This is a genomic window from Lentzea sp. NPDC005914, from assembly GCF_040629405.1.
In the GTDB taxonomy this organism is placed as follows: Bacteria; Actinomycetota; Actinomycetes; order Mycobacteriales; family Pseudonocardiaceae; genus Lentzea.
Genome location: NZ_JBEXVQ010000025.1, coordinates 1 through 111,311, shown reverse-complemented (window position 1 = coordinate 111,311; position 111,311 = coordinate 1). Strand labels below are relative to the sequence as shown.

Below are 111,311 nucleotides of genomic sequence, written 5' to 3'. Positions count from 1 at the left end.
GTTCCGGCCATCACCGCCGAGTCCAAGGCGATGGCCAAGGAACTGAAGCGCCGCGGCTTCAAGTTCCTCGGCCCCACCACGTGTTACGCGCTGATGCAGGCCACCGGGATGGTGGACGACCACATCGCGACGTGCTTCCGCGCTAGCGCCCGATGAACTTCGGGGCGCGCTTGTTGACGAACGCGTCGACGGCCTCGCGGTGGTCTTCCGTGGCACCGCAGTCGGCCTGAGTTCGGCGCTCGGCTTCCAGCGCGTCCTCGAGCGTGCCGTCCGCGGCCGCTGCCAGCGCTTCCTTGATCTTCGCGTAGGCGGTGGTCGGGCCCTTGGCGAGCTTGGCGGCCAGCAGGTGCGCGGTTTCCTGCAGTTCCTCGTCCGGCACGACCTGGTTGACCATGCCGACCCGCAACGCCTCCTCGGCGCCGACCGGCTGTGCCAGCAGCATCATCTCCATCGCGCGCCCGTGGCCGATCAGCCGTGGGAGCGTGTACGACGCACCGGAGTCCGCGGTCAGGCCGACGTTCGCGAACGCCATCAGGAACTTCGCCGACGTGCCCGCGATGCGCAGGTCCGAGGCGTAGGCGAACGACGCTCCCGCGCCGGCCGCGCTGCCGTTGACCGCGGCGATCACCGGCTTCGGCATGCCGATCAGCTCGCGCACGATGGGGTTGTAGTGCTTCTCCACGGTGTGCAGCGGCGCGGGGTCGCCGGCCTGCAGCAACCCGATGTGCTCCTTGAGGTCCTGACCCGCGCAGAACGCCCTGCCCGCACCCGTGATCACCACCGCGCGCACCGACTCGTCGGCCGCCGCCTCCTTCAGCGCGGCGAGGAACGACTCCTTCAGCGCGATGGTGAAGGCGTTGAACGACTCAGGGCGGTTGAACGTGAACGTGCGCACACCATCGGCGTCGTCGACGAGGAGCTCGGACACTGGACCTCCATCAAGCTGTGGAAACGTTGCGAACCGGGCGCAGGCACTCGTCGACGAAACGACTCGTGCCCGGTGCCAGCCGCAGTGTCTGTTCGTCGAAGAACGACGCTGCCGCGTGCCCCGGCCAGTCCGGTGGCAACAGTTCAGCAGGAAGACCGGGATCGCGGAACAGGAACTTGCGCCACGCGTGCAGCAGCTGCTGTGACGCTGCGAACGCCGCCGCGTCGTCGATTTCGTCCACAACGGACACCTGTGCCCGCCAGTGCGCGACGAAGGCGGCGTAGTCGCGTCCGAGTTCGGCGAGGTCCCAGGCCTTCGACGCGAGTTCGACGTCCGCACCGTCGTGTGAACCGTGAAAAGTTCGTGCGGACACTTCTTCCGCGGCCAGCACGTCGGCCAGCTCGGGCGACGGTCTGGGAGCGATCCACGTCACAGGACCGAGCGCGCCGTAACCGAGCAGTTGCAGCTCCGACGCCAGATGGTCACGCGAGTCGCGACCGGGCATCTCCTCCAGCACCACCACGTGCCAGCGACCGTCCCAGGTGGACGGCCCGGTGCGGTAGATGCGGGACGCGGCCTCGTCGAGCCTTCGTTCCCCGCGAGGTGTCATCGCGTAACCCGGCCCGCCGGGCAGTCGGACGGGGTGCAGCCAGCCCTGCCGGACGGTGCGTGAAACAGCCGTGCGCACGGCCGGCGCGGCGAACCCGAGGGGTTCCAGCAGCCGGACGAGGGCAGCGATCGTGGCGGCACCACCGCGTTCGCGAAGGTGGCCGCCGTACACGTCGAAGAGCGCGGAACGAGCTCGCATCCGGCCCAGTCTGTCACGCCGCGCCCAGCTGTGCCGAAAGTGTTGTGCAGTCGTGAAAACAGGTGTTGATCAGGCACAAGTGAAGATCGACAACTGTCACTCGAACTCGCCAAAAGATCGGTTCGGTTTCGCCCCTGAGTCGCGATAGGGGAGAATGGAGCAGATCCGGCCTGGCCGGACGGGGAAGATGTTGACGGAGGGAGCACGCGATGGCGGCCATGAAGCCCCGGACCGGCGACGGTCCCCTCGAGGTCACCAAGGAGGGACGCGGCATCGTCATGCGCGTACCGCTCGAGGGTGGTGGGCGCCTTGTCGTCGAGATGTCGGCGGACGAGGCCAGCGCCCTGGGCGACGCGCTGAAGGCCGCCGCCGGCTGAGGCCTCCCGGTGAGAAGTACCAGAGCCCCGGTTTCCACTGTGTTCCATAGTGGAGGCCGGGGCATCGCTTCGTCCGGCCATGGGGGAGACTGAACGGTCGTTAATGCAATAGGGGAGGGTCAGTCGTGGGGTCGACGGTTCCGTCAGTGCCAACCAGGCTCGTGGACGTCGAGGTGGCCACCACCTCGCGCCGCAACGTCACGGCGGTCGTGCTCGCGGGCACCGGACCCGCGCTCGGACCGGGCGGCGACGGCATCGACGTCTCCGACCTGACGGGCAAGGCCGGTGAGGCCGTCCGGCACGACGAGGCCTGGACGCTCGGCGTCGGCACCGGGACGTTGAGCGACTACCGCACGGCCGGCGCGGCCCTGGTGCGCGCGCTGAGCGGCGAGGACGCCCCCAAGAGCGCCGACGTGCTGCTGACCCCGGACTTCGACGCCGACAAGGTGCGCGCGTTCGTGCTCGGCGCCGCGCTCGGCGGCTATCGCTTCAAGGTCACCGGCGAGGAAGGCCCGAACCGCGTCGGCTCGCTGCGGCTCGTCAGCCAGGACACCGGGTTCGAAGAGGTGCAGACCTCGGCCGCACTGAAGGCCCACGCGCTGGCCACGGCCACCTCGCTGGCGCGTGACCTCGCCAACACCCCGTCCAACGTCAAGGACCCGCGCTGGCTCGCGACCACCGCCGCCAGGCTCGCGGACAAGATCGACGGACTTTCTGCCACCGTGCGCGACGAGAAGTGGCTGCGGCAGCAGGGCTTCGGCGGCGTGCTCGCCGTCGGCGGCGGATCTGCCCGCCCGCCGCGGTTCCTGGAGCTGACCTACGGCACCACCGGCCCGCACCTGGTCTTGGTCGGCAAGGGCATCACGTTCGACACCGGCGGCATCTCGATCAAGCCCGCCGACGGCATGCACCTGATGCGCACGGACATGGCCGGCGGTGGCGCGGTGATCTCCGCGCTGATGGCCGTCGCCCGTCGTCAACTGCCGGTCAGGGTCACCGGGCTCGTGCCGTGCGCCGAGAACCACGTGAGCGGCACGTCGTACCGGCCCGGCGACGTCGTGCGGCACTACGGCGGCGCGACCACCGAGGTGCAGAACACCGACGCCGAGGGCCGCATGGTCCTGGCCGACGCGATGGCGTACGCCGTGCAGAACCTCGAGCCCGACCTGATCGTCGACGTGGCGACGCTGACCGGTGCCATGAAGGTGTCGCTCGGCCTGCGCACGGGCGCGGTGTTCACGTCGTCCGACGAGATCGCCGAGAACGTGATCGACGCGGGGGCGAACGTCGGCGAGAAGTGGTGGCGGATGCCGCTGCTGGAGGAGCACATCGCCGCCGTGACCAGCGAGATCGCGGACTACCGGCAGTGCCCGCCCGGACCGGGTGGCATCACGGCGGCGCTGTTCCTGCAGAAGTTCGCGGGCGACGTCCCGTGGGCGCACCTCGACATCGCGGGCCCGGCCCGGTCGGAGAAGACCTACGACGAGGTCGTCGCGGGCGCCACGGGCTTCGGCGCGCGGACGCTGATCGAGCTGGCTGAAAAATATTCGCGTTAGTACCTACGATCAGCCGATACGAGACGGCGATGTTCCATGCATGATGTGAGCGCCTTCACACCGTCGTAGAGGAGCGCTCGTGTTACTCCGCCTGGCTCTCGCCGTCTCGTTGGTCATAGCGGCCATAACCCCCGCTACTGCCGCCGGCCCCTGGTGGGAACCGGTGGCGAGGCCCGCGCAGGACTCGCAGATCAACGTCACGGGTGAGCCGTTCAAGGGCACGGACGGGGCGGGGAACGTGCGCGGGTTCGTCGACGCGCACAACCACCTGATGACCAGCGAGGCGTTCGGCGGCCGGTTGATCTGCGGCGAGGAGTTCAACGAGCAGGGTGCGGCGGCAGCGCTCAAGGACTGCCCCGAGCACTACCCGGCGGGCATCGGCGCGTTGTTCGAGGCGATCGTCACGAACGACTTCGACGGCCACGACCCGGTGGGCTGGCCGACGTTCAAGGACTGGCCCTCCTACAAGACGGTGTCGCACCAGCAGAACTACTACGCCTGGCTCGAACGGTCGTGGCGCGGCGGTCAGCGCGTGCTGGTCCAGGACCTCACCAGCAACGCGACGCTGTGCGTGATCTACCCGTTCAAGGACAAGCCGTGCGACGAGATGGCGTCGGTCCGGCTGCAGGCCCAGCGCACGTACCAGCTGCAGGACTTCGTGGACAAGATGTTCGGCGGGCCCGGCAAGGGCTGGTTCCGCATCGTCACGTCGTCCGAGCAGGCGCGGGACGTGGTCAAGCAGGGCAAGCTCGCCGTGATTCTCGGCATCGAGACCTCTGAGCTGTTCGGCTGCCGTCAGCTGCTCGACCTCCCGTTGTGCGGCAAGGCGGACATCGACCGCGGCCTCGACGAGGTCTACGCGCTCGGCGTGCGCAGCGCGTTCCTGTGCCACAAGTTCGACAACGCGCTGTGCGGCGTGAGGTTCGACTCGGGCGTGCAGGGCGGCGTGCTCAACGCGGGCCAGTTCCTGCGCACGGGCACGTGGTGGAAGACCGAGAAGTGCGCGGGACCGCAGCAGGACAACCCGATCGGCGTCGCCCCGCCGAACGCCCTGATCCCGGCCACCGTCGTCGCGCCGAAGTACGACGAGGAGAAGCGCTGCAACGTGCGCGGCCTGACGTCGCTCGGCGAGTACGCGGTGCAGGGCATGATGAAGCGGCACATGATGATCGAGATCGACCACATGAGCGTGAAGGCGGCCGGTCGCACCCTCGAGCTGGCGGCGCAGAAGCGCTACCCCGGCATCCTGTCGAGCCACAGCTGGATGGACGCGCAGTGGACCGAGAAGGTCTACCAGCTCGGCGGGTTCGTGGCGGGCTACGACAGCGACGCTCCGGCGTACGCCGCCCAGGCGGCCGCGGCCGAGCCGTTGCGCCGCAAGTACGACGTGGGGATCGGGTTCGGCAGCGACTTCAACGGCGTGGGCTCGCACCCGTCACCGCGCACCGGCGTGACCTACCCGTTCCGCAGCTACCCCGACGGCCCGCTCGTCGACCGGCAGCGCACCGGCGACCGGGTGTGGGACATCAACACCGACGGCGGCGCGCACGTCGGCCTGCTTCCCGACTGGATCGAGCAGGTCCGCCAGGCCGGCGGTGATCAGCTCGTGAAGGACATGCTCGGTGGCGCCGAGTCGTATCTGCGCACGTGGTCGGGATCTCAGCGCTGGACGTCGTGAGTCCTGAGCGCGTGCTCGCGAAAAGCTCTCACCGCGGGCGGCAGTGGGTGGTCCTTCAGCCAGGCCAGTCCGAAGACGCGGCTCGCTCGCGGGGCCAGCGGTAGTTCCCGCAGCCCGGCAGGCGGTGTGGTCTCGGCGTGCGTCAGCAGTGCGACGCCGAGACCCGCCGCCACCAGGCCGCGCACCGTCTCGATCTCCTGGCTCTCGAACGCGATCTTCGGCGAAATTCCGGCGGCGGCGAACATGTCGTCCGTGATCTGGCGCAGGCCGTAGCCGTGTTCGAGCAGGATCAGCTCCTCGTGCTCCAAGTCCTTGAGCCGCACGGACTTCCTGGTCGCCAGCCGGTGTCCGGACGGTACGACCACGATCAGCTCCTGCTCGAACAGGACGACCGACTCGAACTCCGGACCGTCCGGCGGCGGGGCGACCAGGGCGAGGTCGATCTCGCCCTGCCGCAGCTTCTCGACCACGGTGTAGCGGGCGTTCTGGACCAGTCCGAACCGGACGTGCGGGTGCTCGGCGCGGAAGCCGCGGACCAGTTCCGGCACGAGTGACCGGCCGAGCATGTGCAGAAACCCCAGCACCACGCGGCCCTTTTCCGGGTCGAGCTCCTCCTCGACCTCGCGCAGGCCGGGTTCCAGCGCGGCCAGCGACCGGGTGGCCGCTTCGGCGAGGAGACGGCCCGCGCGGGTCAGTCGAACCCTGCGGCCGGTCTTCACGACGATCGGCGCGCCGAGTTGCTCGCCCAGTTCCGCGAGCCAACGGCTGATCGTCGGCTGAGGCAGCCCGACGCGTTCCGCGACGCGAGTCACGTGCTCGTCGGCGGCAAGCGCTTTCAGCACCGCCAGCTTCGGGGCCAGCTCCAATTCATCCACGAATTGATTCTGACCCATTTCCGTATTGGACGTATGGCTTAGCGTCAAATGCGTGTCCCTCACCAGGTTGACCGCGTCCATCGCCGCGTCCGGGCTCGCGTGCTTCGCGTTGCTGTACGCGCCGCAACCGGTGCTGCCGCAGATAGCCGCGGAGTACGGCCTCGGACCGGGTGGCGCGTCGCTCGCCCTGTCCGCCGCGACGCTGGCGCTGGCCGTGGTGGTCGTGCCGGTCGCGATGCTGTCCGAACGGGTCGGGCGCCGGCCGGTGATCGTGATCAGCGTGCTGCTGGCGGGTGTGCTCGGCGTGGTGCTGCCGTTCGCCCCGGACTACGACGTCTTCCTGGTGCTGCGCGTGCTGCAGGGCATCGCGGCGGCCGGGGTGCCGGCGGCGTCGATGGCCTACCTGGCCGACGAGCTCGACAAGGGGAAGCTCGGTGCCGCCATGGGCGCCATGATCGCGGGCAACAGCGTCGGTGGCATGGTCGGCCGCCTGCTGTCGGGTACGACGGTGGACTGGCTGGGCTGGCGCGGGTCGATCCTGCTCACGGGCGTCGTCGGACTCGCGGCCGCACTGGTCGTGGTCTTCTTCCTGCCACGCGCCCAGGCCAAGCCGAAGCGCGCGCCACGCGGGATGAAGGCGGCGTTGAAGGACCCGGTGCTGCTCTCGCTCTACGCGGTCGCGGTGCTGATGGTCGGCGCGTTCGTCTCGTTCTACAACGTCGCGGGATTCCAGCTCACCGGGCCGTCGTGGCTCGAGTCGCTGGTGTTCGGGTTCTACGCGTTCGGCAGCACCGCGGCGGCGTTCGCGGGCAGGCTGTCGGACCGGCTGGGACGAGGGCGCGTGCTGCTCATGACCATCGGTGTGGTCGCTGCCGGGACGTTGGCGAGCCTGCTGTGGGTGCCGCTCGGGCTGGCGATCGTCACCGCCGGGTTCTTCGCCTCGCACGCCATCGCGAGCAGCTGGGTCGGCGCGCGGGCTCCGTCCCACGCTCGTGGCCACGCGTCCGGGCTGTACCTGTGCGGGTTCTACGTGGGCAGCAGCATCGGCGGCACGTCCGGCAGCACCGCGTACGGCGAGTGGGGCTGGAGCGGGCTGGTGCTGGTGATCATCGGCTGGCTGGCGCTCGCCGCGATGCTGGTGGTGTGTTCACAATCCTCGCCGGTCCATTTCGCGCCCAGGTGGGCACCTCGGGGCACCGCCCCCACGCCCCCATATGCCCGATATGAGGGCGTGGGGGCGGCACCGCGAGGTGCCCACCTGGACGCGAAATGGGCCGACAAGGGTTGGTGAACACACCACCAGTTCAGAACTCCAGCGCGAGGGTGATGCGGGAGTCGACCGGCGAGACCAGCTGCTTGCCCAGCCTCGGCACGTCGACGGTGCCCTCGTTGAGGCCGACCGAGACCGAGCGGGTGTCCGCGGGGACCTCGACCACGATCGCGAACGGCAGCGGGCCGCCGTCGTAGCGGGCGCCGACCTGCGGGGCGGTCGAGCCGTCCGGCAGCGTCACGGTGATCAGGTCCTTGGTCGCGCTGCCGGCGGCGGTGTCGGGCAGATCGCCGGTGGCCTCGATCCGCACCTCCAGCAGCGCCTTGTCCGGAGCGGAGATGGTGGCGAGGTCGTACTGGCTCTCGCCGAGCTTGACCGGGCGCTGCCTGCCGATCCGCAGGCCGGTGATCTTCATGCCGATCGCGTTGCCGCCGAAGCGGATCTTCTGGGTCGGCTCGGCGAACTGGTTCGGGCCGGCGGAGCGCTGCAGCACGCGCGGCGGGTTGTCGGTGCGCTTGCCGGACGGGATCTCGACCTTCTGCTCGAGCGACTTGGCGCCGAGCGAGCCGAGGATCAGCGACTCGGCGCCCTCCTGCGGGTCCGGGACGGTGTAGACGACGAACACCGAGCCGTTGGCCGGGAGGCGGTCGGCGGGCAGGAGCTGGCGCTTGCCGGGCACCTCGAGGGCGAGCTCGGACGGTTGCGGGGCGAACCCCTGCCAGTTCGTCCGGTGGAAACCGCTGTCGGTCTCCCAGAGCTTCTCGACCTTCATCCGGACGACGCGCAGCCGTGAGCCCTGCTCGGCGCGCAGGGTGCCCTCGGCGGTGTACCAGATGTCCGGGTTCGCCCAGCCCGTCACCGCGGTGGTCAGCAGGTCGTCGCGCAGCTTGATGTCGACGTTGCCGAGCCCGAGGTCGGCGTTGGGACGCTTGCCGTCGTCGGGCAGCACGGCGAGGAAGTCGCGGCCGGCGGTGAGGTCCTGCTGCGACGACGGGTCGATCTCCTTGCCGTCGGTGCGCACGAGCTTGCCGGTCGGGGTGCTGCGCTTGCCCTTCTCGGGCACCTGCGGTGACTGCACCTCGTAGCGGACCTCGTCACCGGTCTTGGTGACTTCCTTCAACGGCACGGGCACCCAGTCGGTGCCCGCCCCGGTTCCCGGGACCTGGACCGGTCCGCACCAGAGCCGCTTGTCGACCTCGGCCTCGACGCCCGTCTTGGCGAACCAGCAGCTGACCGCCGCGGCGCCCGCCCGTGCCACGTAGCCGTACTCCAGCGTGTAGGCGAGCTGGGCCTCGGCCTGAGCCTGCAGGTCGGAGGCGTCGGCGAGCTTCATGCCGTCCACCCTGAGCTGGACGGCCGCCGGCTGTGTCTTGGCTGATGTGCCGCATCCGGTCACCGCGAGGAGGACCACCAGACCCAGCACCGCACCACGCACAGTCTCCGCGCCCCTTACCAGTTGAAACGGAATGGTCACTACTGGTTAAAGGCGGCGTTCACACCTTGGGGTTGCCCCGAGTGAGTGTGACTCAAATCACGCTGCGGTAGACCTCGACTGTCTGCTCGGCCATCGTCGACCACGAGAACTCCTGCTCAGCGCGCTTGCGACCGGCAGCGCCGTACCGCTGGGCCCGCGCAGGATCTGAGATTAATTCATTTATGGACTGGGCCAAGTCGTGTCGATATGTCGACAAATCATGCTCGTCGTAGTGAACGAGCAGCCCCGTCTCGCCGTGCACGACGACCTCCGGGATGCCGCCGACGTCACTCGCGACGACCGCCGTGCCGCACGCCATCGCCTCCAGGTTCACGATGCCGAGCGGCTCGTAGACCGAGGGGCACGCGAAGACCGTCGCGTGGCTGAGGATCTGCTGGACCTCTGGTTGCGGCAGCATCTGCTGGATCCAGAAGACGCCGGTCCTGGTCTTGGAGAGCTCCTCGACGGCCAGCCGGGTCTCCTCGGCGATCTCCGGAGTGTCCGGCGCGCCCGCGCACAGCACGATCTGCGCGCTCGGGTCGATCTCGTGCGCGGCGGCGACGAGGTGCCCGACACCTTTCTGCCGGGTGATCCGGCCCACGAACGCCACGATCGGTTTTTCCGGATCAATGCCGCGCGTGGTGAGCGCGTCCGTCTCCTTCACCGGGTGGTAGGCCGTGGAGTCGATCCCGTTGCGCACCACGTGCACCCTCGCCGGGTCCAGCGCGGGGTAGGCGTCCAGCACGTCGGCCCGCATGCCGTCGCTCACGGCGATGATCGCGTCGGCGTGTTCGTACGCCGTGCGCTCGGCCCACGACGAGATCCGGTACCCGCCGCCGAGCTGCTCGGCCTTCCACGGCCGGCGCGGCTCGAGCGAGTGCGCCGTCACCACGTGCGGGATCCCGTGCAGGAGTTTGGCCAGGTGACCGCCCATGTTGGCGTACCAGGTGTGCGTGTGCACGAGGCTCGCCCCGGACACCGCCGCGGCCATCTCGAGATCCACCGCGAGGGTGGTGAGGGCCGCGTTCGCCTGCTCCAGGCTGTGGGGCGGGTTGTGAGCCGTGGCGTCTGATCTGGGCGCACCGAAGCAGTGCACGTCGACGTCGACGAGCTCGCGGAGATGGGGCACGAGGAATCCCACGTGCACACCAGCGCCGCCGTAGACCTCCGGCGGGTACTCCCGCGTCATGAGCGCAACTCGCACGCACCCACCGTAGATCACGGCGGTACTTGTTGGGACAAAGCCGTTTGCGTCTGGTTGAAGCTCGATCGCACAGATAGGGTCACATACCGTGAAGGGGCAGCCGCACGTTCTCGGAATTGTGCTTGCCGGTGGTGAAGGCAAGCGCCTGTGGCCACTGACGGCCGACCGCGCGAAACCGGCTGTGCCCTTCGGGGGCAACTACCGGCTGGTCGACTTCGTGCTGTCGAACCTGGTCAACGCGGGGCTCGCGAAGCTCTGCGTGCTGACGCAGTACAAGTCGCACTCGCTGGACCGCCACATCTCGACGACGTGGCGCCTGTCCAATGTGCTCGGTCAGTACGTGACACCGGTGCCGGCCCAGCAACGCCTGGGTCCCCGCTGGTACACCGGATCCGCCGACGCGATCTTCCAGTCCCTGAACCTCGTCCACGACGAGAAGCCGGACCACGTCGTCATCTTCGGTGCCGACCACGTGTACCGGATGGACCCCGGCCAGATGATCTCGCAGCACGTCGAGTCGGGCGCGGCCGTGACCGTTGCCGGTATTCGCGTGCCCCGGACCGAGGCCAAGGCCTTCGGGTGCATCGACTCGGACGCCTCCGGCAAGATCACCCGGTTCCTGGAGAAGCCGTCCGAGCCGCCGCACGTGCCGGACGACCCGGACGTGACCTTCGCTTCCATGGGCAACTACATGTTCACCACCGAGGCGCTGCTGGACGCGCTTCGCGGGGACGCGTTGAACCCGGACTCGGACCACGACATGGGTGGCGACATCATCCCCATGCTGGTGGACCGCGGTAAGGCGCACGTCTACGACTTCCAGGACAACGAGGTTCCCGGGGCCACGGACCGGGATCGCGGGTACTGGCGCGACGTCGGGACGATCGACGCCTACTACGACGCTCACATGGACCTGGTTTCGGTCCATCCGATTTTCAACCTCTACAACGAGTTGTGGCCGATTCGCACCGCCACTCCGCCGTTGCCGCCGGCGAAATTCATCGCCGGTGGGTCCGCTGAGGACTCGATGGTCGGCCCGGGTTCCATCATCTCCGGGAAGATTCACGGGTCGGTGATCTCGTCCGACGTCACCGTCGAGGTCGGGTCCGTGGTGCAGGGCTCGGTGCTGTTGCCCGGAGTTCGGATCGGCAAGGGCGCTGTGGTGCGTCGGGCTATTTTGGACAAGAACGTTGTGGTGCCCGACGGGGCGTTGATCGGTGTGGACGCGCCGATGGACCGTGAGCGCTACACCGTCTCGGCGAGCGGCGTCACGGTCCTCGGCAAGGGCGTCCGGGCTTACTAGGGCCTGCGGGCGGCGACCAGGAGGCCGTCGCCCAGCGGCAGGATGACCGGCACCAGGCGGTCGTCCTCCTTGACGAGCCGCGCGATGTCCCGCATCGCCTGCGTCGACTCGTCCCGCTTGCTGTGATCCACCACAGCGCCGTGCCACAGGACGTTGTCGAACGCGATCACGCCGCCCGGCCTCAGCATGCGCACGCCGTGCTGCAGGTACTGCGGGTACTCGGGCTTGTAGGCGTCGACGAAGACCAGGTCGTAGGCCGCGTCGGTCAGCCGGGGCAGCACGTCCAGCGCCTTGCCCATGATCAGGCGGGTGCGCGAGGGGGAGATGCCCGCGGAGGCGTAGGCCTCGCGGGCGGCTCGTTGGTGTTCGGGAGCCACGTCTATCGAGGTCAGGATGCCGGATTGGGGCATGCCCGCCAGGAGGTAGAGGCCGCTCGTGCCCGCACCGGTGCCGATCTCGACTACCGCGCGGGCCTGGAGTGCGGTCGCGAGGAACCGCAGTGCGGCGCCTCCACCTGCACCGATGGGCACACAGCCCAGTTCCTGGCCGCGTGCTCGCGCTGCCAGGTGCACGTCGTCCTCGGGGAGGTACTGCTCGACGTACTCCCGCAGGGCCGATTCCGGGGTCACGGGTCGCAGGTTAGTGCCAGTTGTGCCCAAAACGGGTGAACGCGGCCCGAACCGAGATTCTCAGGCTGCTCTCAGCCCACTCTCACGATCGTTTAAAGAGAGCAGGAGAAGGTACATAAGCAGGAAGCCAGGCTCTAGTCGGGAACAAGCCGGACCCGTCGCCCGTTGAGCCGCATAAGGGTCGCCGGGCGGCCCACATGGAGGTGCCGAAACACCTGATGCGCACGCAGTCGAGTTCGCCAGAGGCCGTCGCGCCCATCGAGACGGCCGACTGGACGCCGCCCTCGTGGGACGCGATCGTTCGCGAGCACGCGGACAGGGTCTACCGGCTCGCGTACCGCCTGACCGGCAACCAGCACGACGCCGAGGACCTGACCCAGGAGACGTTCATCCGGGTCTTCCGGTCGCTCGCGTCGTACAAGCCGGGCACCTTCGAGGGGTGGCTGCACCGCATCACCACCAACCTCTTCCTGGACATGGCACGCAGGCGTTCCCGCGTGCGCATGGAGGCGCTGCCCGAGGACAACGACCGCCTCGAGGGTGACGACCTGTCCCCCGAGGAAATCTACGACGAGAACCACCTGGACCCCGACCTGCAGGCCGCGCTGGACGAGCTCCCGCCGGAGTTCCGCGCCGCGGTCGTGCTCTGTGACGTGGAAGGTCTCTCCTACGAGGAGATCGGCGCCACGCTCGGGGTGAAGATGGGTACCGTGAGGAGCAGGATCCATCGGGGCCGCCAGGCTCTGAAGGTCGCTCTCGAGCGCCGTCGTCGAGAATCGTTGCTGGAGGACTCTGCATGACCGACCTCCGTGGTTGGGGCCTGCCTGAGCAGCATCTCTTGCCGGATGCCGTGGTTGCTTTCGTGGACGGAGAACTGTCCTCGGTCGCCCACGAGCGAGCCTCGACGCACATTCAGCGCTGTGGCTTCTGCGCCTTCGAGACCTACACGCAGCAGCAGGCGCGCTCCGCGGTGCGCACCGCTTCGGCGCCCACGGCGTCGGCGTCGCTGCTGGACAGGCTCGGGGCCATCCCGCAGGAGGTCGACCTGCCGTCCGCTCCGGACGGGCTCGCGATCACCGAGGACGGACAGTTCGTCGCCGTGCAGCGCACCGACAAGCCGGCGTTCGGCTCCGGGCCCGTGCTGGGCTCGTCGAGACCGTTGGGCAGCAACGGCTGGTTCAACGGCCGTCGCGCGCGCCAGGGTGCCGGTGTCGTGGTCAGCGGCATGCTGCTCGGCGCGCTCGCGTTCACCACGCCGGAGAGCGACGCTCCCGCCTCGCCTTCTGCTCCCCAGAACGCCGGTGCGGTCTTCGCGACCACCCCCTGACAGTCATTTCACCGTTCGTGAGGCACGCTGTACCTCGAAGGGCCTGCTTCATAGGTCCTGTCCGCGATAGCCGGGGCTGAGGCGGCCCCTGGAGGCGCGGGCGGCCGGCCCGAATACAACACCGGTATGCGGGCCGCCCGCCCGCACCGCCAGGAACCACCTCAGCCGCGACTCTCATCGAACAAGACCTATGAAGCAGGCCCTAACTCCTAGCGGAAAATTCGGGGAGAGATGAGCCAGCAGTCGCCCAACGGCCAGACGCCCACGCCCGTTTCCGGAGTGGACGACGGAGCGCATCGCAGGCTCCGGCCACGGCCCCTGGTGCAGCCGCCGGTCGACCCCGCGTACGCCTCCGCCTTCGGCCGCCCCGAAGGTGTCGACAGTGCGTTCGCCGCGCGCGACGTGCCCGTTCCCTCCGTCGAGTCGGCGCCGCCGCCTCCGGAGTCCCTCGTCACCGCGTTCGGCCGCCAGGGTTCGTCGGAGCTACTGCAGCGGCCGCCGCAGCCGGTTTCCGACCCGGATCCGGACATCGACCCCGTCTTCTGGGGCGACAAGCCCGCCGGTGACCCGTGGCGCGACCCCGCCGCCGGTGCCGTGATCGGCCCGCCCGCCGTGGGCGAGGACCCGCCGGGCGAACCTGAGAAGCGCGTCGAGCCGGGTCCGCAGCTGAGCGTCCCCGAGCTGATCTTCGGCCGCCGCGTGAAGCCGGCCGCTCTCACGTTGCTGGTGGTCGTCGCGCTGCTCGTCGGTGCCGCCGGTGGCCTCGTGGGCTGGCTGATCGGCCGCGCGGGCAACCCGCTGACCGACTCCACGGTCACCCTGGCCGAGGTCGAGCAGGGCAAGGAGCGCCCCGCCGGTTCGATCTCGGACATCGCCAAGCGCGTCACGCCCAGCGTCGTGTCCATCGAGTTCAAGGGCACGAACGTGGCGGGCGTCGGTTCCGGCGTCGTCATCGAGGCCGGTGGCTACATCCTGACCAACGACCACGTCGTCGCCCCCGCCGCACAGGACTCGTCGGCCAAGCTCAGCGTCGTCTTCACCGACGGCACGCGCGCCGCGGCCCGCGTCGTCGGCCGCGACCCGAAGACCGACATCGCGGTCGTCAAGGTCGAGGTCACCAACCCGACCGTCCTGCAGTTCGGCAACTCCGACGAGCTCCAGGTCGGCGACAGCGTGATCGCCATCGGCTCGCCGCTGCAGCTGTCCAACACCGTCACCGAGGGCATCGTCTCCGCCCTGCACCGCCCCGTGACGGCGGCGGGCGAGAACGGCGGCCCCCAGGTCACCTACGACGCCATCCAGACCGACGCGGCCATCAACCCCGGCAACTCGGGCGGCGCGCTGGTCGACTCGCGCGGCGCCCTGGTCGGCATCAACTCCTCGATCCGCACCGAGACCGGCGGTTCGGTCGGCCTCGGCTTCGCGATCTCCGGCAACCAGGCCCGCAAGATCAGCCAGGAGCTGATCCGCAGCGGCCAGGTCAAGCACGCGGACATGAACGTCAACGTCAAGTCCGTGTCCGCCGAGACCTCCGAGGGCGCCCAGGTGCAGAACGTCCCGGCCGGAGGCGCCGCGGCCGCCGCGGGCATCCAGGAGGGCGACGTGATCACCAAGGTGGGCGACCGCATGGTCCGCAACGCCGCCGAACTCGTGGTGGCCGTTCGCGAGCACGAGATCGGCCAGACGGTCCAGGTCGTGCTGGCCCGGCAGGGCCGTGAGCTGAAACTTGACGTAACCCTCAAGAGCGACTGACAAGTAGGCTGGACCCGTGTTCGAGAACATCGGATGGGTGGAGATCCTCATCATCGTCATCGCGGGTCTCTTCATCCTGGGGCCCGAACGCATGCCGGCGGCCGCAGCCTGGCTCGGCAAGACCGTGCGCCAGGTCCGCGAGTACGCCACGGGCGCGCGCGAGCAGCTCAAGCAGGAGATGGGCCCGGAGTTCGAGTCGCTGCGCAAGCCTCTGGAAGACCTGCGGGAGCTGCGCAACTTCGACCCGAAGCGCGCGGTGACCAAGCACCTGTTCGACGACCCCGAGCCGACCAAGGCGAACGGCTATCCGACGCCTTCCACGCCGCCCGCGCCGGAACAGCGGCCGCTCGCACCGGGCGAGCGCCCGCCGTACGACCCGGACGCGACCTGATAGGTGCCACCGTGTCTTGACGTCTACGTGCGTCTTCCGCACTTGGACCGTCTGCGGGTGGAGAACTTCCTCGACACACACGTGGCGCATTGGCGTGAGCCGGCCGCATGGCTCGCGGAGGACGCGGCCGACACCCTCCGCACTGGGCTTTCCGGCTCACCGTCGGGCGAGACGCTGTACGCATCGAGGCTCAGCGGAGTCCGCAATCCTGAGCTGGACTTCGTGATGCTCGCGTTTCCCCGAGACGCAGGCGTCGTCCTGGGCGTGTCCGTCGACCTCGAACCAGACGAAGACGCCGCGATGACGCAGGCTGAGCAGTGGTTGGCCCGGCTGATGGACGAACTGTGCGCAGCGCAGGGTTTCGTGCAGGCCGAGGAGCCGCCACCACTGACCGAAGCCGAATGGCAGGCCGGGATGGCGCGCTCCTTGCGGTCGCGTTCCTAGCGGCCCGCAGGCGACACGTTCAGCAGACGGCCCGCCAGCCCGCGCGACTTCACGGTCAGCTTCTTCGCCACGTCGTTGAGCACCTGAGCAGCCGCCGAGTCCGGCACCGCCTGAACGATCGGCGTGCCCGAGTCACCGTTCTCCCGCAGCCGCGGGTCGAGCGGCACCTGGCCGAGCAGCGGCACGTCGGAGCCGATGGTCTTGGTGAGCGACTCGGCCACGGCCGCGCCGCCACCGGTGCCGAAGACCTCCATGCGCGAGCCGTCGGGCATCTCCAGCCACGACATGTTCTCGATGACGCCCGCGACCCGCTGGCGCGTCTGCAGCGCGATCGACCCGGCCCGCTCGGCCACCTCGGCGGCGGCCTGCTGCGGCGTGGTCACGACCAGGATCTCGGCGTTCGGCACGAGCTGGGCGACCGAGATCGCCACGTCACCGGTGCCGGGCGGCAGGTCGAGCAGCAGCACGTCCAGGTCGCCCCAGAACACGTCCGCGAGGAACTGCTGCAACGCGCGGTGCAGCATCGGCCCGCGCCACACGACCGGCGTGTTGCCCGGCGTGAACATGCCGATCGAGATGACCTTCACGCCGTGCGCCTGCGGCGGCATGATCATCTTCTCGACCTGCGTGGGTTTGCCGTCGGCGCCCAGCATGCGGGGGATCGAGTGGCCGTAGATGTCCGCGTCGACGATGCCGACCGACAGGCCGCGCGCGGCCATCGACACGGCGAGGTTCACGGTGACCGAGGACTTGCCGACGCCACCCTTGCCGGACGCGACGCAGTACACGCGCGTCAGCGAGCCCGGCTGGGCGAACGGGATGACCGGCTCCTCGGTGCCGCCGCGCAACGTCTTGCGCAGCTCGGTGCGCTGGGCGTCGCTCATCACGTCCAGATCGACGCGCACGGACGAGACGCCGTCCAACGCCTCGACGGCCGCGGTGACGTCCTTGGTGATCTTGTCGCGCATCGGGCAGCCCGCGACGGTCAGGAACACGCCCACGACCACGGCGCCGTCAGCGCCCACCTCGACGTCCTTGACCATGCCGATCTCGGTGATCGGGCGGCGGATCTCGGGGTCCTGCACACCGGCGAGCGCCTTGCGGACGTCCTCGACGGTGGGGAGGGGCTGCGTGGTGGTCACCCGGCCATGCTACGTCCGGTTCACGCCTGTCCTACCAGCCGGTCACTTTGGAGCACAGGCCCAGGTCGTAGCGGGGCGGGAGCTGTCCGTAACATCGACGTCCGTGCCGGAATCGGGTAGTTCCCGGTTGCCCACCCGTGTCGAGCTAGGGGTGTGGCGATCGTTCCTCCGCGCGCATGCACGGATCACGAGGGTCCTCGAGGCCGAACTGATTGCTGAGCAGCGCCTTTCGCTCGCGGCGTACGACGTGCTGGTTCAACTGGCCGAGACGCCTTCCATGCGCATGCGCATGACCGAACTCGCCGATGCCGTCCTGCTGTCCCGTTCAGGCGTGACCCGCCTGGTGGACCGTCTGGAACGTGCTGGGCTCGTCGGACGTGAACGCGCCGACGGTGATGGACGCGGCATCGTGGCCGTGCTCACACCGCTCGGTGCCGAACGCCTGCGCAGCGCGTCCGCCACCCACCTGGCCGGCGTCGCCGAGCACTTCGGGGAGAGCTTCGGGCCCGGAGAGCTCGAGGCCTTCGGCCGCACGTGTGATCGACTCGCAGCGGACGACATCTATCCGTGATCACCGTGGTGGGACTTGTGCACGTCGAGGCCGGCCGCCTCCTCGTTGTGCGCTCACGCAACAAGAAGGCCTTCTACCTTCCGGGCGGGAAGATCGAGGCCGGTGAGTCCCCGGCTGAGGCGCTGCGCCGGGAGGTGCGGGAGGAGCTCGGGATCGAGCTGGAACGCCCTTCGGTGCTGAAGCGTTATGTCGCTCCCGCTTATGGGGAGGGCGAGGGCGCGATGGTCGACATGACCTGTTTCACCGCACGGCTGTTGGGTGTGCCGAAGCCGACGAGCGAGATCGCCGAGCTGACGTATGTGACGCGCGACGAGTACCGCGAGCACGCCGAGACAGCGCCCGCGATCCACGAGGTTCTGTCAGACCTGGTCGCGAGTGGACAGATCAGGACGTGATCCGGCGCACTTCCGCCACGACCTGATCGTCCACATCAGCGGCGGTGAGGTCCTCGTACTCCAGGATGTCGTAGAGGTCGTCGAGCCGCGCGAGCTCTTCCGCCTCCGGCAGGCCCCTCGACCGTCACGGGCGGACCTTGCGCTGGTTGTTCTGCTCCTTCACCAGCTTCTCCAGCTCACCCCGGATGAAGTCGCGCGTCGCCACCTCACCCAAAGCAAGTCGCACCGCGGCCAGTTCGCGCGCCAGGTACTCGGTGTCCGCCTTGGTCTGCGCCGCCCGAGCCCGGTCCTCCTCCAGCGACACCCGGTCCCTGTCGTCCTGCCGGTTCTGCGCCAGCAGGATCAAGGGCGCGGCATAGGCGGCCTGCGTCGAGAACGCCAGGTTCAGCAGGATGAACGGGTACGGGTCCCACCTCAGCGACGCCGCGACCAGGTTCACCGTGATCCAGGCGACGACGAGCAGCGTCTGCCAGAACAGGAACTTGCCCGTGCCGAGGAAGCGCGCGAGTCGTTCGGAGAACTGGCCGAAGGTGTCCGGGTCGATCGAGAGGCGGAAGCCGCGTGGTTCGCGCGGCTGGTCGAGCTTGCGCCGTGGCAGCACTTCAGGCATGGCTCAGTCCCGTCTCGCGCCAGTTGGCCGGCAGCAGGTGGTCCAGCACGTCGTCGACGGTGACCGCGCCGAGCAGGTGCTCGGCCTCGTCGGTCACCGGGGCGCACACCAGGTTGTACGTGGCGAAATAGCGGGTGACGTCGCTCAGCGAGGCGTTCGGTGACAGGCGTGCCATGTCCGTGTCCAGCACGCCGGCGACCAGGTCGAACGGCGGTTCGCGCAGCAGCCGTTGGATGTGGACGCAGCCGAGGTAGCGGCCGGTCGGGGTCGCGGAGGGCGAGCGGCACACGAACACCATCGACGCCAGCGCGGGCGTCAGGTCGGGATTTCGCACTCGTGCCAACGCTTCCGCGATCGTCGCGTCCGGCGTGAGGATGATCGGTTCCGGGGTCATCAGACCGCCGGCGGTGTCGAACGAGTACCCGAGCAGGCGGCGGACCGGTTCGGACTCCTCGGGTTCCATCAGCTCCAGCAGGCGGTCCTTGGTGCCCTCGGACAGCTCGCCCAGCAGGTCGGCCGCGTCGTCCGGGTTCATCGCCTCCAGGATGTCCGCGGCGCGTTCCTCGTCCAGGTGTGACAGAACGTCCTTCTGGTCCTCTTCGGACAGTTCCTCGATGACGTCCGCAAGGCGTTCGTCGTCCAGCGCGTCGGCGACCTCGTGGCGGCGCTTGGCCGGCAGTTCGTGCAGCGCGTGAGCCACGTCCGCCGCGCGCATGCCCTCGAAGACCGCGACGAGCTGCTGGGCGCCCTGCGGCTGGCCCGCGATCTCGTTGACGCTCAGGCCGCCGACGTCCTCCCACCGGAACACCTGCGTCGGGCCCTTGAAGCCGAACCTGCCGGTGCGCTGCCGGGCGGCCACCTTGATCATCCGCCAGTCGCGGGTGCGGGTCAGCTCCATCGCGGCGTCCACGACGACCGCGCTGCTGCCGTCCTCGAGCTGGATCTTGGCGTCGAGCACCTCGCCGATCACCAGCACCTCGTTGACGCGCTGGTGGAACGGCCGCAGGTTCACCGACCCGGTCGCGAGCGTCACGGCGTTCGGCTCGATCGAGGTGAGCCGCAGCATCGGCACGAAGATCCGGCGGCGCGTCACCAGTTCGACGACCAGGCCGAGGACCCGCGGCGGCTGGCGGTCGATCCGGAGACTGATCACGACGTCGCGGGCCTTGCCGATCGGTTCGCCGTCGGGGCCGAAGACGGGAAGTCCGGCCAGCTGAGCGATGTAAACCCGGTTCACAGCCACCACAACGTCCAGGCTAGATCACGCTCTGGCCGCCCACCCGGCGATCTCCGCGCAGATCACTGCAAGATCCTCGATGTCCTCTTCCAAACACCAGATCCAGTTGGCCACGGCCCGGTAGAACGTCCAGTCCCGCGCCGTCGCGACGTCCAGCTCTCCAGCGTCGCACAGCGCGAGGAATCGGTCGGTGAGCCCCTTGCGGCCGTCCAGCTCCTCGAACCTGTTCCACAGCAACGGGATCACGCCGTACTCGCGGTCACCGGACAGCGGCTTCGGGTCGATCATCAGCCACGGTTCGCGGTCGCCGCGCAGCACGTTCTCGTAGTGCAGGTCCTCGTTGACCAACGAACGGCCCATCGGTCGCGTCGCGATCTCCCGGGCCGCGTCCAGCAGTGTGCCGGGCACCGCGGGATGGTGCCGAAGCTCACCGGTGAGCCGGCGCATCTCCGCGGGCGCCTCCAGATCCCGATGGCGGCGCAGCATCGAGCCGATCACACCGACCGCGAGCTCGATCGGTTCGTCGTCGAGCGTGTGCGTGTGGTCGAGGCGTTCCAGCAGCAACGCGCCGAGCTCCTCGTCGTGACCGAGCAGCTGCACCGCGCCGTTGCCGTCGTAGAGCCTCAACGCGAGCGGTTCGTGCTCGGTCTCGTGGTCCATCCACGTCAGCTTGAGCACCGCCGGATGCCCGTCGGCCCGGCGGACCGGCAGCACGACGGCGCAGAACCCGTGCATCAGCTCGCCGTCCGGGGCCAGCCGCCACCTCGAACACGCCTTGGTGGCCAGCGTGGGCAGCCTCGAGACCCACTCGTGCGCGCCCTCGCCGAGGCCCTCGCCGAAGCCGGCCGGGACGGTGATCATGCGCTGAACTCCAGCCGGTACACGGCTTCCCACTCCGGTTTGGTGTTCAGCCGCGCGGTCTTCAACGCCTGTGTCGTCTCCTCGTCGGGCTCGGCCAGCCTCGCCACTGCCTGAGCGTCGATGAGGTGCGAATGCGTGCTGGGGGAGCGCACGGTGACGGTGACCTGGGCTTGGTCGGTCAACCCCGGCACCTCCTGTTCGCTGCCGCCCGTGATGACCCACAGCGCGTCGTCACGCCAGTGCGCGTGCACGAGACGAGGTTCGTGACCGGGCGAGGTGATCCAGACGGCGGCTGCCTTTCGCAGCGCCGCGTCCAGTACTCGAGTGATCTCCACCGGTTCAGCGTGCCAGGGTTTGTGAAACGGGACTCAGCGAATATGCGCCCGGAGATGATGCGTGCCACTGTGGCGCACATAGTTACCGGCCGGTACAAGGAGGTACTCCAGTGGTCGACCAGCAGCGTCCCCGTCGCTCGTGTCTGGCGGTCCCCGGCTCGAGCCAGAAGATGATCGACAAGGCGCGCACGCTGCCGGCGGACCAGGTGTTCCTGGACCTGGAGGACGCCTGCGCGCCGCTGGCCAAGCCGGACGCCCGCAAGACGATCGTGGCGTCCCTGAACGAAGGCGGCTGGGACAGCAAGGCCCGCGTCGTCCGCGTCAACGACTGGACGACGGAGTGGACCTACCGCGACGTTACCGAGGTCGTCGAGGGCGCGGGCGCGAACCTCGACTGCATCATGCTGCCGAAGGTGCAGACGGCCGAGCAGATCGTCGCTCTCGACTTCCTGATCACGCAGATCGAGAAGACGATGGGCTACGAGGTCGGCAAGATCGGCATCGAGGCGCAGATCGAGAACGCCCTGGGCCTGAACAACGTCAACGCGATCGCCACCGCGTCCCCGCGCGTCGAGACGATCATCTTCGGCCCGGCGGACTTCATGGCGTCGATCAACATGAAGTCGCTCGTGGTCGGTGAGCAGCCGCCCGGCTACGACGTCGGCGACGCCTACCACTACATCCTGATGCGGATCCTGATGGCCGCGCGGGCCCACGACAAGCAGGCCATCGACGGTCCCTACCTGCAGATCCGCGACGTCGAGGGCTACAAGCGCGTCGCCGGTCGTTCGGCGGCGCTGGGCTTCGACGGCAAGTGGGTGCTGCACCCCGGCCAGATCGACGCGGCCAACGAGGTCTACAGCCCGAAGCAGGACGACTACGACCACGCCGAGAACATCCTCGACGCGTACTCGTACTTCACGTCCGAGGCGGGCGGTAAGCGCGGCGCGGTGATGCTCGGCGACGAGATGATCGACGAGGCGTCGCGGAAGATGGCTCTGGTGATCTCGGGCAAGGGTCGTGCGGCGGGCATGTCGCGCTCGAACGTCTGGACTCCGCCGGAGGACTGAGGCGGTTCAAGTCCGTTACGGATTGTGCGCTACTTCACCCTGATTGTCACTGGACGTGTTCGACCGTCACAGGTTGCGTTCAAAACGGGTGAAGTGGCGCACAATCCGTCACCGAAGTTTGCGGTGGGCCCCGGGGTGGGGTGCATGCTCGTGGGCATGTCACATTCGAGTAACGGTAAGGCGAGCAGACGGTTGCGGCTCTTCAAGCGCCGCGAGGACGACCTGCTCGAGCGCAGCTTCCGCAGCTGCCCGGGATGCGATGCCGACGTCCACGTTTTCGCCGACGTCTGCCGCCACTGCGGTGGCACCCTGGAGATCGCCCTCGCGGGCTGATCTCGTTCCGCTGGGGCCTCGAGCTAGTAGGTCGAGTGATTCGCCGCGGCGATGACCGCGATGATGATGACCGCCGCGTAGAGCAGCCAACCGGCGATGACGACGTACCCGACGATCACGCCCGCGAGCGCCATGCCGCGGCCGTCCTCCTCGCCCCGCCTGATCTTCCCCATCGCGATGTGGCCGAAGATGACGCCCACGATCGCGGTGACACCGCAGGTCGCAAGGCCTACGCACGACAGCACGAGCGCGAGGATCGCGTTGGTCTGCGGCTTGGGCGGCTGGTAGCCGTAGCCGGGGCCGTACATGGGCTGCTGGCCGTACATCGGCTGGCCGTAGGGCTGGCCGGGCTGCTGGCCGTACGGATCGCCCGGCTGCTTCGGGTTGTACGGGTCGTACGTCATCGCTGTTCCCCCTAGAAGTGGTGAGCCGGGATCTTAAGGTCCATCACCGCAGTTCGTCGCGTGTGGGTGCGTGATTCCGCCAGTCGGGGATGCTGTCTCGGTACAGCGGGCGCTGCTGTGTTGCGGAGAGCACAACGCGGTCGCAAACGAGCGTTAACCGGTCCATACTCGCCGGTAACTCAAGCCTTGGAAGGGAAGTGCGATGGCGCGCCTCGCCCAGACCGCGGGTCTCACGGACATCCAGGAAGAAATCCTCGCGACCGTGCGCACGTTCGTGGACAAGGAGATCATTCCGCACGCCCAGACGCTGGAGCACGGCGACACGTACCCCGCCGACATCGTCGAGGGCATGAAGGAGATGGGCCTCTTCGGCCTGACGATCCCGGAGGAGTACGGCGGCCTCGGCGAGTCCCTGCTGACCTACGCGCTCGTCGTCGAGCAGATCGCGCGCGGCTGGATGAGCGTCTCCGGCGTCATCAACACGCACTTCATCGTGGCGCACATGCTCAAGCAGCACGGCACGCCCGAGCAGAAGCAGAAGTACCTGCCGCGCATGGCCACCGGCGAGGTGCGCGGCTCGTTCTCCATGTCCGAGCCCGAGCTGGGCTCCGACGTCGCGGCGATCCGCACGCGCGCTGCCCGTTCCGGTGACGGCTACGTCATCAACGGCCAGAAGATGTGGCTGACGAACGGTGGCACGTCGAACCTGACGGCCGTGCTGGTCAAGACCGACGAGGGCGCCGAGAAGCCGCACCAGAACCTCACGACGTTCCTGGTGGAGAAGCCCGAGGGCTACGGCGAGGTCCTGCCGGGCCTGAAGATCCCCGGCAAGATCGACAAGATGGGCTACAAGGGCGTCGACACCACGGAGATGGTGTTCGACGGCTTCGAGATCGCCGCTGACCAGGTGCTGGGTGGCGTCACGGGCCAGGGCTTCCGGCACATGATGGACGGCGTCGAGGTGGGCCGCGTGAATGTGGCCGCCCGCGCGTGCGGCATCGCGATCCGCGCCTTCGAGCTGGCGATCGAGTACTCGCAGCAGCGCAGGACGTTCGGCAAGGCCATCGCCGAGCACCAGGCCATCGCGTTCAAACTCGCCGAGATGGCCACCAAGGTCGAGGCGGCGCACCTGATGATGGTGAACGCCGCTCGTCTGAAGGACTCGGGCCAGCGCAACGACGTCGAGGCCGGCATGGCCAAGCTCATCGCGTCCGAATACTGCGCCGAGGTGACGCAGGAGTCGTTCCGCATCCACGGCGGCTACGGCTACTCCAAGGAGTACGAGATCGAGCGCCTGATGCGCGAGGCCCCGTTCCTGCTGATCGGCGAGGGCACGTCGGAGATCCAGAAGACGATCATCTCCCGCGGCCTGCTGCGCGACTACCAGTCCCGCGGCTAGACGTTCGTCCGTTAGGGGTCATTCTTTCACGAGAGTGGCCCCTAACGATTTTTGCTTGGGAGTCATAAGGTTCGCTCACTTTGAGCACAGATCTGACGCTTCCGAGACCTGTGTCGCCGCCGCACGTCGTCCGCCTGGAGCTGGACACGTTCACCGGCGTCGACCGTCCCGCGCTGGCCAAGTGGTTCGACGCCCTGTTCACCGACCTGCTCGCACCCCTCTGCCCGGCCTCGGTGGAGGAGCTCGTGGCGGTGGCGCGCGACTACCGGCCATCCGATACAACTCCTTGGGGCCCACCGGGTTACGCGCGCCTGCTGCTCTCTTCGGGTGAGTTCACCCGTTCTTCGTGGTCCGCCGCACTTTCGGACCTTCCTCCGTTCCTGCGCGTGCAGCTCGTCCAGCTCGACTCTCAGGGCCTGCCCCTGGTGGACGGCGGCTGGTGCGCCGAGCTGCTGGTGAAGGACGACCCCTCGTTTCCGCACCAGATAGTGGTTTCCGCCGCCCGCTCGCTGTTCGGCGGCTGGATTTCCCATGCCGTGCAACAGGACTGGCTTTCGACGTTCCGCTCGGGAGCGTCCCTGGTGCGCGCGGCCGGCGGCTGGATCACGCTCGACCGGGTAGGGGTGCGGACCGCGCACGAGGTCTCCGTCGGCGTGGGCATCGACGAATCCCTTTTCATGGCAGCGGAGTTGTCGCGCGGCCCGCACTGGGCAACGCTGCTCGGTCCGCGACAGGTGGCCACTTTGGGCGGAGTGCAGGAGGTTCTTGTCTCCGCGCCCTGCCACTCGGTGTCGGACCTCGGCGGCGGCCGTCTCTTGTTGCAGCTCACCGAGCACCTCGACGACGTGCCACCCGACGCGCTGCACAAACTCGCCGAGTTCCTCGCGCCGGTGCTGCACTGACCGGCGGGATCCGGCTTGCCCTGGCACCCTGTCCCGGTGAGCTCCTCACCGAAAGCCGACGTGCTCGTCGCCGTGGACACCGCCCTGCGGCCAACGGGCTTCGTGCGCCGCGGCCACGTCTGGCTTCAGGACCGCGGCGACGGCGTGTCCGGCTGGCTCGGCTTCGGTGTAGCGGGTTCCCTCGAGCTCACCCCTTTGGTCGGCGTCTGTTTCCAGCGCTACGACGAGGTGTGCCGCACTCTCGGCATCACGCTCACCACCCCGCTCGTCTCGGCGCCCCTCGGCTACCTGATGGGCGAGAAGCCCGTCTGGCGCTGGACGTTCACGCCGGGCGGCGACCACACGGCCGTCGCTTCGTCGCTGGTGGACGCCGTTCGCAAGCACGGCCTGCCGTACATCGACCGGTACGCCAAGTGGGACACGCTCGCACGTGAGCTCATCGCCAAGCCGGAGACGCTGCTGGACTTCGAACGGGCGCGCAAGCTCTCGATCATTCATGTGCTCAACGGCAACGCGGGTGCGGCCGGTGAGGTGCTGAAGAAGGAGCGCGAGCGGGTGGCCGACAAGACGGACGTCTACGCGCGGTCGTACCGAGCCTTCGCGCACCGGTTTTCCCTTGCGTTTCCTGCCATGGGATGAATTAGAGTCACGCCCCTGACCGTTCCTGGGGGAATCTGATGCGTGCACTTCTGGCGATGTCCGCTGCCGTCATGTCGCTGTGCCTGACGGCGGGCGCCGTTCAGGCCGACGCACCGCTGGCGAGCGACTGGCGGTTCGACGAGGCGTCCGGCACCACCACCGTCGACGCGGTGACGGGTGCGAGCGGCGCGTTGTCGGGCAACGTCGCGTTTGGACCGGGCAAGGCCGGCAGCGGGCTCGTCTTCAACGGTGGCACGGTGTCCGCGCCTCTCGCGATCGATGCCGCGCGCAGCTTCACCGTGTCCGCGTGGGTCAACCTGCCCGCGAAGTGCGCCACGCGGACGTGCAAGTTCACCGCCGTGAGCGGGGACGGTGTGCGCAGCAGCCGCTTCTCGCTCGGCTACGCGAGGAGCCGGGACCTGCTCGGCAACTGGTTCTTCGAGATGGCGGAGTCCGACACCGACCAGGCGCCCATCACCTCCACGGCCGTGTCCGCGGAACTGTCGGAGGCGGGCGAGTGGACGCATCTGGTGGGCACCTACGACGCGGAGACCCATCAGACGGTGCTCTACGCCCACGGCAACCGCGTCGGCGCGGGCAGGGTCAACGCTCAGTGGAGCGGCGCCGGCACCTTCACCGTCGGTGCCGGGGCACAAGGCGGGTGCGGCGACGGCGTTCTTCCCCGGCTCGGTCGACGAGGTCCGGTTCTACGACAGGGCACTCGACATGGACGAGGTGTTCGCGCTCTACCTCAGCGAGAGGTGACGGGTGACCGGCAGGATCGAGTGGTCGGCCTCCGACGAAGCCGGAGGCCCGATCGACCAACTGCTCACCGCGGTCCGGGAACGCTTCCCCGACGTGTCGGTGGAGAGGTGGACCGGCAAGTACCCGGCTGACGACGACAACGTCTGGTTCGTCACCCGCTCCGCCGAGGTGGCCGAGGTCCAGATCGACACCGCGGACCGGGGGCACCTGCCGTTCCGCGTCGAGACGGAGGACGACGTCGTCGCGGAGCTGATCGAGCTGCCGGAAGCGATCGCGCACGTCCTGCAGTTGCTCGAAGAGCCGAGCTAGGGCGGCGATCCGACGGCTTGAGATGCCGATCCCGGCAAAACACCCGTAGGCGTCTCAGCACGCCGCACCGGGCACTGGCAGGATGGAACGATCAGCGCGTCCGACAGAGGTGGTCCCTGTGACGAGTCCGTTCGCCAACCCGAACCGGCCCGGCGTCCCGCCCCGCCTGCCCACCCCGCCGACGGGGTGGCCGATCGGCTCGTACGCCACGTACGAGGAGGCTCAGCGGGCGGTCGACTTCCTCGCCGTCGAGGACTTCCCGGTGCAGGACGTCATGATCGTGGGCGTGGACCTGATGCTGGTGGAGCGCATCACCGGCAGGCTCACCTGGAGCCGGGTGCTCATGACCGGTGCGGCCAGCGGCGCGTGGTTCGGTCTGTTCGTCGGGCTGCTGCTCACGCTCTTCAGCCCGGAACCCGGCGTGACCGTGGGGCCGGTGCTGACCGGTTTGATCACCGGTGTGTTCTTCGGGCTGGTGTTCGCGGCGGTCGGGTACGGGTCGGCGCGCGGCAAGCGGGACTTCCAGAGCGCCAGTCAGCTCGTCGCGGGCAGGTACGACGTGCTCTGCCACCCGAAATCGGCGGAGCAGGGCCGTGACCTGCTGGCGAAGCTCGCGATGAGGCCCGTCAACCCCGGCAATTGAGACGCGAAGACGTCCATTGGTTCTGAATCGTTGCTTCCCTTGGTTGCGGCTCCTGATCACCGGGCCTAGGTTCGGTTGACCGGTCCGCCCGGTGCGGCCGGTGGCACGACGAGGTGCCGGGCGCTGCGGTCTGGCTCCTCCGTGTAGTCGGGAAGGAGGCAGGGCCGATGGGTGCGACACGGCGCTATCGACTCGCTGCCGGATTGGGAACCGCGTTGCTCGCGGCGTCCACGATCACGGCGTGCGGATCGGGCGACCAAGGCATCACCGTCAACGTCTACAAGTACCCCCAGGAGAACTTCCAGGCCATCGTCGACGGCTGCAACACGAAGGCCGGCGGGCGCTATCACATCGTCTACAACAAGCTGCCGCGTGAAGCGGACGGTCAGCGCGAGCAGATGGTGCGCAGACTTGCGGCGGAAGACGACAGCATGGACGTGCTCGGGCTCGACGTCACGTGGACGGCCGAGCTCGCGGAGGCCGGGTGGCTCAAGGAGTTCACCGGGTCCGTCAAGTCCCAGGTGGAGAGCGGCACGCTGAAGACGCCGCTGGAGACCGCGACTTACGAAAACAAGCTTTACGCGGCGCCGGACAACACGAACGTCCAGCTGCTGTGGTATCGCTCTGATCTCGTGCCGACGCCGCCGAAGACGTGGGACGAGATGATCTCCATGGCCGAGGCGTTGGTGGCGGACGGGAAGCCTGGCCGGATCGTGGGACAGGGCAAGCAGTACGAGGGGCTCGTCGTGCTGTACAACACCCTCGTCAACTCCAACGGCGGCACCATCATCGACGAGACCGGTACCAAGGCCGTCGTCGACGACAAGGCCGTGCAAGCGTTGGCGGCGTTGAAGAAGCTCGCCACGTCGAAGGCGATCGACCCGTCGTTCTCCAACGCGGCCGAGGACAACGCGCGCCTCGCCATGGAGAACGGCGAAGCGGCGTTCCAGCTCAACTGGCCGTACGTCTACGCGGCGGCGCAGAAGAAGCCGGACTTCGCGAAGAACTTCAAGTGGGCGCCGTACCCCACGGTCGGCGGTGACTCGGCCAAGGTCACCGTCGGCGGGATCAACTACGCCGTCAGCAACTACACCACGCACCCGAACGAGTCGTTCGACGCGGTGTTGTGCTTGCGCGGTGCGGAAAGCCAGAAGCTCGCCGCGCTCAAGGACGGTGTGCCGCCGACCATCGAGGCCGTCTACGACGAGCCCGAGATGGCCGAGGCGTACCCGATGCGCGACGACATCAAGGAGACGCTGAAGAACGCGAGTGTGCGGCCGCGCACGCCCGCGTACCAGAACGCGTCGACCGTCATCTCCACGATCCTGTCGCCGCCCGCGAGCATCGACCCGCAGGCGACGGCGGACAGGCTGCGCAAGGAACTGCAGGACGCACTCGACTCCAAGGGGGTGCTGCCGTGAGTCACGCGATCACGGAGAAGACCGAGGCCGCGCCGGAACCCGTTGCCCCCAGGAAGAAAGCCGCGCTGAGCGAGGGCAAGAAGGCGGAGCGCAGGCTCGGCTGGCTGCTCTGCGCGCCCGCCGCGATCACCATGATCGCGGTGACGGGCTGGCCGATCCTCTACTCGCTGTTGTTGTCGATGCAGCGGTTCGACCTGAAGTTCCCGAGCCGCACCGAGTGGATCTGGTTCGACAACTACGTCACCGTCCTCAGCAGCCCGTACTGGTGGAACGCGGTGTGGGTGACGGTGTTGCTCACCGTCGTCACGGTCGCCGTCGAGCTGGTGCTGGGCATGGCGCTGGCGTTGATCATGCACCGCGCGCTGGTCGGGCGGGGCATCGTCCGCACGACGACGCTGATCCCGTACGGCATCGTCACGGTCGTGGCCGCGTTCTCCTGGCGCTTCGCCTGGACACCCGGCACGGGCTACCTCTCCGAGGCGCTCGGCGGCGAACCCGTGCTCACCGAGAAGATCCCGGCGCTGATGGTCGTGGCTCTCGCGGAGATCTGGAAGACCACGCCGTTCATGGCCCTGCTGCTGATGGCGGGTCTGGCGCTGGTGCCGGACGACCTGCTCAAGGCCGCGGCGATGGACGGCGCGAGCGGGTGGCAGCGGTTCATCAAGATCACCGTGCCGATCATGAAGCCGGCGATCCTGGTGGCACTGCTGTTCCGCACGCTCGACGCGTTCCGCATCTTCGACAACCTCTTCGTGCTCACCGCGGGCTCGCAGGGCACGTCGTCGGTGTCGATGCTGACCTACAACAACCTCATCAAGGGCTTGAACCTCGGTATCGGATCCACGATGTCCGTGCTGATCTTCATCATGGTCGCGATCATCGCGTTCGTGTTCATCAAGCTCTTCGGCACCGCTGCCCCTGGCAGTGACGACGGAGGGAAGCGCTGATGGCGGGCATCGGAGGAGCGGACACCCCGGCCAAGAAGTGGGGCTGGGGCGTGCTCAACGCGGTCGTCGTGATCTACGCGCTGTTCCCGGTGCTGTGGATCCTGTCGCTGTCGTTCAAGTCGTCGAAGACCTTGGCGGACGGCAACTTCATCCCGCGCGAGTGGAGCCTGGAGAACTACGAGAACATCTTCTCCACGTCCGAGTTCACGCGGGCGCTGATCAACTCCATCGGCATCGCGATCATCGCGACCGCGATCGCCGTGGTGTTCGGCACGATGGCCGCCTACGCCATCGCCAGGCTGGACTTCCCCGGCAAGAACCTGCTGGTCGGCGTCTCGCTGCTGATCGCGATGTTCCCGCAGGTCTCGCTGGTGTCCCCGTTGTTCGAGATCGAGCGCTCGATGGGGCTCTTCGACACGTGGCCCGGCCTGATCCTGCCGTACATCACGTTCGCGCTGCCGCTCGCGATCTACACCCTGTCGGCGTTCTTCCGCGAGATCCCCTGGGAGCTCGAGAAGGCGGCGAAGATGGACGGTGCGACGCCGGGGCAGGCGTTCCGTCGCGTCATCGCGCCACTGGCCGCGCCGGGTGTGTTCACGACGGCGATCCTGGTGTTCATCTTCTGCTGGAACGACTTCCTGTTCGCGATCTCGCTCACCTCGACCGAGTCGTCGCGGACCGTGCCGGTGGCGCTGTCGTTCTTCACCGGCAGCTCGCAGTTCGAGGACCCGGCCGGGTCGATCGCGGCGGCCGCCGTCGTGATCACCATCCCGATCATCCTCTTCGTGTTGTTCTTCCAGCGCCGGATCGTCGCCGGCCTGACCTCCGGCGCCGTCAAGGGGTGAGTTGACCAATGGCAGAGATCGTTCTGGACAAGGTGACCAAGCGGTATCCCGACGGCGCACTGGCCGTGCAGGAGGTCAACCTCGAAATCGCCGACGGCGAGTTCATCATCCTGGTCGGGCCGTCCGGCTGCGGGAAGTCCACCACCCTCAACATGATCGCGGGCCTGGAGGACATCACCGAGGGCGAGCTGCGCATCGGCGGGCAGCGCGTCAACGAACGGGCGCCGAAGGACCGCGACATCGCGATGGTGTTCCAGTCCTACGCGCTCTACCCGCACATGACGGTGAAGGAGAACATGGCCTTCCCGTTGCGGCTGGCCAAGGTCGACAACGCGACGGTCGAGCGCAAGGTGCGCGAGGCCGCCGAGATCTTGGACCTGACGCAGCATCTTGAGCGCAAGCCGTCCAACCTGTCCGGTGGCCAGCGGCAGCGCGTGGCGATGGGCCGCGCGATCGTGCGCAGCCCCAAGGCGTTCCTGATGGACGAACCGTTGTCCAACCTGGACGCCAAGCTGCGCGTGCAGATGCGCACCTCGGTGTCGCGCCTGCAGAAGCAGCTCGGCACGACGACGGTGTACGTGACGCACGACCAGACCGAGGCGATGACCCTCGGCGACCGGGTCGTGGTCATGCGCGGCGGTGTCGTGCAGCAGATCGGCGCACCGCAGTTCCTCTACGAGAACCCGGCCAACCTCTTCGTCGCGGGCTTCATCGGCTCGCCGTCGATGAACTTCGTGCCGGCGTCGCTGGAGAACGGCGCGCTGCGGTCGGTCCTCGGCGACGTGACGTTGACGGACCGGGTGCGGCAGCTGGTGGAGGGTGCCGACGCGCCCCGCGAGGTGATCATGGGCATCCGCCCCGAGCACTTCGAGGACGCGGCCCTGGTCGACGCGGCGGCGCTGGCGTCGGGCGGCAAGTTCACCTCGCAGGTGGACGTGCTGGAGTCGATGGGCTCGGACAAGTACGCCTACTTCAACCTCACGGGAGAGCAGGCGGCGTCGGCCGAGCTGCAGGAACTGGCGGCGGACGCGGGATCGGACGACGTGCCGGGTGACGGCATCTCGCTCGTGACGCGGCTGTCGTCGGCGTCCGGCGCGGTGGAGGGAGCCTCGGCGGACATCTGGTTCGACGCGGACAAGGTTCAGCTCTTCGACCCGTCCACCGGCAGGAACCTGACTTACACGGAACGGTGAATTCTCGTTTTACCCGGCCGCCTTCCCCGCACGGGAAGGCGGCCTCTTTTGTCACTCGTTCGGATTAGGGCTAAAGGCCTGGTTTCGGAGGGGCCGATTAGTCCGGGTCATCTGCCGGGCCGAAGTCGGTTCGCCATTGGGCGCTCGGCAGCGACGTCTCATCGAAACATGTACTGCGCCGCTTCGGTTGGTCCGCACGCTTGTCGAAGGCGGGTACAGGACCATCAGGGGGGTTCCGGGGAACCGCCGCCGAGTGATGAGAGAGAGCGTGCAATGGGGATCCTGGACGGTAAAGCGGTCGTCATCACGGGGGCGGGTCGCGGCCTGGGCGAGGCCTACGCGATGCACGCTGCCCTCGCGGGTGCATCGGTGGTGGTCAACGACAACGACGGTGACCTGGCAGAACGGGTCGCGGAGCACATCAGGGGCTACGGAGGCCGCGCCGTGGCCTCGAGCCACACCGTCGCCGACCCGAGCGAGGCGGCCAAGATCGTCGACCTGTGCGTCGACGAATTCGGCCGCATCGACGGCCTCGTGAACAACGCGGGCCTGAACTACGAGACCGCGCCGTGGGAAGACGACCCCGAGACGATCAAGCACGTCGTCGAGGTGAACGTCCTCGGCGTCATCTACGTCGGAATCGCGGCGATGCGGGCGATGCGCGGCTTTGGTGGTGGCTCCATCATCAACATTTCGTCCGGTGCCTCCTTCGGTCAGCGCAAACTCGCCACCTATTCGGCGACCAAGGGCGCGGTGGCCTCGCTGAGCTACTCCTGGGCGCTCGACCTGGAGTCGGAAGGCATCCGCGTGAACGCCGTGTGCCCGGTCGCGCACACGCGGATGGTGTGGAAGTCGGAACGTTCACTGCGCGCCATTCCGGCCGACCGGACGCCGGGCAAGGTGGCGCCGCTCGTGCTGTTCCTGCTCTCGGACCGCTCCGAGGGCATCACCGGCCAGGTCATCCGGTGCAACGGCCGCCAGCTGCACATCGTGGGGCAGCCGTACTTCAAGCAGCCGATCCTGGAGAGCGACAACTGGGACACCGCTTCGGTGGAGCGGGCGTTCACGGGCGTGCTGCAGGCCCACCTCGAACCGTACGGGTTGGAGAAGAGGATGCCTCCCCGGCTCCGTGCGCTGGTGGAGCCTCCGCAGACCGCCTGATTGGTGGATAGAAGTGTTGCCAGATCAGCTCAACCTGGCAACACTTCTATCCATGGGAGCTTTGCAGGCGTTGCCGAACACGTTCACCACGAGCCAGGCGAACAGGGCCGGCCTGCACTTTCGCGACCTGTACCGCCTTCGTGACGAGGGCGATCTGATCGAGCTCTCCAGGGGTGTCTTCCGCAAAGCGGACGCGCCGGCTCCGACGTGGCCCGATCTGCTCGCGGTGTCGGTGCGGGCGCCGCTCGCGGTCGTGTGCTGCGTGTCGGCCGCTGAGGTTCACGATCTCACCGACGAGATCCCACGGGAGATCCAGATCGCGGTTCCGCGTGGCCAGCGGCCGCCTCGTATCGACTACCCGCCGACCGAGGTCTTTCGTTTCAGTTCCACCACCTTCGACCTAGGGCTCACCGCGGTGGAGGCGGCGCCGGGCGAGAACGTGCGCATCTACGACGCCGAAAGGACAGTTGTTGACCTCATGAGGATGCGAGGCAGGCTCGGTGAGCCGCTGGCTCTCTCCGCGTTGCGCCGGTATCTGCTGCGGCGTGGCGCACGACCTGCTCAGGTGGTCGCGTTCGCTCGGGAGCTCGGTGTTCTCGGGCCGGTACGTGCCGCGGTGGATGCGGTGATCGCTGAGTGAGCCGGCCGACCAGAACCACGCCCGGTGGTCGTGCCTATCTCGACCTCCAGAACCGGGCGCGCCGTGAGCGACGCCCGACCCAGGAACTGCAGACGCTGTACGTGTTGGAGCGGTGGCTCGCTCGCCTGGCCGCCTCCCGACACACGGGTGACTTTGTGTTGAAGGGAGGCGTGCTTCTCGCGGTGTTCGACGCACGCCGGCCGACCGCCGACGCGGACCTGCTCGCCCGGAACCTCGCCAATGACGAGGAGACCGTTGTCGCGCGGATCGTGGAGGTGGCCGGCGTCGAACTGGAACCCGACGACGGCGTGGAGTTCCTGGTCGACACGGTCACCTCGCAGTCGATCCGCGACGACGACTTCTACACGGGTGTGCGGATCAGCATGAGCTGCCGCATCTCCACCGCGAGCGTGAAACTCAAGCTGGACATCAACTTCGGCGACCCGGTGATCCCCGCGCCCCAGCTGCTCGATCTGCCGTCGCAGCGGCCCGGGGTTGCTCCGGTGCCCGTGCTCGGGTATCCGATCGAGACGGTTCTGGCGGAGAAGACCAGCACGGCCATCGCGCTCCGGGATGCGAACACGAGGGTTCGCGACTACGCGGATCTCTACACGCTGACCGGAAAACACGCGGTGTCGTACGTGTCCGCCCGGTCGGCTCTGGATGCGACGACTCGCCATCGCGGCGTCGACGTGCAGCCGCTGTCCGCGGTGATCGGTGATCTCGGGAAGTTGCGTCAGCAGGCCTATTCAGCGTTCAAGAAGCGTCTCGGACCGGATGCGGACCACCTGCCCGACAGTTTCGCGGACGTCGTTGCGGCCGTGATCGAGTTCGTGGATCCGCTGGCCGGCGGAGACCTCCTGGAAGAGTGGGATCCGGACGCTCGCAAGTGGAGGTGAGCGTTCACTTCCAGGCCGGGTAGGCCGGTGCCACCTCGGCATAGCGCTCGCTCCAGCCGGGCAGTTCTTCGCCGTTCAGGTGCGCCCGCAACCGGTCGAGGAACGCGTGCGTGCCGGGGACGAAGCCGAGTGCGTTGCGTTCGGACAGTCCACGATGGGTGAACTGGAGCAGGGTCTCGTCGCCTTCCGCTGTGAGCTCGTAGCGGACCACGCTGTCCTCCACGATTCGTTGCTGCCACTCGTGTTCGAGGACGGCGCGACCGTCCTCCGGTGGCTGCCAGGTGAGAATGCGGCCCGTCACGCGCTTGGCCTCCGGCGGAGCGGGCGGGTCGTCGGGCTCGATGACGATCTCGCCGTTCGCGATCTGCGTTGCGCCGAACCACTGTGCGCGCTCCGCGGGGTCGGTGATCGCGGCCCAGACGCGGTCGATCGGGAACGGCAGCTTGCGCTGGAAGGTGAGGACGGCGTGGTCGCCGTCGAGCGTCACGGTGCCGAGGTCGTTCATCGGTTCTCCAGGTGCTGTTGCAGGGCGGCGAGGTGGTCGCGCCAGAAGCGGCGGTACGGGGTGATCCAGTCGTCTATGCGTTGCAGGCCATCGGGTTTCAGCGCGTAGATGCGGCGCTGGCCGTCCGGGCGGACCTCGACCAGGCCCACCTCGCGCAGGACGCGGAGGTGGCGGGACACGGCGGGCTGGGTCAGGGCAGGCAGGCTGTCGACCAGTTCGCCCGCGGTGCGGTCGCGTTCGGCCAGCAGGCCCAGCAGGTGGCGGCGGTTGGGTTCGGCGACGGCTTCGAAGACGTCCACGGCGTTGAACATAACTGAGGGCGTATATAAGCGCAAGCGTATGTGAAACGATGTGCTGATGGAGTTCGCTGGGAAGCCTGTGCCGGTCGACTGGGATTCGGTGGAGAAGTGGCTCGGGGTGTCGTTGCCGGCTGATTACAAGGCCATCGCGTCGGAGCACGGGCCTCTGGACATCGGTGAGTTCGTCTGGCTGCACGTGCCGTGCGTGCAAGCTGGAAGCTTCGACTGGGGCGCGTGGGTCAAGCAGACGCGGTCCGTCGCCGACGCGCCGCGGCACCTGGTGCCGTGGGGTGCGACTCGGGGTGGCGGCTACCTGTTCTGGGACACCTCCAAGGCAGGGTCGCCGGTGGTGTGCTTCGACCACGACACGGGCTGGCACGACTACGGGATGACGTTGTCGGAGCTGCTGGAAACGGTGGTGGTCAAGGCGTTGCCCGCGTTGGGGGTGCTGCCCGCGACGGCGGTGCGCACGGCATTCCTCCCGCTGGCCCGGCCGTGGACGCCGCCGCCGGCCGTCGACGTCTCGGCCGCTCGCAAGCGCGCACTCGTTGAGGGGACTGGGCTTTCGGCGTTGCGCGGTCTCGTTGTGCCGCCTGCGAAGCCGAATCTCGGTGGACTCTCGTGGGAGTGGTTGTACGGCGAGTTGGGCACGCGTCTGCCGTCGGACTACGTGGCGTTGATGGAGTGCTACGGCGGTGGGGAGTTCGCGGGATGGTTGCGGTTGTGGACGCCGTTGGACCCGCACGGGATGGTGGACTCCTCGGAGGGCGCGCTCGACGCGAACCGGCAGCTGCGGGCGGAGTTTCCCGAGTTCCACCCGGTGCCGCTGTGGCCGGAGCCCGGCGGGTTCCTGCCGTTCGGTGACTCGAACGACGGCGACCAGTTCGGGTGGCTCACGTCGGGTGAGCCCGACGAGTGGCCGTTGATCTTCGCGCCGCGGCACGCCGATCAGGGGCCGGCGTTGGCCGGAAAGCTGGCGGACACGGTGCTGGAGTGGCTGCGGGGGCGGTTGGTGACGCCTGGGCTGTGCCGGTTCGGGAAGCACGACGATCCGCTGGAGTACGCGAAGTTCAGGTCGTTTTAGCACGTCACACGGATGGCTGCGGAAATTGTCAGACCCTGCTGTCACCATCGGGACATGGCTGAGCGCAAACCCAGAGTCACCGACTGGCGACTCGTCGTGCAGTCCCGGTTGGACCGGGTCCGCGCGGATCTGGCCGCGCTCGGCCCGTCCGATCCGGTCGATCCCGAGGGTGACGTGTGGCGGCGCACGGCCGTGGAGCAGGCGGCGGTGGTGGACGCGATGCTCAGCGACCGGGAGCCGTGGTGGAGCAGGGTGCCGTCGTGGTGGTCGGGCTGGTACATCGAACGCGCCTGGCGCGCCCTGCACGAGGCCGAGGTGGCGACGATCTCGGCCGAGCGCGGGTTCATGGGGCGGCTGCCGGGTTTGCAGGCGAGAGTGGCGCAGTACCTGGACGAGGACGATCCGCGGCGCCGGGCCCTGGAAGCGTTGCGGCCGGGGGAGTTCACGCCCGCGGTCGAGCGCGCGATCGTCGTGGACGCGCTGCGGGCCGCCTACGACAACTCGGACTTCGCCCACGCCGGCTCGCGGGCGTTGCGCAACAAGCTGATCGCGGCGTCGCTGGTGCTGTTCGTCATCAACACGGTGCTGGGTGTCGTCGGCATCGTGAAGCCGGGGATCATCCCCCTTTGCGTCGACCCCAAGGAGAACGCGCTGCCGACGGTCTGCCCCGGCGGCACCGCGAAGGCGACCGGCGTGGACGTGTGGCTGGTGCAGGTGCTCGGCTCGTTCGGCGCCGTGCTGGCCGCGGTGGTGCTGCTCTTACGCCGCCGGCCATCGCTCTCGCCGTACGTGATGATCGGCTACCAGGCGCTGATCAAGATCATGCTCGGCGCGGCCCTCGCGGTGGTCGGGATTCTCGCGCTGGGAGCCGGGGTCACGAGCGGGTTGATCGGGATACCTTCGGCTGCCGCGCTGCTGCTGTGGGCGGTCATCTTCGGCTACGCGCAACAGATCGGCACCCGGTTGCTCGACAAGTACACCGACGAGGTGCTGGACCAGGCGCGGCCGCTACCGGACGCCCCGGACGCCCCGCGGGTGGTACCGCGATGAGCGTGTCCGAGCGGGTCGCGGCGCGTGTCGGCCGCGACTTCGGTGCCGCGGCGCCCGAGGCTCTCGGCGCGCTCGCTTTGGCCGAGACCGGCGGCCAGGAGGTGGAGCGCGTTCACGCGGCCCTCGTGCTGATGGCGGAGGGCAGCGTCGAGAGGTTGTGGCAGGCCGTCGAGCTGAGTGCGGTGGACTGGCGTGACGTGCTGATGAACGGCGGCCTGGCCAACTACGACTGGCCAGAGGTGCTCGAACGCGAGTTCGGACCGGTCAGCGGCGCTCGTAGCTGAGCAGCTCGTCGGTGCCGCCGGACTGGGTGAAGCCCGCCTTCTCCAGCACGCGCGCGGAGGCCGGGTTAGCGGGCTCGACGTTGGCGTGCACGGTGTCGACGTCGTCCAGCGACAGCGCGAACGAGGTCAGCGCCGCGGTGGCCTCGGAGGCGTAGCCGCGGCCCTGGCGTGACGGCACCACGCCGTAGCCGATCTCGACACGACCATCGGAAGGAGGCCAGAACAGGCCCAGAGACCCCACAACTTCAGCCGTGTCGCGCTCGATGATCAGGCGATGCCCGAACGGCGAGAGCCACGCCGGGTTGTCCGCGATGACGCCGGCGATCACGGTGTCGCCCTCGGAGGGGAAGTCGGCGGCCCACGAAGGCCGGCGCTCGCCCTCCACCACGGCCTTGACGTCGAGGCCGTCCCAGGGACGCAGAATCAGGCGGGCTGTCACGAGGTCTTGAGCAAGATCGGTCACCGGCGCACGCTAGCCGCGGTGACCTCGGCCGTGCGACTGAGTTTCCGCGTCGGGCTCAGCCATCGGGACGGTCAGCGGAGGTGTTCCATCGGGCAACGGAACCGACCACGACCGAGGGCCCCTTTCGCCTCTTCTGGTCGCGTAGGCCGTGCCTCAGCTCCGACCGGTCCGTTGACTGGTTCGAACCGAGGTCGGCTCTGACAAACTAACGGTGACTTCGGCCGTGCGACTGGGTTTCCTCGCGCACGGCGTTGATCACCTCGGCGTCCCACCGGTGCGTGCGGATCAACCGGTACCGCTCAGCGGCCACCCACATGTAGGCCTCGGTCTCGGTCCGATCCCCGATCATGTCCGCCTGCCGCAACATCGCCACGACGGGCTTGTACTCCTCGGAGTACCACCGCCGCGCGACCTCGCCCCGGTCCAGGAAGGAGCCCGAGTCCTGCATCAGCCGGAACCCCCAGGCCTCGACGTGCTCACCGAGTTCGGCGTAGTCCCAGGGGTCCGACAGCACGACCGCGGCACGGGCCTCACCGCTCAACGGCACCCGTTCCAGGAACAACCGCCGGTAGTCCTTCACGATCAGGTCGCCGCGGTACCGGATCCCGGCGGCGTTGATCCGGGTGATCACCTGGGTCACGTACGCGTCGATCGTCGACAGGCCCAGCGCGTGCGCCACCGACACCCGGTGATGCCCGTCGATGATGAAGTGCAGCTCACCGATCCGGTACACCTCGATCGGCGGCACGCTCTCACCGCGCCGGGCGGCCAGCGCCAGGCGTTGCCACCTCTCGCGGACCCTGCCGGAGGTGGGGCGGAAGCGGCGGTCGAAGTCGCGGGTGCGGTCGACGCTGCCCACGATCGAGTCCAGCCGGATGGTCTGCAGGCCCAGGCGCTTCTCGGACACCATGCCGAGGGCCTCCACGACCTCGTGGAAAGGCAGCATGATGTTCACGTCGTCGGGCTCGCGGCGCAGCCAGGCGGCCAGCCGCGACATCACCTGGCGGCGTCTGACCCGCAGGAAGTCGCTCTCGGCGTCGGCGACGGGAAAACCGGTGTCACGTTTCATCGCGAACCCCCGAGATGTCCAGCACCTTGTACGGAACCACGTTCACCAGGCGCGTCGAGCCCAGAACGCGGTCCGGCCGCGGGTGGCCGTGCGGATGGATGTGGCCGTGCAGCATGAGCGAAGGCCGCAACCGCGACACGAGCGAGTCGAGGCAGGCGAACCCCCGGTGCGGCGCGTCGGGTTCGTCGCCGCACCCCAACGGCGGTGAGTGGGTCAGCAGCACGTCCACGCCACGTCCGTCCCGCAGCCGTCGCCATCCGGCCAGCCGGGACACCCGGCGGGCGCGGCGGGCCTGCTGCCGTTCCGTCCACTGGTTCGGGCCCTTGTTGTAGCGGATCGAACCACCCAGACCCGCGATGCGCAGGCCGGCGACGTCGACCACGCGTTCGTCGGCGTTCACCGCACCGGTTGGACCTGGCCAGCGCACCGGGACGCCCGCCTTGGTCCACAGGCCGCGCACGTTCGAGTAACCGGACAGGTCGACGTCGTGGTTGCCGGGGACGAACACGAGCGGCTTGTCCAGCGCGTTGGCCAGGAACTCCAGGTAGTCGAACGGGAGGTCGCCCGCCGCCACGATCAGGTCGACGCCCGAATGCTGGTACACCTGATCAGTCCACAGCTGCTCGACCACTTCGTCTGCCACCGCCAGGATCCTGGGCATACCAGCAGCGTAATTAAGCTTTCCCCGGATGACGCGGGACAGTGCGCCCACTAGCGTCAACGGTGTGCTGGCCGAGCTGTTCGCCGCGGACGCGCGCGCACCCCGCGACCGCAGTCCGCTGACTCAACGACTCATCGAGGACGCTGCCGCCGATCTCGGCAGAGGCGGCGTCACGACCAAGATCATGGCGGGCTCCGCACGCGACCGGGACGGCACGATGCCCGGCCTGCGGTTCGCGGGCGCCGTGCACCGCCTCGTGCTCGAAGGCCGCGCGCCCGGCCTCGCGAAGCACTACCCGTCCGTCGGAGGCCAGCCGAACCTCGAGACGCTGTGGGAAGACGCGCTGCCCGCCCTCAACGAGCACGCGGACCTCCTGCGCCAACGCGTGCAGGCCACGACCGTCCAGACCAACGAACCCGCCCGCAGCGCACCCCTCTACGGCGGCCTGATGGTCGCCGCGCAGGAGGCCGCGAAGGCCGCGGGCCGGACCGTGCCGTTCTGCGTGCGGTTGCTGGAGGTCGGTGCGAGCGGCGGGCTGAACCTGCGCCCGCACCACGTCGGCTACCGGCTCGACGACGGCACCGTGCTCGGCGACCCGGACAGCCTTCTCGTCTTCGACCCGCAGTGGACCGGCAGGCCGCCCGCCGACCTCAGCCACCGGTTGCGCGTCGTCGGACGGGCGGGCTGCGACCTCACGCCGGTCGACGTGTCCACAGAGGATGGACGGCTGCACCTCAGCTCGTTCGTCTGGGCGGACCAGGTCGACCGGTTGAACCGCCTCAGAGACGCGCTGGACCTCGCCGCGACGGATCCGGTGAAGGTGGATCGGTCCGCCGGCCCGGAATGGCTGGCGAAACACCTCGCCCGCGCTGAACGTGACGTGCTCACGGTGGTGTGGCATTCCGTGGTGTGGCAGTACGTCTCGCCCGCCGACCGGGCGATGGGACGGTCGGTGCTCGCCGACGCGGCCGCGAAGGCCACTCCCACGACACCGTTGGCACTGCTGGTGTTCGAGTCACGGCGGTCCGACGAGGCGCCGGACGGCTACCGGTTCGAGCTGTTGCTGAAGCTCTGGCCGGCGGACATCTCGCTGCACCTCGGGCACGGCGCGGGTCACGGCGCGCCGTTCACCTGGAACGTCACCCCTTGGGAATGACGACCGCGTTGACCACGAAGCGCCCGTCGCGTTCCTCGACGGGCAACCGGAAGTCGCCGTGCGAACCGGCGCGCGTGAACTCCACGACGACAGAGCCGTCGCGGTAGAGGCCGCGGTCGACGTCGGCCGCGGTGAACTGCTCGACCGTCGAGCGAGCCACGTCCTCGCCACCGACCGCGAGCAACGGCTGCAGCTTGTGGTAGTCGTGCATGCGCAACGCGTTCGTCACGTCCGCCGCGAGCTCGTCCGGTGACGACGCGCCAGGATTCGGCCACGCGGCGATGCACACGAAGACCATCGCCAGCCAGCCGGCCGGGAACACCAGCAGCCAGAACCTGAGGTTCGTCAGCCGCTCGTACACGTCAGGGAGTTCCGCTGATCAGCACGAAAACGGTGGTGATCCAGCAGAGCAGGAACGCGAGCATCCAGAAGCGGATGTTGGTGAGGATTCTGGTCATGGCAAGGACTCCCTACGAACTTCTGCGAGCGAAATCGGACTAGAGCCAGCGATTTCGGCGCAATATTCGGTAGAGCGTGAGGCAGGCGATGAGGACCAGGCTCATCACCAGGGGGTAGCCGAACTTCCACTTCAGCTCGGGCATGTAGTCGAAGTTCATGCCGTACACGCCGACGACCATGGTGGGCACGGAGATGATCGCGACCCAGGCGGTGATCTTGCGCATGTCGGTGTTCTGCTGCAGCGTGATCTTCGCGAGCACCGCGTCGACCAGCGTGGTCAGCAGCTCGTCGAACGCCGTGACGCGCTCGGAGACCTCGGTGAGGTGGTCGTCGACGTCGCGGAAGAACGCCCGCACCTGCTCGGGGATGAGCGGCGTGTAGCCCTCGGCCAAGCGGCGCAACGGGTTCGCGAGCGGCATCACCGCGCGGCGCAGCTCCACGACCTCGCGCTTGAACATGTAGATCTGCTCCGCGCTCACCTCGGTGCGCGGCGCGAAGACCCGCTCCTCCATGCGGTCGATGTCGTCCTCGATGTGGTCGGTCACCTCGAGGTAGTTGTCGACGACGTGGTCCGCGATCGCGTGCAGCACCGCGGCGGGGCCGATCTCCAGGCGCTCCGCGTCCTCTTCCATCTCGTGGCGCAGCTTGGAAAGCCCGGAGTGGTTGCCGTGCCGCACGGTGATGACGAAGTCCTTGCCCAGGAACACCATGATCTCGCCGGACTCGACGATCTCGTTGGCGGTGTCGGGGGACTCGTTGGTCACGTAGCGGACGGTCTTGAAGACCATGAAGAGCGTGTTGTCGTACCGCTCGAGCTTCGGCCGCTGGTGCGCGTGCACAGCGTCCTCCACCGCGAGCTCGTGCAGGCCGAACGTGTCCGCGATGCCCTCGATCTGCTCGGCGTCGGGCTCGTGCAGTCCGATCCAGACGAAACCGTCCTTGCGCTTGCGCACTTCCTTGACGGCGTCGATGTGCGTCCAGCGGCCCGGCAAGCGCTTGCCATCGATGTAGACCGCGCAGTCGACCACGTAGTGCGACAACGGCACGGAGATGTGCGGCGCAGGGCGCTGCTGAGCGCCGCGTCCGCGAATCGAGGGCAGGCTGGGCATGGTGAGTTCCTCCAGGGCCACACGTCGTTCAAGTGCACGAAAAGCACGACGGGCGTCCCTACCGGGGAAACTCGAGCGGTCTAGAACGATCTAGCCGGCCACCTCGGTGAGGACGCGCTTGGTACTGGCAGGGTGGGGGTCCTTGCTCATTTAGGGGTCCTCACCTCCTCGGGGCGAAGTCACTGGTGGTGGAAATCCTCACACACCGGTTGCCGAGGGTACTCCCTCCGCGTAAAGACTGTCTCCCCACCTGAGTCAGATCTCGATCACACGTAGTTGGAGGCGCGGTGCAGTTCGGTCGGTACTACGAGGAGTTCGAGGTCGGAGCGATCTACAAGCACTGGCCGGGCAAGACGGTCACGGAGTACGACGACCACCTGTTCTGCCTGCTCACGATGAATCACCACCCGCTCCACATGGACGTGAACTACGCGGAGAACACGACCGACTTCAAGAAGAACGTCGTGGTCGGCAACTACATCTACTCGTTGCTGCTGGGCATGTCCGTGCCCGACGTCTCCGGCAAGGCGATCGCCAACCTGGAGATCGAGTCGCTGCGGCACGTGAAGCCGACGTTCCACGGTGACACGATCTACGGCGAGACCGAGGTGCTCGACAAGACGCCGTCCAAGTCGAAGGACGACAGGGGCATCGTCTACGTGGAGACTCGCGGCTACAAGCAGGACGGCACGGTCGTGTGCATCTTCCGCCGCAAGGTCATGGTGCCGAAGAAGTCCTACGGTGACGCTCGTGGTGGCGAGCAGCCGGGGCGCCCCGAACCGAAGGAGTGACGTGACTTCTCTGGACCTGGCACAGCAACGTTTGCGGGAGTTCGCGGAGGAGGCAGAAGGAATTTCGCCGCTCTACGAGCACCTCGCGTCGCGTGCTGCCGAGGATCCGGAGATCGCCGATCTGCTGACCGCCGCCAGCGAGGACAACGCCACGGGCGAGCTCCTGCTGGCGGCGGCACATCGGCTCGTGCAGGCCGAACCGTTCCACCAGCTGTCGAACTACTACCCGTCGCTCGGCGGGACCTACGGCGCGGACGAGAGCACCTGGCCGTTGTTCCGGGACTTCCTCCTGGAGCGCGCCGAACGCGTGCGCAAGCTCGTCAGCTCGCAGGTGATCCAGACCAACGAGGTCCGGCGCGCGGCCCTGCTCTACCCGGCCGTCGTGGCCGCGGCGAAGCAGGCGGGCGGGCCGATCGGGCTCGTGGAGGCCGCGACGACCGCGGGCCTGCTGCTCGGGCTCGACCAGTACTCGTACCGCTACCAGACCGCGGAGGCAGGCCAGCTCGTCGCCGGGCCCGCCAAGGCGGCGCTGGGTCTTCACTGCGCGCTGGAGCTGGCGCCGGGCGCGGTGCTGCCGAAGCTGCCCAAGACGGTCAAGGTGGCCGCGAAGGCGGGCATCGGCGTGGCACCCGCCGATCTGACCGACGAGGACGCGTACGCGTGGCTCGAGGCGTGCGTGTGGGCCGACCAACCGGAACGGCTGCGGCTGTTCGGGGTGGCGTGCGGGGTGCTGCGCAAGAACCCGCCCCGGCTCGTGGCCGGCGACCCGGTCGCGGACCTCGCCAAGGCGGTGGAGGGGATCGACGCTCCGCTCGTGGTCATCTCGAGCGGCTCTGGACTCGACCTCGTGCCCGCCTTGTCCGCTTTGGGCAGGCCTGCCTGGTGGGCGGCGCACGAGGGCGGCGAGCTGCGGCTCATCCGTGTCGGTGACTCAGGCGTCGAGACGACCACTCTGGCGACCACCGAGGCCCACGGGCAACGTCTCGTTTGGCGCTGACCGCCGACCTCGATCGCGTGAACCCTGATCAGGCCCTGGGCAGGCAGTTCCAGTCGGAAAGCGCTTCCAGGAGGCCGTCGGTGGTCGGAAGTGTGGCCAAGGTCGCACTGTCCGCCCACGTGACATCCGATGCGTCGTCGCCCGCTCGGAGCACACCCGACGTGACCTGGCATTCGTAGTCGAAGATCAAAAAAACCCCGTTCGGGGCCGGTCGCTCCACGCTGCCGACGAGCCGCCCAACGGTAACGGAGAGTCCCGTTTCTTCGGCGACTTCCCTAGTCACGGCAGCCTCGTCGGTCTCTTTTGACTCCACTCGCCCGCCTGGTATCGACCACATGCCCTCACCAGGCGGATTGGCACGTCGCACGAGTAGTAGTCGCCCGTTCGAGTCATGCACGATGGCTCCGACACAACGGATGGTGCGTTCACTGCCGACCGTCACGATCACGAAGAGTAGTCACACCGGAACGGCGGTGCAGCGGACTACCCCGGCTGCGGTACAAATCTCCCAAGGCGCTGAATCGTGCTGTACAACGGTCACGAACGGCGCCAAACGGGTGCGGAACGCGGACGGGGTGGACACCGTGAACCTGAAGAAGATCCTCACTTTCGCCGGAATCGCCTTGCTGCTGTTCTTCCTGATCGCGGAGCCACAGCAAGCCGCCCAACTGGTCACCAACATTCTCAACTCGCTGCGAACTGCGGCTGAGGCCCTGATCACCTTCGTGCGACAATTGTTCTAGTTCACCCGGCTTTGCGGGCGGGCAGGGACAGGGCACTGGCTGGTACCGGGAAGGGCTGGTAGCGCATGTTCGCACCACGTGATCCAGACGACTACCTGCTGTCGAGCGAGCGTCGGGTCATCCGGGTGCGCAGGCACTGGTCCTACCTGATCTGGGACGTGCTCGAAGCGGCGGCGCTGCTCGCCGGCTTCATGATGATCTCGTACCTGGTCCCCGAGAACGCCGGCGTGATCCAGAACGTGCTGTGGTACGGCGGGCTGCTGGTGCTGCTGCGGCTCGCCTACTTCATCATCGAGTGGTGGGTCGAGCGCATCGTCGTCACCGACAAGAGGTTCATGCTGACCTCGGGCGTCTTCGAGACCAAGGTCGCGATGATGCCCATCAGCAAGGTCACCGACCTCACCTATGAGCGGACCGTGGGCGGGCGCATGCTCGGCTACGGCACGCTGATCGTGGAGTCGGCCGGTCAGATCCAGGCGCTGAACCGCCTGGAGTTCCTGCCGGACCCCGAAGAGGTGTACGACGCCATCTCGGAGCTGACCTTCGGTGACAAGAAGGCACAGGCCGAGCGGTTCTCGATGATCAAGGCCCAGCGGGCGGCGCGCGGGAAGAAGATGGTCCCGTAGCCCGGCCACACAGGGTCGTCGTCCACACTGGACGACGTGGTCATTGATCTGCACACCCATTCGTCCGAGTCCGACGGCACCGACAGCCCTGCCGAACTGGTGAAGGCGGCGGCGCGAGCCGGGCTCGACGCGGTGGCGCTCACCGACCACGACACGGCGGCCGGGTGGGCCGAGGCGGCTGCCGCATTGCCTCCTGGCCTGCGGCTTGTGCGTGGTGCCGAGCTGTCGTGCTCGTCGCCCGACGGCTACGGCCGCACCATCACCGTTCATCTGCTGGCGTACCTGTACGACCCGACGCACGCCATGTTGATGAAGGAGCAGTCCCGCCTGCGCGAGGAGCGCAGGCACCGGCTGCAGAAGATGGCCGAGATGATGCAGGCCGACGGGTTCCCGATCGACCCGGTCGACCTGATGTCCCGGCTGCCCTTCGACGCGCCCGCCGGACGCCCCCACCTCGCGCAGGCGTTGATCCGCGCCGGCGTGGTGTCGTCCGTCGACGAGGCGTTCGCGACGTTCCTGACCGGCGGGCAGTACTACGTGGGCCGCACGGACACGCCCGTCGAGCGCGCGATCGAGATGATCACCGAGGCCGGCGGTGTCACCGTGCTGGCGCATCCCTTCGCCCACTCCCGCGGCCCCGTCGTGGCGCCGGCGGTCGTGCGGTCGCTGACTTCAGTCGGCCTGGCCGGCGTCGAGGTGGACCACCCCGACCAGGATCTCGAGACGCGGCGGTCGTTGCGTCTGCTGGCCGACGAGCTCGGGCTGATCGTCACCGGGTCGAGTGACTACCACGGCACGAACAAGACTGTGCGGCTCGGCGCGGAGACGACGGCGCCGGAAATGCTGGATGCTTTGGCCGCGCGGGCGACCGGCGAGAAGATCCTCGTGGGATAGGTGACCATGTTCAACCTGCGACTGTTCATCGAGGCTTCGATCACGCTGTTGGTGATCATGGATCCGCCCGGCACCGTGCCCGTGTTCCTGGGGCTGGTCGGGCGCAAGTCGCGGGACGCGCGGAAGTCGGCGGCGCGGCAGGGCGTGCTGGTGTCGTTCCTGGTGATCACGCTGTTCGCCGTCGCGGGCAACTCGATCCTGGCTTATATGCACATCGGCATCCCGGCGCTGCAGGGCGCGGGCGGGCTGCTGCTGTTGCTGATCGCCCTGGACCTGCTGACCGGCAAGGGCGCGACCAACCACCCCGAGGTCGAGGACGTCAACATCGCGCTGGTGCCGCTGGGGACACCACTGCTGGCCGGACCCGGTGCCATCGCCGCGACGATCGTGTTCGTGCGCCAGGCGGACGGTGCCTGGGGTTCCTACTTCGCTCTGGCCGCGGCGATCGTGGCCGTGCACCTGGTGCTGCTGGGGACGTTGCGGTCCGCCGGGCTGCTGATCAAGGTGTTCAAGGAGAGCGGGATCCTGCTGATGGCCAAGATCGCCGGTCTGCTGCTGGCCGCGATCGCCGTGCAGCTGGTCGCGTCTTCGGTGCAGGGCTTCATCACCGCTGGTGTCTAGCGTTCGATGTGCGCCTTGTCGCCGTCGATGATGATGGGGCGCTCGATGAGGCTCGGGTTCTCGACCATGTGCGCGATCCACTTGGCGCGGTCGTGTTCCAGGAGCTTGGGGTAGGCCGGTTCCTTGGTGCGCGCGATCTCCCACGGCTCCTTGCCGAGCAGCGTGAGGACGTGGTCGAGCTCTTCGGCGGTGGGGGCGTCGTCGAGGTAGCGGCGTTCGGTGTACTCGACGCCCTCGTCGTCGAGGCGTTGCTTGGCGGCGCGGCTCTTGGAGCAGCGGGGGTTGTGCCAGATCTCCATGCGCTTCATTTTCTGTCAGGGTGCCTCGGTAGCGTTGGCTGGGTGGAACAACTCGGCTTCGACTTCGGCACCGCGGCACCCCGCCGGCTCGTGCGCGTGACGCCCGCGAAGCTCGCGACGTGGACCGACTGCCCACGCCGCTTCCGGATGACGTACTTGGACCGCCCGTCGCCACCGCGGGGTGGTGCCTGGGCGCACAACACCCTGGGTGCGGTGGTGCACAACGCTCTCAAGGCGCTGTTCGACCTGCCCGCCGACCGCCGCACGCCCGAGCAGGCCGTGGCTCTCGTGAACCGGCAGTGGAAGTCCGAGGGTTTCCGCGACGTAGACCAGGCCGCCGAGTACCGGGCGCGAGCCGGCGGCTGGGTGCACGACTACGTGTCGTCGCTGGACGTGGCCTTCGAGCCGCTCGGCGTGGAGCGCTGGGTGTCGTCGCCGACCGAGCGGATCGTGGCCGAGGGCCGGGTCGACCGGATCGACTACCGCGACGGCGAGCTGGTGATCGTCGACTACAAGACCGGCCGGCACGTCCTGACCTCCGACGATGCCCGCGGCTCGCAGGCGTTGGCGCTGTACGCGCTGGCGGCGCGCCGGACGTTGCGCAAGCCGTGCAGGCGGGTCGAGCTGCACCACCTGCCGTCCGGGTCGGTGGCGGTGTGGGAGCACACGGAGGAGTCGCTGGCGCGGCACGTGCGGCGGGCCGAGGAGGCCGCGGACGAGATCGACCTGGCCACGGAGACGCTGAAGGCCGGTGGGGACCAGGAGATCCTGTTTCCGGCGGTGACCGGGCGGCAGTGTCAGTGGTGCGATTTTCGGCGGAGCTGTCCTGAGGGGCAGGCGGCGGCTCCGGCGATCGAGCCGTGGTCGCTGCTGGCTCCGTAGGGCGGCGCGCGGGGTGAGCCGCTTGGCGACGCTGGTCGGGGGCTTGCCGATGCTGGTGGGTGGTCCTTGCAGGCGTCATCGGCTGCCCTCGGGTACGGGCGCGGGCGTCTTGTCGCGCTTGCCGGGGAGGCGGAGCCGGCTTTCTTGCTGCGTTGTGCCGGGGCAGCGCCGTGGTGTTTTGTCGCGCTGTCCCCAGGGAGGCGGCGCTGGTGTCTTGTCGGGCCTTGCCGGGAGGCGGCAGGTCCTTTGTCGTGCCGTGTCTGGGAGGCGTCGGGGCCTTCTGCGCCGCCCGTGACCCTTGAGGCACCGGCACAGGCGGGCCCGTAGGGTGGCGGGGGTGGACGTGGAAGCAGCAAAGCGGCCGTCGCGGACCTTCGGAATCCTGCGCGCCGTGAGCGGTGTGCTCGCGGTGGGCATCGTGCTTCTCGCGCTGGGGAACATCGGCGTCCAGTTCTACGCGAACGCACGTGACCTGCCCGGGCCTGGCGCTTTGTCGGTCGTCGCGCACGTGGTGGCGGCGCTGCTCGTAATCGGCGGGCAGGTCGTGGCCGACCGGTACGCGGACTGGAAGGCGCCGGTGGCCTCGCTGGCGGTGCTGGTCGTGACCGGGGCGACGCTGTGGACGTTCTGGTGGGCCTAGATCGCGGGTCGCCTGGACCAAGATCGCGAGTTGTCCACAGGGCTGCGGAGTTCTGACCTGCGGTTTCGGGATTTCGCGTAACCTGTGGACAGCCGGGGAACCGAAAATGCCGTTTGTTCGTTCCGCAATGAGGAAGCGCGGGGGGCGGGGCGAAGCTCAGGCAGTCGCCGCATCGCTTCGGATCAGCCCGTTGCGCAGTGCCGCCATCAAGGCCTGGGCCCGGTTGGAAGCGCCGAGCTTCTCGTAGAGGCGCGACACGTACGTCTTGGCCGTCGGCGGCGAGACGTACAGGGTGCGAGCGATCGCCGGGATCGAGACGCCGTCCCGCAGCAGCATCAGCACCTCGCGCTCGCGGGGGCTCAGGGCCAGCCGGGCGGCGGTCGACTGGCGGCGTGCCATCGCGTTCGCCAGGCCCGCGGCGGTGAACGACGAGGCTGCCACGGCCGCGTGCCGGATGGCGCAGAGGATCTCCTCGACCGGGGCGCTCTTGCCCACGAAGGCCGAGGCGCCGGTCTCGAGGGCGCGGAACAGCACGTCGTCCTCGCCGTGCGCGGTCAGGACCACGATGCCCAGTGACGGGTAGCGGTCGCGCAGGTCCCGGGCCAGGCGGAGGCCGTCGCAGTCGGGCAGGCCCACGGCGACGGTGACCACGTCCGGTGAGGTCGAGGCGATGACGTCGAGGGCTTCGGCGCCGGTGTTCGCCTCCGCGACCACCTCGAGATCGGGATGCGCGGCGGCGAGCGTCGTGAGGCCGAAACGGGTGAGCGTGTGTCCGTCGACGATGACGACTCTGATCACCATGGCTGACCCCACTCGGTTGAAGGCTCAACCCGCATGTCGTTCCGAACGTCTCAGATGGTTACACCGAAGGGACTAATAGAGCATTTGGTCCCGTCCGGGCAGGGCCTCCCAGGTTCGCCAGGCTGGGCGGGCCCCGCAGGTTCGCGAGGGCCGGCAGGGGGCCTCGCAGGTTCGTCAGGCCGGCCGGGGCCTCCCAGGTTCGTCAGGCAGGAGGGGCAAGGGGCCCGCAGGTTCGTCAGGCTGGACAGGGCTTCACAGGTTCGCCAGGCGGGGCAAGGGCCCGCAGGTTCGCCAAGCCGGGCGGGGCCTCGCAGATTCGCAGGCAGGGCAAGGGGCCGCAGGTTCGCCAGGCTGGTCAGGGCCTCCCAGGTTCGCCAGGCGGGGCAAGGGGCTTCACGGGTCCGTCAAGCCGGGCTGGGGCCTCGCAGGTCATCAGGCGCCATCGGTCGCCCACAGGTTCACCAGGCGTCACAGGCTCATCAGCACGCGGGCGATGCTGATGGCGCCCGGACCGATGATGACCACGAACATGGCGGGGAACAGGCACGCGATCAGCGGGAACAGGATTTTCACCGGCACCTTCTGGGCCTGTTCCTCGGCCCGCTGGCGACGGCGCACCCGCATCTCGCGGGCCTGTTCGCGCAGCACCGAGGCGATCGGGACGCCCAGTTCGCCCGCTTGGGCGAGGGCCGAGACGAACGCGCGCAGTTCGGCCACCGTTGTGCGCTCGGTCAACGCTCGCAGCGCCTGGTTGCGGGACTTGCCGATCTGCATCTCCTGCAGCACGCGGGCGCACTCCTGGGCCAGCGGGCCGTTCGTGTTGCGGGCCACCTGGGCCAGGGCCGCGTCGAAGCCGAGACCTGCCTCCACGCACACGGTCAGCATGTCCATGGCGTCGGGCAGTGCACGGCGGATCTTCTCCTGGCGCTTCTGGCCCGCGTTGACGAGCAGCAGGTCAGGCAGGAAGAACCCGAACACGGCGCCGACGCAGAGGCCCACCACCAGCCAGCCCACCGAGCGGAAGGTGAGCAGGGCGCCCAGCGCGCCGCCTAGCAGCAGGCCCATGCCCTTGAACGCCAGGACGCGGTCCGGGGTCCAGGTGGGCGGGTTGCCGGCCAGGTCCAGGCGGTGTTGCAGGCGCGACGCCACGCCCGCGGGCGAGAGTCGCAGGCCCAGTGACCGCAGCCAGCTCGGCGACTGGGCCACTTCCTGCGAAGAGACGACGGCCGCCGAGTAGCTCGTCTCGATCAGGGCCAGTGAGCCGGCCGCGGTGACTCGTGGCCGGAGCATCAGGGCGACGGCGGCCAACGCGACCGCTAGCAGCAGGCAGCCGAGTCCGATGTACAGCGCCATGTCACACCTCCACGCGCACTAGCTTGCGCATCCAGAGCGAGCCGAGAACGAGGAGCACGAACGCGCCTCCGAGCATCACGAGGCCCATCAACGTCGTGTAGAGCGGCCGCATGTACTCCGGCCTGAACAGGAACAGGAACAGGGCCAGCGCGACCGGCAGCCCGACCAGGACGTAGGCCGAGAGGCGGCCTTCCGCGGACAACGCACGGACGTGGCGCCTTGTCTGCGCACGCTCGCGCATGGTCGCGACGGTGTTCATCAGGACCTCTGCGAGGTTGCCGCCTACTTGCCGTTGGATCCGCACGGCCATCACGACCCACGCCAGGTCCGCGCTGTTCATCCGGAACGCCACGCGCTCCAGGGCGTCCTCGAGCTCGGCGCCGATGCGGGTGGCGGCCAGTGCGCGGGAGAACTCGCCCGCGGTCGGCTGGGTGTCGTCCCGCACCACGGCGTCGATCGACTGGGCCAGCGAGAAACCCGAGCGCAACGAGCTGGCGACCAGCTGCAGCACGTCCGGGAGCTGGTCGGCGAACGCGGCACGGCGCTTCGAGATGCGCATCCTGACGTACAGCGCCGTCAGCAGCCATCCGCAGAGCGCGCCCAGCGGAATGCCGATCCACCACGTCGTCACCAGGCTCAGCACCGCGGCGAGCACGGCAGAGCCGCAGACGCGGAGCAGTGTCCACTCCGCCGCGCTCGCCTTCATGCCCGCGAGGTCCAGGCGGTCCGCCGTGCGGGCCGTGCCGTCCGCGCTCATCACCCGAGCGGTCCACACCACGGCGGTCTGCGCGGCCTGACTTTCTTCCTGCACAACGGGTTCCTGCTTGGTGTACTGGTCGAGGTGGTGCTCCAGCCGCCGTCCCGCGACGGAACGGCGTGGCGTCAGCACCATGAACACGATCAGGAACACCACCAGGAACGTCCCGGCGATCAGCACCCCTGCCAGCCAGTTCTGCCCGGGAGTCACGACCGGGGGAGCGACGACCACCGGAGCGGGAGCCGCCACGGAAACCGGAGCAGGCGCAGGAGCCACCGAAGAAGGCACTGCCAGCGCGGCGAAAGCGGCGGCGAGCGCGGCTGCGTCGGAAGCGGTCAGCAACCGGCCCCCGGCGGCGGAAGCGATGCGGCGCAAGGCCTCGTCGCTGTACTGGAACCCGATCACGTCGGTCGGCACGCCGGCGGAGGCGACGGCCGAGACGGCGGCGTCCACAGTGGACCGGGAGACGGTGTCCTCGCCGTCGGACACGATGACCATCCGCCGCTCGGAGAACCCCTGCAGTGCCGACAGTCCGACCGGAACCGCGTCGAACAACGACGTGTCACCCTTGGCCTGCAACCGATCCAGCGCGCCTGTCAGAGCACCCCGGTCCGCGGTGGGCGCGAGCACCAGCGATGCCTGCGACGAGAACGCGACCAGACCGACCTGCACGTCCGCGGGAAGAGAGCCCACGTAGGTCGCGATCGCCTGGCGTGCCACGACAATCCGGTCCGGCGCCATCGACCCGCTGGTGTCGAGCAGCACCACCACCCCGCGAGACGGTGCGGCAGAGGCAACGGCGAAGGCGCTGAACACGAACGTCAGCGCGGCCCCGATCAGGAGCCCGGCGAGAACTCGTCTCATCGCGCACCACCCACGAACAGGTGCGGCGGAACCTCGATGCCGCGGTCCCGCAGCCGTTCCACGAAATGCGGCCGCAGCCCGGTCGACTGCAACGACCCGCGGTAGAACCCGCGCTCGTCGACCCCGGCGTGGAAGTCGAAGAGGAACAGGTCCTGCAGGGTCACGACGTCGCCCTCCATCCCGATCACCTCGGTGATGTGGGTGATCCGCCGCGTCCCGTCCTTGAGCCGCGTCTGGTGCACGATCACGTCGATCGCGGACGCCATCTGCTCGCGGATCGCCCGTGCCGGCAGGTCCACGCCCGCCATCAGCACCATGGTCTCCAAGCGGGACAACGAGTCGCGCGGCGAGTTCGAGTGCACGGTCGTGATCGAGCCGTCGTGACCGGTGTTCATCGCCTGCAGCATGTCCAGCGCGGCACCGTCGCGAACCTCGCCGACGATGATGCGGTCGGGCCTCATGCGCAGTGCGTTGCGGACCAGGTCGCGCACGGCGACCTCACCGCGCGACTCCACGTTCGGCGGACGGGCTTCCAGGCGCAGCACGTGGTCCTGGCGCAGCTGGAGCTCGGCGGCGTCCTCGATGGTCACGATGCGCTCGTCGGGAGGCACGAAGGACGACAGCACGTTCAACGACGTCGTCTTGCCCGAGCCGGTGCCGCCGCCGATCAGGATGTTCATCCGCCCGTGCACGCAGGCCTGCAACAGGTACGCGGTGGTGGGCGTGAGCGTGCCGAACCCGACCAGGTCGTCGACGGTGAACGGGTCGGCGGCGAACTTCCGGATCGTCAGAACCGAGCCGTCCAAGGCGATCGGCGGCACGACGGCGTTGACGCGGCTGCCGTCGGGAAGGCGGGCGTCGACCATCGGCGAGGCCTCGTCGACGCGACGGCCGACCTTGGCGACGATCTTGTCGATCGTGCGGCGCAGGTGCGACTCGTCCGCGAACGCCACCGGAACCGGCTCCAACCGGCCCGCGCGCTCGACGTAGACCTGGTCGAACCCGTTGACCATGATCTCGGAGATGCTCGCGTCGCGCAGATAGGGCTCCAACGGGCCGTGGCCGAGGATCTCGTCCAGGACCTCCAGCGAGATGCGGGCGCGGTCGGCGTTGGTCAACGGTGTCTCGTCGCGTTCCAGCACCGCCTGCAACGTCTGGCGCACACGGGTTTCGAGCTCGCGCTGGTCGAGGTGCGCGTCGTAGAGCTTGGGGCCCAGCACCTCCAGCAGGCCCGCGTGCACACTGCGCTTGACCTCGGCGAACGGGTCCGCGACACGGGCCTGGCGCCGCAGCACCGGTGCCGGTGACGAGGACTCCCGCTGGGCGGCGATGCGGTTGGCCAGGCTCATCGGAACCACCTCTTCGACTTGGCCGCGACGACGGCGGGTTCGGCGAGCACGTGCTCACGGGCGAACCGCGCGATCGCCTCGCTCACCGGGTGCCTGGGCAGGTCGAGGACGATCGGGTTGCCCTTGTTGACCGAGATCGGCACGTCCCGGCTGGACGGCACGTGCGCGCGGATGTCGCTGCGCACAACGCGGTCGATGTCGTCCATGGTGAGGCCGACCTTCGAGTCGGACCGGTTCAGCACGACCGAACGGATGTCGTGCGCGTAGGACAGCAGATCGAGCATGTCCAGCGTCACGCGCAGGTTCTTCAGCGCGGGCACGTCCGGCGTGGTCAGCAGGACGTGGTGGTGCGAGGCGTCCATCGCCGCGAGCACGTGCTCGCTGAAGGCGGAAGGCGTGTCGACCACGACGTAGTCGAACATCGTCGGCAGCACCTCCAGCAGCTCGCTGACCATCGACGCCGGAACCCGTTCCGCGTCACCGGGTTCGACCGGTGCGAGCAACGCGCTCAAGCCCGGCCGGCACGGGGTGAGCAGCGACGAGGCGCCCGCGACGTCGATGTGGCCGAGCATCCCGAGCCCGTGCACGATCGTGCGGACCGGTTCGGCTCGCAGGCAGATGCCGACGTCACCGAACGCGAGGTCGAGGTCCACCAGGCAGACCGACCGCTCACCGCCGACCGCGAGCACCGCGGCGAGGTTCACCGCGAGCGTCGTCTTGCCGCACCCGCCCTTCGCCGCGAACACGGTGACGACCTGGCCCTGCCTGCGCTCGGTGAAGCGGGGTTGCGGCACGCCGGTCACCTGGGCGGACAACGCCCGCGACCGGGCGCAGGCGTCCACCAGCGACGCGAGGTCGTCCCGCGCGACGACTTCGCGGACACCGGAACGCAACGCCCTGCTCAGCACCGCGATGTCGAGCACGTCGCGCAGCAGCACCACACCGACCGCGGGCCGTTCGAGCCGCAACGCCTCGGTGAACCTCAGCGCTTCGTCCAGGTTGATCGTGGAGCCCACCACGACGAGCGACTCGTGGGGGTCTGCGCCGAGCATCCTGGAGGCTTCGGCCAGCGACTCGGCGACGCCGGCCTCACCGCCGAGTGCGGGGAAGAGCTGTCCGGCACCGGAGGCCGGTTCGCACAGGATCGTCATGGCAGGCCTCAGTTTCCGAACAGGGAGCGGTTGTCGACGCCGTTGCCCGGCGCGATCTCGGACTTGCCGCCGAGCAGCGCGAAGTAGAGCGTTCCGGTCTGCTGGCCGTGGATGAGCTTCTCCGCGTCCGCCTGCTTCACCGCGACGGTGACGATCGCCTTGCCGACATCGCCGTCCTCCGCGGCCTTCTTCTCGTCGACGACGGAGAGGACCTCGAGGCCGGTCAGCAGCAGACGGGTGGACTGGTTGCGTTCGTACTGCTTGGAAAGACCGTCGCCGGCGGGAGTGTTCCCCTTGCCGTCCATGACGGTGAAGGTGTCGAAGACCGCGACCTTCGAGCCCTTCTGGATGAGACCACCGGCCCGTTGCCACGCCTCGGTCGGCACGGTCACCGCGATCATCCCGTCGGGGATCGAGATGCCCTTGGCCAGTGAGGCGGGCTCGGTGAACAGGGACTTGGTGAGCAGCTGGCCTTCGGCGATCTCCGACGACGTCACGAGGGAGATCAGCGAGGAGTCCACAGAGGACAGGCTGTTCTCGGGAACGCTGCTCTTCGGCATCTGCTGCTTCTCCACGAGGTCGGCCAGCGATCCCGCGGAGGTGCCGGCGGGAATGCGCTCCTTCGCGACCAGCACGCTGACGGCCTGCTGGCCCGCGATGGCACGTGAGTCGGCGCTGCGGACGTAGAGGAACACCCCGGCGCTGCCGCACACGGCCAGCAACACCGCCAGGATGATGATGAATGCGCGGTTTCTCATGACGTCTCCTGGGATTTCAGCCGGTGAGCTGGACGATGTAGGCACCGAGGTCGGGACCGCCGATGGTGCCGGTGGTGGGGATCAGGCCCTTGATGAAGTAGCCCGCGATGCACTTGTCCGAGCCCTTGCACTCGTCCTTGTTCGTCAGCCAGTCCTTTTGCGACGCGCCGGGGATCCAGTACCCGGTGATCACGAAGCCCGCGAAGCCGGACAGCGAGTAGGTTCCGCCGGTGCCGGTTCCGGTCACCTTCGTGTAGACGGGAAGCCAGACGGGCAGGTGGGAGGACCACGACGCGGCCAGCGCGGTCTTGCAGTCCTTGCCGGCTGAGGCACCGGTGTCCGAGCTGTAGGTGTTGTTGTTGATCAGCACCGAACAGTCGTTGTCGACCTCGTCGACCCAGCCGAACTCACCGGGACCGTCCGACCCGGCCGGTCCGCCAGGACAACCCGTGCCGCTGGTCGTGTGCAGCTTGAGCACCTGATGCACCGACAACGGCGGCGTGGCGGGCGGTGTCGGGCCGTACACGGTGCCGCCAGAGGTCGCCGTCGACCACTCGCACCACGAGATCGTGAGCGCGATGGTGGTCGCCGTCTTCGGTGAGCCCCAGGCCGCGCGGGCACAGGCTTGCACGCGCGTTCCCGAGTAGGAGTCGTTGCCCGCCAACGTTCTGGCGAACGCGGGTGGCAGCAGCGTGTCGCCTCCGGAGGTCTGCGTCGAGGTGTGCACGTCCACGTACTTGGTGCCGGAAGCGGGCTTCGCCGGGCAGTCGACCATCGTGCCCGAGGAGCCGCTGCACGACGACAGCACGCCGCTGCCGTCGAACCCGCACACCTTGTCCACAGTGGACACGCCGTCCTTGGCGTTGTGGTTGGCGTAGTAGTTCGCCTTGTTCACCAGACACGTCGAGGCACCGGTGGCGCAGCCGCGGGCGACGGCGAGCGCACCCGCGTCGGCACCGTTCTGCAGCTCGGCGCGCTCCTGATAGATCTGGCCGACGTCGATGGCGATCGCGCCCATGCCGAGCAGGACCCCGAATCCGAGCAGGATGCTGATGAGCACCCCGAGTGCGCCCCGGTCGTCCGCCCTCAGCCTTCGCATGGCATGACTCCCTTGGCGCTCAACGTGATCGGGGCGCCGATGCCACCGCCGCCGAACATCCCGGCGAGGGCGCCGATCGGCGTGATGAACTCGAACGTGTAGGTGGCCTGCACCTCGGCGCTGGAGCCGCCCGCCGAACCGGTGGGGCACGAGGTGACGGTGACGCCGACACCGGACAGGCCGGTGGCGGCGCTCTGCGTGCGGCCAGCGGCGTTCGGTTGTTGCAACGCGGCGACGCGAACGCCTTCACGTGCCGCCTGGGTCAGCGTTATCTGGGCGTGCAACGCGCGCCCGAAGTCGACGATGCCCATCACCAGAACCAGCAGGATCGGCATCAACAGGGCGACTTCGACAGCGGTCGCGCCGCGATCGCGAGCTCTTACGGTCATGACCGCTCCGAAGAAAGGCGCGCGGCCGGCGGAGGGGAACGCCGGCCGCGCGGGAACAGGAGACTTCAGCCGTCGATCACGTCGGCGATGAACTTGAAAAGCGCGTCCATGTTCTGGCCGACAGCGGTGATGGCCACCATCGCGGCGACCACGATCAGCGCCAGCATGAGGCCGTACTCGACGGCGGTGGCGCCGCGGTCCACGTCATGCCGACGCGGCATCACTTGAGCTTGCCGGCGATGTTGTTGAACAGCGCGAGCAGATTGGTGCCGAGCAGTGTCACGCCGGCGATGATCACGATGGCGATGAGAGCGACCATCAGGCCGTACTCGACGGCGGTCGCGCCTCTGTCGCTCCTCTCGCGCCTGGCGGCGGCCCGGGTCAGGAACGTCTGCGCGTAGCTGATGAACATGAGCATGGCGGTCTCCTGGAGGGATCCGAATTGTGGACGTTGCGACTCTGCGTGACCGCTGTGCGAGTTCGGTATCGGACGAAGAGGTGTAACGAACCTGCAGTTCGGGGGACATGTCGGTCGATCGGGGGACACGCTGTCGACCACCCGGCCATACCTGCCGCCATCACGTTCCGTTGAAACCGTGCGCGACCTACCGTTGATCGCATGACACTTCTCTGGGCCGTGGGCGGCGCAGTCGGCGGACTCGCCTCCGGCGTCGCGCTGCGCGACCTGGTCAACCGGTTCACGCGCACCGGCATGGCGCTGCCGCTGGTGTCGGCGGCCGTGCTGGCCGTGCTCGCGACCAAGTTCGCGGGCTCGGTGGAGGTCCTCGCGTTCGCCTGCCTCGGCGCGGTCGGGGTCGCTCTCGCGTTCATCGACACGGCCGTGCGCCGGCTTCCGGACGTGCTGACGCTGCCCGCGTACCCGGCGGTGCTGATCCTGCTGACCGTGGCAGCGCTGACCGGCGGCACGATCGGCGCGCTCGGTCGCGCGGTGCTCGGCGCGCTGCTGCTCGCGTTCGTCTACCAGGTGCTGGAGTTCATCAACCCGGCCGGGATGGGCTACGGCGATGTGAAGCTGTCCGGGGTCATCGGCATGGCGCTGGCGTGGCTCGGCTGGCCGGTGCTGCTCCTCGGCGCCGCGCTGGCGTTCATCCTGTCGGCCGCCGTGTCGCTGGTCCTGTTGTTCCTGCGGCGGGTCACGCTGAAGAGCTCGCTGCCGTTCGGGCCGTTCATGTTGCTCGGAGCGTTCACCGCAGTGTTGTTGAGCTGACGGGCGATCGGGCTTCCGCCGGGACCTCCTGGCACCTACAGTGTGCTCTCAATCCGCTTGGGGAGGCGGGTTCGAAGCTCTGGGGGAAAACAGTGGTCGCAGGGGAAGTCGTTGGCGCGCGCCGGGAAACGGTGGCGTTGCCCGTTCCGGTGTTGCTGGTGGTGGCGGGGTTCGCCGCCGCGGTCGTCGCGCAGGGCGGGTACTACCTGCCCGGCCGGGTGATGTCCGGGCTGCTGGTCGGCGTGGCCGTGGTGCTCGCGCGACCCCGGCCGAACGTCGTCGCGGCACTGGGCGGAGTGTTCGCCTTGTGGGCCGGGGTGCGCGGGCTGCTGGAGGGTGACGTGGTGTCGGCGCTGCCGACCATGGCCGCCGCCGGTGTCTTCGCGGGCGCCGTACTCGTTGTGGCACAGGCTGATCGTGAGCAGCGTGAACTGCTGGCCACGGTGGTCGTCGGCGTCGGCGCGCTGGTCGCGCTCACCGGCTGGGTCGCCGTGGTGTTCCGGATCCAGTCCTGGACGACGGTGTCGGAAGGGTTGCTGCGCGCGTCGTCCACCTTGACCTACCCGAACGCCGCCGCCGCGGTGATGGCGGCTGCCGCGGTGTTGTCGCTGGTCTTGAAACGGACGCTGCTCACCTCGCTGATGGCGTTCCTGCTGTGCACCGGGATCGGTACCACGATGAGCCGCGCTGCCGCGATCGCGTTGATGGCCGGGTTGCTGGTGCTGTGCGTGTTCTCGGGCTTCAAGAAGACCGTCGCCGCGGCGGCGCCCCCGTTGTTCGGCGCCGTGGTCGCGGTCGTCGCGTTGCTGCCGACGATGCGGGCGGCCGACGAGCCGCGGTACCTGGCCGCGGTCGCCGGCCTGGTCGCCGGCGCCCTGGTGGCACTGTGGCTGCACAAGCTGGGGCGGTACGCGGTGCTGGTGCCGGTCTTCGGCGCTGCCGCTCTCATCGGGTTCGCGGACCGGCTGTCCAGCAGGGTCACGTTCAGCTCACCGGACCGCAGCGGGGCCACCGGAGCCGCGCTCGAACTCATCGCGCGATCCCCTCTGCTGGGGACCGGGCCGGGGAATGCATCTCTTTTTTTCGAGCAGGGCAACCAAGGCACCCGCTTCATGCGTTACGTGCACAACGAGTACCTGCAGGTGCTCGTCGAACTGGGGGCTGTCGGGCTCGTCCTGGCATTGGGGGTGGTGGTCGCGGTGCTCGTCGCGATGTGGCGAGGCCGCGGCACGCCGTTGTGGGCAGGGGCGATGGCGGGGGTCGTCGTCCTGCTGGTGCACAGCGGTTTCGACTTCCTCTGGCACCTGCCGGTCGTGCTCATCGTGGCCGGCATCTGCGCCGGCCTGGGGTTTCCGTCCACAGAGGACGGAATTGTAGAGGGGACAGAAGCATGAAGAAGTTTTCCGGGGGTAAGACGCTGGCGATCGCCGCCGTCGCGGGTGGCGCGATCCTCGCGTCCGTCGCGCCGGTCATGGCGGACGTGAGCGCGCAGTCGCCGTCGGCGGGGCTCATCAGGGTCGAGTCGCCGGCGAAGCTCAAGGCCTGGGGTGCCGCGATCGAGGTCAAGGTGACCTACACCTGCCCGGTCGGCACCCAGTCCTCGCTGAACCTGGTCGTCAACCAGGCCAAGCTGGGCGGGGTGGCCATCGGTGGCGCCTACCAGAGCAACCTGAACTGCAACGGTGCGTTCGAGACGGTGACGCTCAACGTCCAGGCGAACGACCGTGCGTTCGGGCTGGGCAAGGCGTTCGCGAAGGCCGAGATCCAGGGCTACCCGAACGTCGGCGCGAAGGACGAGCGCGAGATCTCCATCGGGCTGTGAGGTAGTGGGCTCTGGCTGATCTCTCAGGAGGTCAGCCAGGCCCGCCACGTGGGCAGCAGCGTGGCGATGAGCTCGTGCGGTGCCTCGGTGTTCGGGGAGTGCATCACGCCGGGCAGCACCGCGAAGTCGGCGTCCAGCCGTTCAGCCATGTCGCGCTGAGCGGCTGGGCTCCACGCGTCATCGGCCTCACCGCACACCACCAGCGCCGGGATGCCCGACGACCGCAGCGCGCGGGCGAGCTTCGCGACCTGGTCCGGTTCGTGGCGCAGGCCGTTGCCCATGCCGAGCAACGCGGCGGCGGGCGAGGCCAGGAACCGGTTGCGGTAGAAGTCCTTCAGCTCCTGCGGAAGCGCCGCGTAGGCCGGGTTCTGCGCCGACCGCAGCTCGTTCAGCTTCTGGGTGCCCTCGACGCCCTGCTCGGCCAGCACGTGCTCGCCGACCTCCAGCACCGTGCGGCGTTCACCGGCGGGCAGCTCGGACGGGCCCGACGACATCAGCGTGAGGCCGGAGATCGGAGCGCCCGCGAACACCGCGGCCCGTGCCACCAGGCCGCCGTAGGAGTGGCCGAGCAGCAGCACCTTCCGGCCGTCCGCGGCGATCTTCTCGATCAGCTCGGCCAGCACCGATCCCAGCGGACCGGGGCGGTAGAGGGCCTCGTCGTCCGGGCCAGCGGAGTCCTGCTGACCGGGCAGGTCGATCGCGAGCACCTCGAACCCGGCGTCCGCGATCAGGTCGATCATCGGCGCGAAGTCCTCTTTGGAGCCCGTGTACCCCGGTACCAGCAGCGCCGTCGTGCGCAACGCGTCGTCGCCCACCGCGGGCGCACGCAACGCCGCGATCGTGCCGTACCGGCCCGGAAGGTCGACGCGTTGTGCCCGGTGCGGGCTGATCTGCGAGTACACGAGGGAACTATCGCAGCGCGACCAGGGTTTCGCCACGCTGCTCGAGCACAACGGGACCGGCTGTGGCGAGTTGCACAGGGCCGGCATAGCCGTCGCGCTTCACCCGGATCGTGCCCACGAGCTCGCCGGTGGCCTGCTCGTACACCCGCAGGCCGTCCTTCACCGGGATGAGCGCGCGGCCCGCGAGCGTCGTGCCGGCACCCAGCGCGCCGTCCGCCGTCCACAGTGGAGTGAGGGTTTCCTGGGACAGGGCGATGGTCCTGGAACCGGTGAACCAGAAGATGTTCGTCTTGGTCGCGAACGAGCGCGCCACGTGGTTCGGCGGGTCGGTGAAGTCCCCGGCCGGCACGTCGACCGGCACCTCGGTGATCTGGTTGCCGGTCTCGGCGTCGAACACGACGATGCGGCCGGGGTTCGGCATCGCGACCGCGACGAGCTTGTCCGTCACGGCCACGACCTGCGCGTTCCGGCCGCCGGTCAGGACGCTCGTGAACACCTTCGGCTCGTCGGACTTGTCGGGGTTCGGCTTGAGCACCGAGACCCGGTCGGAGCCGTCGTCCGGGCAGCGCTCGATCATCGCGAACCTGCCGGACGTCACCGCGACCGACCCGAACGCACAGCCGACGCGCGGCTGCTTGTTCGGGTTCACGATCGCGCGCAGGCTGCCGTACTCGAGCGACTTCACCAGGTCGTCGCGCCGGTAGACCTCCAGGTACTTCGACCCGGTGGTGATGAGGTGCGAGCCTTCGTTGAGCAGTGCCGTGCCCGGTTCCGCGTCGCCGTTGCGCTGCGCCCGCCGCTCACCGGTGATGCCGTCAAGCGAGGTGAGCTCGGAGCAGTTGGTGCCCTTGGAGTACAGGGCCATCGCGCGTGCCCAGGCGGTGCTGACGACGCACAGCGGCAGATCGCGCTTGTAGCTCCACCGCACGTCGCCGGTCAGCGGGTCGCGCCCGCTGACCTCGCCGCCGTCGCCGGTCACGACCGTCGACGGCTTCTCCTCGCCCGTCTCCTTCAGCGGCGTCAGCACCACCACGGGGGACTGGGTGGCGCCGCTGTTCGCACGCCACACCTCGGCGAGCGTGGGAGGCAGCGCCATCACCTCGGGCAGCTGGTCCCACGTCGCCGGCCCGGTTACGGACATCGTGGCACGCGCGTCGCTGAACGCCCAGGTCAGCACGGCCGCGACGACCGCGACCACGGCGATCAGCGCGACCGCGACGAAGTCGGCGCGGGTGCGCCACGACCTGGCGGGCGGACGGTCCTCGGAGAGCGCGGGCCCAGCCTCGTGCGCGGGCTCGTCGAGGACGTCCTCGACATCGGTGACGTCGGAACCGGGGGACGACATGTGATCAGTCTGCCGAAGGAGCGGCCTGTTCGGCAGAGGTTCGGCGACGCCGACGCCTGCGCGGCTTGTCGGACGCGGGCTTGTCGGCCGGTTCCGAGCTCGCGGGAGCCTCGGCCTGCTGGCCCTCGACCGGCACGCCGGAGCGGCTGCGGGTGCGTGACCTGCTGCGCTTCGGCCTGGTCTCCTCGCTCGGCTCCGGAGCGGCCTGCTCGGCGCCGGTGCGGGTGGAGCCGGTGCGACGACGACGCTTGCGCTTGCCGTTGTCGAGCTTCTCCTCCTCCTCGGCGTCCAGGCCTGCACGCGTGCGGTGGCTCAGCGGCAGCCTGCCCGTGGAGCCGGACGGGATGCCCAGGTCCTCGAACAGGTGATCAGACGTGGAGTAGGTCTCCATCGGGTCCGGCTGGCCCAGGTTGAGCAGATCGTTGACGGACTTCCAGCGGTTCGTCTCGTCCCAGTCGACGAACGTGACGGCGACACCCTCGCGCCCGGCCCGGCCGGTGCGGCCGATGCGGTGCACGTAGGTCTTCTCGTCCTCGGGACACTGGTAGTTGATGACGTGCGTCACGTCGTCGATGTCGATGCCGCGCGCCGCGACATCGGTGGCCACCAGCACGTCGACCTTGCCGCTGCGGAACGCCCGCAGCGCCTGCTCACGCGCGCCCTGGCCCAGGTCGCCGTGCACGGCGGCCGCCGCGAACCCGCGTTCGGTCAGGTCGTCGGCGATCTTCTGCGCGGTCCGCTTGGTCCGCGCGAAGATCATCGACAGGCCTCGGTCACGGGCCTGCAGCACGCGGGCCAGCATCTCCAGCTTGTCCATCGAGTGCGCCCGGTAGACGAACTGCTTGGTCAGCTCGTGCGTCTGGCCTGCGTCGTTCTCCTCGGCGCGGATGTGCGTCGGCTGGTTCAGGAACGTGCGGGCCAGCGTGATGATCGGGCCCGGCATGGTCGCGCTGAACAGCATGGTCTGACGCTTGTCCGGGACCATGGTCAGGATGCGCTCGATGTCGGGCAGGAAGCCCAGGTCGAGCATCTCGTCGGCCTCGTCCAGCACCAGCGCGCCGACCTTGCCGAGCACCAGGTGGCGCTGTTCGGCCAGGTCGAGCAGGCGGCCGGGCGTGCCGATGACGACGTCGACGCCCTTGCGGAGCTGCGCGATCTGCCGCTCGTACGGGATGCCGCCGTAGATGGCGGTGACCTTGACGTTGAGGTGCTTCGCCGCGTCGGTGAGGTCGTGCGCGACCTGGAGACACAGCTCACGGGTGGGCACGACCACAAGTGCCTGCGGGGTGCCGTCGCCGGGCACGTCGAGGCGGTGCAGCAGCGGCACGCCGAACCCGAGCGTCTTGCCGGTGCCGGTGCGCGCCTGACCGATCAGGTCGTCACCGGACAGTGCGATGGGGAGCGTCAGCTCCTGGATGGCGAACGTGCGGACGATGCCGGCCTCGCCGAGCGCCTTGACGATCTCGTCACGCACACCCAGCTCGGCGAACGTGGGGGCGTCGGTGGCCACCGGAGCGTCTGCCAGCAGCGGGTGCGACGGGTCTTCTTCGGGAACTCCGGCCTCGCTGTGCTCCAGGAGAACCGGGTCCAGATGTGCTTCTACTTCAGCGGTCAGGGTGATCAGCCTCTCTCGTACCAAGCGCGTACGAGCCCTGGCCGGGCCTCTCGACCGCGCTTGAAGAGCAGCTGCGGGAAAGGTGTACGCGCACCATTTCGTGCGCCTCGCGGCGGTTCGTCACACTCGTCACGCCGGGCGTCCGAGCCCATTCTACCTGGCGAGACACATTTGACCACTAGAGTTCGTCACCATGGGTGTTGCGGAGGGTGTTGTCGATCTTCTGGGAGCGCTCGCATATGGCGAGCTCTCGGCCTTCGACCGGATGACGGAGGACTCGCGCACGGCGCCGACATTGGCGGGGCGCGCGGCGTTGGCGCAGATGGCCGCCGCGGAGATCGGGCACTTCACGCTGTTGCAGAAGCACCTCGCGGCCGAGGGGATCGCCGTCGAGGACGCGATGGCGCCGTTCGTGAAGGGCTTCGACGCGTTCCACGAGTCGACCAGTCCCAAATCGTGGCTCGAGTCGCTCGTGAAGGCGTACGTGGGTGACGGGCTGGCCGCGGACTTCTACCGCGAGGTCGGTTCGTGGCTCGACGACGCGCCGACGCGCGAGCTGGTGCTCGCCGTGCTCGCCGACACGGGCCACTCGGCGTTCGCTGAGCGCGAAGTTCTGGCCGCCGTCGAGGCTGATCCACGCGTCCGCGACCGGCTCGCGCTGTGGGGTCGCCGGCTGCTCGGCGAGGCGTTGACGCAGGCCCAGTACGTGGTGGCGGAGCGGGACGGCCTCTCGGAGCTCATCGTGCGGGGGTCGGGCGACCTCGCGGGGATCGGTCAGCTGTTCCGGAGGCTCCAGCAGTCGCACGCGCGGCGCATGACGCAGCTGGGTCTGGGCTAGGTAGGCTCGGTTCTGGATTTTCTCTTTGAGCACGGAGGTCAGCGTGGAGGTCAGGATCGGCGTCGCGGACAGCCCGCGGGAACTCGTCGTGACCAGTGAGCTCAACCCGTCAGATGTTGAGGCTCTGGTGGCGGACGCGGTGTCCGGCAAGTCCAGTGTGCTGTCGCTGGTGGACGCCAAGGGTGCGCGCTTCGTCGTGCCCGCTGGCCGCGTCGCGTACGTGGAGATCGGCCCGCAGGACTCGCGCAAGGTCGGGTTCGGCGCCTGAGTCGTTCAGCAAGAAGCCCCGGCCAGAAGTTCTGACCGGGGCTTTTTCAGTGTTGCGCGGGTTCAGTGTTCAGCGGGCTCTTCGATCTTGTACGGCGGGGTCGAGATGCCGCCCACCCGGTAGCGGCCCCACGGGTCGGGGTCGGTCAGCGAGCCCTCTGCCTGGCCGGTGGGGGTGCGCAGGAGTGCGGTCCGCGCGCCGGCTTCAACCCGGCTCGTGACCTCGTCGTTCTGCTTGATCCGGCCGTACCAGTGGTAGCGGCCGTCGATCGGCTGGAAGTAGCCGCGCAGCTCGACCTCGACCGCGACCTCGGTCTCTCCGAACGTCAGGGTGGCTTCGCCGGTGTAGCCGTCCTCGTCGTGCTCGTCGCTCATCAGTCCACCAATCGGAGTGGGGTGAGTGGCTTTGCCGGGTCCGCCTGGACGCCCGCCGACCGCAGCAGCCCGTCGATGGCGTGCCAGATGATCGTGGCGAGGTAGTCGCTGAGGTTCGCGCGGGACATGGTCTGGCGGTCGAGCCACCAGTCGCCCGCGTTCTGCACCATGCCGACGAGCGCGTGCGCCCACGGTTCGGCGCCGCCGGAGTCCATGTCGAAGGCGCGCAGGTAGTCGCCGAGGATGCGGGCGAGGGTGTTCGCGATGAGGTTCTTGTCCTCCTGCACGACGTCCTTCTCGACCGGACGGTCCACAAAGGACCCCTTCACCACGAACCGGTAGAGGTTCGGGTTGTCCTCGATCACCGACAGGTAGGCGTCCACGATCCGTTCGATGCGGTCGCGGATCGGGCCGTCGGCGGCGAGTGCGGGGCCCATCCGGTCCATCAGCAGTTCGGTGGCCTTCTGGCCCACTGCCAGGTAGAGGTCGGACTTGTCGGTGAAGTGCCGGTAGAGCACGGGCTTGCTGACGCCCGCCTCTGCGGCGACGTCCTCCATGCCGACGTCCGGGCCCTTCTTGGCCACCGCGGCGATCGTGGCCTCCACGAACTCCGCTCTGCGCTGCTCGCGATGCCCCTTCCACCGCTCACGTCGCGCATCCGGGCCCTTGACAGTGCGTGCCATGTGACGCACGCTACCAGAAGTAACCGTTACCTCAAGTAACACTTACCGGGGAGGGCAACCGATGAGGGTCGCCGATCGGGAGAAGACGGCGGAGAGGCTGCTGAAGTCGTCCGCGGAGAAGTTCTACGACCCCGAGGTGGACATCGACTGGTCCGCGCCTCTGGTGGACGGTCTCTTCTACATCCCTGAACAGCGGATTTCGCTCTACGGCACACCCTTGTACGACTCGCTGACGCCTGAGCAGCGCATCGAGCTGTCCAAGCACGAGCTGGCCTCGATCGCGTCGGTCGGGCTGTGGTTCGAGCTGCTGCTGATGCAGATGCTGGTCAAGGTCGTCTACAACACCGACCCCACCTCCCGGCACGCCCAGTACGCGCTGACCGAGGTGGCTGACGAGTGCCGGCACTCGACGATGTTCGCCCGGCTGGTGGAACGGATCGGGTGCCCGGCCTACGGACCTGTCCGCTCGACCCACCGGCTGGGGAAGTTGTTGCCCACCATCGGGTACGGGCCCGCGATGTACGGGTCGATCCTGGTCGCGGAGGAGATCCTCGACCGGTTGCAGCGCGAGGCGATGAACGACGAGACCGTCCAGCCGATCGTGCGGATGGTGAACCGGATCCACGTGCTGGAGGAAGCCCGCCACGTGCGGTTCGCTCGTGAGGAACTGCTGCGCGGCATGGGCGAGCTGAAGGGTTACGAGCTGCCGTACCAGAAGTGGCTGGTCGGGTACGTGTCGATGATGATCACTCGGACGATCATCAACCCGGCCGTGTACGCGGCCGTCGGGCTGGACGTGCGCGAGGCCCACCGGCAGGCGCTGGGCAACCCGCGGTTCCAGGAGACCCTTCGCTGGGCCGGGGAACGGATCATGTCGTTCCTCGACGAGGCCGGACTCGTGGGAAGGCCGGGGATGCGCTCATGGCGTCGCTCGTTCTTGGTCGGCTGAACGTCGTCACGTCGGAGTCTGCGACCTCCGCGGACGTGACCGCTGTTCTGCTGCACGGCTGGACGATGGACCTCACGACGTGGGACCGCGTGGCTTCGGCGTTGCCGGGGCGCGTGGTCCGCTACGACGTGCGCGGCCACGGTCGTTCCGCTGACGGCGTCGGGACCATCTCCGAGCTGGCCGACGATCTCGCGGCGGTGCTGGAGGAATACGCCCCGACCGGACGGATCGTGCTCGCCGGCCACTCGCTGGGCGGCATGACGATCATGGCGCTGGCCGAGCAGCGCCCCGAGTTGTTCTCGCGCGTGACGGGGGTGGCCCTCGTGGCCACGTCGTGCGGGGACCTGCCCCGGTTGAGCGGTGTGGAGCGGCTCGCCGGGCGATGGCTGGTCAAGCGGCCGAAGGTCGGGTTCGGCCGCTTGATCACGCCGGGGCTGCGCGTCACGTTCGGCCGTCGTCCGAAGTGGGCCGACGTGCGTGCGGCCGCTGCGATGGCGGGGAACACGGCCGGCGGGGCGTTCGTCGGAATCCGGGAGGAGCTCACCCGGCATCAGCGGCGCGAGGCGCTGGCGGTGCTGGCGGAGATCCCGACCGTGGTCATGGCCGGGTCGTGGGATCTGCTGACGCCGATGAAGCACTCACGGGCGATCGCGGACGCGTTGCCGGGCGCGGAGTTCGTGATCTATCCGAAGGCCGGGCACATGCTGCCGCTGGAACGATCCGAGGACGTGGCGCGGAGAATCGCCGCGCTGATGTGAGTGGAGCTTCCCCGAACGTGAGGTTCGGGGAAGCTCTCCTCGTCGACCTCAGGCGAACAACCCCGCGTGGTCGGCGGCCCACTGCCGGAAAGTCCGTGCCGGCCGGCCGAGGATCTCCTCGACGGTCGGCAGAACCTTCGACTCGTCGAGCGTGCCGTCGACGTAGAAGCGGAAGAAGGCGTCCACGTACTCGACCGGCATCGCCGCACTCATCTCGGCCCGTGCCTCGTCATTCGTCTGCGGGTGCAGGACGAGGTCCCGGCCGAGCACCTCGCCGAGCACGCGCAGCCGGTCGGCGGGCAGCAACGACTCCGGGCCGCTGAGGTGGTGGATCTGTCCCTCGTGGCCGGCCGTCAGCAGCGCCTGGACGGCGACCGCGGCGATGTCGTGCGGATCGACGTTCGCGATCCGCACGTCCGCGAACGGTTCACGCACCACGTCGCCCTCCCGCAGCTGCGGTGCCCACCGGAGCGTGTTCGACATGAAGGCGCTCGGCCGCAGGAACGTCCACGGCACACCGGACTCCCGCACTGCGGTCTCGGATTCGGCCATGTAGCGGGACACCGCGTTGTCCGGGTCCGGGTCGCCCGCGGAACCGCCCGACAGCAGCACGACCCGCACCGCCCCCGCCTCGCGCACCTGGTCGAGCAATCTCGGCATGTTCTGGTAGCCGGGTAACAGAAAGACCGCGTCGATCCCGTCGAGAGCAGGCTTCAGGCTCTCCGGTTCGTTCAGGTCGCCGGTGACGGTGTCCGCCCCGGCCGGTGCTTCACCCTTGCGCTGGAGCGCGCGCACCGGCTCGCCCGCGGCGATGAGCGCTGTCACCACTTCCGCGCCGACGTTCCCCGTGGCACCGGTAACGAGAATCATGCTTCCCCCTCAGAACGACGGCCTGAGGGGAACGCTACCGATCACGGTGGCCGGTCAGTGCTGCAGCGGGAAGCCGCCGCCGATGCCCCGCCAGGCGAGGTTCGAGATCAGCGCGACCGCGTCTTCCTTCGGCACGCGCCGGTTGTCGGCGAGCCACGAGCGGGCGGTGACCTGGGAAAGACCCACGAGGCCCACGGCCAGCAGGCGGGCGCGCTCGGGGTCGAGGCCCGCGTCGGCCGTGATGGTGTCGGTGATGGCGTCCACCGAGTCGGTGGTGGCGCGCTCGACGGCTTCCTGGACGGCCGGCTCGGAGCGCAGATCGGACTCGAACACCATGCGGAAGGCCTGGCCTTCGCCGTCCACGAAGTCGTAGAAGGCGGCGACGGCGGCACGGACGCGGAGCTTGTTGTCCGAGGACGACGCGATCGCCGTGCGGACCCGGCCCACCAGTTCGTCCACGTGGGACTCGAGCAGCGCCATGTACAGCTCGAGCTTGCCGGGGAAGTGTTGGTAGAGCACCGGTTTCGACACGCCCGCGCGTTCGGCGATCTCGTCCATCGCTGCGGCGTGGTAGCCGTTGGCGACGAACACGTCCTGCGCCGCTGCCAGCAGTTGCGCGCGGCGGGCGGTGCGCGGCAGACGAACGCCCCTGCCTGCGGGAGCGCTCTGCGCCGTCTCCGTCATGGTGCCTCCAGCACGAGTCATCGGCCGTCGGAGAGGGGTTGCCTGACCGAGGCGTGAGCGCAACCTTACTCGCTAGTAGCCCACATCCAAGAACCATCTGCGCCTTCTTTCCCGCATCCTGGTCTGGTGAGCACGCTGATCCCCGCCCCGCTGTCCACGGTCGAACTGCCGCCGCTGGACAAGACGCAGACGCCCTGGCCAGGTGAGTTTCACCAGGTGGATGACCATGAAGTCCACGTCAGGGTGACGCCTGGCGACGGCCCTCCCGCGGTCTACGTGCACGGGCTCGGCGGGTCCGCGACCAACTGGACGGACCTCGCGGCCCAGCTCAGGGAACATGTCAGCGGGTACTCCGTCGACCTGCCGGGATTCGGGCGGTCGGAGCCGATTCCCGGCTACGACTTCAGCCTGCCCACGCACGCGCGCACGGTGATCAAGTACATCGAGACGCTGAAGGAGCCCGTGCACCTGTTCGGCAACTCGATGGGTGGGGCGATCTCGGTCATCGCGGCCGCGGCCAGGCCTGATCTGGTCAGGTCGCTCACGTTGGTGAGCCCGGCGGTGCCCGATCTGAGGCCGCGGCTGGACCGCATGTCGGACCCGCGGATGGCGCTGGCGGTGTTCCCGATCATCGGGTCGAGGGTCAGGAGAGAGCTGGCCAAACTGACGGCGCACGACCGGACGAAGCAGATGCTGGAACTGTGCTTCGCGGACCCGAGCGTGGTGCCGGACAACCGGATCGAGGAGTCGATCAAGGAGAACGAGGAGCGGGCCCGGCAGAAGTGGGCGGGGCAGGCGCTCAACCGCAGCACGTTCGGGTTGATGCAGAGCTGGCTCACGCCGGGGCCGAAGTCGCTCTGGCGCGTCTTGCCGCTGGTCAAGGCACCCACGTTGGTGCTCTGGGGAGAGAACGACCGGCTCGTCAGCGTGCGGAAGGGTCCTCGAACGGCGCGCCTGCTGCCGAAGGGACGACTGCTGGTGCTCCCGAAGACCGGGCACGTCGCCCAGATGGAGCGGCCCGCCACCGTGGCGAGGGCCGTGCTGGGCATGTGGGAGGCGGTCGACCGACACACATGGTGATGAACGACGGCCATACGGGGGATGTGGGACCCTGGGCAACGTGAATCGCGCCCCCGAGCGAGGACGTCCTGCTCCGTCCTCTGACCGCTACCGTCGCGGCGAGCGCCGGACCAGCGCGGAACCGCTCGCGGCCGCCTGGGAGCCGGAGGGCACGGCGCAGCACCGGCGGCCTCGCCGACGCGGCGGGGTGAGGAAGCTCGTCTCCAACTACGGGTGGCGCATCTACGCGATCCCGGTACTTCTGGTGCTCACGGCGCTCGTCGTGCTCGACACCGTGCAGCCGAAGTCGCCCGCGGCCGGTGGCAGCGGGGGAGACACCAAGGACGTGTCCACCACCACGCCCGAGGCGCCGGCGACCGAGGTGAAGGCGGAGAAGCCCAAGCTCGACGTGCCCACGGCGGAGCTGCCGGCAGGACCGGCGTTCTCCGAGGACGGCGTCGGCACGTGGCGGGCGATCGCGGGCAGCGGTGCGCGGCTGGGAGAGGCGAACGCGCAGAAGTTCCGCAAGTACGCGGTCGCCGTCGAGGACGGCGTGCAGCCCGCCGACTTCGGCAACGACGACACGGCGTTCGCACGGACCGTCGAGGGGATCCTGTCAGATCCGCGCAGCTGGATCGGCACGAAGCAGGTCTCGCTGCAGCGCGTCGAGGCGAACCAGAACCCCGACTTCATCGTGAGCCTGACCAGTACGAAGACCACGCACACACTGTGCGGCAAGGAGATCCCGTTCGAGACCTCCTGCTGGAACCCGGCGAGCAAGCGCGTGATCATCAACGTCGCCCGCTGGGTGCGCGGCGCCATGGTCTACGGGCCCGACCTGTCCGGATACCGGACGTACGTGATCAACCACGAGGTTGGCCACGCGCTCGGCAGCGGCCACGCGGCCTGTCCGGAGAACGGCGCGCCGGCACCCGTGATGATGCAGCAGACGTTCGGCGTCGCGAACAACTTCGTCTCCCAGCTCAACGCCGGTCTGGACGTGGTGCCCGCCGACGGCAAGGTCTGCACGCCGAACCCGTTTCCCGCTGGCTGAGACGGCTTTCCAACGAGGAAGAGTCCAGGCAAGGTTGACGTTGTCTCGGATACAGAGACATGCAGTCCGTCGAGGAGGAGCAAATGGCGCTTCCGCCGCTCGTTGAGCCAGCCGCGGAGCTGACCAAGGAAGAAGTAGCGCGCTACAGCCGTCACCTGATCATCCCGGACGTCGGGGTGGACGGGCAGAAGCGGCTGAAGAACGCGAAGGTGCTCGTCGTCGGCGCGGGTGGCCTGGGCAGCCCGGCACTGCTGTACCTGGCCGCGGCCGGGGTCGGCACGCTCGGTGTCGTCGACTTCGACGTCGTGGACGAGTCGAACCTGCAGCGCCAGGTCATCCACGGTCAGTCCGACGTCGGCCGTCCAAAGGCCGAGTCCGCACGTGACTCCGTCGCCGAGATCAACCCGTTCGTCAAGGTGATCCTGCACCAGACGCATCTCAACTCCGAGAACGCGCTGGAGATCTTCCGCGACTACGACCTGATCCTCGACGGCACCGACAACTTCGCCACGCGGTACCTGGTGAACGACGCCGCGGTGCTGCTGGGCAAGCCGTACGTCTGGGGTTCGATCTTCCGGTTCGAGGGCCAGGTCAGCGTCTTCTGGGAGGACGCCCCGAACGGCCAGGGCCTGAACTACCGCGACCTCTACCCGGAGCCGCCGCCTCCCGGCATGGTCCCCTCGTGCGCCGAGGGCGGCGTGCTGGGCGTGCTGTGCGCGTCCATCGGGTCGATCATGGTCACCGAGGCGATCAAGCTGCTCACGGGCATCGGCGACCCGCTGCTGGGCCGCCTGATGGTCTACGACGCGCTCGAGATGTCGTACCGGACCATCAAGATCCGCAAGGACCCGGAGTCGCCGAAGATCACCGAGCTGATCGACTACGACGCGTTCTGCGGTGTCGTGTCCACGGACGCGCAGCAGGCGGCGGCGGGCAACACGATCACGCCGCTCGAGCTCAAGCACAAGCAGGAGTCCGGTGAGGACTTCCTGCTGGTGGACGTCCGCGAGCCGCACGAGTACGAGATCGTGAAGATCCCGGGCTCGGTGCTGATCCCGAAGGACAAGATCCTCTCGGGTGAGGCGTTCTCCGAGCTGCCGCAGGACAAGCCGCTGGTGCTGCACTGCAAGTCGGGTGCTCGTTCGGCGGAGGCTCTCGCGGCGTTGCACAAGGCGGGCTTCAAGGACGCCGTGCACGTCGGCGGTGGTGTGCTGGCCTGGGCTCGCGAGGTCGACCCCAGCCTGCCCACGTACTAGAGGTAGTGAGTGCTTTTGGGTGCTTCGGTGCCCAAAAGCACTCATCTTCTGCTGGGCTATCTGGGTGGTGGCGCGAATCACCGCGTGTCGCGTTCCGCCAACCGGGTGGTCCGAGCAGGTAGCGTGCCCGATCGTGACCCGGTCCCCCGAACCGCCCCCAGCGCACGTGCGTGCGGCGTTCGGGGCACGTGACGCCGAGCCAGAGCTCATCGACGGCGGCCCGGCCTGGCGCTGCGGTGACGCCACCATCAGGCCCGCGCCCAAGCCCGCCGAGGCCACCTGGATCGCCAAGACCCTCGATGGGCTGGACATAGAGAACCTGCGCATCGGGCGGCCGCTGAGATCCACCGACGGCCGCTACGTCGTCGGCGGCTGGTCGGCCACCAAGTTCCTCGCCGGTCGTGCCGAGGCGCGCCACGACGAGGTCATCGCCGTCGCCCAGCGCCTGCACCAGGCCACGGCCGAGCTGCCCAAACCCCGGTTCCTGGACGTGCGGACGGACGTGTTCGCCGTCGCCGACCGCAAGGCGTGGGGCGAGGACGACGTGCCGCTCGACGCCGACCTCGGCGGCAGGCTGTTCGACCTGCTCAACGAGGTGCAGAAGCCGCTCAACCTCAGGTCCCAGGTCGTGCACGGCGACCTGTTCGGCAACGTGCTGTTCGCCGGCAACGCCCCGCCCGCCGTCATCGACTTCACCGCGTACTGGCGCCCGGCCGAGTGGGCCGCGGCCGTGGTCGCGGTGGACGCCGTCGCGTGGGGTGGCGCGGACCCCGGCCTGTTCAAGCGCTGGAGCCATCTGCCGGAGTGGACGCAGGTGCTCGTGCGCGCGACCCTGTTCCGGCTGGCGGTGCACGCGCTGCACCCGTTGTCAACCTCACAGTCCTTTGCGGGCTTGGAAAGAGCTGCTCACCAGGTGACCGCACTGCTCTGAGCTGACAACTTTCCACGTTGGAAACATTGCGGAGCATCTGGTTAACGCGCGCTTCTTAGCGTCAGCGGCGTGACCCATTGCCCCTACTGCGCTCTGCAGTGCTCCATGAGCGTCATCGACGGCCAGGTGGCCCCTGGTCCCGGTGGGCTGTGCCAGAAGGGCTGGACGGCGGGGGAGTTGCTGCGCCATCCAGGCCGCCTCACCACGCCGTTGATCCACGGCGAGCCTGCTTCGTGGGACGAGGCGCTGGACTTCGTCGCCGGTCGGATCAAGGAGTTCGAGCCCGACGAGGTCGCCGTGTTCGGCGGCGGCGGGCTGACCAACGAGAAGGCGTACCTGCTCGGCAAGTTCGCGCGGGTCGCCCTGAAGACCTCGCAGATCGACTACAACGGCCGGTTCTGCATGTCGTCGGCCGCCGCGGCGGGCAACAAGGCGTTCGGGCTGGACCGCGGTCTGCCGTTCCCGCTGGCGGATCTGCGTTCCGCCGACACGGTTCTGCTGGCCGGGTCGAACCCCGCCGAGACCATGCCGCCGTTCCTGCGGCACCTGGAGGGCGCGCGGCTGATCGTCATCGACCCGCGCCGGACGCCGACCGCCGAGCGCGCGACGTTGCACCTGCAGCCCGCACCGGGGACGGACCTGGCGCTGGCGCTGGGACTGCTGCACACCGCCGTGATCGAGGGCCTGATCGACAAGGAGTACATCTCCGATCGGACCTCGGGCTTCGACGACGCGTGGCGGGTCGCGGCGCAGTGGTGGCCGGAGCACACCGAACGCGTCACGGGTGTCTCCGCCGCTGATCAGCGCGCCGCGGTGCGCATGCTGACCGGACGGTCGTACATCCTGACCGGGCGCGGCACCGAGCAGCACGCGTCCGGCACGGACAACGTGTCGGCGTGGATCAACCTGGCCCTGGCGCTGGGACTGCCGGGCCGGGCCGGCTCGGGTTACGGCTGCCTGACCGGGCAGGGCAACGGGCAGGGCGGCCGGGAGCACGGTCAGAAGGCCGACCAGCTGCCCGGCTACCGCAAGCTCGACGATCCCGTGGCGCGCAAGCACATCATGGAGGTCTGGGGCGTCGACTGGTTGCCGGGCGTGGGCCGCAGCGCGTACGAGCTGCTCAACGCCGACGACCTCAAGGCGATGCTGGTGTTCGGCAGCAACCCGGTCGTGTCGGCACCGCGCGCGTCCGGCGTGGCCGATCGTCTTGGCGCACTGGACCTGTTGGTGGTCGCGGACTTCGTCATGTCGGAGACCGCGGCGATGGCCGACGTCGTGTTCCCGGTGACGCAGTGGGCCGAGGAAGACGGCACGATGACCAATCTCGAAGGCCGGATCATCAGGCGCCGCAAGGCACTCGACCCGCCTGCCGGAGTGCGCAGCGACCTCCACCTCATCCACGGACTGGCAGCGCGCCTCGGGTGTGCGGAGAAGTTCCTGACCGAGCCGAAGGAAGTGTTCGAGGAGCTGCGCAGGGCGTCCGCGGGCGGCCTGTCCGACTACTCCGGCATCACCTACGAGCGGCTCGACGCCGAGCAGCTGCACTGGCCGGTGCCGTCGGTCGACCATCCCGGCACGCCCAGGCTCTTCCTCGACCGGTTCGCGCACGCCGACGGCCTGGCGCGGTTCATCCCGGTCGACCACCGCGGCCCGGCCGAACCGCCGGACGAGGAGTTCCCGTTGCAGGCCACCACTGGACGGGTCCTGCAGCACTACCAGTCGGGTGCGCAGACGCGCCTGATCGGCGAGCTGATGAAGGCCGTTCCCGAGATGTACGTGGAAGTGCATCCCGACACGGCTTCACGCGCGGGGCTCGCTGCCGGAGAGCCCGCGCACGTGGTGTCCCGGCGGGGAACGGTGACGGCCGTGGTGCGGTGCGTGCCGAGCATGCGCGCCGACGCGGTGTTCCTGCCGTTCCACTTCCCCGGTGACGGGCGGGCGAACCTGCTCACCAACCCCGCGCTCGATCCCACGAGCCGGATGCCCGAGTTCAAGGTCTGCGCGGTTCGATTGGAGCGGGCATGAGGCGAGTCGTGATCGTTGGCTACGGCATGGCGGGCGCTCGGTTGGCGGATGAGCTGCGGCGTCGTGACCAGGACATCTCCATCACCGTCATCGGGGCCGAGCCGCACGCCGCGTACAACCGCGTGCTGCTCTCGACAGTGGTCGCCGGGACCATGACACCGGACTCGACCCGGTTGCACGACGAGAAGTGGGCCACCGAGCACCGCGTGGACCTGCGACTGGGCCACCAGGTCCTGGAGATTGATCGCGCGAGCCGGACGGTGGTGGTGTCCACGACGAGCGACCCTGCCGACACCATCGCTTACGACGCTCTGGTTCTCGCCACTGGCAGCGTCCCTTGGGTCCCACCCGCGGAAGGCCTCCTCGAGGACGGCAAGCTCGCTCCCGGCGTCGTCGCCTTCCGCACGCTCGACGACTGCGCCGAGATCGAAGCCAAGGCCCACAAGGGCGCACCCGTCGTCGTCCTCGGTGGCGGCCTGCTCGGCATCGAAGCCGCCCGTGGCCTGGCCGGACGTGGATGCCTGGTCACCGTCGTCCACCCGGTCGGCCACCTCATGGAACGCCAGCTCGACCCCGGCGCCGGTGGCGTCCTCGCCCGCACGCTGGGGAAGCTCGGCATCGAGTTCCGCCTCAACTCCACGGCCGCCAAGTACCTCCCCGGCGACGGCCTGGTCCTCGACGACGGCACCCACGTTCCCGCCGAGCTCGTGGTCGTCTCCGCGGGTGTGCGCGCCGAAACGTCGTTGGCGCTCAAGGCCGGCCTGGAGGTCGACCGCGGCATCATCATCGACGACGCCTTGCGCACCAGCGATCCCCGCATCCACGCGATCGGTGATTGCGCCCAGCACCCCGGTACGGTCTCCGGCCTCGTCCAGCCCGCCTGGGACCAGGCCGCGGTGCTCGCCGACCGCCTGACCGGCTCCAACCCGGCGTCCCGCTACCGCGGCACCTCCGTCGTGACGCGGTTGAAAGCCCGTGACGTGGACCTCGCGGCGCTGGGCGACGTCCACACCGACGTGGACTGCCCGGACTCGGAAGTCCTGTGCTTCCAGGAACCCTCGCGCGGCCGGTACGCGAAGTTGGTGTTGCGCGACGACCGCGTGGCCGGCGCGATCGTGCTGGGCGCACCAGATGCTGCTGCGACGATCACCCAGCTCTACGACCGCGGAATCCCCGCTCCGACAGACCGGCTCGCGCTGTTGCTGGGCCGTGCGCTGCCCGCGGAAGCCGCGTCACCGGCGGATCTCCCGTCCAGCGCGGTGATCTGCCGCTGCAACACCGTCTCCAAGGGACAGATCGTGTCGGCCTGGCGCGCGGGCGCGGAGTCGGTGCCGCAGCTGGCGGAGGCGACGCGGGCGACCACGGGCTGTGGTGGCTGCAAGGACGCTGTGTGCGGCCTGCTCGACTGGCTGGGGGCCTCACAGCCGGCAACCGCGTGATGTGCGGGGGAGTTGCCTTCGCCGTCATCGGCCAGAACCCCTCGGTAACCCGAGGTTTCTAGCTTTTCCCGCAGTCGCCGAACCCAGGAGGAACTACATGCGGAGCTGGATCGAGCACTGGGAACCCGAGAACCCCGAGTTCTGGGAGTCCAAGGGCAAGCGGATCGCGCGCAAGAACCTGGCGTTGTCCATCTTCGCGGAGAACCTCGGGTTCAGCGTGTGGGTGCTGATGAGCATCGTCGTCGTCAGCCTCGGCTCGGTCGGCTTCAAGTTCAGCGTCGGCCAGCAGTTCTGGTTGCTGATCGTGCCGAACCTGATCGGCGCGATCCTCCGGGTGCCCTACACGTTCGCGGTGCCGAAGTTCGGTGGCCGGTTGTGGACGACCATCAGCGCCGGGTTGCTCCTGATCCCGTGCGTGATGCTCGCCTACGCGGTGGCCACGCCCGGCACGCCGTACTGGTTCTTCCTGCTCACCTCGGCCGCGATGGGCCTGGGCGGCGGTAACTTCTCGTCGTCGATGGCGAACATCTCGTTCTTCTACCCGGAGGGCAAGAAGGGCCTGGCGCTCGGCATGAACGCGGCCGGCGGCAACCTCGGCGTCGCGATCACGCAGCTCATCGTGCCGTTCCTCATCACGATCGGCACCGGGATCCACCTCGCCTACGCGGCGCTGATCTGGATGCCGTTCATCGTCCTCGCCACGGCTTTCGCGTGGTTCTTCATGGACAGCCTCACGCAGGCCAAGCCGGACGGGCAGTCGTACAAGAAGGCGCTCTCGAACCAGCACACCTGGGTGATGTCGTTCCTGTACATCGGCACGTTCGGTTCGTTCATCGGGTACTCGTTCGCGTTCCCCTCGCTGATCAAGATCAGCTTCGTGGACTACAAGTCCTGGGTGTCGCTCGCGTTCCTCGGCGCGCTGATCGGCTCGATCGCCCGTCCGGCCGGCGGGTGGCTGGCCGACCGGATCGGTGGCGCCAAGGTGACGCTCGCCACGTTCATCGGGCTCGGGATCGGCACGATCGGAGTCATGGTCAGCGTCGACGTGAAGAGCTTCCCGCTGTTCTTCAGCTCGTTCATCCTGCTGTTCATCCTCGCGGGTGTCGGCAACGGCTCGACGTACAGGATGATCCCGGCGATCTTCAAGACGCAGGCGGACGACGACAAGTCCGCCAAGCGGCAGGCCGCCGCGGTGGTCGGCATCGCGGGTGCGATCGGCGCGGCCGGCGGTGTGCTGGTCAACCTCGTCTTCAAGTTCTCGCTCGAGGGTTCGAAGACGCTGACGCCCGCGCTGACCGCGATCCTCGTCTTCTACGCGCTCTGCCTCGGTACGACGTGGTGGTTCTACCTGCGCCGCAGCGTGTTCGCGGAGCGTCCGTCCCTCGCCTACGCGGGCGTGTGACGCACACCGCGCTGAGCAGCGGAGAGAGTTTCCTTTAACACCCGCGAAATATTGCGGACCTTGGGATGACACGCCGCCCGGTGAGCATACCGGGCGAAGGAGGTTTGCCCGATGACTGATTCGGCTCCTGGGACCTTGGTCGTGATCGGCAACGGCATGGTGGGCCACCGGCTCGTCGAGATCCTCCGTGACTCGTCGTGGCGGATCGTGGTGTTCGGTGAGGAATCCCGCCCCGCCTACGACCGTGTCGCGCTGTCGTCCTATGTGGACAGCTGGTCCTCTGCCGATCTGGAGCTCACGCCGTTGACCGGCTGTGAGCTCCGGCTCGGCGAGAAGGCCGTCTCCGTCGACCGGGAACGTCGTGTGGTGGTCGGCGCCTCCGGTGTCGAGGTGCAGTACGACGCTTTGGTGCTGGCCACGGGATCGGTGCCGTTCGTGCCGCCGGTTCCCGGACGTGACCTGCCCGGTTGCCACGTCTACCGGACGATCGACGACCTCGACGAGATCCGTGCGACGGTCGAGGCCGCAGACCGGCCTGGACGGCACTCCGGCATGGTGCTCGGCGGTGGCCTGCTCGGGCTGGAGGCGGCCAACGCGTTGCGGGGCATGGGAGTGTCGCCGCACGTCGTCGAGCTGGCACCGCGGTTGATGCCGATCCAGGTCGACGACGGTGGCGCCGGACTGCTCAAGCGACTGGTCGAGAAGCTCGACCTGACCGTGCACACCGGGACGTCCGCCTCCTCCATCGAACGTGACGGCACGCGGCTGATCGCCAAGCTGGCCAACGGTGTCGAGCTCGACCTCGACGTCGTGGTGTTCAGCGCGGGCATCCGGCCGCGCACGGATCTGGACCTGGGGCTGGAACTGGGGCCGCGCGGCGGCTACCTGGTCGACGCCGCCTGCCGGACCGCTGATCCGCGGGTGTTCGCGATCGGTGAGTGCGCTGCTGTCGAGGGCGTCGCTTACGGGCTCGTGGCTCCTGGTTACGCGATGGCCGAGGTGGTCGCGGACCAGATCTCCGGTGGCTCGAAGGTGTTCCCCGGTGCGGACGTCTCGACGAAGCTGAAGCTGCTCGGTGTGGACGTGGCGTCGTTCGGTGACGCGCATGCCACTACCGAGGGTGCGCTGGAAGTCGTCGTGAACAACGCGGTCGCCGGTACCTACAGCAAGCTCGTGGTGTCGGACGACGCTCGCACGTTGCTGGGTGGCGTGCTCGTCGGCGACGCTTCGTCGTACCTGTCGCTGCGGCCGTTGGTGGGCAAGGAAGTTCCGGCGGCCCTGTTGCAGCCGGGTGGCGCTGTCGACGTCGAGATGCCCGCGGACGCACAGGTGTGCTCGTGTCACGCGGTGACCAAGCAGACGGTGACCGACGCGATCCAGTCCGGTGTCGCGTGCGACATCGCCGAGCTCAAGGCGTGCACCAAGGCCGGTACGGGTTGTGGCTCGTGCGTGCCGATGCTGAAGAAGCTGCTGACCGAATGCGGTGTCGAGCAGTCCAAGGCGTTGTGCGAGCACTTCACGTACTCACGCGCGGAGCTGTTCGAGATCGTTCGGGCGACTCGCCTGACGACCTTCACCTCGTTGATCGAGAAGCACGGCACCGGACGTGGATGCGACATCTGCAAGCCTGCCGTGGCCTCGATCCTCGCGTCGCTCGGCAACGGGCACATCCTGGGCGAGAGCCAGGCCTCGTTGCAGGACACCAACGACAAGTTCCTGGCGAACCTGCAGCGCAACGGCACGTACTCGGTCGTGCCGCGCATCCCCGGCGGTGAGATCACGCCGGAGAAGCTGATCGTCATCGGCGAGGTGGCCCGCGACTACGGTCTTTACACCAAGATCACCGGCGGTCAGCGCATCGACCTGTTCGGCGCCACTGTCGACCAGCTGCCGGAGATCTGGCGCCGGCTGGTGGATGCCGGTTTCGAGTCGGGTCACGCGTACGGCAAGGCGTTGCGCACGGTGAAGTCCTGCGTCGGCACGACCTGGTGCCGTTACGGCGTGCAGGACTCGGTCGGGCTGGCGATCGAGCTGGAGCTGCGCTACCGCGGCCTGCGTTCGCCGCACAAGCTCAAGTCCGCCGTCTCGGGTTGCGCGCGCGAGTGTGCTGAAGCGCGTAGCAAGGACTTCGGTGTCATCGCCACCGAGAACGGCTGGAACCTTTACGTGGGCGGCAACGGCGGCTTCACGCCGCGTCACGCCGACCTGCTTGTGTCCGATGTGGACACCGAGGAGCTGATTCGGATCATCGACCGGTTCCTGATGTTCTACATCCGCACCGCGGACCGGTTGCAGCGCACGTCCGTGTGGCTTGAAGGGCTCGACGGCGGCCTCGACCACCTGCGCGAGGTCGTGGTGGAGGACAAGCTCGGCATCTGCGCCGACCTCGAAGCCGCGATGGCGTCGCACGTCTCGGACTACGCCGACGAGTGGCGTGGTGTGCTGGAGGACCCGGAGAAGCTGGCTCGGTTCACGTCGTTCGTGAACGCGCCGGGCACGCCGGATCCGACGATCTCGTTCCGCGCTGAGCGTGGTCAGCGCGTTCCTGTCCAGCTCGGGATTCCGGAGGTCGTCAGGTGACCGTCGTCTGTGACTTTGAGGTGTTGCGTCCGGAGCAGGGTGTGGCGGCTTTGCTGCCCGACGGCTCGCAGGTGGCGGTGTTCCTGACCGCCGACGGATCGTTGCACGCGTTGGACAACATCGACCCGTTCAGCGGCGCCGCGGTGCTGTCCCGCGGCATCGTGGGCGATCGCGGCGGTGTTCCCGTCGTGGTGTCGCCGGTGTACAAGCAGGCGTTCGAGCTGGCCACCGGCAAATGCCTGGACGAGCCCGCCGTCTCGGTCGCGGTGCATCAGGTGCGCGTGCGTGACGGCGTCGTGGAGCTGACATGACCGAACCGTTGGCGGGCTTCACCATCGGCGTCACCGCGGCCCGTCGCGCCGACGAGCTCATCGCCATGCTGGAACGCAAGGGCGCGTCCGTGCTGCACGGGCCCGCCCTGCGAATCGTGCCGTTGCCGGACGACGCGACCTTGCACGCGGCGACGCTGGAGCTGGTGTCGTCGCCCGTCGACGTCGTCGTGGCCACCACCGCGATCGGGTTCCGCGGATGGTTCGAAGCCGCCGAGGGGTGGGGTCTGGCCGCTCGTCTGCACCGTGCGCTCGAGGGTGCCGTGGTGTTGCCGCGCGGGCCCAAGGCCAAGGGTGCGGTGCGAGCGGCCGGGCTGGTCGAGACCTGGTCGCCGACGTCCGAGTCGAACGCCGAGCTGCTGCAGTACCTGTTGCGGATGGGTGTGTCGGGCAAGCGGGTCGCCGTTCAGCTGCACGGTGAGCCGTTGCCGGACTTCGTGAACACCCTGATCGCGGCCGGTGCCGACGTCGTGGAGATTCCTGTTTACCGGTGGGAGCCGCCTGCTGACATCGGGCCGTTGCACCGGTTGATCGAGGCGGTGCTGGCCGGGCAGGTGGATGCTTTGACGTTCACCAGTGCGCCGGCTGCGTCTTCGGTGTTGCGCACGGCTCCGGACCACGGCGCATTGGTTTCGGCGTTGCGCCGGGACGTTCTGGTGGTCGGGGTCGGGGCGATCACGGCTGGGCCCCTGGTGGCTGCCGGGATTCCTGTCGTGCAACCCGCTCGGTCCCGGATCGGGTCGATGGTTCGGGAGCTGGCGGTGGAGTTGCCCGCCCGGGCCACTCGGTTGCGGATCGCGTCGTTCGATCTGGAGATGCGGGCTCAGGCTGTGGTGATCGACGGAGAACTGCGGCCCGTTGCTCCTGCGCCTATGGCTGTGTTGCGGACTCTGGTGGCTGCTCGTGGGCGGGTGGTTTCTCGGCAGGATTTGTTGGCTGCCTTGCCTTCTGGGGGTGAGGAACACGCCGTGGAGACTGCTATTGGGCGGTTGAGGACCGCGTTGGGGTCGCCGCAGATGGTGTGCACCGTTGTGAAGCGTGGGTATCGACTTGCTATGGAGCCTGCATGAAGCTGGTGTTGGCGTTCCACGGGACTCGGGATCCTCGTGGGGGTGTGGTTTGTTCTGAGGTTGCTTCGATGGTGCAGGCTCGGGTGGATGTTCCCGTTGAGGTTGCTTATGCCGATGTTCGGCAACCCGACGTTCGGTCTGTTGTGGATGGTCCCTGTGTTGTGGTGCCGGCGTTCCTGGCTGCTGGGTATCACGTTCGGGTTGATATTCCTGAGCAGATCGGGGAACGGTCGGATGTGGTGCTGACCTCGCCTGTTGGGGTGGATGCGGTGCCGGCTGTTCGGGATCGGTTGGTTGAGGCTGGGTTTCGGCGTGGGGATGTCTTGGTTCTCGCGGCTGCTGGGTCTTCTGATTCGCGGGCGCTTGCTGATGTTCGGCGGGCTGCGGGGTTGTTGGGGGCTTCTGCTGTGGGGTATGTGGCTACTGCTGTGCCTCGGGTTGTTGATGTTGTTTCGGAGGTTCGGGAGCGGGTTCGGGGGCAGGGGCCAGCGCTTGGGCGGGGGCGGCGGGTGGTTGTTGCTTCCTGGTTGTTGGCGCCTGGGGCGTTTCATGGGGCGCTTGCTGGGTGTGGGGCGGATTTGGTTTCTGAACCTGTTGGGGCGCATCCGCTTTTGGTTGATGTGTTGGTGCGTAGGTACTACGAGGCTCGTGTTGGGGTGTTGAGGACGGCTTGAGGGACGCGGCTTTGTGGGTGGGGCGCGTTGCATTGAGCGAGTCACGTTCCGTGCGTTTCGCGACCGGGTGGGTGGTCGCCTTGCTCTGGGCGTGTCCTGTTTAGGGCGCGGGGCTCCGCCCCGGACCCCGCCAATCTGATCAAAGACCGGCCAGCGCCGCTTGCGGGTTGATGGCACGCCTGTTGCTTTCGGCGGCTGCCTGTTGCGTAGGTGGTGCGGTCCGGGTGGGATCCCGTCCCAAGCCGGGCCAGAGCGAGCCACACCGAGGAGGGGGTGTCAAACGGACGAAAAGCGTGGGGTCCGTTTGACACCCCCTCCTCGGCGCGGCAAGAGCTGAGGCACGACTCGTGACGGGACCCCACCCGAAGCGCACGGGACAAGCAGCTCGCCTTCGGCGTCGCCATTGCCTCGGCTTCGCCTTCAGGTCGCCTCGCCTTCGGCCTCGGGGCGATTGGGCTTGCTCGATGCGCGCGCTGGGGCTCGTCGTCGCCGTTGCCGTGCCGTGTGGGTGTGTGGGTTACCAGAGGCCCGGTAGTTCTTCCTTGCGGGCAGCTTCCCAGCGGTATTCGCGCAGGTTCACCTTGCCGTCCAGGTTGGGGACGCCCTCTTCGTGCAGCATTTGTAGTTGGGTGTCGCGCAGGTGGGGGGCGCAGGTGCCGTCGGCTTTGAGGACGCGTTGCCACGGCAGGTCGTGGCCGTCTTCGTTCAGGATGCGGCCGACCAGCCGTGGCGACGGGGCCTTGGCGAGATCAGCGATGTCGCCGTAGGTGGCGACTCGTCCGCGTGGGATGGCCTTGATGAAGTCGCGGATTCGCTCGTGGATCTCTTCGTCCATGCGGTGAGTTTAGCTAGATGGACTTTGCCCAGGTGGCTACTGCGGCGTGGTAGTTGGGGGCGTTCGGGGCGTAGTTGATGGAGTGGCCGTAGCCGTTGAGGATGTAGGTGTTGAGGCTTGGGGTGGACGGGTAGAACGGGGACTCGTCTGCCTTCAGGGCTGCTGGGGAGGAGCAGTCGCTGCCCATCAGAGGGAGGCCGGAGCTGCAGAAGTGGGTGTCGTTGCCCAGTACGAGCATCACCGGGACGTTGATGTTGCGGGAGATCGGGATGATCACGGTGTTGAGGAGGATGGTGTCCACGGCTTCTGTTGCGGCGAAGACGTCCTTGGTGGACTCGTCGTAGGAGATGGCGCCGGTGATCAGTGGGCCCGGTTTGTGGAACGAGTTGTAGCGGGTGTTCGGCATCGTGGTGAGGTAGCCGACGTCCAGGCCCGCTGGGATCATGTTGGCCAGTACTGGGATGACGGTTGTGTAGTTCATCTTGTGGGTGAAGCCGGTTACCAGGACGCCGTCCACGTCGCGCCAGGTGCCTGCTTCGATCAGGGCCATGGCGGAGCCGATGGAGTGGCCCGCGACGATCACCTTCGAGAAGCGCGGCTTCAGGGTTTGGATTACCTGGTGGACTGCGGCTGCCTGGGTTGCGGCGGTTACCAGGGCGCTCAGGGGCTTGGAGCTCTTGCCGGTGCCCAGGCGGTCCAGGGCCAGGGTGGCCATACCTGAGGTGTTCTGGGCCTGGGTGAAGGAGTGGGTTGCCGGTTCGAAGCCCACGTTCCAGTAGGTGCGGTCGTAGGTGCCGCCGGGGATCAGGACCTGGATCGTGGTGGCGCCTGCTGGGGTGCAGAGTCTGCCGGCGATGGCTTCTTGTGAGGTCACCAGTGGGGTCAGGCCTATGCGGACCGGGTAGGTGACGTCCTGGCAGGTGGTGGCGGCCGAGGCTGGTGGTGGGGCGAGCAGAGTTGTGGTGGCTAGCAGGGCCGCGGCGCACAGGCGGCGGAAACGCATGGGGGTACTACCTCCAACTAGTTGCGGGGGACGGCCTTCATCTGCAGGCCGACTGGGTACGGGGCGGATGTGAACTTCACGCGCGCTGGGCGGGTGGGGGTGAGACGCCAGCGGCTCGCGATGGTGGCGAGGGTGATGACGATCTCGGTGTGGGCGAAGGTGTTGCCGAGGCATTGGCGGTTGCCGCCGCCGAACGGGATGAAGGCGCCGCGCGGGAGACCGGAGGTGAAGGAAGGTGTCCAGCGGTCCGGGGAGAAGCGCTCGGGGGCGGGGAAGTAGCGCTCGTCGTGGTGCAGGGCGTGGGGGCTGACGATCACTTCGGTGTTTGGTGGGAGGGTGACGTCGCCCAGCTGGACTTCGGTCAGGGTTCGGCGCATCACGAACCAGATCGGGTAGCGGCGCAGGGTCTCCTGCACGATCTGTCCTGTGTAGACGAGCTTGTCGACGTCGGCGAAGGTCACCGGGCGGGAGCCGAGCACCGAGTCCAGCTCGGCCTGCAGGCGTTGCTCGATCGACGGGGTGTGGCCCACTTCGTAGAGGGACCAGGCCAGGGCTATCGCGGTGGTCTCGATGCCGGCGGTCAGCAGGGTGAGGACCTCGTCGTAGGTCTGCTGGTCGGTCATGCCCGCTAAGAGCAGCATCGAGAGGACGTCGCCGTGGTCGGTGCCGTCGGCGCGCCAGCTTTCGATCACTTGCAGGACAACGGCTTTCATCCGGGCGATGGCCGCGTCGAACTCGCGGTTGCCCGGTATCGGGAGTTTTTCGACGAACGACGGGGAGAGGGCGCGGATCATGCCCTGCTGGATGACGGTGAAGATGGACCGGCGGACCTCCTCGACCGCGAGCCGGCCGATCTCGGTCGAGAAGAGCGTCTCGCCGACGATCGTGACCGCGAGCTCCTGCATGTCGTTCTCGATGGTGCGGATCTCACCTGGTTGCCAGCGCGCAGCCAGCGAAGAAGCAGCACGAGCCATCGTCGAGGCATACGCTTCAATCCGTTCCCGATGGAACGCCGGCTGCATCAGCCGGCGCTGTCGCAGGTGGAACTCGCCGTTCGACAGCAGCAGGCCGGTGCCGAGGTACGGCTGGAACTTGTCGAACATCGCGCCCTTGCGGAACTTCGACCCTTGGGAGACAAGGACTTCGTGGGTCAGCGCGGGAGAGGTGACGAAGAAGGCGTGCAGCGGGCCCAGATCAAGGCGCACGACGTCGCCGTGCTCGTGCAGCGCGTCGGTGAACTTGGCGCGCTGGGTGAGCATCGCCGGGGTGTGCCCTAGTAACGGCCAGCGGCGTGGAGCCACCGGGACGGGCATCCAGACTCCTGAAGAGTTGGGCCGGATGGGGACGGACCACCCTAGGAGCCGTTTGGAGGAATACGACAGTGCCTGATCGGGTGGTTCTGGGTCACTCTGATGGTTCAACGCATACGGCGCGTGGGTGACTAGGCTCGTGCGTCATCCCGAACCGCTCCAGCCCGAACTCGCGAGAGGTGCAGCGTGGCTGAGACCCAGAACTGGGTGCCCCTCGGCATCGACACCACCGTGCCGAGCATGGCCCGCGTCTACGACTACATCCTCGGCGGCGCTCACAACTTCGCCGCTGACCGGCAGGTCGGTTCGCAGATCGAGAAGCTCGTACCGGGGCTGCCCAGCGTCGCCCGGCTCAACCGGCGGTTCCTCGGTCGCGCGGTGAACTTCCTGATGGACCAGGGAGTTCGTCAGTTCCTCGACATCGGGTCGGGCATCCCGACGGTCATGAACGTGCACGAGGTCGCACAGCAACGCGACCCGGCTGCGCGAATCGTCTACGTCGACAAGGATCCCGTTGCCGTAGCGCACAGCCGATTGATGTTGTCCGACAACGAAAATGCTGCAATTGTGCAGGCCGACATGCGCGAACCGGACGCCGTGCTGTCGAGTCCCGAGGTGAAAAGCCTGCTGCGCCTTGACGAGCCGATCGGCCTGTTGATGCTGCTCATGCTGCATTGGGTGCCGGACGAGGACGACCCGCGCAAGCTCGTCGCCACCTATCGCGACGCGTTGCCCGCCGGGAGCTTCGTCGCGATGACGCACGTGGCGAAGGACCAGATCGACGAAAGCGTCGACCAGGCCGCCGCGGTGGTGAACCGGAGCAAGAGCGCGGACCAGATGCACATGCGCACGCACGAGCAGGTCAGCGCGTTGTTCGACGGGTTCGAGCTGGTCGAACCGGGCCTCGTGGGGTGCGGTGAGTGGCGGCCGGACGGGCCCGGTGACATCGCGGACGAGGTGTCCATGAACATGTTCTTGTACGCCGGGGTGGGTCGTAAGGACTGAAACCACCCTGTAGTGTCGGAGGTTCACTCCGTCGGCGCAGTGGGCGTCGACTGCCGGTAGGTAGACTGCCGGACACTCTTCAACCCATACAGGGCAACGGGAATGACGAAACCGAACCGAAGACCCGATGCCGCTCCACCCTCGGACACCGCCGCCGTCCGCGCGCGAGAAGCCTTGTCGCGCAAGTGGAGCTACCTGCTCAGCAGCGTCATCGTCGTCGCGCTGAGCAGAGACGAGCTGGACGCTGAACTGGCCGCCCAGCTCGACGCGTTGTGTGCGGCGCTGCACAGCGAGCCGTTCGACCCTGCCCCGTTCGAGGAGGTGGGCGAGCGACTCGTCGCTCTCGGCTACGTCAACGAGCCCGGGTTGAAACGCACGGTCGACGTGCTCGGCAAAGGCTTGCTGGCGCTGGAGGAGTTCCGCGCGACGGACCAGCTCACGGTCCGCGTGGTCGGCGGAATCGGTGCGCTGGCGTGTGGTTTCACCGCCGCGCGTGCCCGCTCGATCCTGGACCAGCAGGAGAGCATGCAGCGGTCGTTGCTCAAGGCCGCCCACGACGCGCAACGGGACCAGCGGCACAGCGAGGCGAAGTTCGAGGGCTTCGCGTCCTCGTCGACCAACGGCGTTCTGATCGTCGGCCTCGACGGACGGCTGGCCTGGAGCAACGACGCGATCGGCGAGATCCTCAGCCACCACCCGGAACAGGGCACCAGACTGGTGGAACTGATCGCGCCGACCTCGATCGTGGTGTTCCGCGAGATGATGGAACGGGTGCTCGCCGAGCGCGACGAGTTCGAGCGCGAACCGATGCAGCTCGTGCGCGGAGACGGGGAGTTCGCCAAGGTGACGCTGACGGCGTCACTGTTGCGCGACGACGAGGGCAAAGCCAGTCATGTCCTCGTGATCGCCGACGACGACACAGAACTTGCTTTGTTGCAAGGAGAATTGCGCAGGCAGTCGCTGCACGACGTCCTCACCGGCCTGCCGAACCGCCAGTTCTTCACCACGCACCTGGAAACCGTGCTGCGCCGCGCCGACCCCGAGTTCGGCGTGACGATCTTCCACCTCGACCTCGACGCGTTCGGCCTGGTGTGCAACAGCCTCGGCGGCCGCGTGGGCGAGAAACTGCTGCAGCACGTGGCACGCAGGCTGCGCGGGCTGATGTCGCGCGAGCAGGCGATGGTCGCGCGGTTCGACGGCGACGAGTTCGGCATCGTCGTGGAGAACACGGCTTCGACGCCGGACGTCGCGACGACGATGGCCACGATCAACGCCGACCTGGCCGACCCGTTCTACCTGGACGACCACGGCCTCGCGGTCTCGGTGAGCGCGGGTGTCGTCGACCGGCCGTCACCCGACGTGGAGCCCACGGAGCTGCTGCGCATGGCGGACCTGGCGTTGCGTCAGGCCAAGAAGGACCAGCGCGGCCAGTGGGAGTTGTTCCACAGCAACCAGGACACCGCGGACCGGCGCGACGCCGCCCTCGCCGTGGTGATGCCGGGAGCGTGGGAGCAGGGCGACATCGGCGTGACCTACCAGCCAGTCCGCGTGCTCGCGACCGGTGAGCTGGCGGGCGTCGAAGCCGTGCTGCACTGGGAACTCTCCGACAACAGCGCCGCGCTCGCCGACTCGACGGGCCTGATCCTGCCGATGGGCGAGTGGCTGATCAGGATCGCGGCCGGCCAGGCCCAGTGGTGGCGTCAGCGCGGTGAGCTCGACCAGCAGTTCGGCGTCCGGCTCACCCGGCACCAGTCGACCGACGCGGACCTGGTGTCGCGCGTGACGAAGGTGATCGAGGAGACCGGGATGCCGCACGAGCGGCTGACGTTGTCCATGCCGGTCTGCGTGCTGGGCGTGGCCGACGCGGCCGAGAACCTGGGCACGTTGGCGGACATGGGAATCCGGATCGCGCTCGACGACTTCGGGCTCGGGCCGCGGGACCTGGCGTGGCTCTCGGAGCTGCCGGTCGTGTCCGTGCTGGTGCCGAAGGACCTGGTGCGGCGTCAGGACGTGCGCTCGGCCGCGTTGATCCCGGCCGTGCACGAGCTGGGCGTGAACCTCTGCGTGGACGGCATCGAGACCGCCGAGCAGGCGAAGTGGTGGACGGAAGCGGGCGCCGACCTGGCGATCGGCGCCCACTTCGGGTCCCCGCTGGACGCGGGCGAGTTCCTGAAGAACCTCAGGGACTAGGTGTACTGACCGCAGAGGTTGAGAACGGTTCGGCACCTGGTCGGATGATCTTGGAATGAGGGCCTCCGGGTCCGGTGTGGATTGCGACGTCTACACCGACCAATGGAGGCCCCTCGTGATCCACGCCAACGCACCGCTGACTCCGGCGGGCCGGCTGCGTCTGGCCGATCGATCATCGCGTCCGCACACGAGGCCGGGCCGTACCCCGATCCGGATCGAGCGGCGGATCATCAAGGTCCGCCTGACTCGGCGGTGGGGACCGGCCCGGATAGCGTTTCCTGCTGTGCCTGGTGCCTTCCACCGTGCACCGTGTGCTGACCCGGTTCGGCTTGGCGCGGCTGGCCTACCTCGATCGGGCCGCGGTGGCTGCACACCTGCAATCACCACTGCGGCCACACCGCACTCGCAGGCCTACCCACCCGCGTTCCTGAACTCTGTTTTCAGTACGTCTAAATGCTGCGCTGCCACCCCACGACGACCCGGTGGTAGCGGTCCGAGTCGGGTGCGAAGTTGAAGCAGTGGCCGTAGCCGGTGACGACGAACGCGTCCACCTTCGGCGCCCGCGCGTAGAACGGCCTCTCGGACGCGGCCAGCGCCTCGCTCGAGGAGCAGTCGGAGCCGAGCGGCGGAGTGCCGCAGAAGTAGTCCGCCGTCGTCTGGACGCTCATGACCGGCGCGGTGATGTTGCGGCTGGCCGGGATCACGATGTTCACCATCAGCGGTGTCGTCACCAGTTCGCCCGCCGCGAAGGCGTCCTTTGTGGACTCGTCGTAGTCGATCACGGTGGAGTTCAGCGGGCCCGGCTTGTGGAAGCTGGCGTAGCGGGATCCCGGCACCGTCGTCAGGTAGCCGGGGTCCAGGCCGAGACGGCTCAGCCGCGGGTCGAGCATGACCGGGATCGAGCTGGCGATCGCGGGCAACGCCTTGATGTAGTCCCACTGGTTGGTCATGCCGGTGATCAGCACCCCGTCGACGTCGTGGTACGTCGCCGCCTCGACGATCGTGACCACGGAGCCGAGCGAGTGACCGCCCAGGAGCACCTTCTGGAACTGCGCGCGCATCCGTTGCACCACCTGGTGCACCGCTTCGGCCTGGCTGGTGACGGTGATCAGCAGGCTGAGCGGCTTGCTGCTCTTGCCGGTGCCGATCCGGTCCACGGTCATGGTGGCGATGCCGGCGTGGTTCATCGCCAGCCGGACGGAGCGGACGTCGGGCTGGACCGGGATGTCCCAGTACGCGCTGGTGTAGGTGGCGCCGGGAACGAGGACCTGGACCGTTCTCGCGCCCTCGGGGACGCACAGCTTGCCGTACATGGTCTGCTGGGTGAGGCCGGAGCTGACCGGTGTGTACACGTCCTGACAGCTGATTTCGGCCGCGTTCGCCGGGAGGGGCGCGGTACCGAGCAATGCGAGCACTGCGACGGCACAGAGCCGACGGAGACGCATGGGGGAACAACCTCCAACTAGCGGGGAACGGCCTTCATCATCAGGCCGAGGGGGTAGACGGCGTTGGTGAACTTGGTGCGCACGGGCCGGTCGGGGACCAACCGGTAGCGGGCGCAGACGGACGCCACCGCGATGACGATCTCGGTGAGCGCGAAGTGGTTGCCGATGCACTGGTAGATGCCGCCGCCGAACGGGACGAACGCGCCCTTGGGCAGCAGCCGGGCGCGTTCGGGCGTCCAGCGGTCCGGGTCGAAGCGCTCGGGATCGGGATAGTGCACCGGGTTGTGGTGCATCGCGTGCGGGCTGATGATCAGCTCGGTGCCGGGGGCCAGGCGGACGCCGCCCAGCTCGACCTCCTCGGCCACGCGGCGCATGAGGAGCCAGAGCGAGTACTTGCGCAGCACCTCGTTCGCGACCTGGGCGACGTAGGTCAGCTTCGGCACGTCCTCGAACGACACGGGACGCCCGGCCAGCACCTCGTCGAGCTCGGCCAGCACGCGCTGCTCGACGGCGGGGTTGGCGGCGATCTCGTGGAAGATCCACGCCAGCGCCAGCGCGGTGGTCTCGATGCCGGCCGACAGCAGCGTGATGACCTCGTCGAAGACCTGCTCGTCGGTCATCGGCTCGCCGGCCTCGTCCCTGGCCAGCATCAGCATCGATAACAGGTCGCCCTGATCGGTGCCGTCTACCCGCCAGCTCGCGATGACCTCCTGCACGATCGCGCGCATCCGGTCGATCGCGGCGTCGAACTCGCGGTTGGCCGGGATGGGCAGCTTCTCGACGAACCCCGGTGAGAGCGCGCGCACGATGCCGTTCTTGACGATCACGAAGATCGACCGGCGGGCCTCGTCGACGGCGCGTTCGCCGATCTCGGTCGAGAAGAGCGCCTCACCGACGATCGTGACGGCGAGGCCCTGCACGTCCTCCTCGATCCGCCGCACCTCGCCGGGCCGCCAGCCGTCCACCAGTTCCCGCGTCGCGCGGACCATGGTGTTCGCGTAGCCCGCGATCCGGTCGCGGTGGAACGCCGGCTGCATCATCCTGCGTTGGCGCTGGTGGAACGGGCCGTTCGACATCACCAGCCCGTTGCCCATGAACGGGCGGAACTTGTCGAACATTCGCCCTTTGTGGAACTTGGGCGCATCGGTGACCAACACCTGGTGCATCAACTGCGGGCTGGTCACGAATAACGTGCGCATTGGGCCGAGGTAGATTTCGACCAGATCGCCCTGACCTCGTAAATTCGCAGTGAACTCGAATCTTTTCCGCAGCAACGGCAGAGTGTGCCCGAGAAATGGCAGCCTGCCGGGCGCCACCGGGACAGACATCATCGCTCCTCGCGACGTGGAAAGAGACGGCCAACCTTAGGAGTCGTTCGGCCCAGAGTGACAGTGCCCGATCGGGTGGCGTGCGTTCACACCTGTGGACTAGTCGCGCGCACTTCGTGCCTGCCTAAGCTTGTGCGTCCACAACCTGATGAGGTGGTCGTCGTGGGTGACGAGCGGAACTGGGTTCCACAGAGCGTCGACGTCTCCGTTCCGAGTGCGGCGAGGCTGTACGACTACATGCTCGGCGGCGCGCACAACTTCGCGGTGGACCGCCTCGCGGGCGACCGGATGGAGGCCGTGATGCCGCACGCGCGCAGTGCGGCCAGGGTCAACAGGGCGTTCCTCGGCCGCGCGGTGCGGTTCATGGTCGCGCAGGGTGTGCGCCAGTTCCTCGACATCGGCTCCGGCATCCCCACCGTGGCCAACGTGCACGAGGTCGCGCAGGCGGAAGACCCGGCGTGCAAGGTCGTCTACGTCGACCGCGACCCGGTGGCCGTCGCGCACAGCGAGCTCATCCTCGCGGGCAACGACAGCGTCCGCGTGCTGCAGGCCGACCTGCGGGACCCGGACAGCATCCTGAACAGCCCCGAGGTGGGCCTGCTGGACTTCGACGAACCGATCGGGCTGCTCATGCTGCTGATGCTGCACTGGGTGCCGACCGAGGCCGATCCGTGGGGGCTGCTCAAGCACTACCGCGAGGCGCTGCCCAGCGGGAGCTACCTGACGATCACGCACTTCGCCGACGACCACGACTACGAGGGCGTCAGGACCGCGGCCAAAGGCATCAACAGCGCGGGCGGGGACCAGGTCGTCGAGCGCAGCAAGGACGAGATCGCCGCGTTCTTCGGTGATTTCGAGCTGGTCGAGCCGGGACTCGTCACATTCGCCGAATGGCGGACCTCCGGACCGGGGGACATCTCCAGTGATCCGGCGATCAACAGGCTTGCTTACGCTGCGGTCGCACGAAAGCCATAGAAATCTCGATCGAGGGGTCCTGATTCACACAGTCGGTCGAGAAGAGACTGACCGTGTGTGGGTAAGATGCCGTGCATCTGAGCCCATTGCGAGGCAACCCCGAATGTTCAACCCGAGTCGAATACCAGCCGTCACGCCCTCGCCTCAGGACATTGCCCGGGCGCGGCTGACGCTCGCCCGGAAATGGTCGTACCGCCTGCTCAGCGCAGTGGCGATCCCGATGGGCCGCGACGTGCTCGACGAGGAACTGGGCATCCGGCTGGACGCTCTGTGCGCGATGCTGCACGAGGAATCGTTCACCACCACCGCGGCGGAGAAGGCCGGCGAGGAGCTGGCGAGGCTCGGATACCTGGGGCACCTCGGGCTGCGGTGCACCTCGGAGGTGCTCGGCAAGGGCCTGCACGCGCTGCCGGAGTTCCAGCCAGTCGACCGGTACTCGGAACGGATCGCGCTTCTGGTCGGCGCACTCGCGAGCGGCTTCCTCAAGGCCAACACCGAGTCCGTGCTGGCACAGCAGGAAAGCCTGCAGAAGTCGTTGCTCAAGGCGGTGCGCGACGCCAACTGGAATCTCAAGGAGAGCGAGGCGCGCTTCAACGAGGTCGTCACGTCGTCCACCAACGGTGTGCTGATCGCCGACCTCGAAGGGCGGCTGCTCAGGACGAACGCGGCGGTCGGCGACATCCTCGGGTACGCCCAGGAGGAACTGGTCGGGACTGAGCTGGCCGACCTCATCGAGCCCGGCTTCGCCGAGATGCTGCGCGAGGCGATGAAGGAGCTGCTCGGCGGTGGCGCGGAACGGATCCGGCAGTCGCAGCGGATGCTGCGCAAGGACGGTGACGCGGCGCGGCTGACGTTGACGGCGTCGCTGTTGCGCGGCGCGGACGACGAACCCAGCCACTTCGTCGTGGTGGTCGAGGACGGCACCGAGCTGGAGCTGTTGCAGAGCGAGCTCAAGCGGCAGGCGCTGCACGACGTGCTGACCGGGCTGCCGAACCGCCAGTACTTCACCACGCAGCTGGAGACCACGCTGCGCAAGGCCGATCCTGAGCACGGCGTCACGATCTTCCACCTCGACCTCGACGCGTTCGGCATGGTGTGCAACAGCTTCGGCGGCAGGGTCGCCGAACGGCTGCTGCAACACGTCGCACAGCGGTTGACGGTGCTGCTCGCGAGCGAGAAGGCCATGGTCGCCAGGTTCGACGGCGACGAGTTCGGCGTCCTGCTGGAGAACAAGGCGACCACACCGGACATCGGCACGATCATGAGGAGCATCAACGACGACCTGCTGCTCGAACCGACCTTTTTGGACGGTCACGGGCTGGCGGTGTCAGTGAGCGCGGGCGTGGTGCACCGGCCTCCCGCGGATGCCGAACCGGTCGACGTGCTGCGTGCGGCGGACACGGCGTTGCGCAGGGCGAAGGTGCGCAGGCGCGGTCAATGGGAGGTGTTCCACGCCGGTCAGGACGCCGAGGACCACCGTGACCACGCGGTGGCGATGGCGATGCCGTCCGCGTGGGAGAACGGCGAGATCACCGTGCGGTACCGGCCGATCGTGCGACTGGTCGACGGTGAGGTCAGCGGTGTCGAGGCGGTGTGGCACTGGGAGCGGCCGGACGCCGGGACGCTGGGCCACGACAGGTGCGCGGAGCTGGCCGAGGCGACCGGACTGGTCCTGCCGCTCGGCGAGTGGCTGATGCGGGTCGCGGGCGGGCAGTCGGCGTGGTGGCGGCAGCGCGGTCAGCTCGACCGGGCGCTGGTCGTGCGGCTCACCGCGCACCAGTCGACCGACGCGGACCTGGTGTCACGCGTGGTGAGCGTGCTCGAGGAGACCGGTCTGACGCCAGCGGATCTGGCGGTCAGCATGCCGGCCGAGGTGCTGCTGGTGACCGACGCGGCGGACAACCTGGGCACGCTGGCGGACATGGGCGTTCACATGGGGCTCGACGACTTCGGCCTCGGACCGCTGGATCCGTCCGCCGTGTCCGACCTGCCGGTGAAGTCGGTGCGGGTGGCGCGCAGCCTCGTCGAGCGCCGATCCCCTTACGTGACGGCGTTGATGCCGATCGTGCGAGGAGCGGGCGTGACGGTGGCGGTCGACGGGATCGGCAGCGCGGAGCAGGCTTCCTGGTGGCGCGCGGCGGGTGCGGACTTCGCGACCGGCCCCCACTTCGGTGTGGCCGTCGAACCGGGAGACTTCCTCAAGAGGCTCGAAGACAGGTGAAGCGGGCGCCGGATTCGGCGCCCGCTCCCTCTGTGCCGCGGGATGCGGAGGCTTGGAACCCCGGTGGCCGGACGGGGTCGGGGTCACGTCCGGCCACCGGAGGAGTCTGTCAGCCCTTGAAGCCTGCGAGCGTCTTCGTGAACTCGTAGGTTCCCTGGTTGATGCCGCTGCACGAGTCGCTCATGCCGCCGCAGTTGCCCTTGTCCCGGTTGACCGCCCAGAACGAGACGCGGGACAGGTGCTTCGTGTTTGCCCAGTCGACGATCGACTTGAAGTTCGCCGGGGTGACGGTCTCGCCGGTGTCGGTCTTGCCGTTCATCGAGGAGAGGCCGCTGCGCCGGTAGGCCGCGTCGTCGGAGAGGCCGAACGTGGACTTGATGTGGTTCTTCAGGCCGTCGACCGCGCTCTTGGTCTTGGCGGCCATGTCACCGCCGCTGCCGAAGTCGAACGGCATGACCGCGAACGTGTCGATCGGCGCGCCGAGGTCCTTGGAGCGGGTGACCAGGCGCTTGCCCCACGAGTTCGGGCCGGTGGCCTCGGTCGGCATGGTGATGACGACCTTCACGCCCGCGTTGTTCTGCTTGATGATCTTCAACGCGCCGAGCACGCGGTCCTGGACCGTGTTGTTCTCGAACTCCTGCGCCTCGATGTCGATGTCGATCGCCTTGAGTCCGTAGGCGTCGATCACCTTCTGGTAGGCGCCGGCGAGCGCGCTGGCACTCGAGCACTTCTGGCCGAGCTTGTTGCCGGACCAGCCGCCGATCGACGGGACGGCCTCACCGCCGGCCGCGCGGATGTTGTTGATCAGGGTCTTGTCGGATCCGGTCAGCGACCGGTTGCCGTCCCACTTCGGGTTGCAGCCGCCGTCGCTGAGGATGAACGCGAGGGTGAACGACTTGATACCCGTTTGCTGCATGACCGACGTCGGGTTGGGCTGGCTGCCCCACTGGTAGAGGTAGGGGGCCGCGAGCACCGGGTTGACGGCAGCCTGCGCGGCCGTGGGCAGCAGCATCGCCGTGCACGCGGCAGCGACTGCGCCGACGAGGAACCGCTTCATCAGTCCTCCAAGAACTGCTCGGTCCAGGGCGGCGGAGCTGGCAGTGAGGGGGCTCACAACGTCTTCAAAAATGGACTAGACCACCTCTCTCTGTCAAGAAGGTAGACGAAATCCGCATGCGGACCGCCTGGCGGGCGTCGCCGATCTTGTCGGTGCCGCGTGGTGAAATCGAGGCGTGGCACTTCCACCGCAGCTGGTCCGCAGGAAGCCGGAGACGCGCCCGCGTCCCCGGTGGGACGCGGCTGCCCAGCGGGTGTTCGGTCAGCCGGGCTTTCTGAGGGTGCTGGGTGGTCCGGGGACCGGGAAGACGACGCTGCTGGCCGAGCTGGCCGCGCACGTCGTGCTGGAGGAGGGGGCCTCGCCGGAGAACGTGCTGGTGCTGACGGCGAACCGGCGCGCGTCCGTCGCGTTGCGGGCGCACATCACGCGGTTGCTGACCGGGCGACTGTCCACGATCCGCGAGCCTCTCGTGCGGACTGTCCACTCGTACGCGTTCGCGGTGTTGCGCAACCAGGCGGTGCTGGCCGGCGAGCCGCCGCCCCGGCTGCTGTCCGGGCCTGACCAGGACGCGATGGTGCGCGAGCTGCTGGCCGGTGACGCCGAACTGGGCGCGTCGAACTGGCCGGAGCGGCTGCGGCCCGCGCTGGAGCTGCCGGGGTTCGCGCACGAGCTGCGCGACCTGCTGCTGCGGGCCGCCGAGCGTGGTCTGGGGCCTGAAGACCTGGTCGAGCTCGGTGCGGAGCACGGGCGCGACGAGTGGGTGGCGGCCGGGCTCTTCGGGCAGCAGTACGAGTCGGTGAACCTGCTGTCCGGCATGGACTCCGCGACGTCCTACGCCCCCGCCTACGACGCCGCGGAGCTGGTGTCGTCCGCTTATGCCGCGTTCGTGAACGACGAGGAGCTGTTGTTCGGCGAACGGCGGCGGGTGCGGTACCTGCTGGTCGACGACGCGCAGCACCTCGACCCGATGCAGTACTCGTTGATCAGCTCGCTGGGTTCGGGAGCGTCGCGGTTCGTCCTGGCGGGCGACCCGGACCAGGCGATCTTCACGTTCCGCGGCGCCTCGCCGGAGATCCTGCGGGACGTGCCGGGCGACACGGTGGTGTTGTCGCAGTCGTTCCGGATGATGCCGGAGATCCGGGACGCGGTGGCGCGCCTCGCCGCCCGGCTGCCCGGTGCTTCTCCCGCGCGTTCCGTGCTGCCGGCCGACGGCGAGGGGTCCGTGCAGGTCCGGCTGCTCGCGTCGTCCGCGCAGGAGGCCACGTGGGTGGCGGACCAGCTGCGCCGCTCTCATCTGGCCGACGAGGTGCCGTGGTCGCAGATGGCCGTCATCGTGCGTTCGGCGACGTTGTCCCTGCCTGTGCTGCAACGGGCTCTGCTGGCCGCCGGCGTACCGGTGGCGGTGCAGTCGGACGAGTTGCCGTTGGCGCAGCAGCCTTCCGTGCGCCCGCTGCTGGCTCTCGTCCGTGCGGCGGCCGTGCCGGGTTCTTTGGACGAGGACACGGCGGCGATGCTGTTGTCGTCCTCGTACGGCGGGGCGGATCCGTTGGCGCTGCGCCGGTTGCGCCGTGGCCTGCGTCGTCTGGAGATGGCGGCGGGTGGCGACCGTCCTTCCGGCGAGCTGCTGGTCGAGGTGGTGGAGACCCCCGACCGCCTGGCGGCGCTGGAGGACGTGGAGTCGCTGCCGGCCCGCCGGATCTCGCACCTGCTGGCGTTGGCGCGCAAGGCGATCGAGGCCGGCAAGTCGGTGGAGGTCGTCCTGTGGGACCTCTGGACCGCGACGGGCCTGCAGGAGCGCTGGGTCGCGCAGTCTGCCCGCCGCGGCATGCCGGGCATGCAGGCGGACCGCGACCTGGACGCGATCGTGGCGCTCTTCGAAGCGGCCGCGAAGTACGTCGACCGCCTGCCGGGCTCGGGCGTGGCGGGCTTCGCGGACTACCTGGAGTCCCAGCGGATCGTCGGCGACACCCTGGCCGCCGCCGCTCCCACGGGCGAGGCGGTGTCCGTCCTGACCGCCCACTCCGCGGCCGGTCGTGAGTGGGAAGTCGTTGCCGTGCCGGGAGTTCAGGAGGGCAGCTGGCCGGATCTGCGCCTGCGCGGCACGGTGCTGGGCGTCGAACGCATGGTGGACGTGCTGGCCGGCCTCGAACCGTCGGTGTCCGCCGTCGCCCCGATCCTGGCCGAGGAACGCCGCCTGCTGCTGGTCGCTGCTTCCCGTGCCCGCTCGAAGCTGCTGATCAGCGCCGTGCGCGGGGAGGACGAACAGCCGTCGCGCTTCCTCGACGAGATCGAGTCCTCGTCCGAGGAGGAACGCAAGCTGCACCGCCCCCAGCGCGGCCTGGTGCTGGCCGAACTGGTCGGCGAACTGCGCCGCGTCGTCTGCTCCGATGCCGAGGATCCGTCGCGCCGCTCCCGTGCGGCCGCCCAGCTCGCCCGCCTGGCCGAGGCGAACGTGCCGGGCGCGCACCCGGAGTCCTGGTACGGCGTGGCCGAAGTGTCCACATTGGACGCGCTGTGGACGGAGGAGCAGAAGGTCAGCGTGACGCCGTCGACCATCGAGGTGATCACGAAGTGCCCGCTGCGCTGGGTCGTCGAACGCCACGGCGGTCAGGACCCGGCCGAGCTCGCCTCCGTCACCGGCACCCTGGTCCACGCTCTCGCCCAGGCCGCCGCCTCAGGCGCCGACTCGGCGCAGCTGCGCGTGAAGCTCGACGAGGCCTGGGCGGCCGTGGACGCAGGAGCCCCGTGGTTCTCGCGTCGCGAACGCCTGCGCGTGGAACGCATGCTGGACACGTTCCTGGCCTGGCTGACCATGAGCCGCAGCCAGCTGACCCAGGTGGCCGTCGAGGAGGAGATGGTCGTGGAGGTCCCCAAACGCGACGGCGGCCCGTGGCTGCAGGTCCGGGGCCGGGTGGACCGCCTCGAACACGACGAGGACGGCCGCCCCATCGTGATCGACATCAAGACCGGCAAGAACCCGGTCTCCCGCGACGCCTCCCAGGAACACCCGCAGCTCGCCGTCTACCAGCTCGCCACCTCCCTGGGCGGCTTCACCCACATCGGCCTCGGCACCGAACCGGGCGGCGCGCGCCTGCTCTACGTCGCCAAGGAGGACAAGAAGACCGGGGCCGTCGAACGCACCCAGGCCCCGCTGGACGAGCAGGGCGTCCAGGCGTGGCTGGAGGTCGTGCAGGACGCGGCGGAGTCGGTGCTGGGCCCGGACTACACGGCGCGGGAGAACGCGGACTGCGACCGCTGCCCGGCGCGCACGACGTGTCCGGTGCACCCGTCGGGGCGGCAGGTGAGCGAGTAGGTGGTGGGTGCGGCGTGTCAGCTTCAGCGCGGTTGAGTGGTGCTGCTGGGGGTGCGTGCCTGGCGGGGCGAATGCCTGGCGCGGATGTCGTGTCTCGTGCACCTCCGGCGGCCGCGAGTAGGTGGTGGGTGCGGGGTGTCAGCGTCAGCGCGGTTGAGTGGTGCTGCTGGGGTGTGCCCGGCGGAGCGAACGTCCGGCGCGCACGACGTGTCCGGTGCATCCGTCGGGGCGGCAGGTGAGCGAGTAGGCAGTACAGCATCTGGGCTGCCGGTGCACCTCTGGCGGCCACGCGTAGGCTGATCGCCGTTGACCTGCGCGTTTCCCACGTCCGAACGGTCGGCGAACACACGGGCCTGGGTGCTGCGGAAGCTCGCGGCCCAGGTAGGAAGATGTATTGGTGACGTTGCTCAGGAACTGCGACCGGACTGCCGCCCCGCGCGACATTCGGCATCGCGCCGTTCGAGGGCAACGATGACCGTCAGTCCCTTCGAGATCGCCGAAGCGCTTGGGCTCAACAAACCGACCCCCGAGCAGGCCGAGGTCATCGCCGCCCCCACCCAGCCGGCGCTGGTCATCGCCGGTGCGGGCGCGGGCAAGACCGAGACCATGGCCGCCAGGGTCGTCTGGCTCGTGGCCAACGGCATCGTGCTGCCGGACCGGGTGTTGGGCCTGACCTTCACGCGCAAAGCCGCCCGCCAGCTCGCGGACCGCGTGCGCGCCCGGCTGCGCAGACTCGCCGGATCCACCCTGCTCGACGAGCTCGACCCCAGCGGCGAGCGCAAGATGGACGTCCTCACCGGCGAACCCGTCGTGCTGACGTATCACGCGTACGCGGGCCGGTTGGTGACCGAGCACGGCCTCAGGCTCCCGGTCGAGCCTGGCGTGCGGCTCCTCACCGAGACGGCGTCGTGGCAGCTCGCGCACCGGGTCGTGTCGACGTGGGCGAAGGATCTCGACACCGACAAGGTCCCCGCGACCATCACCGGGTACCTGCTGTCGCTGGCGGGCGAACTGGGCGAGCACCTCGTCACCCCGGAAGCCCTGCAGATCCACGCGGACGAGCTCTGCGCGCTGATCGAGAACGCGCCGAAGGCGAAGGGGCAGCGGGAAGCCCTGCCGGAGAAGCTGAAGGACGTCATCCGCGCGCAACGGCTGCGGGTCGCGCTCCTCCCGCTGCTCGACGCGTACCAGCAGCGCAAGCGGAAGGAGGCGGCACTCGACTTCGCGGACCAGATGTCGCTGGCCGCGCAGCTCGCCGCGTTCAAGGAGGTCGCGGAGGGCGAGCGCGAACGGTACGGCGCTGTGCTGCTGGACGAGTACCAGGACACCGGCCACGCGCAGAGGGTGCTGCTCCGGAGCCTGTTCGGTGAGGGCGAGCCGATGCCGGTCACGTCGGTCGGCGACCCGGCGCAGGCCATCTACGGCTGGCGCGGCGCGAGTGCCGCCAACCTGCCGCGGTTCGCGGACGACTTCCCGCCCACCAGGAAGTTCGGGCTGCTGACCAGTTTCCGCAACCCGCCCGAGGTCCTGGAGCTGGCGAACGCGGTGTCGCTGCCGCTGCGAGAAGCAGGGCTGGACGTCGAGGAGCTCAAAGCACGGCCGGGAGCCGGACCGGGCGACGTCCGGCTCGCGCTGCACGAGGACATCCGCCAGGAGCTCGACTGGATGGCGGACAACGTTGCGGCGCAGTGGATGGCGCACCTCGACCAGGAAGGCGTGCCGCCGACGGCAGCTGTGCTCGTCCGCAGGCGGTCCGACATGGCGGCCATCGCGGTGGCGCTGAGGGAACGCGGGCTGCCCGTGGAGGTCGTCGGCCTGGGCGGGTTGCTGGACGAACCCGAGGTCAGGGACCTGGTGTCGGCGCTCAGGGTTCTCGTGGACCCATTGGCGGGAACGGCGGCGGCACGCCTGCTCACCGGATCGCGCTGGCGGCTGGCCGCACGCGATCTCGCCGCACTGTGGAGCAGGGCGCGAGAGCTGGCGGGAGTCCAAAGCAGACAGTCCGTTGTGGACGATCCGCTGCTGGTCATCGCCGACGCGCTCCCCGGCGAGCACGCGGAACAGGCCGGACTGGCGGACGCACTGGACGACCCCGGCAACGCGGACGCGTACTCGCAGGACGGCTACCGGCGCATCCGCAGGCTCGGCGGCGAGCTGGCGTCGTTGCGGCGCAGGCTCGACCAGCCGTTGCCCGAGCTCGTGGCCGATGTGGAACGCACGCTGCTCCTCGACATCGAGGCCATGTCCAGGCCCGGCATGGTCGGCAGGGCGCACCTCGACGCGTTCGCGGACGTCGTCACGGACTTCGCGGCCGCCAGTCCGAGCGCGACGCTTCCGTCGTTGCTGGACTACCTGTACGCCGCCGAGCACGCCGAGGACGGGCTGGAGCCGGGCGAGGTCGAGGTGTCCGAGGACCGCGTGCAGATCCTCACCGTGCACTCCGCGAAGGGGCTGGAGTGGCGGATCGTGGCGTTGCCGCACCTGGTGAAGGACGTCTTTCCCGGACGTAAGAAGTCGTCGTGCTGGTTGAAGTCGGTCACGGAGCTGCCCGCGGACCTGCGGGGAGACGCGCAGGACCTGCCGCAGCTCAGACTGAGCGCAGGCTTCAACCGCAAGGAGGTCGACGAGGCCCTCACGATCCACGCGGAGGAGTTCGAGGAGCGCAGGCTCGTCGAGGAACGCCGGCTCTTCTACGTGGGTGTGACGCGGGCCGAGCACACGCTGTTCATGTCGGGGCACTGGTGGGCCGAGGCGGGCGAGAAGCCCAAGGGGCCGTCGGTGTTCCTGCAGGACATGCACGAGGTCCTGCAACGGGACAACCCGCCCGGCGACATCAGCGTGTGGGCCGACGAGCCCGAGGCGGACACCCCGAACCCGCTCGCCGAGGACGTGAAGACGAGCCAGTGGCCCGCCGATCCCCTCGGCAAGCGCAGGGACGCCGTGGTCGAGGGCGCGGAGCTGGTGCTGGCCGCGCTGAACGCACTCCGCAACACCCCGCCCGAGCCGTTGCCGCTGATCTTCGAGGAAGAAGAGGCACCGGAACCGGAGATCGCGGAGGACTACCCACCGCCCGACGAGCCACCGGACGACGACTTCCCGCCGGAGCCCGAACCGCTGCCCGACGACGTCGTGCCGGACGACCCGGAGATGCCGGAGGACGACGACCCGGAGGGCTGGGCGAAGGACGTCGACGTGCTGCTCGCCGAACGAGCGGCGTCGATGAACCGGCGCGAGCAGGTCGAGCTGCCCGACCACCTGTCCGTCAGCCAGCTCGTCGAGCTCGCCAAGGACCCGGACCTGCTGGCCCGCAGGCTGCGGCGCCCGCTGCCGTTCCCGCCGAACCCGCTGGCGCGAAGGGGCACGGCGTTCCACACGTGGCTGGAGAACCGCTTCGGCGCCACGCGGCTGCTCGACATCGACGAGCTGCCCGGCGCGGGGGATGCCGACGCGTCACCGGACGCCGACCTCGAACGCCTGAAGGAGTCGTTCCTGCAGAGCGACTGGGCGGACCGGACGCCGCACGACGTCGAGGTGCCGTTCGAGGCGGAGTTCGACGGAATTTCGGTGCGCGGGCGGATGGACGCCGTCTACAAGGACCCGGACGGCTGGACCGTCGTGGACTGGAAGACCGGTGCGGTGCCGGACGCGGAAGCGCTGCCGGCGCTCACGGTGCAGCTCGCGGCCTACCGGCTGGCCTGGGCGGCGCTGATGGGGGAGCCGCTGGAACGGGTCCGAGCCGCGTTCCACTACGTGCGGCACGACCACACGCTCAGGCCCACGGATCTGCTCGACGAGCAGGGCCTGAAAGACCTGATCAGGACTGTTGGCTAGTTCCGGCGGGAGCGTGCGATTCCTTCAGCACGCGTTCGTAGAGCACCTCGAGCAGCCACCGTCCGAACAGCGACGGCCCGAACTCCGGCGACCTGTCCTCCGGCGGCACCATCAGGTCCGCGGACGAGTCGTCGGCGACCACGACACCGATGCCGTAGTAGTCGAGCTCGATGTACGACCAGGCCAGCGACTCGTCGGACCGCGGGAGCAGCACCGCGCAGGGAGCCAGGGTCAGCAGGGTGCCGCACGACTGCAGGGCGCGATCCGTGGTGGACTCGCAGACCAGCACACCGACGAGCTCGACGGCCGCGACGGGCAGGCGGTCGTGGGCCTCGGGCTCGAACCAGGAGCGGAACCACGACGGGTCGGCGCGGGGCGGCCAGCCGTTCTGGGTTCTCCACTCGTGCACGTCGGGCAGCAAACGCACCACCGCGGACACCTGCTGGCCGAGCACGGCGACGTCGGGAACGACGACACCGTCCCAGTCGAGCGCGTGCGCGGCGCGCTGAAGAAGCGTTTGCACAGGGCGCATCCTAGAGTTCCTCGCGTGAAAAATGACAGCGTTTGCGGGATACTTGGTTAAGGATTACCCAGGGTGGTCATGGAGAACGTTTGGCCACATTCCAGGCCCATGCGATGAGCGGGATCTGAAGTGGCAAGCGACCATACGCCAGTGCGCGCGCTTTCGGCGACTTGGAGCGGTAATCAAGAGCCATTTTCACGTTTGCCGGGAACACCGCGGCGAAAAAAGCGGTGGCCGCGACTGCGCCCAGTTTGCGTGTTCGAGGAGCCGCCACGGCTGTGGCCAGGGCCAACTCGGCCACGCCCGACACGTAGGTCCACTGCCGCGGGGTGCCGGGCAGGGAACGCGGGACGATCGCGTCGTAGTAGTTCGGCCTGGTGAAGTGGGTGACCCCGGCCAGGCCGAGCAGTCCGGCGAGCGCCATCGCCGACCGCGCTCGGGAACGGTTTGGTTCCATGCAGTCACCCTGTCATGCCTACGCCGCGTAGGCGAGATGGGGCTGGCCTATTCTCCACGGGCGTGGCAGGTGATTCTCATCATCCCGAACGCGCCGCTGTTGCCGCGCTGAGCGATTCCTTCGTCGCCGGGCTCCGCGAGTGGATCAAGATTCCGTCGATCGGCGTCGATCCCGCACATCACGTTGACGTGCAGAGATCCGCCGAGTGGCTCGCCGGTCAGCTCAGAGCCGACGGCTGGCCGGAGATCGAGATCTGGGACCGGGGACCAGCGCTTCCGGCTGTGTTCGCCTGCTGGCCCGCCGAAAATCCCGGTGCCCCGACCGTGCTCGTCTACGGCCACCACGACGTGCAGCCCGTCGATCCGGTCGAACGCTGGCACCATCCGCCGTTCGAGCCCGTGACCAGCGGCGACGAGCTGCGCGGCCGGGGCGCGAGCGACGACAAGGGGCAGGTCGCGATGCACCTGCTCGCGGTGAAAGCACATCTGGCGGCGACCGGACAGAATGCGCCGAGCGTCACTCTGAAACTCTTCATCGAAGGTGAGGAGGAATCGGGTTCACCGCATCTGCGAAAGCTGCTCGAAGCCCACGGAGCAGATCTCGCCTGTGATCTTGTGGTGTTCACGGACACCGCTTTGCACGAACGCGAGGCGCCGACGGTCAACACCGGCCAGCGAGGTGTTCTCGGCGGCGAGATCACGTTCTTCGGCGGCACCGACGACGTTCATTCGGGACGGGCGGGTGGCGCGATCCCGAATCCCGCGACGGCGTTGGCGAAACTGATCGCCGCGCTGCACGACGACGGCCGGGTCCAGCTGCCGGGCTTCTACGACGACGTCCGCGAGCCGTCCGAACAGGAGCGCGAGGACTACGCCGCGCTGCCGTTCGACGAGCAGAAGTGGCTGGTGCACAACGGGGGCGGCGCGCAGGCGTTGGCCGGCGAACCCGGCTACACGACCCTGGAGCGCATCTGGGTCCGGCCGACCGCCGAGGTCAACGGCATGAGCAGCGGCTACACCGGCCCCGGCCTGAAGACGATCGTCCCGGCGACGGCCACCGCGAAGATCAGCTTCCGGCTGGTGCCCGACCAGCTGCCCGAGCGGGTCGCGGACCAGCTGCGTGAGTTCGTCGCCAGGCACACGCCTCTTGGTATCCGCGCCGAGGTCAGCTTCCGCGGTGAGGGCGTGCCGCCCTACGCGATCAGTCCGGACGACCCGGCCAACGCCACGGTGAAGGAGGCGATGGAGCTGGCGTTCGACCAGCCCATCCGGTTCGCGCGGGCCGGCGGATCGGGGCCCGCCGCGGTGCTGCAGGCGTGGCTGGGGGTGCCCCTCGTCTACCTCGGAGCGACCTTGCCGGATGATCGCGTCCACGCGCCCAACGAACGCGTTGTAGTGCCACTGCTCCTCAAAGGCGCGGAAGCGGCGGCTCACCTGTGGCGAATGCTCCCCGAGAGGTTGACTCGATGAGCCTGTCTGACGAAGCGTCTCATTCGCTCGTCGGTGTGATCAGGATGCCGGAGCTGGCGCAGAGCCCGGTCCGCGCGATCATGAAACGTGTCGTCGGCGCACTGGCCGCGCTGCTGCTCGCGGTGCTGATCGTCTACCTGGACCGCGACGGCTACCGCGACGTCAACAACGACGGTGTCTCGCTGCTCGACTCGTTCTACTACGCGACGGTGTCTCTCTCGACGACCGGCTACGGCGACATCACGCCCGCCTCGTCGTCAGCGAGGCTGATCAACGTCCTGGTCATCACGCCGTTGCGGGTCCTGTTCCTGATCGTGCTGGTCGGCACGACACTCGAAGTTCTCACCGAGCGCTCCCGTCAGGCGTTGCGCATTCAGAAGTGGAGGCGGATCGTGCGGGACCACGTCGTGGTCGTCGGTTATGGCACGAAGGGGCGCTCGGCGGTGCAGGCGCTGCTCGGCGACGGTGTGGAGCCCGGCTCGATCGTCGTCGTGGACACCGTGCAGGAGTCGCTCGACGCCGCGTCCGCCATCGGGCTCGTGACCGTGCATGGTTCCGGTACGCGCAACGACGTGCTGAGGGTCGCCGGTGCGGCCCGAGCACGCGCGATCGTCGTCGCCCCGAGCCGGGACGACACGGCGGTGCTGGTGACGTTGACCGCCCGCGAGCTCGCCCCGAAGGCGCAGATCGTGGCGTCGGTCCGGGAACGGGAGAACGAGCACCTGCTCAGGCAGTCCGGTGCCGACTCGGTGGTCGTGTCCTCCGAGACGGCCGGCCGGCTGCTCGGCATGGCGACGACGACGCCGTCCGTGGTCGAGATGGTGGAGGACCTGCTCACGCCCGACGCGGGCCTCGCGATCACCGAACGCGACGTCGAGGCCGGCGAGGTCGGCGGGTCGCCGCGGCACCTGTCGGACATCGTGCTGGGCGTGGTGCGGGAGGGGAAGCTCTACCGGGTCGATGCCCCGGAGGCCGACGCGATCGAGCCCGGCGACCGGCTGCTGTACGTCAAGAAGGTGACTCCGCCCGGCGGGGAGTAGGCATCACGGCCGGTGCGCGCAGAGGCGCGTAGCGGAAGAGGAACGCGTAGAAGCCGCCCGCCAGCGCTGCCATGCACAGCAGCAGCGCGGTGAGGCGGCGCCCGACCGGGAGTCCGGCGGGGATCGACGCGGCGGACGACACGATGGTGTTTTCCTGCTCGTTGCCGGTCATCACGATCTCGACGGTCTCGCCCTTGCCGTGGCCGCAGCCGTCGAGCTTGGCCTGCTTCTTCTGGCCGTTCGCGTCCCATTCGACGGTGTCCATGCCCTGGCCGCACGAACCCGTCTCGACGACGGTCGCGGTCACGGGTCTGGGGGGTTCCTCGGCGCCCAGCACCTTGGCCGGCACTAAAAGCGCGACGGCGACCCCGATCCCGACCAGTCCGACGACCAGCAGGATGAACACCCATCTGTCCGGGCTTCGCGGAACCGCCACACTGCGATGTTCGCAGACGCGGCGGTCCGCGTGGAGCCCAGGTTTACTTCGGCAGCTGACGCAGCTGCTCGACCTTGACGGTCTTGCCGTCGGACACCGTTCCGGTGATGGCCACGAGATCGCCGTTCTTCGGCTTCGTGCTGACAGCCGACAGGTCCAGTGGCGTCTGCAGGCCGTCGACCTGCACCAACGTGGCGTTGTCGCCGTTGACGTCCTTGACGGTGCCCTGCTCGTGAGCCTTGGCCAGCGCCACGTTCAGCGCCTTGCCGTCCTTCACGCGCACGGTCACGCGCTGCTCGGCCTTGAGCCCGTTGAGGTCTCCACCGCGCAGCTTCGTCGAGCCGTCAGTGGTCAACGACACCTCGCTGCCGTCGTCCTTGGTGATGGTGAGCTTGCCGGACTCGACCGATTTCACCCGTCCGACGACGAGCGTGCTGTCCTTCAGGTTCGCCTTGCCGGGGCGGCCGGGCTTGCCGGGACCGCCGGGGTGGCGCTCCGCGAACGCCGCGGGCGGCCCGTCGGAGTTGTCGGCCGCCGTCGCGACCGCGATGCCGCCGACGGTGAGGCCGGCGGCCGCGACGATGGCGCCGGCCCACGCAGATTTCTTCGACATAGAGCTCAGGGTGCGCCTGGATGCTGAGGGCGAGCTGAAGGCGAGTCGCCCGAAGTCCGGATGATCAGCAGAATGGTGAGGTGTCCGCCAGGGTGTTGGTGATCGAGGACGCCGAGGCGATCGGCGCCGCGGTGTCGTCCGCGTTGCGCGAGTCCGGGTTCGAGGTGCAGCACAGGCTGGACGGGCGCCAGCTGGAGGCCGATCTGGGGCGCTTCCGGCCCGATCTCGTCGTGCTGGACGTGATGCTGCCTGGTCGTGACGGGTTTGCGCTGCTCGAGGTGATCCGGCGGGCTTCCGGGGCCGGCGTGGTGATGCTGACCGCGCGCGATGGTGTCCCGGACCGGTTGCGCGGCTTGTCGGGCGGGGCCGATGACTACGTCGGGAAGCCGTTCGTGCTGGCCGAACTGGTGGCTCGGGTGTCGGCCGTTCTTCGCCGGCTCGGTCGTACGCCTTCCACGGTGCAGGTCGGGGACCTGGTGGTCGACGCCGACGCCGGTGTCGTCATGCGGGCCGATCAGGCCATCGAGCTGACCGCCACCGAGCTGCGGTTGCTGGTGTACCTGGCCGCCCAGCGCGGGCGGGTGGTGTCCAAGACGCAGATCCTGACCGCGGTGTGGGGGTACGAGGACTACGACCCCAACCTGGTCGAGGTCCACATCTCCGCTGTCCGCCGGAAGCTGGAGGAGCACGGGGGCCGGCTGGTGCACACCGTGCGCGGGCTGGGGTACGTGTTGCGGGCCGAGGAATGAACCTCCGCACGGTGTCATTGCGGCGCCGGGTCGCTGTTTCGGTTCTGCTGGTGCTGTTTCTCGTGCTGGTGGCGTTGGTCATCTCGGTGGACCGGACCTTTGCGGGGCAGTCCAACAAAGACGTCGACGTTGTGCTGCTGGATGCCGGGAATCGTGCCTCCCTGATGATGTCGCGCAATGTTCCGCCTCGGGAGATCGTGCGGCAGCTTTCCAAGCGGAACATTCACGTTACCGTGGAGATGCCCAACGGGACGCGGTACGGGGATGCTCCTGAGGAAGGACCCTTTTCGCGCAAGAATCAGGTCATTCGTGGGGCCAAGTTCACGTTTTATGCTGATACTGAAGCCATTTCTCAGGCTCAGGCTCGGTTGCGGAAGTTGCTGATCATGTTGGGGATCGGCGCTATCGTGATCACCGGGGTGTTGATGATCTGGGTGGTTCGGCGGGCCCTTGCTCCGTTGGATGCCATGACCTCGTTGGCTGAGGCTATTGCTCTTGGGCATCGGGGTGGGCGGTTGAATCCCACTCGTACTGATACCGAGTTGGGGCGGACCGCTGCTGCCTTTGACGGGATGCTGGACTCGTTGGAAGGGTCGGAGCAGCGGACTCGGCGGTTTGTGGCTGATGCTGCTCATGAGTTGCGTACTCCGATCACTGGGGTTCAGGCTGTGGCTGAGGCATTGGTGGCTGCTCCGGTGGATTCGCCTGATCGGGATCAGATGTCGTTCCTGCTGGTTCGGGAGGCTCGGCGGGCTGGGCGGCTGGTTGATGATCTGCTCGCGTTGGCTCAGTTGGATGCTGGGTATGAGATGCAGCGGGAGCCTGTGGATTTGATGGGGCTGGCGTTGGCTGAGGTGGCTCGTACTCGGTTTGTTGCGCCTGACTTCGACATTGCTGCTGAAGGGGAGGCTGGGAGCGTTACCGTTGTTGGGGATGGGCAGCGGTTGGCTCAGGTATTGGTGAACCTGGTGGACAATGCTCGGCAGGCTGCTGGTCCGCAGGGGAGAGTGCGGATTGTTGTGGATGCTGGGGGATTTACTGTGTTTGATGATGGGCTTGGGGTTCCTGAGGCTGAGCGGGAGCGGATATTTGATCGGCTTGTTCGGTTGGATGATGCTCGGGATCGGCGGTCTGGGGGGTCTGGGTTGGGGTTGGCCATTGCTCGGGGGGTTGTTCGGGCGCATGGTGGGGAGTTGAGTTGTTTGCCCTCTGAGGGGGGAGGGGTTTTTCGGGTTTGGTTGCCTGGAGGGGTTTTGGGGTCGCCATTGGGGGAGCCGCCTTCGGCGGGGGCGCCTGGTGCTTAGGTGGTCGGCTTGCGTTGGGCGGGTCACGTTCCGTGCGTTTCGCGGCTTTGTGGGTGGTCGCCTTGCGTTGGGCGTGTTCTGTTTAGGGCGCGGGGCTCCGCCCCGGACCCCGCCAATCTGATCAAAGACCAGCCAGCGCCGCTTGCGGGTTGATGGCACGCC

At 68.5% G+C, this 111,311-nt stretch carries 116 protein-coding genes and 1 pseudogene (1 of these 117 running past the window's edge); 69 read left to right on the top strand and 48 right to left on the bottom strand.

What is annotated here, in order from left to right:
• Positions 1-156 carry the end of a DNA-3-methyladenine glycosylase I gene (locus ABZ345_RS30960; protein WP_359856432.1) on the top strand. The gene continues 387 nt to the left of window position 1, outside the view, so 156 of the gene's 543 nt are visible here — the last part of the coding sequence; its start codon lies beyond the left edge, outside the window; it ends in the stop codon at positions 154-156.
• Here ABZ345_RS30960 and ABZ345_RS30955 read toward each other — a convergent pair.
• Positions 143-928: an enoyl-CoA hydratase-related protein gene (locus ABZ345_RS30955; protein ID WP_359856352.1), complete on the bottom strand. Its 786-nt coding sequence runs from the start codon at positions 926-928 to the stop codon at positions 143-145. The two genes, ABZ345_RS30960 and ABZ345_RS30955, sit on opposite strands and share 14 nt — an antisense overlap.
• A gap of 10 nt (positions 929-938) precedes the next feature.
• A complete protein-coding gene (locus tag ABZ345_RS30950) occupies positions 939-1,736 on the bottom strand; it encodes a PaaX family transcriptional regulator C-terminal domain-containing protein (protein ID WP_359856350.1) in 798 nt (265 codons plus the stop codon).
• Positions 1,737-1,945: 209 nt separating this feature from the next.
• On the opposite strand from ABZ345_RS30950, the gene ABZ345_RS30945 reads away from it, so the two are divergent.
• The 3 genes from ABZ345_RS30945 to ABZ345_RS30935 all read left to right on the top strand — a co-directional run bounded on the left by ABZ345_RS30945 (position 1,946) and on the right by ABZ345_RS30935 (position 5,347).
• Positions 1,946-2,113, top strand: coding sequence for a DUF3117 domain-containing protein (locus ABZ345_RS30945; protein WP_065914675.1), 168 nt, complete (start codon positions 1,946-1,948; stop codon positions 2,111-2,113).
• A gap of 146 nt (positions 2,114-2,259) precedes the next feature.
• Positions 2,260-3,669 carry a leucyl aminopeptidase family protein gene (locus tag ABZ345_RS30940; RefSeq protein ID WP_359856347.1) on the top strand — a complete coding sequence of 470 codons (1,410 nt, stop codon included), beginning with the start codon at positions 2,260-2,262 and terminating at the stop codon, positions 3,667-3,669.
• Positions 3,670-3,748: 79 nt separating this feature from the next.
• The gene (locus ABZ345_RS30935) at positions 3,749-5,347 is read left to right on the top strand and encodes a hypothetical protein (RefSeq protein ID WP_359856344.1); all 1,599 of its coding nucleotides are present in this window, start codon (positions 3,749-3,751) and stop codon (positions 5,345-5,347) included.
• Here ABZ345_RS30935 and ABZ345_RS30930 read toward each other — a convergent pair.
• Entirely contained in the window at positions 5,329-6,222 is an 894-nt protein-coding gene (locus tag ABZ345_RS30930) for a LysR family transcriptional regulator (protein WP_359856341.1), read from the bottom strand. The two genes, ABZ345_RS30935 and ABZ345_RS30930, sit on opposite strands and share 19 nt — an antisense overlap.
• 52 nt (positions 6,223-6,274) lie before the next feature.
• Between ABZ345_RS30930 and ABZ345_RS30925 the strand changes: the two genes are divergently transcribed.
• Positions 6,275-7,513, top strand: a complete 1,239-nt coding sequence (locus ABZ345_RS30925; protein ID WP_359856339.1) for an MFS transporter — start codon at positions 6,275-6,277, stop codon at positions 7,511-7,513.
• 13 nt (positions 7,514-7,526) lie between these two features.
• Here the strand turns inward: ABZ345_RS30925 and ABZ345_RS30920 are convergent, their stop codons facing one another.
• Positions 7,527-8,927, bottom strand: coding sequence for a hypothetical protein (locus tag ABZ345_RS30920; RefSeq protein ID WP_359856336.1), 1,401 nt, complete (start codon positions 8,925-8,927; stop codon positions 7,527-7,529).
• Positions 8,928-9,018: 91 nt separating this feature from the next.
• Positions 9,019-10,170: a glycogen synthase gene (glgA, locus tag ABZ345_RS30915; protein ID WP_359856333.1), complete on the bottom strand. Its 1,152-nt coding sequence runs from the start codon at positions 10,168-10,170 to the stop codon at positions 9,019-9,021.
• An 88-nt stretch (positions 10,171-10,258) separates the two neighbouring features.
• Here glgA and glgC point away from each other — a divergent pair, with 88 nt between their 5' ends.
• Positions 10,259-11,473: a glucose-1-phosphate adenylyltransferase gene (glgC, locus tag ABZ345_RS30910; RefSeq protein WP_359856331.1), complete on the top strand. Its 1,215-nt coding sequence runs from the start codon at positions 10,259-10,261 to the stop codon at positions 11,471-11,473.
• On the opposite strand, the gene ABZ345_RS30905 is transcribed toward glgC, so the two are convergent.
• Positions 11,470-12,102, bottom strand: coding sequence for an O-methyltransferase (locus ABZ345_RS30905; RefSeq protein ID WP_359856328.1), 633 nt, complete (start codon positions 12,100-12,102; stop codon positions 11,470-11,472). The genes glgC and ABZ345_RS30905 overlap by 4 nt on opposite strands.
• A gap of 218 nt (positions 12,103-12,320) precedes the next feature.
• Here ABZ345_RS30905 and sigE point away from each other — a divergent pair, with 218 nt between their 5' ends.
• The 5 genes from sigE (at position 12,321) to ABZ345_RS30880 (ending at position 16,016) form a co-directional block, all read left to right on the top strand.
• Complete coding sequence (gene sigE, locus ABZ345_RS30900) at positions 12,321-12,902, top strand: RNA polymerase sigma factor SigE (protein ID WP_245847949.1); 582 nt, start codon at positions 12,321-12,323, stop codon at positions 12,900-12,902.
• A complete protein-coding gene (locus ABZ345_RS30895; RefSeq protein ID WP_359856325.1) occupies positions 12,899-13,429 on the top strand; it encodes a zf-HC2 domain-containing protein in 531 nt (176 codons plus the stop codon). Before sigE ends, ABZ345_RS30895 begins: the two co-directional genes overlap by 4 nt.
• Before the next feature lie 231 nt (positions 13,430-13,660).
• Complete coding sequence (locus tag ABZ345_RS30890) at positions 13,661-15,181, top strand: trypsin-like peptidase domain-containing protein (protein WP_359856323.1); 1,521 nt, start codon at positions 13,661-13,663, stop codon at positions 15,179-15,181.
• A gap of 16 nt (positions 15,182-15,197) precedes the next feature.
• Complete coding sequence (gene tatB, locus ABZ345_RS30885) at positions 15,198-15,572, top strand: Sec-independent protein translocase protein TatB (RefSeq protein WP_359856321.1); 375 nt, start codon at positions 15,198-15,200, stop codon at positions 15,570-15,572.
• A 57-nt stretch (positions 15,573-15,629) separates the two neighbouring features.
• A complete protein-coding gene (locus ABZ345_RS30880; RefSeq protein ID WP_359856318.1) occupies positions 15,630-16,016 on the top strand; it encodes a hypothetical protein in 387 nt (128 codons plus the stop codon).
• Here ABZ345_RS30880 and ABZ345_RS30875 read toward each other — a convergent pair.
• On the bottom strand, positions 16,013-17,158 hold the full coding sequence (locus ABZ345_RS30875) for a P-loop NTPase (RefSeq protein ID WP_359856316.1): 1,146 nt from the start codon (positions 17,156-17,158) through the stop codon (positions 16,013-16,015). The genes ABZ345_RS30880 and ABZ345_RS30875 overlap by 4 nt on opposite strands.
• A 103-nt stretch (positions 17,159-17,261) precedes the next feature.
• Between ABZ345_RS30875 and ABZ345_RS30870 the strand changes: the two genes are divergently transcribed.
• Together ABZ345_RS30870 and ABZ345_RS30865 are read left to right on the top strand one after the other, a co-directional pair.
• The gene (locus ABZ345_RS30870) at positions 17,262-17,729 is read left to right on the top strand and encodes a MarR family transcriptional regulator (protein ID WP_359856429.1); all 468 of its coding nucleotides are present in this window, start codon (positions 17,262-17,264) and stop codon (positions 17,727-17,729) included.
• Positions 17,726-18,124 carry an NUDIX domain-containing protein gene (locus ABZ345_RS30865; RefSeq protein WP_359856313.1) on the top strand — a complete coding sequence of 133 codons (399 nt, stop codon included), beginning with the start codon at positions 17,726-17,728 and terminating at the stop codon, positions 18,122-18,124. The genes ABZ345_RS30870 and ABZ345_RS30865 overlap by 4 nt, the downstream gene beginning before the upstream one ends.
• 124 nt (positions 18,125-18,248) lie before the next feature.
• On the opposite strand, the gene ABZ345_RS30860 is transcribed toward ABZ345_RS30865, so the two are convergent.
• Genes ABZ345_RS30860 through ABZ345_RS30845 form a run of 4 tightly spaced genes read right to left on the bottom strand, consistent with a single transcriptional unit; the run spans position 18,249 to position 21,167 of the window.
• Positions 18,249-18,734, bottom strand: a complete 486-nt coding sequence (locus tag ABZ345_RS30860) for a DUF1003 domain-containing protein (protein WP_359856310.1) — start codon at positions 18,732-18,734, stop codon at positions 18,249-18,251.
• Positions 18,727-19,980: a CBS domain-containing protein gene (locus ABZ345_RS30855; protein ID WP_359856307.1), complete on the bottom strand. Its 1,254-nt coding sequence runs from the start codon at positions 19,978-19,980 to the stop codon at positions 18,727-18,729. The genes ABZ345_RS30860 and ABZ345_RS30855 overlap by 8 nt, the downstream gene beginning before the upstream one ends.
• Positions 19,981-19,995: 15 nt before the next feature.
• Positions 19,996-20,832: an aminoglycoside phosphotransferase family protein gene (locus tag ABZ345_RS30850; protein ID WP_359856304.1), complete on the bottom strand. Its 837-nt coding sequence runs from the start codon at positions 20,830-20,832 to the stop codon at positions 19,996-19,998.
• A complete protein-coding gene (locus ABZ345_RS30845; protein WP_359856301.1) occupies positions 20,829-21,167 on the bottom strand; it encodes a hypothetical protein in 339 nt (112 codons plus the stop codon). Before ABZ345_RS30845 ends, ABZ345_RS30850 begins: the two co-directional genes overlap by 4 nt.
• 110 nt (positions 21,168-21,277) lie before the next feature.
• On the opposite strand from ABZ345_RS30845, the gene ABZ345_RS30840 reads away from it, so the two are divergent.
• A complete protein-coding gene (locus ABZ345_RS30840) occupies positions 21,278-22,237 on the top strand; it encodes a CoA ester lyase (protein ID WP_359856298.1) in 960 nt (319 codons plus the stop codon).
• Between the two features lie 156 nt (positions 22,238-22,393).
• On the top strand, positions 22,394-22,570 hold the full coding sequence (locus ABZ345_RS30835; RefSeq protein ID WP_158102676.1) for a hypothetical protein: 177 nt from the start codon (positions 22,394-22,396) through the stop codon (positions 22,568-22,570).
• Positions 22,571-22,593: 23 nt separating this feature from the next.
• On the opposite strand, the gene ABZ345_RS30830 is transcribed toward ABZ345_RS30835, so the two are convergent.
• A complete protein-coding gene (locus ABZ345_RS30830) occupies positions 22,594-22,974 on the bottom strand; it encodes a DUF4190 domain-containing protein (RefSeq protein WP_359856295.1) in 381 nt (126 codons plus the stop codon).
• 202 nt (positions 22,975-23,176) lie between these two features.
• Here ABZ345_RS30830 and ABZ345_RS30825 point away from each other — a divergent pair, with 202 nt between their 5' ends.
• The 13 genes from ABZ345_RS30825 (at position 23,177) to ABZ345_RS30765 (ending at position 34,737) form a co-directional block, all read left to right on the top strand.
• On the top strand, positions 23,177-24,373 hold the full coding sequence (locus tag ABZ345_RS30825) for an acyl-CoA dehydrogenase family protein (protein WP_359856293.1): 1,197 nt from the start codon (positions 23,177-23,179) through the stop codon (positions 24,371-24,373).
• An 80-nt stretch (positions 24,374-24,453) separates the two neighbouring features.
• Positions 24,454-25,275, top strand: coding sequence for a hypothetical protein (locus tag ABZ345_RS30820; RefSeq protein WP_359856290.1), 822 nt, complete (start codon positions 24,454-24,456; stop codon positions 25,273-25,275).
• 36 nt (positions 25,276-25,311) lie between these two features.
• Positions 25,312-25,914 carry a hypothetical protein gene (locus ABZ345_RS30815; protein WP_359856287.1) on the top strand — a complete coding sequence of 201 codons (603 nt, stop codon included), beginning with the start codon at positions 25,312-25,314 and terminating at the stop codon, positions 25,912-25,914.
• Positions 25,915-25,952: 38 nt separating this feature from the next.
• Positions 25,953-26,810, top strand: a complete 858-nt coding sequence (locus tag ABZ345_RS30810) for a LamG-like jellyroll fold domain-containing protein (protein ID WP_359856284.1) — start codon at positions 25,953-25,955, stop codon at positions 26,808-26,810.
• Entirely contained in the window at positions 26,773-26,988 is a 216-nt protein-coding gene (locus tag ABZ345_RS30805) for a hypothetical protein (protein WP_359856281.1), read from the top strand. The genes ABZ345_RS30810 and ABZ345_RS30805 overlap by 38 nt, the downstream gene beginning before the upstream one ends.
• Before the next feature lie 82 nt (positions 26,989-27,070).
• Entirely contained in the window at positions 27,071-27,631 is a 561-nt protein-coding gene (locus tag ABZ345_RS30800) for a general stress protein (RefSeq protein ID WP_359856278.1), read from the top strand.
• 167 nt (positions 27,632-27,798) lie between these two features.
• Entirely contained in the window at positions 27,799-29,052 is a 1,254-nt protein-coding gene (locus tag ABZ345_RS30795; RefSeq protein WP_359856276.1) for an ABC transporter substrate-binding protein, read from the top strand.
• Positions 29,049-29,999: a sugar ABC transporter permease gene (locus ABZ345_RS30790; RefSeq protein ID WP_359856273.1), complete on the top strand. Its 951-nt coding sequence runs from the start codon at positions 29,049-29,051 to the stop codon at positions 29,997-29,999. The genes ABZ345_RS30795 and ABZ345_RS30790 overlap by 4 nt, the downstream gene beginning before the upstream one ends.
• Positions 29,999-30,844: a carbohydrate ABC transporter permease gene (locus ABZ345_RS30785; protein ID WP_359856270.1), complete on the top strand. Its 846-nt coding sequence runs from the start codon at positions 29,999-30,001 to the stop codon at positions 30,842-30,844. Before ABZ345_RS30790 ends, ABZ345_RS30785 begins: the two co-directional genes overlap by 1 nt.
• Positions 30,845-30,852: 8 nt before the next feature.
• Positions 30,853-32,037 (top strand): sn-glycerol-3-phosphate ABC transporter ATP-binding protein UgpC, encoded by a 1,185-nt coding sequence (ugpC, locus tag ABZ345_RS30780; protein WP_359856267.1) that lies wholly within the window; start codon positions 30,853-30,855, stop codon positions 32,035-32,037.
• Between the two features lie 273 nt (positions 32,038-32,310).
• Complete coding sequence (locus ABZ345_RS30775) at positions 32,311-33,198, top strand: SDR family oxidoreductase (RefSeq protein ID WP_359856265.1); 888 nt, start codon at positions 32,311-32,313, stop codon at positions 33,196-33,198.
• A gap of 52 nt (positions 33,199-33,250) precedes the next feature.
• Entirely contained in the window at positions 33,251-33,838 is a 588-nt protein-coding gene (locus ABZ345_RS30770) for a type IV toxin-antitoxin system AbiEi family antitoxin domain-containing protein (RefSeq protein ID WP_359856262.1), read from the top strand.
• On the top strand, positions 33,835-34,737 hold the full coding sequence (locus ABZ345_RS30765) for a nucleotidyl transferase AbiEii/AbiGii toxin family protein (protein ID WP_359856259.1): 903 nt from the start codon (positions 33,835-33,837) through the stop codon (positions 34,735-34,737). The genes ABZ345_RS30770 and ABZ345_RS30765 overlap by 4 nt, the downstream gene beginning before the upstream one ends.
• Before the next feature lie 4 nt (positions 34,738-34,741).
• On the opposite strand, the gene ABZ345_RS30760 is transcribed toward ABZ345_RS30765, so the two are convergent.
• A complete protein-coding gene (locus tag ABZ345_RS30760; RefSeq protein ID WP_359856257.1) occupies positions 34,742-35,242 on the bottom strand; it encodes an SRPBCC family protein in 501 nt (166 codons plus the stop codon).
• Positions 35,239-35,541, bottom strand: coding sequence for a metalloregulator ArsR/SmtB family transcription factor (locus ABZ345_RS30755; protein WP_359856254.1), 303 nt, complete (start codon positions 35,539-35,541; stop codon positions 35,239-35,241). The genes ABZ345_RS30760 and ABZ345_RS30755 overlap by 4 nt, the downstream gene beginning before the upstream one ends.
• A gap of 58 nt (positions 35,542-35,599) precedes the next feature.
• On the opposite strand from ABZ345_RS30755, the gene ABZ345_RS30750 reads away from it, so the two are divergent.
• From ABZ345_RS30750 to ABZ345_RS30740, 3 genes are read left to right on the top strand one after another with little or no spacing between them, the layout of a single operon-like run.
• Positions 35,600-36,625 (top strand): SMI1/KNR4 family protein, encoded by a 1,026-nt coding sequence (locus tag ABZ345_RS30750; protein WP_359856252.1) that lies wholly within the window; start codon positions 35,600-35,602, stop codon positions 36,623-36,625.
• A 54-nt stretch (positions 36,626-36,679) separates the two neighbouring features.
• Positions 36,680-37,675, top strand: a complete 996-nt coding sequence (locus ABZ345_RS30745; RefSeq protein ID WP_359856249.1) for a hypothetical protein — start codon at positions 36,680-36,682, stop codon at positions 37,673-37,675.
• Complete coding sequence (locus ABZ345_RS30740) at positions 37,672-37,959, top strand: hypothetical protein (RefSeq protein ID WP_359856246.1); 288 nt, start codon at positions 37,672-37,674, stop codon at positions 37,957-37,959. The genes ABZ345_RS30745 and ABZ345_RS30740 overlap by 4 nt, the downstream gene beginning before the upstream one ends.
• On the opposite strand, the gene ABZ345_RS30735 is transcribed toward ABZ345_RS30740, so the two are convergent.
• The 3 genes from ABZ345_RS30735 to ABZ345_RS30725 form a co-directional block, all read right to left on the bottom strand.
• Positions 37,940-38,422 (bottom strand): GNAT family N-acetyltransferase, encoded by a 483-nt coding sequence (locus ABZ345_RS30735; RefSeq protein WP_359856243.1) that lies wholly within the window; start codon positions 38,420-38,422, stop codon positions 37,940-37,942. The two genes, ABZ345_RS30740 and ABZ345_RS30735, sit on opposite strands and share 20 nt — an antisense overlap.
• Positions 38,423-38,627: 205 nt before the next feature.
• Positions 38,628-39,491: a chromosome partitioning protein ParB gene (locus ABZ345_RS30730; protein ID WP_359856240.1), complete on the bottom strand. Its 864-nt coding sequence runs from the start codon at positions 39,489-39,491 to the stop codon at positions 38,628-38,630.
• Positions 39,481-40,152 (bottom strand): metallophosphoesterase, encoded by a 672-nt coding sequence (locus ABZ345_RS30725; RefSeq protein WP_359856237.1) that lies wholly within the window; start codon positions 40,150-40,152, stop codon positions 39,481-39,483. Before ABZ345_RS30725 ends, ABZ345_RS30730 begins: the two co-directional genes overlap by 11 nt.
• 28 nt (positions 40,153-40,180) lie before the next feature.
• Here ABZ345_RS30725 and ABZ345_RS30720 point away from each other — a divergent pair, with 28 nt between their 5' ends.
• A complete protein-coding gene (locus ABZ345_RS30720; protein ID WP_359856234.1) occupies positions 40,181-41,308 on the top strand; it encodes a DUF2332 domain-containing protein in 1,128 nt (375 codons plus the stop codon).
• On the opposite strand, the gene ABZ345_RS30715 is transcribed toward ABZ345_RS30720, so the two are convergent.
• Both ABZ345_RS30715 and corA read right to left on the bottom strand, forming a co-directional pair.
• Positions 41,292-41,669: a hypothetical protein gene (locus tag ABZ345_RS30715; RefSeq protein WP_359856231.1), complete on the bottom strand. Its 378-nt coding sequence runs from the start codon at positions 41,667-41,669 to the stop codon at positions 41,292-41,294. The genes ABZ345_RS30720 and ABZ345_RS30715 overlap by 17 nt on opposite strands.
• A gap of 136 nt (positions 41,670-41,805) precedes the next feature.
• Entirely contained in the window at positions 41,806-42,876 is a 1,071-nt protein-coding gene (gene corA, locus ABZ345_RS30710; protein WP_359856228.1) for a magnesium/cobalt transporter CorA, read from the bottom strand.
• Between the two features lie 287 nt (positions 42,877-43,163).
• On the opposite strand from corA, the gene ABZ345_RS30705 reads away from it, so the two are divergent.
• Both ABZ345_RS30705 and ABZ345_RS30700 read left to right on the top strand, forming a co-directional pair.
• Entirely contained in the window at positions 43,164-43,667 is a 504-nt protein-coding gene (locus ABZ345_RS30705) for a MaoC family dehydratase (RefSeq protein ID WP_359856225.1), read from the top strand.
• Between the two features lies 1 nt (position 43,668).
• Positions 43,669-44,664 carry a DUF2332 domain-containing protein gene (locus ABZ345_RS30700; protein ID WP_359856222.1) on the top strand — a complete coding sequence of 332 codons (996 nt, stop codon included), beginning with the start codon at positions 43,669-43,671 and terminating at the stop codon, positions 44,662-44,664.
• A gap of 28 nt (positions 44,665-44,692) precedes the next feature.
• Here ABZ345_RS30700 and ABZ345_RS30695 read toward each other — a convergent pair whose 3' ends face one another.
• Complete coding sequence (locus ABZ345_RS30695) at positions 44,693-45,112, bottom strand: NUDIX domain-containing protein (RefSeq protein ID WP_359856220.1); 420 nt, start codon at positions 45,110-45,112, stop codon at positions 44,693-44,695.
• A 136-nt stretch (positions 45,113-45,248) separates the two neighbouring features.
• Here ABZ345_RS30695 and ABZ345_RS30690 point away from each other — a divergent pair, with 136 nt between their 5' ends.
• The 4 genes from ABZ345_RS30690 (at position 45,249) to ABZ345_RS30675 (ending at position 47,548) form a co-directional block, all read left to right on the top strand.
• Positions 45,249-45,407, top strand: a complete 159-nt coding sequence (locus ABZ345_RS30690) for a hypothetical protein (RefSeq protein ID WP_167971300.1) — start codon at positions 45,249-45,251, stop codon at positions 45,405-45,407.
• 65 nt (positions 45,408-45,472) lie between these two features.
• Complete coding sequence (locus ABZ345_RS30685) at positions 45,473-46,033, top strand: PH domain-containing protein (protein ID WP_359856217.1); 561 nt, start codon at positions 45,473-45,475, stop codon at positions 46,031-46,033.
• Positions 46,034-46,060: 27 nt separating this feature from the next.
• Positions 46,061-46,927: a PHP domain-containing protein gene (locus ABZ345_RS30680; RefSeq protein WP_359856427.1), complete on the top strand. Its 867-nt coding sequence runs from the start codon at positions 46,061-46,063 to the stop codon at positions 46,925-46,927.
• Between the two features lie 6 nt (positions 46,928-46,933).
• A complete protein-coding gene (locus ABZ345_RS30675; RefSeq protein ID WP_359856215.1) occupies positions 46,934-47,548 on the top strand; it encodes a MarC family protein in 615 nt (204 codons plus the stop codon).
• On the opposite strand, the gene ABZ345_RS30670 is transcribed toward ABZ345_RS30675, so the two are convergent.
• Entirely contained in the window at positions 47,545-47,856 is a 312-nt protein-coding gene (locus ABZ345_RS30670) for an ArsC/Spx/MgsR family protein (RefSeq protein ID WP_359856213.1), read from the bottom strand. The genes ABZ345_RS30675 and ABZ345_RS30670 overlap by 4 nt on opposite strands.
• Positions 47,857-47,889: 33 nt before the next feature.
• Here ABZ345_RS30670 and ABZ345_RS30665 point away from each other — a divergent pair, with 33 nt between their 5' ends.
• Positions 47,890-48,729, top strand: coding sequence for a PD-(D/E)XK nuclease family protein (locus ABZ345_RS30665; protein WP_359856211.1), 840 nt, complete (start codon positions 47,890-47,892; stop codon positions 48,727-48,729).
• 337 nt (positions 48,730-49,066) lie between these two features.
• A complete protein-coding gene (locus tag ABZ345_RS30660) occupies positions 49,067-49,369 on the top strand; it encodes a hypothetical protein (protein WP_359856208.1) in 303 nt (100 codons plus the stop codon).
• A 156-nt stretch (positions 49,370-49,525) separates the two neighbouring features.
• On the opposite strand, the gene ABZ345_RS30655 is transcribed toward ABZ345_RS30660, so the two are convergent.
• From ABZ345_RS30655 to ABZ345_RS30610, 10 genes are all read right to left on the bottom strand, one after another.
• Positions 49,526-50,170, bottom strand: coding sequence for a response regulator transcription factor (locus ABZ345_RS30655; protein ID WP_359856205.1), 645 nt, complete (start codon positions 50,168-50,170; stop codon positions 49,526-49,528).
• A 468-nt stretch (positions 50,171-50,638) separates the two neighbouring features.
• Positions 50,639-51,523 (bottom strand): type II secretion system F family protein, encoded by an 885-nt coding sequence (locus ABZ345_RS30650; RefSeq protein WP_359856202.1) that lies wholly within the window; start codon positions 51,521-51,523, stop codon positions 50,639-50,641.
• Position 51,524: 1 nt separating this feature from the next.
• The gene (locus tag ABZ345_RS30645; RefSeq protein WP_359856199.1) at positions 51,525-53,144 is read right to left on the bottom strand and encodes a VWA domain-containing protein; all 1,620 of its coding nucleotides are present in this window, start codon (positions 53,142-53,144) and stop codon (positions 51,525-51,527) included.
• On the bottom strand, positions 53,141-54,493 hold the full coding sequence (locus tag ABZ345_RS30640; RefSeq protein WP_359856196.1) for a CpaF family protein: 1,353 nt from the start codon (positions 54,491-54,493) through the stop codon (positions 53,141-53,143). Before ABZ345_RS30640 ends, ABZ345_RS30645 begins: the two co-directional genes overlap by 4 nt.
• Positions 54,490-55,644: an AAA family ATPase gene (locus ABZ345_RS30635; RefSeq protein WP_359856193.1), complete on the bottom strand. Its 1,155-nt coding sequence runs from the start codon at positions 55,642-55,644 to the stop codon at positions 54,490-54,492. Before ABZ345_RS30635 ends, ABZ345_RS30640 begins: the two co-directional genes overlap by 4 nt.
• An 8-nt stretch (positions 55,645-55,652) precedes the next feature.
• Complete coding sequence (gene cpaB, locus ABZ345_RS30630; RefSeq protein WP_359856190.1) at positions 55,653-56,402, bottom strand: Flp pilus assembly protein CpaB; 750 nt, start codon at positions 56,400-56,402, stop codon at positions 55,653-55,655.
• A gap of 16 nt (positions 56,403-56,418) precedes the next feature.
• Positions 56,419-57,501: a TadE/TadG family type IV pilus assembly protein gene (locus ABZ345_RS30625; protein ID WP_359856187.1), complete on the bottom strand. Its 1,083-nt coding sequence runs from the start codon at positions 57,499-57,501 to the stop codon at positions 56,419-56,421.
• Positions 57,489-57,890: a TadE/TadG family type IV pilus assembly protein gene (locus ABZ345_RS30620; protein ID WP_359856185.1), complete on the bottom strand. Its 402-nt coding sequence runs from the start codon at positions 57,888-57,890 to the stop codon at positions 57,489-57,491. The genes ABZ345_RS30625 and ABZ345_RS30620 overlap by 13 nt, the downstream gene beginning before the upstream one ends.
• 65 nt (positions 57,891-57,955) lie before the next feature.
• A complete protein-coding gene (locus ABZ345_RS30615) occupies positions 57,956-58,111 on the bottom strand; it encodes a Flp family type IVb pilin (protein WP_359856182.1) in 156 nt (51 codons plus the stop codon).
• Positions 58,111-58,308: a Flp family type IVb pilin gene (locus ABZ345_RS30610; RefSeq protein ID WP_359856179.1), complete on the bottom strand. Its 198-nt coding sequence runs from the start codon at positions 58,306-58,308 to the stop codon at positions 58,111-58,113. Before ABZ345_RS30610 ends, ABZ345_RS30615 begins: the two co-directional genes overlap by 1 nt.
• Positions 58,309-58,509: 201 nt before the next feature.
• On the opposite strand from ABZ345_RS30610, the gene ABZ345_RS30605 reads away from it, so the two are divergent.
• The 3 genes from ABZ345_RS30605 to ABZ345_RS30595 all read left to right on the top strand — a co-directional run bounded on the left by ABZ345_RS30605 (position 58,510) and on the right by ABZ345_RS30595 (position 60,940).
• Positions 58,510-59,118, top strand: coding sequence for an A24 family peptidase (locus tag ABZ345_RS30605; protein ID WP_359856176.1), 609 nt, complete (start codon positions 58,510-58,512; stop codon positions 59,116-59,118).
• A gap of 92 nt (positions 59,119-59,210) precedes the next feature.
• Positions 59,211-60,512: an O-antigen ligase family protein gene (locus ABZ345_RS30600; RefSeq protein WP_359856173.1), complete on the top strand. Its 1,302-nt coding sequence runs from the start codon at positions 59,211-59,213 to the stop codon at positions 60,510-60,512.
• Entirely contained in the window at positions 60,509-60,940 is a 432-nt protein-coding gene (locus ABZ345_RS30595; RefSeq protein WP_359856170.1) for a hypothetical protein, read from the top strand. The genes ABZ345_RS30600 and ABZ345_RS30595 overlap by 4 nt, the downstream gene beginning before the upstream one ends.
• Before the next feature lie 23 nt (positions 60,941-60,963).
• Here the strand turns inward: ABZ345_RS30595 and ABZ345_RS30590 are convergent, their stop codons facing one another.
• From ABZ345_RS30590 to ABZ345_RS30580, 3 genes are read right to left on the bottom strand one after another with little or no spacing between them, the layout of a single operon-like run.
• Complete coding sequence (locus tag ABZ345_RS30590) at positions 60,964-61,842, bottom strand: alpha/beta hydrolase (protein WP_359856168.1); 879 nt, start codon at positions 61,840-61,842, stop codon at positions 60,964-60,966.
• A gap of 7 nt (positions 61,843-61,849) precedes the next feature.
• The gene (locus ABZ345_RS30585; RefSeq protein WP_359856165.1) at positions 61,850-63,187 is read right to left on the bottom strand and encodes a PQQ-binding-like beta-propeller repeat protein; all 1,338 of its coding nucleotides are present in this window, start codon (positions 63,185-63,187) and stop codon (positions 61,850-61,852) included.
• Between the two features lie 4 nt (positions 63,188-63,191).
• Positions 63,192-64,826: a DEAD/DEAH box helicase gene (locus tag ABZ345_RS30580; RefSeq protein ID WP_359856163.1), complete on the bottom strand. Its 1,635-nt coding sequence runs from the start codon at positions 64,824-64,826 to the stop codon at positions 63,192-63,194.
• A 169-nt stretch (positions 64,827-64,995) separates the two neighbouring features.
• Here ABZ345_RS30580 and ABZ345_RS30575 point away from each other — a divergent pair, with 169 nt between their 5' ends.
• Together ABZ345_RS30575 and ABZ345_RS30570 are read left to right on the top strand one after the other, a co-directional pair.
• Positions 64,996-65,640 (top strand): ferritin-like fold-containing protein, encoded by a 645-nt coding sequence (locus ABZ345_RS30575; RefSeq protein ID WP_359856160.1) that lies wholly within the window; start codon positions 64,996-64,998, stop codon positions 65,638-65,640.
• Between the two features lie 43 nt (positions 65,641-65,683).
• Complete coding sequence (locus ABZ345_RS30570) at positions 65,684-65,908, top strand: DUF3107 domain-containing protein (protein ID WP_030474076.1); 225 nt, start codon at positions 65,684-65,686, stop codon at positions 65,906-65,908.
• A gap of 62 nt (positions 65,909-65,970) precedes the next feature.
• Here ABZ345_RS30570 and ABZ345_RS30565 read toward each other — a convergent pair whose 3' ends face one another.
• Together ABZ345_RS30565 and ABZ345_RS30560 are read right to left on the bottom strand one after the other, a co-directional pair.
• On the bottom strand, positions 65,971-66,282 hold the full coding sequence (locus ABZ345_RS30565) for a DUF4873 domain-containing protein (RefSeq protein WP_359856157.1): 312 nt from the start codon (positions 66,280-66,282) through the stop codon (positions 65,971-65,973).
• A complete protein-coding gene (locus ABZ345_RS30560) occupies positions 66,282-66,965 on the bottom strand; it encodes a TetR/AcrR family transcriptional regulator (RefSeq protein WP_359856155.1) in 684 nt (227 codons plus the stop codon). Before ABZ345_RS30560 ends, ABZ345_RS30565 begins: the two co-directional genes overlap by 1 nt.
• A gap of 61 nt (positions 66,966-67,026) precedes the next feature.
• Here ABZ345_RS30560 and ABZ345_RS30555 point away from each other — a divergent pair, with 61 nt between their 5' ends.
• The gene (locus ABZ345_RS30555) at positions 67,027-67,914 is read left to right on the top strand and encodes a diiron oxygenase (protein ID WP_359856152.1); all 888 of its coding nucleotides are present in this window, start codon (positions 67,027-67,029) and stop codon (positions 67,912-67,914) included.
• Entirely contained in the window at positions 67,887-68,672 is a 786-nt protein-coding gene (locus ABZ345_RS30550) for an alpha/beta hydrolase (protein WP_359856149.1), read from the top strand. Before ABZ345_RS30555 ends, ABZ345_RS30550 begins: the two co-directional genes overlap by 28 nt.
• 48 nt (positions 68,673-68,720) lie before the next feature.
• Here ABZ345_RS30550 and ABZ345_RS30545 read toward each other — a convergent pair whose 3' ends face one another.
• Together ABZ345_RS30545 and ABZ345_RS30540 are read right to left on the bottom strand one after the other, a co-directional pair.
• Positions 68,721-69,542: an NAD(P)H-binding protein gene (locus ABZ345_RS30545; protein WP_359856147.1), complete on the bottom strand. Its 822-nt coding sequence runs from the start codon at positions 69,540-69,542 to the stop codon at positions 68,721-68,723.
• Between the two features lie 54 nt (positions 69,543-69,596).
• The gene (locus tag ABZ345_RS30540) at positions 69,597-70,226 is read right to left on the bottom strand and encodes a TetR/AcrR family transcriptional regulator (RefSeq protein ID WP_355565426.1); all 630 of its coding nucleotides are present in this window, start codon (positions 70,224-70,226) and stop codon (positions 69,597-69,599) included.
• A 126-nt stretch (positions 70,227-70,352) separates the two neighbouring features.
• Here ABZ345_RS30540 and ABZ345_RS30535 point away from each other — a divergent pair, with 126 nt between their 5' ends.
• From ABZ345_RS30535 to ABZ345_RS30485, 11 genes are all read left to right on the top strand, one after another.
• The gene (locus tag ABZ345_RS30535) at positions 70,353-71,306 is read left to right on the top strand and encodes an alpha/beta fold hydrolase (RefSeq protein WP_359856144.1); all 954 of its coding nucleotides are present in this window, start codon (positions 70,353-70,355) and stop codon (positions 71,304-71,306) included.
• Positions 71,307-71,346: 40 nt separating this feature from the next.
• Positions 71,347-72,339 (top strand): DUF3152 domain-containing protein, encoded by a 993-nt coding sequence (locus ABZ345_RS30530; RefSeq protein WP_359856141.1) that lies wholly within the window; start codon positions 71,347-71,349, stop codon positions 72,337-72,339.
• Positions 72,340-72,422: 83 nt separating this feature from the next.
• Positions 72,423-73,595, top strand: a complete 1,173-nt coding sequence (gene moeZ, locus ABZ345_RS30525; protein ID WP_359856139.1) for an adenylyltransferase/sulfurtransferase MoeZ — start codon at positions 72,423-72,425, stop codon at positions 73,593-73,595.
• 133 nt (positions 73,596-73,728) lie between these two features.
• Positions 73,729-74,526 carry a TIGR02569 family protein gene (locus tag ABZ345_RS30520; RefSeq protein ID WP_359856136.1) on the top strand — a complete coding sequence of 266 codons (798 nt, stop codon included), beginning with the start codon at positions 73,729-73,731 and terminating at the stop codon, positions 74,524-74,526.
• A 105-nt stretch (positions 74,527-74,631) separates the two neighbouring features.
• On the top strand, positions 74,632-76,551 hold the full coding sequence (locus ABZ345_RS30515; RefSeq protein ID WP_359856133.1) for a molybdopterin oxidoreductase family protein: 1,920 nt from the start codon (positions 74,632-74,634) through the stop codon (positions 76,549-76,551).
• Positions 76,548-77,990 carry an FAD-dependent oxidoreductase gene (locus tag ABZ345_RS30510; protein ID WP_359856131.1) on the top strand — a complete coding sequence of 481 codons (1,443 nt, stop codon included), beginning with the start codon at positions 76,548-76,550 and terminating at the stop codon, positions 77,988-77,990. The genes ABZ345_RS30515 and ABZ345_RS30510 overlap by 4 nt, the downstream gene beginning before the upstream one ends.
• 97 nt (positions 77,991-78,087) lie before the next feature.
• Complete coding sequence (locus ABZ345_RS30505) at positions 78,088-79,392, top strand: MFS transporter (protein ID WP_359856129.1); 1,305 nt, start codon at positions 78,088-78,090, stop codon at positions 79,390-79,392.
• A gap of 111 nt (positions 79,393-79,503) precedes the next feature.
• Positions 79,504-81,972 carry a nitrite reductase large subunit NirB gene (gene nirB, locus ABZ345_RS30500; RefSeq protein WP_359856126.1) on the top strand — a complete coding sequence of 823 codons (2,469 nt, stop codon included), beginning with the start codon at positions 79,504-79,506 and terminating at the stop codon, positions 81,970-81,972.
• Positions 81,969-82,283, top strand: a complete 315-nt coding sequence (nirD, locus tag ABZ345_RS30495) for a nitrite reductase small subunit NirD (RefSeq protein WP_359856123.1) — start codon at positions 81,969-81,971, stop codon at positions 82,281-82,283. Before nirB ends, nirD begins: the two co-directional genes overlap by 4 nt.
• Positions 82,280-83,371: a uroporphyrinogen-III synthase gene (locus tag ABZ345_RS30490; RefSeq protein ID WP_359856121.1), complete on the top strand. Its 1,092-nt coding sequence runs from the start codon at positions 82,280-82,282 to the stop codon at positions 83,369-83,371. The genes nirD and ABZ345_RS30490 overlap by 4 nt, the downstream gene beginning before the upstream one ends.
• Positions 83,368-84,045: a CbiX/SirB N-terminal domain-containing protein gene (locus ABZ345_RS30485; protein ID WP_359856118.1), complete on the top strand. Its 678-nt coding sequence runs from the start codon at positions 83,368-83,370 to the stop codon at positions 84,043-84,045. The genes ABZ345_RS30490 and ABZ345_RS30485 overlap by 4 nt, the downstream gene beginning before the upstream one ends.
• Positions 84,046-84,562: 517 nt before the next feature.
• Here the strand turns inward: ABZ345_RS30485 and ABZ345_RS30480 are convergent.
• The 3 genes from ABZ345_RS30480 to ABZ345_RS30470 are packed head-to-tail and all read right to left on the bottom strand — an operon-like array spanning position 84,563 to position 87,196.
• Positions 84,563-84,880, bottom strand: a complete 318-nt coding sequence (locus ABZ345_RS30480) for an MGMT family protein (protein ID WP_359856115.1) — start codon at positions 84,878-84,880, stop codon at positions 84,563-84,565.
• A gap of 13 nt (positions 84,881-84,893) precedes the next feature.
• Positions 84,894-85,883, bottom strand: a complete 990-nt coding sequence (locus ABZ345_RS30475; RefSeq protein WP_359856113.1) for an alpha/beta hydrolase — start codon at positions 85,881-85,883, stop codon at positions 84,894-84,896.
• 17 nt (positions 85,884-85,900) lie between these two features.
• Positions 85,901-87,196 (bottom strand): cytochrome P450, encoded by a 1,296-nt coding sequence (locus ABZ345_RS30470; protein WP_359856110.1) that lies wholly within the window; start codon positions 87,194-87,196, stop codon positions 85,901-85,903.
• 183 nt (positions 87,197-87,379) lie between these two features.
• On the opposite strand from ABZ345_RS30470, the gene ABZ345_RS30465 reads away from it, so the two are divergent.
• The 3 genes and pseudogenes from ABZ345_RS30465 to ABZ345_RS30455 form a co-directional block, all read left to right on the top strand.
• A complete protein-coding gene (locus ABZ345_RS30465; protein WP_359856107.1) occupies positions 87,380-88,198 on the top strand; it encodes an SAM-dependent methyltransferase in 819 nt (272 codons plus the stop codon).
• A gap of 102 nt (positions 88,199-88,300) precedes the next feature.
• A complete protein-coding gene (locus ABZ345_RS30460) occupies positions 88,301-90,388 on the top strand; it encodes an EAL domain-containing protein (RefSeq protein WP_359856105.1) in 2,088 nt (695 codons plus the stop codon).
• Between the two features lie 115 nt (positions 90,389-90,503).
• A pseudogene (locus ABZ345_RS30455) lies at positions 90,504-90,744 on the top strand (IS481 family transposase); the annotation flags it as partial.
• 93 nt (positions 90,745-90,837) lie between these two features.
• Here ABZ345_RS30455 and ABZ345_RS30450 read toward each other — a convergent pair.
• Positions 90,838-91,833, bottom strand: a complete 996-nt coding sequence (locus ABZ345_RS30450; protein ID WP_359856102.1) for an alpha/beta hydrolase — start codon at positions 91,831-91,833, stop codon at positions 90,838-90,840.
• Between the two features lie 17 nt (positions 91,834-91,850).
• Positions 91,851-93,161, bottom strand: a complete 1,311-nt coding sequence (locus ABZ345_RS30445) for a cytochrome P450 (protein WP_359856100.1) — start codon at positions 93,159-93,161, stop codon at positions 91,851-91,853.
• 162 nt (positions 93,162-93,323) lie between these two features.
• Here ABZ345_RS30445 and ABZ345_RS30440 point away from each other — a divergent pair, with 162 nt between their 5' ends.
• Complete coding sequence (locus tag ABZ345_RS30440; RefSeq protein WP_359856097.1) at positions 93,324-94,136, top strand: SAM-dependent methyltransferase; 813 nt, start codon at positions 93,324-93,326, stop codon at positions 94,134-94,136.
• A gap of 208 nt (positions 94,137-94,344) precedes the next feature.
• On the top strand, positions 94,345-96,357 hold the full coding sequence (locus ABZ345_RS30435) for an EAL domain-containing protein (protein WP_359856094.1): 2,013 nt from the start codon (positions 94,345-94,347) through the stop codon (positions 96,355-96,357).
• 109 nt (positions 96,358-96,466) lie between these two features.
• Here ABZ345_RS30435 and ABZ345_RS30430 read toward each other — a convergent pair whose 3' ends face one another.
• A complete protein-coding gene (locus tag ABZ345_RS30430) occupies positions 96,467-97,414 on the bottom strand; it encodes a chitinase (RefSeq protein WP_359856091.1) in 948 nt (315 codons plus the stop codon).
• 175 nt (positions 97,415-97,589) lie between these two features.
• Between ABZ345_RS30430 and ABZ345_RS30425 the strand changes: the two genes are divergently transcribed.
• Entirely contained in the window at positions 97,590-100,727 is a 3,138-nt protein-coding gene (locus ABZ345_RS30425; protein WP_359856088.1) for an ATP-dependent DNA helicase, read from the top strand.
• Positions 100,728-101,198: 471 nt separating this feature from the next.
• Positions 101,199-104,558 (top strand): UvrD-helicase domain-containing protein, encoded by a 3,360-nt coding sequence (locus ABZ345_RS30420; RefSeq protein WP_359856085.1) that lies wholly within the window; start codon positions 101,199-101,201, stop codon positions 104,556-104,558.
• Here ABZ345_RS30420 and ABZ345_RS30415 read toward each other — a convergent pair.
• Both ABZ345_RS30415 and ABZ345_RS30410 read right to left on the bottom strand, forming a co-directional pair.
• Positions 104,542-105,081, bottom strand: a complete 540-nt coding sequence (locus tag ABZ345_RS30415; protein ID WP_359856082.1) for a hypothetical protein — start codon at positions 105,079-105,081, stop codon at positions 104,542-104,544. The genes ABZ345_RS30420 and ABZ345_RS30415 overlap by 17 nt on opposite strands.
• Before the next feature lie 76 nt (positions 105,082-105,157).
• Positions 105,158-105,538, bottom strand: a complete 381-nt coding sequence (locus ABZ345_RS30410; RefSeq protein ID WP_359856080.1) for a hypothetical protein — start codon at positions 105,536-105,538, stop codon at positions 105,158-105,160.
• A gap of 62 nt (positions 105,539-105,600) precedes the next feature.
• Between ABZ345_RS30410 and ABZ345_RS30405 the strand changes: the two genes are divergently transcribed.
• Together ABZ345_RS30405 and ABZ345_RS30400 are read left to right on the top strand one after the other, a co-directional pair.
• On the top strand, positions 105,601-107,007 hold the full coding sequence (locus tag ABZ345_RS30405) for a M20/M25/M40 family metallo-hydrolase (RefSeq protein ID WP_359856077.1): 1,407 nt from the start codon (positions 105,601-105,603) through the stop codon (positions 107,005-107,007).
• Entirely contained in the window at positions 107,004-108,047 is a 1,044-nt protein-coding gene (locus tag ABZ345_RS30400; protein WP_359856075.1) for a potassium channel family protein, read from the top strand. The genes ABZ345_RS30405 and ABZ345_RS30400 overlap by 4 nt, the downstream gene beginning before the upstream one ends.
• Here ABZ345_RS30400 and ABZ345_RS30395 read toward each other — a convergent pair.
• Together ABZ345_RS30395 and ABZ345_RS30390 are read right to left on the bottom strand one after the other, a co-directional pair.
• The gene (locus tag ABZ345_RS30395; RefSeq protein WP_359856072.1) at positions 108,016-108,483 is read right to left on the bottom strand and encodes a hypothetical protein; all 468 of its coding nucleotides are present in this window, start codon (positions 108,481-108,483) and stop codon (positions 108,016-108,018) included. The genes ABZ345_RS30400 and ABZ345_RS30395 overlap by 32 nt on opposite strands.
• 43 nt (positions 108,484-108,526) lie before the next feature.
• On the bottom strand, positions 108,527-109,096 hold the full coding sequence (locus tag ABZ345_RS30390) for a hypothetical protein (RefSeq protein WP_359856069.1): 570 nt from the start codon (positions 109,094-109,096) through the stop codon (positions 108,527-108,529).
• Positions 109,097-109,176: 80 nt separating this feature from the next.
• Between ABZ345_RS30390 and ABZ345_RS30385 the strand changes: the two genes are divergently transcribed.
• Together ABZ345_RS30385 and ABZ345_RS30380 are read left to right on the top strand one after the other, a co-directional pair.
• On the top strand, positions 109,177-109,845 hold the full coding sequence (locus tag ABZ345_RS30385) for a response regulator transcription factor (RefSeq protein WP_359856066.1): 669 nt from the start codon (positions 109,177-109,179) through the stop codon (positions 109,843-109,845).
• 11 nt (positions 109,846-109,856) lie between these two features.
• Entirely contained in the window at positions 109,857-111,149 is a 1,293-nt protein-coding gene (locus tag ABZ345_RS30380) for a HAMP domain-containing sensor histidine kinase (protein ID WP_359856063.1), read from the top strand.
• Positions 111,150-111,311 lie beyond the last annotated feature (162 nt).

Bases quoted from the DNA above. Each gene is read 5' to 3' on its own strand.
- ABZ345_RS30950 (WP_359856350.1), bottom strand. From the start codon at position 1,736: ATGCGAGCTCGTTCCGCGCTCTTCGACGTGTACGGCGGCCACCTTCGC.
- ABZ345_RS30945 (WP_065914675.1), top strand. From the start codon at position 1,946: ATGGCGGCCATGAAGCCCCGGACCGGCGACGGTCCCCTCGAGGTCACC.
- sigE (WP_245847949.1), top strand. From the start codon at position 12,321: ATGCGCACGCAGTCGAGTTCGCCAGAGGCCGTCGCGCCCATCGAGACG.
- ABZ345_RS30895 (WP_359856325.1), top strand. From the start codon at position 12,899: ATGACCGACCTCCGTGGTTGGGGCCTGCCTGAGCAGCATCTCTTGCCG.
- ABZ345_RS30890 (WP_359856323.1), top strand. From the start codon at position 13,661: ATGAGCCAGCAGTCGCCCAACGGCCAGACGCCCACGCCCGTTTCCGGA.
- ABZ345_RS30860 (WP_359856310.1), bottom strand. From the start codon at position 18,734: ATGCCTGAAGTGCTGCCACGGCGCAAGCTCGACCAGCCGCGCGAACCA.
- ABZ345_RS30850 (WP_359856304.1), bottom strand. From the start codon at position 20,832: ATGATCACCGTCCCGGCCGGCTTCGGCGAGGGCCTCGGCGAGGGCGCG.
- ABZ345_RS30835 (WP_158102676.1), top strand. From the start codon at position 22,394: ATGTCACATTCGAGTAACGGTAAGGCGAGCAGACGGTTGCGGCTCTTC.
- ABZ345_RS30830 (WP_359856295.1), bottom strand. From the start codon at position 22,974: ATGACGTACGACCCGTACAACCCGAAGCAGCCGGGCGATCCGTACGGC.
- ABZ345_RS30825 (WP_359856293.1), top strand. From the start codon at position 23,177: ATGGCGCGCCTCGCCCAGACCGCGGGTCTCACGGACATCCAGGAAGAA.
- ABZ345_RS30810 (WP_359856284.1), top strand. From the start codon at position 25,953: ATGCGTGCACTTCTGGCGATGTCCGCTGCCGTCATGTCGCTGTGCCTG.
- ABZ345_RS30800 (WP_359856278.1), top strand. From the start codon at position 27,071: ATGGAACGATCAGCGCGTCCGACAGAGGTGGTCCCTGTGACGAGTCCG.
- ABZ345_RS30795 (WP_359856276.1), top strand. From the start codon at position 27,799: ATGGGTGCGACACGGCGCTATCGACTCGCTGCCGGATTGGGAACCGCG.
- ABZ345_RS30785 (WP_359856270.1), top strand. From the start codon at position 29,999: ATGGCGGGCATCGGAGGAGCGGACACCCCGGCCAAGAAGTGGGGCTGG.
- ugpC (WP_359856267.1), top strand. From the start codon at position 30,853: ATGGCAGAGATCGTTCTGGACAAGGTGACCAAGCGGTATCCCGACGGC.
- ABZ345_RS30775 (WP_359856265.1), top strand. From the start codon at position 32,311: ATGGGGATCCTGGACGGTAAAGCGGTCGTCATCACGGGGGCGGGTCGC.
- ABZ345_RS30770 (WP_359856262.1), top strand. From the start codon at position 33,251: ATGGGAGCTTTGCAGGCGTTGCCGAACACGTTCACCACGAGCCAGGCG.
- ABZ345_RS30760 (WP_359856257.1), bottom strand. From the start codon at position 35,242: ATGAACGACCTCGGCACCGTGACGCTCGACGGCGACCACGCCGTCCTC.
- ABZ345_RS30750 (WP_359856252.1), top strand. From the start codon at position 35,600: ATGGAGTTCGCTGGGAAGCCTGTGCCGGTCGACTGGGATTCGGTGGAG.
- ABZ345_RS30745 (WP_359856249.1), top strand. From the start codon at position 36,680: ATGGCTGAGCGCAAACCCAGAGTCACCGACTGGCGACTCGTCGTGCAG.
- ABZ345_RS30740 (WP_359856246.1), top strand. From the start codon at position 37,672: ATGAGCGTGTCCGAGCGGGTCGCGGCGCGTGTCGGCCGCGACTTCGGT.
- ABZ345_RS30730 (WP_359856240.1), bottom strand. From the start codon at position 39,491: ATGAAACGTGACACCGGTTTTCCCGTCGCCGACGCCGAGAGCGACTTC.
- ABZ345_RS30725 (WP_359856237.1), bottom strand. From the start codon at position 40,152: ATGCCCAGGATCCTGGCGGTGGCAGACGAAGTGGTCGAGCAGCTGTGG.
- ABZ345_RS30720 (WP_359856234.1), top strand. From the start codon at position 40,181: ATGACGCGGGACAGTGCGCCCACTAGCGTCAACGGTGTGCTGGCCGAG.
- corA (WP_359856228.1), bottom strand. From the start codon at position 42,876: ATGCCCAGCCTGCCCTCGATTCGCGGACGCGGCGCTCAGCAGCGCCCT.
- ABZ345_RS30685 (WP_359856217.1), top strand. From the start codon at position 45,473: ATGTTCGCACCACGTGATCCAGACGACTACCTGCTGTCGAGCGAGCGT.
- ABZ345_RS30675 (WP_359856215.1), top strand. From the start codon at position 46,934: ATGTTCAACCTGCGACTGTTCATCGAGGCTTCGATCACGCTGTTGGTG.
- ABZ345_RS30670 (WP_359856213.1), bottom strand. From the start codon at position 47,856: ATGAAGCGCATGGAGATCTGGCACAACCCCCGCTGCTCCAAGAGCCGC.
- ABZ345_RS30655 (WP_359856205.1), bottom strand. From the start codon at position 50,170: ATGGTGATCAGAGTCGTCATCGTCGACGGACACACGCTCACCCGTTTC.
- ABZ345_RS30650 (WP_359856202.1), bottom strand. From the start codon at position 51,523: ATGGCGCTGTACATCGGACTCGGCTGCCTGCTGCTAGCGGTCGCGTTG.
- ABZ345_RS30645 (WP_359856199.1), bottom strand. From the start codon at position 53,144: ATGAGACGAGTTCTCGCCGGGCTCCTGATCGGGGCCGCGCTGACGTTC.
- ABZ345_RS30640 (WP_359856196.1), bottom strand. From the start codon at position 54,493: ATGAGCCTGGCCAACCGCATCGCCGCCCAGCGGGAGTCCTCGTCACCG.
- ABZ345_RS30635 (WP_359856193.1), bottom strand. From the start codon at position 55,644: ATGACGATCCTGTGCGAACCGGCCTCCGGTGCCGGACAGCTCTTCCCC.
- cpaB (WP_359856190.1), bottom strand. From the start codon at position 56,402: ATGAGAAACCGCGCATTCATCATCATCCTGGCGGTGTTGCTGGCCGTG.
- ABZ345_RS30625 (WP_359856187.1), bottom strand. From the start codon at position 57,501: ATGCGAAGGCTGAGGGCGGACGACCGGGGCGCACTCGGGGTGCTCATC.
- ABZ345_RS30620 (WP_359856185.1), bottom strand. From the start codon at position 57,890: ATGACCGTAAGAGCTCGCGATCGCGGCGCGACCGCTGTCGAAGTCGCC.
- ABZ345_RS30615 (WP_359856182.1), bottom strand. From the start codon at position 58,111: ATGCCGCGTCGGCATGACGTGGACCGCGGCGCCACCGCCGTCGAGTAC.
- ABZ345_RS30610 (WP_359856179.1), bottom strand. From the start codon at position 58,308: ATGCTCATGTTCATCAGCTACGCGCAGACGTTCCTGACCCGGGCCGCC.
- ABZ345_RS30605 (WP_359856176.1), top strand. From the start codon at position 58,510: ATGACACTTCTCTGGGCCGTGGGCGGCGCAGTCGGCGGACTCGCCTCC.
- ABZ345_RS30595 (WP_359856170.1), top strand. From the start codon at position 60,509: ATGAAGAAGTTTTCCGGGGGTAAGACGCTGGCGATCGCCGCCGTCGCG.
- ABZ345_RS30585 (WP_359856165.1), bottom strand. From the start codon at position 63,187: ATGTCGTCCCCCGGTTCCGACGTCACCGATGTCGAGGACGTCCTCGAC.
- ABZ345_RS30575 (WP_359856160.1), top strand. From the start codon at position 64,996: ATGGGTGTTGCGGAGGGTGTTGTCGATCTTCTGGGAGCGCTCGCATAT.
- ABZ345_RS30565 (WP_359856157.1), bottom strand. From the start codon at position 66,282: ATGAGCGACGAGCACGACGAGGACGGCTACACCGGCGAAGCCACCCTG.
- ABZ345_RS30560 (WP_359856155.1), bottom strand. From the start codon at position 66,965: ATGGCACGCACTGTCAAGGGCCCGGATGCGCGACGTGAGCGGTGGAAG.
- ABZ345_RS30555 (WP_359856152.1), top strand. From the start codon at position 67,027: ATGAGGGTCGCCGATCGGGAGAAGACGGCGGAGAGGCTGCTGAAGTCG.
- ABZ345_RS30550 (WP_359856149.1), top strand. From the start codon at position 67,887: ATGGCGTCGCTCGTTCTTGGTCGGCTGAACGTCGTCACGTCGGAGTCT.
- ABZ345_RS30545 (WP_359856147.1), bottom strand. From the start codon at position 69,542: ATGATTCTCGTTACCGGTGCCACGGGGAACGTCGGCGCGGAAGTGGTG.
- ABZ345_RS30540 (WP_355565426.1), bottom strand. From the start codon at position 70,226: ATGACGGAGACGGCGCAGAGCGCTCCCGCAGGCAGGGGCGTTCGTCTG.
- moeZ (WP_359856139.1), top strand. From the start codon at position 72,423: ATGGCGCTTCCGCCGCTCGTTGAGCCAGCCGCGGAGCTGACCAAGGAA.
- ABZ345_RS30515 (WP_359856133.1), top strand. From the start codon at position 74,632: ATGAGCGTCATCGACGGCCAGGTGGCCCCTGGTCCCGGTGGGCTGTGC.
- ABZ345_RS30510 (WP_359856131.1), top strand. From the start codon at position 76,548: ATGAGGCGAGTCGTGATCGTTGGCTACGGCATGGCGGGCGCTCGGTTG.
- ABZ345_RS30505 (WP_359856129.1), top strand. From the start codon at position 78,088: ATGCGGAGCTGGATCGAGCACTGGGAACCCGAGAACCCCGAGTTCTGG.
- nirB (WP_359856126.1), top strand. From the start codon at position 79,504: ATGACTGATTCGGCTCCTGGGACCTTGGTCGTGATCGGCAACGGCATG.
- ABZ345_RS30490 (WP_359856121.1), top strand. From the start codon at position 82,280: ATGACCGAACCGTTGGCGGGCTTCACCATCGGCGTCACCGCGGCCCGT.
- ABZ345_RS30485 (WP_359856118.1), top strand. From the start codon at position 83,368: ATGAAGCTGGTGTTGGCGTTCCACGGGACTCGGGATCCTCGTGGGGGT.
- ABZ345_RS30480 (WP_359856115.1), bottom strand. From the start codon at position 84,880: ATGGACGAAGAGATCCACGAGCGAATCCGCGACTTCATCAAGGCCATC.
- ABZ345_RS30475 (WP_359856113.1), bottom strand. From the start codon at position 85,883: ATGCGTTTCCGCCGCCTGTGCGCCGCGGCCCTGCTAGCCACCACAACT.
- ABZ345_RS30470 (WP_359856110.1), bottom strand. From the start codon at position 87,196: ATGCCCGTCCCGGTGGCTCCACGCCGCTGGCCGTTACTAGGGCACACC.
- ABZ345_RS30460 (WP_359856105.1), top strand. From the start codon at position 88,301: ATGACGAAACCGAACCGAAGACCCGATGCCGCTCCACCCTCGGACACC.
- ABZ345_RS30450 (WP_359856102.1), bottom strand. From the start codon at position 91,833: ATGCGTCTCCGTCGGCTCTGTGCCGTCGCAGTGCTCGCATTGCTCGGT.
- ABZ345_RS30445 (WP_359856100.1), bottom strand. From the start codon at position 93,161: ATGTCTGTCCCGGTGGCGCCCGGCAGGCTGCCATTTCTCGGGCACACT.
- ABZ345_RS30430 (WP_359856091.1), bottom strand. From the start codon at position 97,414: ATGAAGCGGTTCCTCGTCGGCGCAGTCGCTGCCGCGTGCACGGCGATG.
- ABZ345_RS30420 (WP_359856085.1), top strand. From the start codon at position 101,199: ATGACCGTCAGTCCCTTCGAGATCGCCGAAGCGCTTGGGCTCAACAAA.
- ABZ345_RS30410 (WP_359856080.1), bottom strand. From the start codon at position 105,538: ATGGAACCAAACCGTTCCCGAGCGCGGTCGGCGATGGCGCTCGCCGGA.
- ABZ345_RS30400 (WP_359856075.1), top strand. From the start codon at position 107,004: ATGAGCCTGTCTGACGAAGCGTCTCATTCGCTCGTCGGTGTGATCAGG.
- ABZ345_RS30390 (WP_359856069.1), bottom strand. From the start codon at position 109,096: ATGTCGAAGAAATCTGCGTGGGCCGGCGCCATCGTCGCGGCCGCCGGC.